General features: G+C 65.2%; 108 protein-coding genes, 1 tRNA gene, 1 other RNA gene and 1 pseudogene (1 of these 111 only partly in view). 51 read left to right on the top strand and 60 right to left on the bottom strand.

All coding sequences use genetic code 11. From position 1 onward, the window contains the following. Nucleotides 1-1,292: the 3' portion of a YccS family putative transporter gene (yccS, locus tag Q0894_RS09035; protein WP_299234067.1), read on the top strand. It extends 829 nt beyond the left edge of the window; only the last 1,292 of its 2,121 coding nucleotides appear in the window; its start codon lies off the left edge, out of view; it ends in the stop codon at nt 1,290-1,292. 88 nt (nt 1,293-1,380) lie between these two features. Here yccS and recG read toward each other — a convergent pair whose 3' ends face one another. Both recG and Q0894_RS09025 read right to left on the bottom strand, forming a co-directional pair. Then, the gene (recG, locus tag Q0894_RS09030; protein WP_299234064.1) at nt 1,381-3,474 is read right to left on the bottom strand and encodes an ATP-dependent DNA helicase RecG; all 2,094 of its coding nucleotides are present in this window, start codon (nt 3,472-3,474) and stop codon (nt 1,381-1,383) included. After that, a complete protein-coding gene (locus Q0894_RS09025; RefSeq protein ID WP_299234061.1) occupies nt 3,471-4,391 on the bottom strand; it encodes a hydrogen peroxide-inducible genes activator in 921 nt (306 codons plus the stop codon). Before Q0894_RS09025 ends, recG begins: the two co-directional genes overlap by 4 nt. Nucleotides 4,392-4,458: 67 nt before the next feature. Between Q0894_RS09025 and Q0894_RS09020 the strand changes: the two genes are divergently transcribed. Beyond that, nucleotides 4,459-5,331, top strand: coding sequence for an SDR family oxidoreductase (locus tag Q0894_RS09020; RefSeq protein WP_299234058.1), 873 nt, complete (start codon nt 4,459-4,461; stop codon nt 5,329-5,331). Between the two features lie 24 nt (nt 5,332-5,355). On the opposite strand, the gene thpR is transcribed toward Q0894_RS09020, so the two are convergent. From thpR to Q0894_RS08985, 7 genes are all read right to left on the bottom strand, one after another. Then, nucleotides 5,356-5,874 (bottom strand): RNA 2',3'-cyclic phosphodiesterase, encoded by a 519-nt coding sequence (gene thpR / locus Q0894_RS09015; RefSeq protein WP_299234055.1) that lies wholly within the window; start codon nt 5,872-5,874, stop codon nt 5,356-5,358. Nucleotides 5,875-5,895: 21 nt separating this feature from the next. Beyond that, complete coding sequence (locus Q0894_RS09010; RefSeq protein WP_161423655.1) at nt 5,896-6,285, bottom strand: RidA family protein; 390 nt, start codon at nt 6,283-6,285, stop codon at nt 5,896-5,898. A gap of 86 nt (nt 6,286-6,371) precedes the next feature. Further along, the gene (locus Q0894_RS09005) at nt 6,372-8,510 is read right to left on the bottom strand and encodes a bifunctional (p)ppGpp synthetase/guanosine-3',5'-bis(diphosphate) 3'-pyrophosphohydrolase (protein ID WP_299234051.1); all 2,139 of its coding nucleotides are present in this window, start codon (nt 8,508-8,510) and stop codon (nt 6,372-6,374) included. Between the two features lie 65 nt (nt 8,511-8,575). After that, nucleotides 8,576-8,833, bottom strand: coding sequence for a DNA-directed RNA polymerase subunit omega (gene rpoZ, locus Q0894_RS09000; protein WP_132044707.1), 258 nt, complete (start codon nt 8,831-8,833; stop codon nt 8,576-8,578). A gap of 135 nt (nt 8,834-8,968) precedes the next feature. After that, nucleotides 8,969-9,583 carry a guanylate kinase gene (gene gmk, locus Q0894_RS08995; protein WP_299234043.1) on the bottom strand — a complete coding sequence of 205 codons (615 nt, stop codon included), beginning with the start codon at nt 9,581-9,583 and terminating at the stop codon, nt 8,969-8,971. Nucleotides 9,584-9,676: 93 nt separating this feature from the next. Further along, on the bottom strand, nt 9,677-10,867 hold the full coding sequence (locus tag Q0894_RS08990) for an MFS transporter (protein WP_299234040.1): 1,191 nt from the start codon (nt 10,865-10,867) through the stop codon (nt 9,677-9,679). A 58-nt stretch (nt 10,868-10,925) separates the two neighbouring features. Further along, nucleotides 10,926-11,789: a YicC/YloC family endoribonuclease gene (locus tag Q0894_RS08985; protein WP_299234037.1), complete on the bottom strand. Its 864-nt coding sequence runs from the start codon at nt 11,787-11,789 to the stop codon at nt 10,926-10,928. A 171-nt stretch (nt 11,790-11,960) separates the two neighbouring features. Here Q0894_RS08985 and rph point away from each other — a divergent pair, with 171 nt between their 5' ends. Continuing rightward, complete coding sequence (gene rph, locus Q0894_RS08980; RefSeq protein ID WP_132044715.1) at nt 11,961-12,698, top strand: ribonuclease PH; 738 nt, start codon at nt 11,961-11,963, stop codon at nt 12,696-12,698. 91 nt (nt 12,699-12,789) lie between these two features. Here rph and Q0894_RS08975 read toward each other — a convergent pair whose 3' ends face one another. Further along, on the bottom strand, nt 12,790-13,557 hold the full coding sequence (locus Q0894_RS08975; RefSeq protein WP_299234032.1) for an exodeoxyribonuclease III: 768 nt from the start codon (nt 13,555-13,557) through the stop codon (nt 12,790-12,792). Between the two features lie 91 nt (nt 13,558-13,648). On the opposite strand from Q0894_RS08975, the gene pyrE reads away from it, so the two are divergent. The 4 genes from pyrE (at nt 13,649) to rep (ending at nt 17,603) form a co-directional block, all read left to right on the top strand. Further along, a complete protein-coding gene (gene pyrE / locus Q0894_RS08970) occupies nt 13,649-14,338 on the top strand; it encodes an orotate phosphoribosyltransferase (RefSeq protein ID WP_299234029.1) in 690 nt (229 codons plus the stop codon). Between the two features lie 66 nt (nt 14,339-14,404). Continuing rightward, nucleotides 14,405-14,962 carry a YfaZ family outer membrane protein gene (locus tag Q0894_RS08965; RefSeq protein WP_299234026.1) on the top strand — a complete coding sequence of 186 codons (558 nt, stop codon included), beginning with the start codon at nt 14,405-14,407 and terminating at the stop codon, nt 14,960-14,962. A gap of 77 nt (nt 14,963-15,039) precedes the next feature. Next, nucleotides 15,040-15,531 (top strand): tRNA (uridine(34)/cytosine(34)/5-carboxymethylaminomethyluridine(34)-2'-O)-methyltransferase TrmL, encoded by a 492-nt coding sequence (gene trmL, locus Q0894_RS08960; protein WP_299234023.1) that lies wholly within the window; start codon nt 15,040-15,042, stop codon nt 15,529-15,531. Beyond that, nucleotides 15,528-17,603: a DNA helicase Rep gene (rep, locus tag Q0894_RS08955; RefSeq protein ID WP_299234020.1), complete on the top strand. Its 2,076-nt coding sequence runs from the start codon at nt 15,528-15,530 to the stop codon at nt 17,601-17,603. The genes trmL and rep overlap by 4 nt, the downstream gene beginning before the upstream one ends. Nucleotides 17,604-17,699: 96 nt before the next feature. Here the strand turns inward: rep and Q0894_RS08950 are convergent, their stop codons facing one another. After that, nucleotides 17,700-18,557 carry a c-type cytochrome gene (locus Q0894_RS08950; protein ID WP_299234017.1) on the bottom strand — a complete coding sequence of 286 codons (858 nt, stop codon included), beginning with the start codon at nt 18,555-18,557 and terminating at the stop codon, nt 17,700-17,702. 248 nt (nt 18,558-18,805) lie between these two features. Between Q0894_RS08950 and Q0894_RS08945 the strand changes: the two genes are divergently transcribed. The 7 genes from Q0894_RS08945 to ahpF all read left to right on the top strand — a co-directional run bounded on the left by Q0894_RS08945 (nt 18,806) and on the right by ahpF (nt 25,028). After that, nucleotides 18,806-18,882 (top strand) — tRNA-Arg (locus Q0894_RS08945). A 256-nt stretch (nt 18,883-19,138) separates the two neighbouring features. Beyond that, complete coding sequence (locus tag Q0894_RS08940; RefSeq protein WP_299234014.1) at nt 19,139-19,666, top strand: HPP family protein; 528 nt, start codon at nt 19,139-19,141, stop codon at nt 19,664-19,666. A 189-nt stretch (nt 19,667-19,855) separates the two neighbouring features. Beyond that, a complete protein-coding gene (locus Q0894_RS08935; RefSeq protein WP_299234011.1) occupies nt 19,856-21,049 on the top strand; it encodes a zinc-binding dehydrogenase in 1,194 nt (397 codons plus the stop codon). Then, the gene (locus Q0894_RS08930; RefSeq protein ID WP_299234008.1) at nt 21,046-22,086 is read left to right on the top strand and encodes a proline racemase family protein; all 1,041 of its coding nucleotides are present in this window, start codon (nt 21,046-21,048) and stop codon (nt 22,084-22,086) included. Before Q0894_RS08935 ends, Q0894_RS08930 begins: the two co-directional genes overlap by 4 nt. A gap of 115 nt (nt 22,087-22,201) precedes the next feature. Next, nucleotides 22,202-22,606, top strand: a complete 405-nt coding sequence (locus Q0894_RS08925) for a ribonucleotide reductase subunit alpha (RefSeq protein WP_299234005.1) — start codon at nt 22,202-22,204, stop codon at nt 22,604-22,606. Between the two features lie 133 nt (nt 22,607-22,739). Continuing rightward, nucleotides 22,740-23,303 (top strand): alkyl hydroperoxide reductase subunit C, encoded by a 564-nt coding sequence (gene ahpC / locus Q0894_RS08920; protein ID WP_195688618.1) that lies wholly within the window; start codon nt 22,740-22,742, stop codon nt 23,301-23,303. A gap of 171 nt (nt 23,304-23,474) precedes the next feature. After that, a complete protein-coding gene (gene ahpF / locus Q0894_RS08915) occupies nt 23,475-25,028 on the top strand; it encodes an alkyl hydroperoxide reductase subunit F (RefSeq protein ID WP_299233999.1) in 1,554 nt (517 codons plus the stop codon). Nucleotides 25,029-25,105: 77 nt separating this feature from the next. Here the strand turns inward: ahpF and Q0894_RS08910 are convergent, their stop codons facing one another. From Q0894_RS08910 to Q0894_RS08850, 13 genes are all read right to left on the bottom strand, one after another. Continuing rightward, complete coding sequence (locus Q0894_RS08910; RefSeq protein ID WP_299233996.1) at nt 25,106-25,471, bottom strand: DUF6164 family protein; 366 nt, start codon at nt 25,469-25,471, stop codon at nt 25,106-25,108. Nucleotides 25,472-25,493: 22 nt separating this feature from the next. Beyond that, nucleotides 25,494-26,069, bottom strand: a complete 576-nt coding sequence (locus Q0894_RS08905; protein WP_299233993.1) for a peptidylprolyl isomerase — start codon at nt 26,067-26,069, stop codon at nt 25,494-25,496. 91 nt (nt 26,070-26,160) lie between these two features. Then, complete coding sequence (locus Q0894_RS08900) at nt 26,161-26,700, bottom strand: hypothetical protein (protein WP_299233990.1); 540 nt, start codon at nt 26,698-26,700, stop codon at nt 26,161-26,163. A gap of 83 nt (nt 26,701-26,783) precedes the next feature. Continuing rightward, a complete protein-coding gene (locus Q0894_RS08895) occupies nt 26,784-27,335 on the bottom strand; it encodes a nitrous oxide reductase accessory protein NosL (protein WP_299233987.1) in 552 nt (183 codons plus the stop codon). Nucleotides 27,336-27,349: 14 nt separating this feature from the next. Next, complete coding sequence (locus Q0894_RS08890) at nt 27,350-27,502, bottom strand: hypothetical protein (protein WP_299233985.1); 153 nt, start codon at nt 27,500-27,502, stop codon at nt 27,350-27,352. A 45-nt stretch (nt 27,503-27,547) separates the two neighbouring features. Continuing rightward, a complete protein-coding gene (locus Q0894_RS08885) occupies nt 27,548-28,372 on the bottom strand; it encodes an ABC transporter permease (protein WP_299233982.1) in 825 nt (274 codons plus the stop codon). After that, on the bottom strand, nt 28,369-29,313 hold the full coding sequence (locus tag Q0894_RS08880) for an ABC transporter ATP-binding protein (RefSeq protein ID WP_299233979.1): 945 nt from the start codon (nt 29,311-29,313) through the stop codon (nt 28,369-28,371). The genes Q0894_RS08885 and Q0894_RS08880 overlap by 4 nt, the downstream gene beginning before the upstream one ends. Continuing rightward, nucleotides 29,310-30,701, bottom strand: a complete 1,392-nt coding sequence (locus tag Q0894_RS08875) for a nitrous oxide reductase family maturation protein NosD (RefSeq protein ID WP_299233976.1) — start codon at nt 30,699-30,701, stop codon at nt 29,310-29,312. The genes Q0894_RS08880 and Q0894_RS08875 overlap by 4 nt, the downstream gene beginning before the upstream one ends. 55 nt (nt 30,702-30,756) lie before the next feature. Beyond that, nucleotides 30,757-32,652 carry a TAT-dependent nitrous-oxide reductase gene (gene nosZ / locus Q0894_RS08870; protein ID WP_299233973.1) on the bottom strand — a complete coding sequence of 632 codons (1,896 nt, stop codon included), beginning with the start codon at nt 32,650-32,652 and terminating at the stop codon, nt 30,757-30,759. 2 nt (nt 32,653-32,654) lie between these two features. After that, nucleotides 32,655-34,784 (bottom strand): transcriptional regulator NosR, encoded by a 2,130-nt coding sequence (nosR, locus tag Q0894_RS08865; RefSeq protein ID WP_299233971.1) that lies wholly within the window; start codon nt 34,782-34,784, stop codon nt 32,655-32,657. Nucleotides 34,785-34,866: 82 nt separating this feature from the next. Then, a complete protein-coding gene (locus Q0894_RS08860) occupies nt 34,867-35,181 on the bottom strand; it encodes a cytochrome c (RefSeq protein WP_299233969.1) in 315 nt (104 codons plus the stop codon). 270 nt (nt 35,182-35,451) lie between these two features. After that, nucleotides 35,452-35,901 carry an Rrf2 family transcriptional regulator gene (locus tag Q0894_RS08855; RefSeq protein ID WP_299233967.1) on the bottom strand — a complete coding sequence of 150 codons (450 nt, stop codon included), beginning with the start codon at nt 35,899-35,901 and terminating at the stop codon, nt 35,452-35,454. Nucleotides 35,902-35,933: 32 nt separating this feature from the next. After that, nucleotides 35,934-36,344, bottom strand: a complete 411-nt coding sequence (locus Q0894_RS08850; protein ID WP_299233965.1) for a YbaN family protein — start codon at nt 36,342-36,344, stop codon at nt 35,934-35,936. Between the two features lie 87 nt (nt 36,345-36,431). Between Q0894_RS08850 and Q0894_RS08845 the strand changes: the two genes are divergently transcribed. Next, a complete protein-coding gene (locus Q0894_RS08845) occupies nt 36,432-37,574 on the top strand; it encodes an NnrS family protein (protein WP_299233962.1) in 1,143 nt (380 codons plus the stop codon). A gap of 113 nt (nt 37,575-37,687) precedes the next feature. Further along, nucleotides 37,688-39,073 carry an oxygen-independent coproporphyrinogen III oxidase gene (gene hemN, locus Q0894_RS08840; RefSeq protein WP_299233959.1) on the top strand — a complete coding sequence of 462 codons (1,386 nt, stop codon included), beginning with the start codon at nt 37,688-37,690 and terminating at the stop codon, nt 39,071-39,073. Between the two features lie 186 nt (nt 39,074-39,259). Here the strand turns inward: hemN and Q0894_RS08835 are convergent, their stop codons facing one another. Next, entirely contained in the window at nt 39,260-40,177 is a 918-nt protein-coding gene (locus Q0894_RS08835; RefSeq protein WP_299233956.1) for an AEC family transporter, read from the bottom strand. 107 nt (nt 40,178-40,284) lie between these two features. Between Q0894_RS08835 and Q0894_RS08830 the strand changes: the two genes are divergently transcribed. Beyond that, on the top strand, nt 40,285-40,788 hold the full coding sequence (locus tag Q0894_RS08830; protein ID WP_299233953.1) for a hypothetical protein: 504 nt from the start codon (nt 40,285-40,287) through the stop codon (nt 40,786-40,788). After that, nucleotides 40,785-41,372: an SCO family protein gene (locus tag Q0894_RS08825; RefSeq protein WP_299233950.1), complete on the top strand. Its 588-nt coding sequence runs from the start codon at nt 40,785-40,787 to the stop codon at nt 41,370-41,372. Before Q0894_RS08830 ends, Q0894_RS08825 begins: the two co-directional genes overlap by 4 nt. 88 nt (nt 41,373-41,460) lie before the next feature. Here the strand turns inward: Q0894_RS08825 and Q0894_RS08820 are convergent, their stop codons facing one another. From Q0894_RS08820 to Q0894_RS08790, 7 genes are all read right to left on the bottom strand, one after another. After that, entirely contained in the window at nt 41,461-42,525 is a 1,065-nt protein-coding gene (locus Q0894_RS08820; protein ID WP_299233947.1) for a PHB depolymerase family esterase, read from the bottom strand. Continuing rightward, nucleotides 42,518-43,300 (bottom strand): FKBP-type peptidyl-prolyl cis-trans isomerase, encoded by a 783-nt coding sequence (locus Q0894_RS08815; protein ID WP_299233944.1) that lies wholly within the window; start codon nt 43,298-43,300, stop codon nt 42,518-42,520. The genes Q0894_RS08820 and Q0894_RS08815 overlap by 8 nt, the downstream gene beginning before the upstream one ends. Before the next feature lie 129 nt (nt 43,301-43,429). Then, on the bottom strand, nt 43,430-43,870 hold the full coding sequence (locus tag Q0894_RS08810) for a universal stress protein (protein WP_299233940.1): 441 nt from the start codon (nt 43,868-43,870) through the stop codon (nt 43,430-43,432). Between the two features lie 17 nt (nt 43,871-43,887). Further along, nucleotides 43,888-45,171: a TRAP transporter large permease gene (locus Q0894_RS08805; protein ID WP_299233937.1), complete on the bottom strand. Its 1,284-nt coding sequence runs from the start codon at nt 45,169-45,171 to the stop codon at nt 43,888-43,890. Nucleotides 45,172-45,201: 30 nt separating this feature from the next. Continuing rightward, on the bottom strand, nt 45,202-45,780 hold the full coding sequence (locus Q0894_RS08800) for a TRAP transporter small permease (RefSeq protein WP_299233934.1): 579 nt from the start codon (nt 45,778-45,780) through the stop codon (nt 45,202-45,204). 193 nt (nt 45,781-45,973) lie between these two features. After that, entirely contained in the window at nt 45,974-46,996 is a 1,023-nt protein-coding gene (gene dctP / locus Q0894_RS08795) for a TRAP transporter substrate-binding protein DctP (protein ID WP_299233931.1), read from the bottom strand. A gap of 91 nt (nt 46,997-47,087) precedes the next feature. Then, nucleotides 47,088-47,624 carry a TIGR02444 family protein gene (locus Q0894_RS08790; protein WP_299233928.1) on the bottom strand — a complete coding sequence of 179 codons (537 nt, stop codon included), beginning with the start codon at nt 47,622-47,624 and terminating at the stop codon, nt 47,088-47,090. Between the two features lie 50 nt (nt 47,625-47,674). On the opposite strand from Q0894_RS08790, the gene Q0894_RS08785 reads away from it, so the two are divergent. Then, nucleotides 47,675-49,627 (top strand): ATP-binding cassette domain-containing protein, encoded by a 1,953-nt coding sequence (locus tag Q0894_RS08785; protein ID WP_299233925.1) that lies wholly within the window; start codon nt 47,675-47,677, stop codon nt 49,625-49,627. Nucleotides 49,628-49,850: 223 nt separating this feature from the next. Here the strand turns inward: Q0894_RS08785 and dtd are convergent, their stop codons facing one another. From dtd to thiD, 3 genes are all read right to left on the bottom strand, one after another. Further along, nucleotides 49,851-50,288 carry a D-aminoacyl-tRNA deacylase gene (gene dtd / locus Q0894_RS08780; protein ID WP_299233922.1) on the bottom strand — a complete coding sequence of 146 codons (438 nt, stop codon included), beginning with the start codon at nt 50,286-50,288 and terminating at the stop codon, nt 49,851-49,853. Between the two features lie 60 nt (nt 50,289-50,348). Further along, entirely contained in the window at nt 50,349-51,194 is an 846-nt protein-coding gene (locus tag Q0894_RS08775) for a universal stress protein (RefSeq protein WP_299233920.1), read from the bottom strand. A gap of 103 nt (nt 51,195-51,297) precedes the next feature. Continuing rightward, the gene (gene thiD, locus Q0894_RS08770) at nt 51,298-52,110 is read right to left on the bottom strand and encodes a bifunctional hydroxymethylpyrimidine kinase/phosphomethylpyrimidine kinase (protein ID WP_299233917.1); all 813 of its coding nucleotides are present in this window, start codon (nt 52,108-52,110) and stop codon (nt 51,298-51,300) included. A 66-nt stretch (nt 52,111-52,176) separates the two neighbouring features. Here thiD and Q0894_RS08765 point away from each other — a divergent pair, with 66 nt between their 5' ends. Beyond that, on the top strand, nt 52,177-52,608 hold the full coding sequence (locus Q0894_RS08765) for a YqaA family protein (protein WP_299233914.1): 432 nt from the start codon (nt 52,177-52,179) through the stop codon (nt 52,606-52,608). Nucleotides 52,609-52,613: 5 nt separating this feature from the next. Here the strand turns inward: Q0894_RS08765 and Q0894_RS08760 are convergent, their stop codons facing one another. From Q0894_RS08760 to Q0894_RS08740, 5 genes are all read right to left on the bottom strand, one after another. Continuing rightward, nucleotides 52,614-54,029 (bottom strand): TRAP transporter large permease subunit, encoded by a 1,416-nt coding sequence (locus tag Q0894_RS08760; RefSeq protein ID WP_299233911.1) that lies wholly within the window; start codon nt 54,027-54,029, stop codon nt 52,614-52,616. Continuing rightward, nucleotides 54,029-54,574: a TRAP transporter small permease subunit gene (locus tag Q0894_RS08755; protein ID WP_132042198.1), complete on the bottom strand. Its 546-nt coding sequence runs from the start codon at nt 54,572-54,574 to the stop codon at nt 54,029-54,031. Before Q0894_RS08755 ends, Q0894_RS08760 begins: the two co-directional genes overlap by 1 nt. Before the next feature lie 77 nt (nt 54,575-54,651). Beyond that, nucleotides 54,652-55,476 (bottom strand): endonuclease/exonuclease/phosphatase family protein, encoded by an 825-nt coding sequence (locus Q0894_RS08750; RefSeq protein ID WP_299233907.1) that lies wholly within the window; start codon nt 55,474-55,476, stop codon nt 54,652-54,654. Further along, entirely contained in the window at nt 55,477-56,109 is a 633-nt protein-coding gene (locus Q0894_RS08745) for a thiol:disulfide interchange protein DsbA/DsbL (protein ID WP_299233904.1), read from the bottom strand. 180 nt (nt 56,110-56,289) lie between these two features. Next, nucleotides 56,290-56,910 carry a c-type cytochrome gene (locus Q0894_RS08740; RefSeq protein WP_195688580.1) on the bottom strand — a complete coding sequence of 207 codons (621 nt, stop codon included), beginning with the start codon at nt 56,908-56,910 and terminating at the stop codon, nt 56,290-56,292. Nucleotides 56,911-57,142: 232 nt separating this feature from the next. Between Q0894_RS08740 and yihA the strand changes: the two genes are divergently transcribed. After that, nucleotides 57,143-57,772 (top strand): ribosome biogenesis GTP-binding protein YihA/YsxC, encoded by a 630-nt coding sequence (yihA, locus tag Q0894_RS08735; protein WP_299233899.1) that lies wholly within the window; start codon nt 57,143-57,145, stop codon nt 57,770-57,772. A 104-nt stretch (nt 57,773-57,876) separates the two neighbouring features. Here yihA and Q0894_RS08730 read toward each other — a convergent pair whose 3' ends face one another. The 7 genes and pseudogenes from Q0894_RS08730 to argH form a co-directional block, all read right to left on the bottom strand. Beyond that, nucleotides 57,877-58,614, bottom strand: coding sequence for an HAD family hydrolase (locus Q0894_RS08730; RefSeq protein ID WP_299233896.1), 738 nt, complete (start codon nt 58,612-58,614; stop codon nt 57,877-57,879). Next, on the bottom strand, nt 58,611-59,528 hold the full coding sequence (locus Q0894_RS08725; RefSeq protein WP_299233893.1) for a tyrosine recombinase XerC: 918 nt from the start codon (nt 59,526-59,528) through the stop codon (nt 58,611-58,613). The genes Q0894_RS08730 and Q0894_RS08725 overlap by 4 nt, the downstream gene beginning before the upstream one ends. Then, a complete protein-coding gene (locus tag Q0894_RS08720) occupies nt 59,521-60,237 on the bottom strand; it encodes a DUF484 family protein (protein ID WP_299233890.1) in 717 nt (238 codons plus the stop codon). The genes Q0894_RS08725 and Q0894_RS08720 overlap by 8 nt, the downstream gene beginning before the upstream one ends. A gap of 41 nt (nt 60,238-60,278) precedes the next feature. Continuing rightward, nucleotides 60,279-61,127, bottom strand: a complete 849-nt coding sequence (dapF, locus tag Q0894_RS08715; protein ID WP_299233887.1) for a diaminopimelate epimerase — start codon at nt 61,125-61,127, stop codon at nt 60,279-60,281. Continuing rightward, nucleotides 61,127-62,413 carry a diaminopimelate decarboxylase gene (gene lysA, locus Q0894_RS08710; RefSeq protein ID WP_299233884.1) on the bottom strand — a complete coding sequence of 429 codons (1,287 nt, stop codon included), beginning with the start codon at nt 62,411-62,413 and terminating at the stop codon, nt 61,127-61,129. Before lysA ends, dapF begins: the two co-directional genes overlap by 1 nt. 92 nt (nt 62,414-62,505) lie before the next feature. Next, nucleotides 62,506-62,616: pseudogene (locus Q0894_RS08705) on the bottom strand (lipoprotein); the annotation flags it as partial. Continuing rightward, nucleotides 62,616-64,034, bottom strand: coding sequence for an argininosuccinate lyase (gene argH, locus Q0894_RS08700; RefSeq protein ID WP_299233881.1), 1,419 nt, complete (start codon nt 64,032-64,034; stop codon nt 62,616-62,618). The gene argH and the pseudogene Q0894_RS08705, both read right to left, overlap by 1 nt. Before the next feature lie 286 nt (nt 64,035-64,320). On the opposite strand from argH, the gene hemC reads away from it, so the two are divergent. From hemC to Q0894_RS08680, 4 genes are read left to right on the top strand one after another with little or no spacing between them, the layout of a single operon-like run. Beyond that, complete coding sequence (gene hemC, locus Q0894_RS08695; protein ID WP_132042186.1) at nt 64,321-65,262, top strand: hydroxymethylbilane synthase; 942 nt, start codon at nt 64,321-64,323, stop codon at nt 65,260-65,262. Continuing rightward, a complete protein-coding gene (locus Q0894_RS08690) occupies nt 65,262-66,059 on the top strand; it encodes a uroporphyrinogen-III synthase (RefSeq protein WP_299233876.1) in 798 nt (265 codons plus the stop codon). The genes hemC and Q0894_RS08690 overlap by 1 nt, the downstream gene beginning before the upstream one ends. 7 nt (nt 66,060-66,066) lie before the next feature. Next, complete coding sequence (locus tag Q0894_RS08685; RefSeq protein ID WP_299233873.1) at nt 66,067-67,467, top strand: uroporphyrinogen-III C-methyltransferase; 1,401 nt, start codon at nt 66,067-66,069, stop codon at nt 67,465-67,467. Continuing rightward, on the top strand, nt 67,464-68,720 hold the full coding sequence (locus Q0894_RS08680) for a heme biosynthesis HemY N-terminal domain-containing protein (RefSeq protein ID WP_299233870.1): 1,257 nt from the start codon (nt 67,464-67,466) through the stop codon (nt 68,718-68,720). Before Q0894_RS08685 ends, Q0894_RS08680 begins: the two co-directional genes overlap by 4 nt. A 333-nt stretch (nt 68,721-69,053) precedes the next feature. Here the strand turns inward: Q0894_RS08680 and ybiO are convergent, their stop codons facing one another. Further along, the gene (ybiO, locus tag Q0894_RS08675; RefSeq protein ID WP_299233867.1) at nt 69,054-71,426 is read right to left on the bottom strand and encodes a mechanosensitive channel protein; all 2,373 of its coding nucleotides are present in this window, start codon (nt 71,424-71,426) and stop codon (nt 69,054-69,056) included. 239 nt (nt 71,427-71,665) lie between these two features. Between ybiO and Q0894_RS08670 the strand changes: the two genes are divergently transcribed. Both Q0894_RS08670 and Q0894_RS08665 read left to right on the top strand, forming a co-directional pair. After that, complete coding sequence (locus Q0894_RS08670) at nt 71,666-72,046, top strand: CrcB family protein (protein WP_299233864.1); 381 nt, start codon at nt 71,666-71,668, stop codon at nt 72,044-72,046. Then, nucleotides 72,043-72,435: a CrcB family protein gene (locus Q0894_RS08665; protein WP_299233861.1), complete on the top strand. Its 393-nt coding sequence runs from the start codon at nt 72,043-72,045 to the stop codon at nt 72,433-72,435. The genes Q0894_RS08670 and Q0894_RS08665 overlap by 4 nt, the downstream gene beginning before the upstream one ends. Before the next feature lie 31 nt (nt 72,436-72,466). Here the strand turns inward: Q0894_RS08665 and Q0894_RS08660 are convergent, their stop codons facing one another. Next, on the bottom strand, nt 72,467-72,958 hold the full coding sequence (locus Q0894_RS08660; protein ID WP_299233858.1) for a methylglyoxal synthase: 492 nt from the start codon (nt 72,956-72,958) through the stop codon (nt 72,467-72,469). A 3-nt stretch (nt 72,959-72,961) separates the two neighbouring features. Then, nucleotides 72,962-74,419 carry a pyruvate kinase gene (gene pyk, locus Q0894_RS08655; protein ID WP_299233855.1) on the bottom strand — a complete coding sequence of 486 codons (1,458 nt, stop codon included), beginning with the start codon at nt 74,417-74,419 and terminating at the stop codon, nt 72,962-72,964. Between the two features lie 352 nt (nt 74,420-74,771). Between pyk and gap the strand changes: the two genes are divergently transcribed. Continuing rightward, complete coding sequence (gene gap, locus Q0894_RS08650) at nt 74,772-75,773, top strand: type I glyceraldehyde-3-phosphate dehydrogenase (protein ID WP_299233852.1); 1,002 nt, start codon at nt 74,772-74,774, stop codon at nt 75,771-75,773. 123 nt (nt 75,774-75,896) lie between these two features. On the opposite strand, the gene nspC is transcribed toward gap, so the two are convergent. Continuing rightward, complete coding sequence (nspC, locus tag Q0894_RS08645; RefSeq protein WP_299233849.1) at nt 75,897-77,063, bottom strand: carboxynorspermidine decarboxylase; 1,167 nt, start codon at nt 77,061-77,063, stop codon at nt 75,897-75,899. Between the two features lie 3 nt (nt 77,064-77,066). Further along, nucleotides 77,067-78,266, bottom strand: coding sequence for a saccharopine dehydrogenase family protein (locus Q0894_RS08640; RefSeq protein WP_299233846.1), 1,200 nt, complete (start codon nt 78,264-78,266; stop codon nt 77,067-77,069). Between the two features lie 475 nt (nt 78,267-78,741). Between Q0894_RS08640 and Q0894_RS08635 the strand changes: the two genes are divergently transcribed. From Q0894_RS08635 to Q0894_RS08600, 8 genes are all read left to right on the top strand, one after another. Next, entirely contained in the window at nt 78,742-78,924 is a 183-nt protein-coding gene (locus Q0894_RS08635; RefSeq protein ID WP_161424080.1) for a periplasmic nitrate reductase, NapE protein, read from the top strand. 27 nt (nt 78,925-78,951) lie between these two features. Continuing rightward, nucleotides 78,952-80,136, top strand: coding sequence for a pentaheme c-type cytochrome TorC (gene torC / locus Q0894_RS08630; protein ID WP_299233831.1), 1,185 nt, complete (start codon nt 78,952-78,954; stop codon nt 80,134-80,136). 18 nt (nt 80,137-80,154) lie between these two features. After that, nucleotides 80,155-82,653, top strand: coding sequence for a trimethylamine-N-oxide reductase TorA (gene torA / locus Q0894_RS08625; protein WP_299233827.1), 2,499 nt, complete (start codon nt 80,155-80,157; stop codon nt 82,651-82,653). Then, entirely contained in the window at nt 82,650-83,366 is a 717-nt protein-coding gene (gene torD / locus Q0894_RS08620) for a molecular chaperone TorD (protein ID WP_299233824.1), read from the top strand. Before torA ends, torD begins: the two co-directional genes overlap by 4 nt. 98 nt (nt 83,367-83,464) lie before the next feature. Further along, nucleotides 83,465-84,517 carry a TRAP transporter substrate-binding protein DctP gene (gene dctP, locus Q0894_RS08615; protein ID WP_299233821.1) on the top strand — a complete coding sequence of 351 codons (1,053 nt, stop codon included), beginning with the start codon at nt 83,465-83,467 and terminating at the stop codon, nt 84,515-84,517. A 73-nt stretch (nt 84,518-84,590) separates the two neighbouring features. Then, the gene (locus Q0894_RS08610; protein WP_299233818.1) at nt 84,591-85,082 is read left to right on the top strand and encodes a TRAP transporter small permease subunit; all 492 of its coding nucleotides are present in this window, start codon (nt 84,591-84,593) and stop codon (nt 85,080-85,082) included. After that, complete coding sequence (locus tag Q0894_RS08605; protein WP_299233816.1) at nt 85,079-86,356, top strand: TRAP transporter large permease; 1,278 nt, start codon at nt 85,079-85,081, stop codon at nt 86,354-86,356. Before Q0894_RS08610 ends, Q0894_RS08605 begins: the two co-directional genes overlap by 4 nt. Nucleotides 86,357-86,360: 4 nt before the next feature. Further along, complete coding sequence (locus tag Q0894_RS08600) at nt 86,361-87,119, top strand: M15 family metallopeptidase (RefSeq protein WP_299233814.1); 759 nt, start codon at nt 86,361-86,363, stop codon at nt 87,117-87,119. A gap of 64 nt (nt 87,120-87,183) precedes the next feature. On the opposite strand, the gene Q0894_RS08595 is transcribed toward Q0894_RS08600, so the two are convergent. After that, nucleotides 87,184-88,416 carry a DUF3422 domain-containing protein gene (locus Q0894_RS08595; RefSeq protein WP_299233811.1) on the bottom strand — a complete coding sequence of 411 codons (1,233 nt, stop codon included), beginning with the start codon at nt 88,414-88,416 and terminating at the stop codon, nt 87,184-87,186. Nucleotides 88,417-88,719: 303 nt separating this feature from the next. Between Q0894_RS08595 and Q0894_RS08590 the strand changes: the two genes are divergently transcribed. Together Q0894_RS08590 and Q0894_RS08585 are read left to right on the top strand one after the other, a co-directional pair. Then, a complete protein-coding gene (locus Q0894_RS08590; RefSeq protein ID WP_299233808.1) occupies nt 88,720-89,862 on the top strand; it encodes a TauD/TfdA family dioxygenase in 1,143 nt (380 codons plus the stop codon). Beyond that, nucleotides 89,863-90,450 carry an HD domain-containing protein gene (locus tag Q0894_RS08585; protein ID WP_132042152.1) on the top strand — a complete coding sequence of 196 codons (588 nt, stop codon included), beginning with the start codon at nt 89,863-89,865 and terminating at the stop codon, nt 90,448-90,450. It abuts the gene before it with no gap. Between the two features lie 52 nt (nt 90,451-90,502). Here Q0894_RS08585 and Q0894_RS08580 read toward each other — a convergent pair whose 3' ends face one another. The 3 genes from Q0894_RS08580 to smpB all read right to left on the bottom strand — a co-directional run bounded on the left by Q0894_RS08580 (nt 90,503) and on the right by smpB (nt 92,476). Then, on the bottom strand, nt 90,503-91,420 hold the full coding sequence (locus Q0894_RS08580) for a LysR substrate-binding domain-containing protein (protein ID WP_299233803.1): 918 nt from the start codon (nt 91,418-91,420) through the stop codon (nt 90,503-90,505). A 143-nt stretch (nt 91,421-91,563) separates the two neighbouring features. Next, nucleotides 91,564-91,944, bottom strand: a transfer-messenger RNA (tmRNA) gene (ssrA, locus tag Q0894_RS08575). Nucleotides 91,945-91,984: 40 nt separating this feature from the next. Further along, nucleotides 91,985-92,476, bottom strand: coding sequence for an SsrA-binding protein SmpB (smpB, locus tag Q0894_RS08570; protein ID WP_195688525.1), 492 nt, complete (start codon nt 92,474-92,476; stop codon nt 91,985-91,987). Between the two features lie 131 nt (nt 92,477-92,607). On the opposite strand from smpB, the gene Q0894_RS08565 reads away from it, so the two are divergent. Further along, nucleotides 92,608-93,042 carry a type II toxin-antitoxin system RatA family toxin gene (locus tag Q0894_RS08565; protein WP_132042140.1) on the top strand — a complete coding sequence of 145 codons (435 nt, stop codon included), beginning with the start codon at nt 92,608-92,610 and terminating at the stop codon, nt 93,040-93,042. Between the two features lie 3 nt (nt 93,043-93,045). Continuing rightward, nucleotides 93,046-93,342, top strand: coding sequence for an RnfH family protein (locus Q0894_RS08560; RefSeq protein ID WP_299233798.1), 297 nt, complete (start codon nt 93,046-93,048; stop codon nt 93,340-93,342). A gap of 53 nt (nt 93,343-93,395) precedes the next feature. Here the strand turns inward: Q0894_RS08560 and Q0894_RS08555 are convergent, their stop codons facing one another. Next, entirely contained in the window at nt 93,396-93,821 is a 426-nt protein-coding gene (locus Q0894_RS08555; protein WP_299233795.1) for an outer membrane protein assembly factor BamE, read from the bottom strand. A 72-nt stretch (nt 93,822-93,893) separates the two neighbouring features. Between Q0894_RS08555 and fur the strand changes: the two genes are divergently transcribed. After that, nucleotides 93,894-94,340, top strand: coding sequence for a ferric iron uptake transcriptional regulator (gene fur, locus Q0894_RS08550; RefSeq protein ID WP_132042137.1), 447 nt, complete (start codon nt 93,894-93,896; stop codon nt 94,338-94,340). A 144-nt stretch (nt 94,341-94,484) separates the two neighbouring features. Here fur and recN read toward each other — a convergent pair whose 3' ends face one another. After that, a complete protein-coding gene (recN, locus tag Q0894_RS08545; protein WP_299233789.1) occupies nt 94,485-96,158 on the bottom strand; it encodes a DNA repair protein RecN in 1,674 nt (557 codons plus the stop codon). A gap of 285 nt (nt 96,159-96,443) precedes the next feature. Here recN and grpE point away from each other — a divergent pair, with 285 nt between their 5' ends. The 3 genes from grpE to dnaJ all read left to right on the top strand — a co-directional run bounded on the left by grpE (nt 96,444) and on the right by dnaJ (nt 100,386). Further along, the gene (gene grpE / locus Q0894_RS08540; protein ID WP_299233786.1) at nt 96,444-97,073 is read left to right on the top strand and encodes a nucleotide exchange factor GrpE; all 630 of its coding nucleotides are present in this window, start codon (nt 96,444-96,446) and stop codon (nt 97,071-97,073) included. Nucleotides 97,074-97,198: 125 nt separating this feature from the next. Further along, complete coding sequence (gene dnaK, locus Q0894_RS08535) at nt 97,199-99,130, top strand: molecular chaperone DnaK (protein WP_299233784.1); 1,932 nt, start codon at nt 97,199-97,201, stop codon at nt 99,128-99,130. 104 nt (nt 99,131-99,234) lie between these two features. After that, entirely contained in the window at nt 99,235-100,386 is a 1,152-nt protein-coding gene (gene dnaJ, locus Q0894_RS08530) for a molecular chaperone DnaJ (RefSeq protein WP_299233783.1), read from the top strand. Between the two features lie 96 nt (nt 100,387-100,482). On the opposite strand, the gene Q0894_RS08525 is transcribed toward dnaJ, so the two are convergent. Together Q0894_RS08525 and corA are read right to left on the bottom strand one after the other, a co-directional pair. Continuing rightward, on the bottom strand, nt 100,483-101,412 hold the full coding sequence (locus tag Q0894_RS08525; RefSeq protein ID WP_299233781.1) for an HNH endonuclease: 930 nt from the start codon (nt 101,410-101,412) through the stop codon (nt 100,483-100,485). Between the two features lie 80 nt (nt 101,413-101,492). Then, complete coding sequence (corA, locus tag Q0894_RS08520; protein ID WP_299233780.1) at nt 101,493-102,458, bottom strand: magnesium/cobalt transporter CorA; 966 nt, start codon at nt 102,456-102,458, stop codon at nt 101,493-101,495. Nucleotides 102,459-102,638: 180 nt separating this feature from the next. Here corA and Q0894_RS08515 point away from each other — a divergent pair, with 180 nt between their 5' ends. The 7 genes from Q0894_RS08515 (at nt 102,639) to Q0894_RS08485 (ending at nt 110,730) form a co-directional block, all read left to right on the top strand. Continuing rightward, a complete protein-coding gene (locus Q0894_RS08515; RefSeq protein WP_195688516.1) occupies nt 102,639-102,917 on the top strand; it encodes a DUF2218 domain-containing protein in 279 nt (92 codons plus the stop codon). Further along, a complete protein-coding gene (locus Q0894_RS08510; protein WP_299233778.1) occupies nt 102,914-103,828 on the top strand; it encodes a DMT family transporter in 915 nt (304 codons plus the stop codon). The genes Q0894_RS08515 and Q0894_RS08510 overlap by 4 nt, the downstream gene beginning before the upstream one ends. Nucleotides 103,829-103,885: 57 nt before the next feature. Further along, on the top strand, nt 103,886-104,692 hold the full coding sequence (gene dapB, locus Q0894_RS08505; RefSeq protein ID WP_195688515.1) for a 4-hydroxy-tetrahydrodipicolinate reductase: 807 nt from the start codon (nt 103,886-103,888) through the stop codon (nt 104,690-104,692). Nucleotides 104,693-105,156: 464 nt separating this feature from the next. Next, complete coding sequence (gene carA, locus Q0894_RS08500) at nt 105,157-106,305, top strand: glutamine-hydrolyzing carbamoyl-phosphate synthase small subunit (protein ID WP_299233774.1); 1,149 nt, start codon at nt 105,157-105,159, stop codon at nt 106,303-106,305. A gap of 69 nt (nt 106,306-106,374) precedes the next feature. Further along, a complete protein-coding gene (gene carB, locus Q0894_RS08495) occupies nt 106,375-109,605 on the top strand; it encodes a carbamoyl-phosphate synthase large subunit (protein ID WP_299233772.1) in 3,231 nt (1,076 codons plus the stop codon). Continuing rightward, nucleotides 109,602-110,078, top strand: coding sequence for a transcription elongation factor GreA (gene greA, locus Q0894_RS08490; RefSeq protein WP_299233770.1), 477 nt, complete (start codon nt 109,602-109,604; stop codon nt 110,076-110,078). The genes carB and greA overlap by 4 nt, the downstream gene beginning before the upstream one ends. Before the next feature lie 118 nt (nt 110,079-110,196). Then, nucleotides 110,197-110,730 (top strand): helix-turn-helix domain-containing protein, encoded by a 534-nt coding sequence (locus Q0894_RS08485; RefSeq protein WP_299233767.1) that lies wholly within the window; start codon nt 110,197-110,199, stop codon nt 110,728-110,730. The last annotated feature ends 117 nt before the right edge of the window (nt 110,731-110,847 follow it).

The following is a 110,847-nucleotide window of genomic DNA, read 5'->3' as shown; positions in this document are numbered from 1 at the left end:
TGTTTCGGATGCAGCGGGTACTCTCCCGACAGGGCGAGGCGTGCCGCACCCTGGCCCGGGGGCTGCTGCTTAAGCGCAGCTTCGACCTGGCCCCGAGCGAGCAGGCGCTGGTCGATCTCGACGCCTCCCTGGCACATCTGCGCGGGGAGCTGACCGACGAGCGCAAGGCGCTGCTGCCCGCCCTGGAGGCCGTAGCCGATAACCTGGCGACCCTGGCACGAGCCCTGGCCAGGGCTCGCCACCCGGAGCTCGGGGAGCGCGGTGACAGGGTGCTCCACGACCGCACCCCCCAGGGTCTGGGGGAGGTCATCGAGCGCCTGCAGGCGCAGCTGACCCCAGGCTCGCCGGTCTTTCGTCACGCCGTACGGCTCGCTACCACCCTGGTGGCCGGCTTCGGTCTGCTGCATCTGATCCATCCCACCCAGGGCTACTGGATACTGCTGACCAGCCTGTTTGTCTGTCGCCCCAGCTTCGGGGCCACCCGGCGCTTCCTGTGGCAGCGCATCCTAGGAACGGTGCTGGGGCTGGTGGCAGGCTGGGCGCTGATCACCCTGTTCCCGGCGCCGGCGCTCCAGGCGGGAATCGCGGTGGTCGCCGGGGTCGCCTTCTTTGCCCTGCGCGGGCGTCACTACACCCTTGCCACGGCGGCCATCACCCTGATGGTGCTGAGCTGTTTCAATCAGGTGGGCGACGGCTTCGGGCTGATCTGGCCCCGTCTGGTGGATACCCTGCTGGGCGCGGGTATTGCCGGGCTGGCGGTTCTGACCATACTGCCCGACTGGCAGGGCAGACGACTGCATCGCCAGGCCGCCGCCGCCGTGGCCTCGGAACGGGACTACCTGGCGGCACTGGTGGCGCAGTACGCCGAGGGCAAGCGTGACGACTTGACCTATCGACTGGCGCGCCGTAATGCGCATAACGCCGATGCGGAGCTCGCCGCCATGTTGGCCAATATGCAGCAGGAGCCGGGCCCCTTTCGACGTGATGCCGAGCGGGGAGTGCCTTTCCAGCTGCATGCCCATACCCTGCTCAACTACCTGTCCGCCCTGGGTGCCCATCGCGGCGCGAGCCAGGGAGTCACACCGGCGGAGTGTGCCTTGGCCGAGGCGATTATCGCCGAGCTGGATGATCTGGCCCTGGCGCTGGAGCAGCGCGAGGCGATCTCCCCGGGGGAGGCACTCGAGGTAGCCGAGGGAGAGTCGGACTCGCTGCTGGGGGCGCAGCTGATGCTGATCGCTCGGCAGCTGACACCGTTGCGGGAAGCGGGAGCCGCGCTTTTAGCGGAGCGGTAAGAGCTCGGCTTCGTCGAGAGCGGTAAGCTATGTGTTTCAAGAAATCTCCTTGCCGCTGGGCTTGGCGTCGACATGCTGGCTTACGGCGTCACACCTGGCCGTAGCGCCCCGCCTCCTCACCCAGCCAGCGCCGGATCAGCGGCTGGCTGGCCTCGGGGTGGCTGGCCATCAGCGCCTCGGCCAGCGGCGCGACTCGGTCGAGGAGGTCGGCGTCGCGCTCCAGGTCGGCGATCTTCATCTGGGCCAGCCCCGTCTGGCGGGTGCCCAGCACCTCGCCGGGACCGCGCAGCTCCAGATCCTTCTCGGCGATGCGAAAGCCGTCGCTGGTCTCGCGCATTACCGCCAGGCGCTCCTTGGAGTGGGCCGACAGCGGTGGATGATAGAGGAGCACGCAGAAGCTCTGGGTGGCACCGCGGCCGACTCGGCCACGCAGCTGGTGCAGCTGGGAGAGGCCCAGGCGCTCGGGGTTCTCGATGATCATCAGGCTGGCGTTGGGTACATCGACTCCCACTTCGATCACCGTGGTGGCGACCAGCAGATCCAGCTCCCCGGCCTTGAAGGCTTCCATCACCGTAGCCTTCTCGGCGGCCTTCATGCGGCCGTGTACCAGGCCGATGGCGAGTTCCGGCAGCGCCTCCACCAGCTCGTCCCGGGTCGCCTCGGCGGCCTGGCACTCCAGTACCTCCGACTCCTCGATCAGGGTGCAGACCCAGTAGGCTTGACGCCCCTCGGCGCAGGCATGGCGGATGCGCTCGACCACCTCGGGACGCCGCTCATCGGGCATCGCCACGGTCCTGACCGGGGTGCGGCCCGGGGGCAGCTCGTCTATCACCGAGACATCCAGGTCGGCGTAGGCACTCATCGCCAGGGTGCGCGGGATAGGGGTGGCGGTCATGACCAGCTGATGCGGGGTAAGGCCCCCGGCCTCACCCTTCTCACGTAACGCCAGGCGCTGATGGACACCGAAGCGGTGCTGCTCGTCGACGATCGCCAGGCCCAGGCGCTGGAAGTGTACATCGCCCTGGAACAGCGCATGGGTGCCCACGACCATCTGGGCGCGGCCATCCTGGATCGCCGCCTTGGTGTCGAGGCGTGCCTTGCCCTTGAGCTTGCCGGCCAGCCAGGCGACGTCGATGCCCAGCGGGGCAAACCAGGCCCGGAAGGCGCGATAGTGCTGCTCGGCCAGGATCTCGGTGGGGGCCATCATCGCCGCCTGGCACCCCCCGGCGATGCTGGCCAGGGCCGCCATGGCGGCCACCACGGTCTTGCCGGAACCCACATCGCCCTGCACCAGCCGCAGCATGGGCACTTCCCGGGCCAGGTCGGCGCCGATCTCGTCGAGCACGCGGCGCTGGGCGGCGGTCAGGGAAAAGGGCAGCTGCGTCAGGAAGCGGGCCTGCAGCCCACGGCCCGAGGGCAGAGGGGGCGCACCATCCTCCTGGATGCGCAGGCGCACCGTCTGCAGGCTGAGGCGGTGAGCGAGCAGCTCCTCCAGTGCCAGCCGACGAGTCGCCGGGTGGTGGCCCCCGGCCAGCTGCTCGGGGTCGACCTCCGGCGGTGGCTGGTGAAGCACATGAAGACAGCGATGGAGTCCGGGCAGCCGGAAGCGGCTTCGCAGATCCGCGGTGATCCAGTCGGGCAGCGCCTCGGGTGCGTCATCGAGCCGCTCCAGGGCCTGCTCAATCAAGGCGCGCAGGCGGGTCTGGTGCAACCCCTCGGTAGTGGGGTAGATCGGGGTGAGGTGGTCTTCCACCGGCGGCGCATCGGCCTTGAGCAGGCGATACTCGGGGTGGTAGAGCTCGAGTCCGGTGGCACCGGTACGCGCCTCACCGAAGCCGCGCACCCGGCTACCAGGCTGGAACTGATGCTGCTGCGCCGGCGAGAAGTGGAAGAAGCGCAGGCTGAGCAGGCCGCTGCCGTCGCGCAGGCGCACCAGCAGGCTGCGGCGCCGGCCCCGTACGACCTCGGCGGCAATCACCTCGCCTTCGACCACCGCTTCATGGCCGGCGCGCAGGGTGCCGATGGGGGTAATGCGGGTGCGGTCCTGATAGCGCAGCGGCAGGTGGAAGAGAAGGTCGGCCACGCTGTCGATGCGCAGCCGGGACAGCTTCAGGGAGAGCGCTTCGCCGACCCCCTTGAGCGAGGTGACCGGGGCGTCGAGGGGTGTGTTCTCGGCGCTCATGTCTTGACGTTATCGGCCTGGCGGCAGCGAGCAACGGCCTCGGTGATGGCGTCGATCGCTTTGGGCCTCGGGAAGCTGGCGCGCCAGGCGATGGCGACGGTTCGCCCCGGTGCAGGGTCCGCGAACGGTATGCTCTCGAGCAGGCCGCTCTCATAGTGGACGGTACCAATGGCCGAGTGGGGCAGCACCGTGATGCCGAGCTTGGAGGCAACCATATGGCGAATGGTTTCCAGCGATCCCCCCTCGGCGGTCAGCGTATTGCTGGGGCTTGCGAGCTTCTGGCTGATGGCCGGGCAGGCCTCGAGAATCTGGTCACGGAAGCAGTGACCCTCGCCGAGCAGCAGCAGGCGTTCCTTGAGCAGCTCCTCCTTGTGCACGCTGTCGCGGCTGGCCCAGGCGTGGTCCGCCGGGACCAGCACCTCGAACTCCTCTTCATAGAGTGCCTTGGTCAGTACATCGGTCTCGGTGAAGGGCAGCGCCACGATGATGGCGTCCAGCTCGCCGCTGCGCAGCTTGCGGCGCAGGCTGCCGGTGAAGCCCTCCTCGATATACAGCGGCATCTGGGGAGCGCTGCGTGCAAGCTCAGGTACCAGATGAGGAAGGAGATAGGGGCCGATGGTGTAGATGGCGCCGATACGCAGCGGGCTTGCCAGCTGGTCGCGGCCTGCGGAAGCGAGCTCCTTGATCACGCTGGTCTGTTCCAGCACCCGCTGGGCCTGCTCGACGACCTTCTCGCCGAGCGGAGTGACCTGCACCGTGGACTTGGAGCGCTCGAAGAGCGGGACGCCGAGCTCCTCTTCGAGCTTCTTCACCGCCACCGACAGGGTCGGCTGGGAGACGAAGCAGCGCTCGGCGGCACGACCAAAGTGGCGCTCCTGGGCCAGTGTCACGATATAGCGGAGTTCTGTTAGAGTCATGAGGGTTGCCTAGCGGGCATCCTTGTGGATTTCCAATAGGACCTTTCTATCAGGGGGCGAGGCAAAGGTGAAGACAACGACATTGATTCTGGGCTGCGGGGACATCGGCACGACACTGGGCCAGCGCCTGCAGGCGCAAGGTCTGCACGCGATTGGCGTACGCCGCCGTGTCGAATCGCTCAAGGAGGCGGGCCTGGAGGCGGCTACCGCCGACCTCGCCGATCCCGCCAGCCTGGCTGGCCTGCCGGACGCGGATATCCTGGTTTATGTGGCCAGCGCCGACCGCTTCGAGGAGGCCGCCTATCGTGCCGCCTACCCCGAGGGGCTGCGGGCCACCCTGGCGGAATTCGGCGCACGCGAGAAGCCACCGCGCCACGTCTTCTTCATCTCCTCCACCAGCGTCTACGCGCAGCGCGATGGCGAAAGCGTGGATGAAACCAGCCCCACCGAACCCACCGGTTTTTCCGGCCAGCTGATGTGCGAGGCCGAGCGGGCACTCCTCGAGCACGACCTGCCCGGCACGGTGGTGCGTTTCTCGGGGATCTATGGGCCTGGCCGCGACCGTCTGATACGCCAGGTCAGCGAAGGCCGCATCGCCCCGGCGAGCCCCGCCATGCATACCAATCGTATTCATCGCGATGACTGTGCCGGTGTGCTGGCACACCTGATTGGTCGGGTACTCGCTGGTGAGGCCGTCGATGAGCTCTATCTGGCGACCGACAGTGAGCCGGCTCCCCTCCATGACGTCATGGCCTGGCTGGCGAAACAGCTCAAGGTGGAGGCTACCGAGACCATCCAGTCTCCGCTGCGTCGCCGTGCCAGCAAGCGCTGCAGCAACACCCGGCTACTGGAGAGTGGCTATACGTTTCAGTATCCCAGCTTCCGCGAAGGCTATGCTCAGGTGCTCAGGGAGGGAGGTTTCCTGCCCGAGAAGGCCTGAGGGCGGGCAGTCCTTCCGGCTCTCTCAGGCCGAGTGGGCCAGGGCCTTGTAGCGGGCCCCATCCTGCTCGGTGTAGGAGCGCAGCAGTGTCAGGCGTTGCCACCGCCAGTCGAGCGCGACCGGGGCCTGTGCCTCGAGGGGCCCGATGGCCATCCGCTCGGCTCGCCGCAGCAGGGTTACGTGGGGGACGAAGCGCGTCGGGCGTACGCCTAGCCCCAGGGCTTCCAGGCCGTTCCACAGGCCCGCCTGCAGCGCATCGAGCGCCGGGTCGTGCGTCCTGCCCCCGACCCATACGTTGCCCGGCCGCCGGAAGCTGCCCCAGCGATCCAGCCGCCAGATGCCCCCAGTCGGTGCCTGGCAACCCACCCACTCGACAAGTGCCGAAAGACGGCCTTCGTCGACCTCGCCGAGAAATGCCAGCGTCAGATGCAGGCTCGCGTCCGGCATCCGCCGACCACCGCAGCGGGCCTGGGCCAGGTCGGCAAGCGTAGCGAGCCGCTCGCGCAGATCGTCGGGCGGCTCAAGAGCCAGAAATAGGCGCAAATGGACCCTCCTGAAAAGGGATCAGTCGCCGAGGATCATCACACCTTCCGCCTCGAACTGCGCGCCCTTGGGCAGCGCCTTGACGCCGATGGCGGCACGCGCCGGGTAGGGCTTCTCGAAGAACTCCTCCATCATGGCGTTGACGACCGCAAACTGCCCCAGGTCGACCAGATAGAGGTTGAGCTTGACGATGTCCTGCAGGGAGCCGGCGGCCTCCTCGCAGACGGCGCGCAGATTGGTGAAGACCTGGCGGGCCTGGGCCTCGAAGTCATCGGAGACCAGCTCCATGGTGGCCGGATCGAGGGGGATCTGGCCGGAGAGGTAGACGGTGTTGCCGGCCTTGATGGCCTGCGAGTAGGGGCCGATGGCGGCGGGAGCTTTCTCGGTGTTGATCACGGCCTTGTTGCTCATGGTGTACTCCATCATGTGGTTGATTCACGTTGATCAAAAACGGCCCGCTCGCCCCATCGGGCGCTGACGGGCCGGTCGGGGAAGGCTCAGTTGCCGAGGCGGCTGATGCGCTCGACGTGTGAGAGGTTGCGTAGACGCTTGATGATGCGCGCCAGATGGACGCGATCACGCACCGCCAGGGTCAGGTTGAGCGTGGCCAGGCGGGCGTCGCGCTCCTCGATGCCGATGCGCTCGACGTTGGCGTCCGCATCGGTGACCACCCCGGCCAGTTCGGCGACCAGGCCGCGATGGCTCTGCACCTCGAGGCGCAGTGCCACCGGGAAGTCCTCGTCGATGGTCTCCGCCCACTCCAGGGGGAATAGCTTCTCGGGGTCGGTCTTGAGTTCGGCCAGGTTACGGCACTCGGCACGGTGCACCACGATGCCTTTGCCTACCGAGAGGTGGCCCACCACCGGATCGCCGGGCAGTGGATGACAGCAGCGAGCGAACTTGATGATCATGCCCTCGGCGCCGCTAATCAGGATCGGACCATGGCGGCGAGTGTCCGGGGCGTTGTCCTGGCCGGTGGCCGCACCATGCTGAAGGTCCATCAGGCGACGTGCGATGACGTGGGCCACACGTGAGCCAAGGCCGATCGACTCCAGCAGGGCATCCTCGTTCTTCAGGCTCAGCTCCGCGAGCAGATCGGGCAGCAGGTCTTCGGGCTGCTCCTCCAGGCTGGTCTCGAATTCGCCGAGGGCCTTGTTGAGCAGGCGGCGACCGAGCTGCACCGCCTCGGTGTGCTGCTGGTGCTTCAGGGCATGACGGATCGCCGAACGCGCCTTGGCGGTGATCACGAAGTTGAGCCAGTTGAGATTGGGGCGCGCCCCGGGGGCCGTGATGATCTCCAGGGTCTGGCCGCTCTCCAGACGGGTCGAGAGCGGGGCCAGGTGACGATCGATGCGACAGGCGATCGTGCTGTTGCCGATATCGGTGTGCACACTGTAGGCGAAGTCGATCACCGTGGCGCCCTGTGGGAGCTCCATGATATCGCCCTTGGGTGTGAACACGTAGATATCGTCTGGGAACAGGTCGTTCTTGACGTGCTCGATAAACTCCAGCGAATCCCCGGCGTGGCGCTGCATCTCGAGCAGCCCCTTGATCCAGGAACGAGCCCGGGCGTGGCTCCCCTCGGCGATGGGGTGGTCGGTCTGGCCCGCCTTGTAGAGCCAGTGGGCGGCGACGCCGTTGTTGGCCATGGCCTCCATCTCGCGGGTGCGGATCTGCACCTCGATGGGCATGCCGCCGGCGCCGAACAGGGTGGTATGCAGGCTCTGGTAGCCGTTTGCCTTGGGGATGGCGATATAGTCCTTGAAACGCCCGGGCACCGGCTTGTAGAGGTTATGCACCACGCCGAGGATGCGGTAGCAGCTGTCGACATCCTCGGTGAGAATCCGGAAGCCGAAGACGTCCATGATCTCGTTGAACGACTTGCGCTGATCGCGCATCTTGCGATAGATCGACAGCAGGTGCTTCTGGCGTCCGACCACCGTGCTTGGCAGCCCCCCGTCGTCGAGGCTCTGCTGAAGGGTGTTCTGGATCTGGCGAATCGCCGACCGGCGGTGGCCCCGAGCGCTGGAGACGGCGCGCTTGATACGCTCGGCGCGCATCGGGTGCAGGGCGTGAAAGGAGAGATCCTCGAGTTCCACGCGGATGGTATTGATGCCCAGCCGGCTGGCGATGCGGGCGTAGATCTCCAGGGTCTCGCGGGCGATGCGCCGTTTCTTCTCGGGGCGCAGGGCACCGAGGGTGCGCATGTTGTGCAGGCGGTCGGCGAGCTTGACGATGATCACCCGGATATCCCGGGACATCGCCAGTACCATCTTCTGGAAGTTCTCCGCCTGAGCCACCGCCTTGTCCTCGAAGGCGATCTGGGTCAGCTTGGAGACGCCATCCACCAGTTCGGCAACTGGGGCTCCGAACTGCTGGGCCAGGGCCTCCTTGTCGACACCGGTATCCTCGATCACGTCATGCAGCATGGCCGCCATCAGGCTCTGATGGTCCATATGCATGTTGGCGAGGATGTTGGCGACCGCCAGAGGGTGGGTAACATAGGCTTCGCCGGAGCGCCGACGCTGGCCGTCGTGGGCCTGCTCGGCATAGTAGAAGGCGCGCTTGACCTGCTGGATCTCGCTCTGGGGTAGATAGCCGCCGAGACGATCGGCCAGGTCATCGATGGTGAACATGCGGCGCGCCTGACTCCTGGGTGAGTGTCCGAAAGGGGAGGACGGCGCCGTGGCGCCGTCGGGGATCACTCCTCGGTGAAGCTACCGTACTGTGGCTGGGGCGGACGCACCAGGGCCTCGATGGGCTCGTCGAGCACACTGGAGTCGACCAGGCCGGCGGCGATCTCGCGCAGGGCCATGACGGTGGGCTTGTCGTTGTCCCACGGCAGCTGGGCGTCGCGGGAGCCGCGGGCCAGCTGGCGAGCGCGGTGGGTGGAGATCATCACCAGCTTGAAGCGGTTTTCGACGTTTTCCAGACAATCTTCGACTGTGACTCGCGCCATGGGTGCCTTCCTGAAGAGCTGACGGGACCCCCGACATCAAACACGCGGTGGGCGCGTGGACGGGTGTCCGCTATGGGTAGACCCAATAGGTTACTCGACGCCCGGCAGCGCTGACAAGCGCCACAGACGCGGCCTTCAGGCAAGAAGCGCCTGCAGCAGGGGGGCATGGGTGGCGCCGGCGCGCTGGCGGGTCAGGCGATGAGATACCACCAGGGCGCGCAGTTCGGCCAGGGCAGTGGTGAAGTCGTCATTGATCACCAGGTAGTCATACTCGTCATGGTGGGACATCTCGCTCACCGCGTCACGCATGCGCCGTTCGATCACCGCGTGTTCATCGGTACCCCGTCCGGAGAGTCGACGCTCCAGCTCTTCCCGTGAGGGAGGCAGGATAAATATCGATACCGCCTCGGGGAGCTGCTGCCGGACCTGGCGGGCACCCTGCCAGTCGATCTCCAGGATTACGTCCTGGCCGGCGGCCAGCGCCGCCTGTACCGCGGGCCGCGAGGTGCCGTAGTAATTGTCGAACACCCGGGCGTATTCGAAGAACTCGCCACGCTCGACCATCGCCTCGAACTCGGTCACCTCGACGAAGTGGTAGTTGACCCCGTCCACCTCGCCTTCGCGCCGGGGCCGCGTGGTGTGTGAGACCGATACCTGGATGCCGTCGAGACTCTCGACCAGTTCGCGCACCAGGCTGGTCTTGCCAGCGCCGGAAGGAGCGGAAACAACGAACAGCGTACCTTGCGACATGCGCATCTCCGGGTTGGGTGGTCCGGGGACCGGGATGAGGCCGATAGTGGAAGGGGGCGAAGTATCGCATACCCATGTGAGGCCTGCATCCGGCTAGCCGGAGGGGGCGGGACGCCGCCGCTCGAGCTGGCGCCCCAGGACGAAGATCATCAGACCACCCAACGCCAGGCCGGCACCCACCAGCCCGGTGGCCGACCAGGCGGCGCCGGTCTTGACGGTGATACCGCCCAGCCAGGCGCCGAGGGCGTTGGCGCCGTTGAAGGCGGCATGATTCATGGAGGCGGCCATGGTCTGCGCTTCACCGGCCACATCCATTAGCCTCGACTGCAGCGCCGGCCCCAGGGCGATGCCGGTCCCCACCAGGCCAACGAACAGCAGCCCCGTCACCAGGTGATTGGCGGCGACATAGAATCCCAGTTGTATCGTCAGGCTCCACAGCAGGATGCAGGGGATTGCACCGACGGGGTGACGGTCGGCAAGCCTGGCACCGACCAGGTTGCCGATGATGCCGCCAATGCCGAAGATGGCCAGCACCCAGGGGCCCAGGGCCTCGGGCATGCCCGCCTGATCGCGCAGGGTCGGCACCACGTAGCTGAATACCGCGAACATCCCGCCGAAGCCGATGGCGGCGACGGCCAGGGTGGCGAGGACCCGCTGACTGACCAGGGCGCCGAGCTCGCGGCGTGGACTCGCGTTGCGATCGCCGGGCTGGACCGGAACGAACAGCCGAATCATCAGCATGGTGGCCAGGGCCACACCGCCCACGGCGTGGAAGGCGAAGCGCCACCCCAGCCACTGGCCGGCCCAAGTGGCCAGGGGGGCGCCAATCACGATGGCGACGCTCAGCCCCAGCATCACCCGGCCGATGGCGCGAGCGCGTTGATCCACGGGTACCGCCGCCGCCGCGACCAGTGCGGCCACGCCAAAGAAGGCGCCGTGGGGCAGTCCGGCGATAAAGCGCAGGGCGACGAAGGGCCAGAAGGTGGTGGTCAGGGCGCTGGCCACGTTGCCCAGGGCGAACACCAGCATCAGGGTGATCAGCAGCGCACGACGAGGCACGCGCGCGGCCAGTGCCGAGATCAGCGGCGCCCCCACCACCACGCCCAGGGCGTAGGCGGAGATGGCGTAGCCGACGTCGGCGGTGGCCACCTCGAGGTTGGCGGCGACTCGCTCCATCAGGCCCATGATCACGAATTCGCTGGTGCCGATGCCAAAGCCCCCCAGCGCCAGGGCGAGTTCCGCCAGGCGCGGATGGCGAGCCGCGGCGGGTGAAGATGCGGACATGATGTCTCCATGACAGGTAGGGCGCCCCCCCACTGGGTGGCAGGGAGGGCAGGTCTTGCTATTCGATGTTCTGCACCTGCTCGCGGATCTGCTCGATCAGCACCTTGAGCTCCACGGCGCAGCGGGTGGTACTGGCCACCACCGATTTCGACGACAGGGTATTGGCCTCGCGGTTTAGCTCCTGCATCAGGAAGTCGAGGCGGCGGCCCACCGGGCCCTTCTGGTCGAGCTGGCGCTTCACCTCGGCGACATGGGTCGCCAGACGATCGAGCTCCTCGTCGACGTCGGCCTTCTGGGCCAGCAGGGTAAGCTCCGCCTCCAGGCGCTGGGGGTCGAGCTCGGCCATTACCGTCTCCAGGCGCTCGAGCAGCTGGGCACGCTGGCGCTCGAGGATCCGTGGCATCAGGCCACGCACCTCGGCTACCTGAGACTCGATGCCGATGAGCCGTTCGCGGATCAGCTCGGCGAGTTTCTCCCCCTCCCGGGCGCGGCCGGCGAGCAGGTCGTCGAGGGCGCGCTCGAACAGTGCCAGGGCGGCACTCTTTACCGTTTCGGGATCGGGGCCGCGGCTCTCCAGCACCCCCGGGTACTCGAGCAGGGCCAGGGCGTCGGGCGGGGTGGCCTCCGTCACTACTTGGCGCACCTCGCCCAGGGCGCGGCCGAGCTCGGCGAGCCGTGTCGGGTTGACGGCGAGCTCGGTGCCCTCACCGGCGGCCTCGAAGCGCAGGCTGACCTCGACCTTGCCCCGCGCCAGGCGAGCACGCAGCGCATCGCGGAAGGCGGGCTCCAGATCGCGAAGGCTCTCCGGCAGGCGGAAGTGGGGTTCGAGATAGCGCTGGTTCACCGAACGCAATTCGAGCTGCAGGTTGCCCCAGGCGGCGGTGTGCTCCTGACGGGCGAAGGCGGTCATGCTGTGCACCATGGTGGGCTCCCGGGGTGACTGGTGTGAGATGAAGGGTGAGAAGAGCGGATCATGCCTCGTGAACAGGCCGCAGTGTAACCGATTCGCCGGCAGCGTCGGGCCAAGCGTGTAGAATGTCGGCCAGCCGAAACAACTCAACGTCTTCTCAACCCCTATCGATCACGAGGTATCATGGCCAACGACTTTCGACGCCCCAGCGGGCGCGCGCCCGAGCAGCCCCGCGAGATCCGCCTGACCCGCGACTACACCCGTCATGCCGAGGGCTCGGTGCTGGTGGAGTTCGGCGATACCAAGGTGCTGTGCAACGCCAGCGTCGAGCCCGGCGTGCCGCGCTGGCTGCGCGGCAAGGGCCAGGGCTGGGTCACCGCCGAGTACGGCATGCTGCCCCGGGCCACCCATACCCGCGGTGGACGCGAGGCGACCCGCGGCAAGCAGGGCGGCCGCACCCTGGAGATCCAGCGGCTGATCGGTCGTTCACTGCGTGCGGCGGTCAACCTCAAGAAGCTGGGTGAATTCACCATCACCGTGGACTGCGACGTGATCCAGGCCGATGGCGGCACGCGAACCGCTTCCATCACCGGCGGCTGCGTGGCGCTGGTGGACGCGATTCGTTACCTGCAACGCAACAAGCTGATCAAGGGAGACCCCTTCAAGCAGCTGGTCAGCTCGGTGTCGGTGGGCATCTTCAAGGGCGTGCCGGTGGTGGACCTGGACTACCCCGAGGATAGCGGTGCCGATACCGACATGAATGTGGTGATGACCGAAGGGGGCAGCCTGATCGAGGTACAGGGCACCGCCGAGAAGGACAGCTTCAGTCGCGCCGAGCTCAATGCCATGCTCGAGCTGGCCGAGAATGCCGGCGTGCAGCTGTTCGACCACCAGCGTGAGTCGCTGGGTATACCGCGCTGATCCTGCAGGCCTCATGCTAATGCAGAGTGCCGGCCATCACTGGCCGGCACTCTGCGTTCCGACTGACCGGAACGGCGACGGAGGGAGGTGCCTAGAGCGGCAGGTCGTACTCGACGATCAGCGGCGCGTACTCCGAGAAGGTAGCGTCGTAGTCGATCCAGGCATCCACCACATGGCGGCGGAAGTTGGGCCCCACCACCTGATAGTCGATACGCCAGCCCTCCTGACGAGATCGCGGCACCTCCTGGTCGGGCTTGGGCCACCAGGTGTACTCACCGGCGTCACGGTTGATCTCACGGAAGGTGTCGATAAAGCCGGTGGGGCCGAACACCTGATCCATCCAGGCACGCTCCTCGGGGGTAAAGCCGGGCGTGCTCTGGTTATCGGCCCAGTTCTCCAGGTCGATGGTCTTGTGGGCGATGTGCCAGGTGCCACAGATGATGTACTCGCGGCGCTTGCGAGCCATCTTGCTGAGGTACTCCTGATACTGTGCCATGAAGGCCTGCTTGGCGGCCGGGTCGTTGCCGTCGGGCATCAAAAAACTGGCGATGCTGAAACGGTCATAGTCGGCCTGCAGGAAGCGTGCCTCATGGTCGCACTGGGGAAAGCCCAGTCCGTACATGATCGCCTTGGGAATCTTGCGGCAATAGAGTCCGACCCCGGAGAAGCCGTCCTGCTCGGCGTCGAGGAAGTAGCCCTCGTAGCCTTCCGGATAGAGGATGCTGTCATCCAGCTCGAAGCTCTTGGCCTTGAGGTTCTGAACGCAGACGACATCGGCGTCCTGGTTGGCCAGCCAGTCGAGAAACCCGCGACCGACCGCTTCGCGGATGCCGTTGACGTTGATGGTTGCTATTTTCATACGTGGTCCCTTTTCCGTCGCGCGTGTATGATACCCGACGTTTCGACGTATGGGTAAATGGCCAAGGCCAATAAATGTGATAGGAGGCCCCGTGGCGGATCAGCACCTGCAGCCCTACCAGCGTGAGTTCATCGAATTTGCCATCGAGCAGGGCGTGTTGCGCTTCGGCGAGTTCACCCTCAAGTCCGGCCGCGTCAGTCCCTACTTCTTCAACGCCGGCCTCTTCCGCAGCGGCGCCGCCCTGGCCCGCCTGGGTCGCTTCTACGCCCACGCGATCGCCGAGCGTGCCCCGCGGTTCGATGTGCTCTTCGGTCCCGCCTACAAGGGCATCCCCCTGGCCGCCGCCACCGCGGTGGCGCTGGCCGACCATCATGACCGCGACCTGCCCTACGCCTTCAATCGCAAGGAGGCCAAGGCCCACGGCGAAGGAGGCACCATCGTCGGTGCCGAACTGGCCGGTGATATCCTGATCATCGACGACGTGATCACCGCCGGCACTGCCATCCGTGAGGTCATGACGCTGATCGAGGCCGCCGGGGCGCGTGCCGCCGGGGTGGTGATCGCCCTGGACCGCCAGGAGCGCGGTAGTGATGAGGTCGAAGGCGAGGGGCTGAGCGCCATCCAGGAAGTGGAGGCACGCTACGCCATGCCGGTGGTCAGTATCGTGACGCTGGATATGGTGCTGACCTATCTCGAGGAGCATGCCGGCGACTCACTGCGTGGTCATGCCGAGGCCATTCGCGACTATCGTGCGCGCTATGGTGTTTCCTCTGTGGCGTGACGGTCGATTGGGCTAAGCTCTACAGGAGCCAAACAGGATATGCCGACGGCAGAGAACGGGAAGAGCATGATGAGAACGAGACAGACGCTGTTGGCGTGCCTGCTGCTGATGGTGGGTGCAGGCACTGCCCAGGCCGCCAGCCTGGACCTCAATCTGGGCGAGGATGCCGTGCAGTTCGAGGCGGCCGGCGAAGTCGTGGAGGGCATTCAGCTCGGCGGTGGCGTGCTCGACAGCGACTACCGCAAGGATGCTACCGTCTATCATGCCCAGCTGATGGGCAGCCAGCACACCTCGCGGCGTGAAGTGGGCATCGGTGCCCGTTGGACGCACTATGATGCCAGGGGCGGAGAGGGTGGCGGTTTGGGTCTCGGTGGCTACGGCTACGTCTATCTGCCCAACCTGCCGGCGGTCTCGCTGGGCGGTTACGGCTTCTATACCCCCGGTGTGGTGACGACCAGCGAGCTGGACAAGGGCTATGAGGTCGGTCTGCGTGCCCGCTACGCCTTCACTCCCAATGTGGATGGCTACCTCGGGCTGCGTCAGCTGGATGCCGACTTCGACGACGACCGCGGCAGTCAGACCCTGGACCGCGGCGCTCAGGTCGGCGTGCGCCTGCGCTTCTGACGGCCTCCCTGCGGCGAGGATTGCGGGCCCCATCATGGGGCCCGCCTGCGTTCCAACGGGTCCACGGCGGATAAATCATGCTCGATGTCGTTCTGTTCCAGCCCGAGATACCCCCCAATACCGGGAATCTGATTCGGCTGTGCGCCAATACCGGCTTTCGCCTGCACCTGATCGAACCGCTGGGATTCGAACTCGATGACAGGCGCCTGCGCCGTGCCGGTCTCGATTATCATGAGTGGGCAGCGGTAGGCGTGCACCCTGACTGGCAGGCCTACCTCGAGGCCGCCAGGCCGATGCGGGTCTTTGCGGTATCGACGCGCGGGCGGCGTGGCTACCATGAGCCCGATTACCGGGTCGGTGATTCCCTGGTGTTTGGCCCCGAGACCCGTGGCCTGCCCCAGGGGATGCTCGATGCCCTGCCGGAGTCGCAGCGGCTGCGCATCCCCATGCGGCCCGACAGCCGTAGTCTCAATCTCTCCAATGCCTGTGCGGTGCTGGTCTATGAAGCCTGGCGGCAGCTGGACTTCGCCGGCGCGGCAGGGGAAGACAGCGTGAGGCCCCTCCCTTGAGTGCTTCCAAGACCATCCAGCAGCGTCTCGCCGGTCTCAATCCCAGGCAACAGGAGGCGGTGCGCTATATCGACGGTCCCTGCCTGGTGCTGGCGGGGGCCGGTTCCGGCAAGACCAGCGTGATCACCACCAAGATCGCCTACCTGATTCAGGTTTGTGGCATGAGTGCCCGACGCATTGCTGCGGTGACCTTCACCAACAAGGCCGCCCGGGAGATGAAGGAGCGGGTGGGAGGAATGCTCAAGGGCAAGGAGGGGCACGGGTTGACCGTCTCCACCTTCCATACCCTGGGGCTCAATATCATCCGCCGCGAGCTCAAGGCGCTGGGCTATCGCCCCGGCTTCTCGCTGTTCGACCCCGAGGATGCCAAGGCACTGCTGCGTGACCTGATGCACAAGGATGCCCAGGTCGACGCCGACCAGATCAATGCCGTGCAGCACCGCATCTCCGAGTGGAAGAACGACCTGATACTGCCGGGCCAGGCGCTCTCACATGCCGCCGATGAGGATGAGCTGTTCGCCGCGCGGGTCTATGAGGCCTACAACCGCCACCTCAAGGCCTACAACGCGGTGGACTTCGACGACCTGATCCTGTTGCCGGTGGTGTTGCTGCGCGACGACCCCGAGGCCCTGGCACGCTGGCGCAAGCGCATTCACTACATGTTGGTGGATGAGTATCAGGACACCAACGTCAGCCAGTACCAGCTGGTCAAGCTGCTGATGGCCGAGCGGGCCACCTTCACCGTGGTGGGCGACGATGATCAGTCGATCTACGCCTGGCGTGGGGCACGCCCCGAAAACCTGGTGACCCTGGGCGAGGACTTTCCGCGCCTGGATGTCATCAAGCTCGAGCAGAACTATCGCTCCACCGGCACCATTCTGCGCGCCGCCAACACCCTGATCAGCAACAACCCCCATGTCTACGAGAAGACCCTGTGGTCGGACATGGGCGAGGGCGCGCCGATCCGCGTGGTGGTCAACCGCCACGAGGAGGCCGAGGCGGATCGCGTGGCCAGCGAGATCCTCACCCGGCGCATCAAGGAGCGCGCCGAGTGGCGCGATTTCGCCGTGCTCTACCGAGGCAACTTCCAGGCCCGGCTACTGGAGCTCAAGCTGCAGCACTACCAGATTCCCTACAAGCTCTCCGGGGGCACTTCCTTCTTCTCGCGCAACGAGATCAAGGATGCCATGGCCTACCTGCGGCTGCTGATCAATCCGGCCGATGACAACGCCTTCCTGCGCATCGTCAATGTGCCGCGCCGCGAGATCGGCCCCGGTACCCTGGAGAAGCTGGCCAACTACGCTAACGGGCAGGCCAATGGGCGGAGCATCTCGCTGTTCGCCGCTTGCCATGAGCTGGGCCTGGCCGAGCAGCTGCCGGTCAGGGCGGTCGAGCGTCTGGGGCGGTTTACCCACTTTATCGACGGCGTGCGGCGACGCATGGATGGAGGCGATGCCATCGCCGCCATTCGCGACATGCTGCACGAGATGGATTACGAGGCCTGGCTCTATCAGAACGCCAGCGCCCCGACCATCGCCGAACGGCGCATGGCCAATGTCTGGATCCTGATCGACCAGCTGGAGAAGTCGATGGAGGCCGACCCGGAGGAGAGTACGGCCTCCGAGGAGACCGAGACCGACAGCGTGGAGGCGGCTATCTCGCGGCTGGTGCTGCGGGATATTCTCGAGCAGCAGGCCGAGGAGGATGATTCCGACCGTGTTCAGCTGCTGACCATGCACGCCTCCAAGGGTCTCGAGTTCCCGCATGTCTATCTGATGGGGCTGGAGGAGGAGCTGCTGCCCCACCGCAATGCCATCGAGGCGGGCACGGTGGAGGAGGAGCGGCGCCTGGCCTATGTGGGCATCACCCGGGCGCGGCGTACCCTGACCCTGACCCTGGCTCGACAGCGCAAGACCTACGGAGAGCTGATGGACTGCGCACCCAGTCGCTTCCTCGACGAGCTGCCCGAGGCGGATCTGGAGTGGGAGGGGCAGCCGGACCGCGAGGATCCGGAGAAGAAGCAGGCGCGGGGCCAGAGTGCCATCGCCGGGCTGCGCTCTCTGTTGGGGTGAGTCGAATGTCTGCTCTGCGGGGCTGGCATCTTCCTGACGATCATACGCAAGCGGGGCGCCCGTAGGCGCCCCGCTTGACCTGCCGTGATCGGGAGCTTATCGCACCGGAGCGATCAGGTAGTCGGTAGCAGCCTTCACCTCATCATCGGAGAGGCTTGGGTTGCCGCCCTTGGCCGGCATGGCGTTGAAGCCGTTGATGGAGTGGTCGTAGAGGGTCTCGATGCCCTGCTCCAGGCGAGGAGCCCACTGGTCGGCTTCACCGCGGACCGGAGCGCCAGCTGCCCCCGTCATGTGACAGGCCATGCAGATCTGATTGAAGATCGCTTCTCCGTCGATACCGGCGTGGGAGGGTTCACCATCCGCGGCTGACTCCTCGGCGCTGGCACTCTCAGCCGAGTCATCGGTAGTATCTTCCTGGCTAGCGGCATCGGCCTGTGCTTTCTCGTCGGCTTCCTCTGCCGGCGCTTCGGCCGCCGCCTCGTCGCCGCCTCCCAGCTCAGGCACATCCATCACCGGCTCAACCATATAGGCGGTGACGGCCTCCATCTCGGCGTCGGAGAGGTTGGGGTTGCCGCCTCGAGCCGGCATGGCATTGAAGCCATTCATGGAGTGATCCAGCAGGGTGGCGAAGCCCTTCTCCACGCGATCGGCCCAGGCCGCTTCGTCGCCGCGAATCGGGGCACCTGCGGCACCGGTCTCATGACAGGCCATGCAGACATTGTTGTAGATGCTGGCGCCATCGATATCGCCGCCGCTGGAGGCACTGCTGCTGGCGCCACCGGCACTGGCACTGGCGGTGCCGCAATCTTCGCCCTCGACACAGAGCTCGCCCACCGGCTTCAGGCGCTCGGCGATGGCTTCGCGTTCGGCGTCGTCCTGCGCCAGGGCGGTGCCGGCGCTGGCGGTCAGGCCCAGGGTGGCCAGGCACCCCATGATCAGCTTGCTGAATTTCACTCTCACCACCTCTTCACGGTCCTTTAGGAAGTTGTTCGTGGCAGCGCCCGGCGGGAACGATATCGGCAACGCAGCCGAGGAGATGCCATCATGCAGTCATTGCCGACAGTATACCGGCAACCCTGTCGCCAGGAAAATGGCAGCGTCCTCCACGCTTAGGTGCCATGAAAGCGTTCGCAACGCCTTGCGCTGGACAGTGGCCTGCCTGGCGGTTAGGATGTCGACCGCTCGATGCCATGTCGAGCAAGGCGCCCGTAGCTCAGTTGGATAGAGTGTTGGCCTCCGAAGCCAAAGGTCGCAGGTTCGAATCCTGCCGGGCGCGCCAAGAATATCGAAGGGCCCGGGGAGAACTCTCTCCCCGGGCCCTTCTGCGTGCCTGAGACTCGTCGAAAGGGGGCGCCCGTTCGTTTCGCTGCCAGTGGTGATGTTGTCAGAGTGGATAAGGGGAGCGATGCCTTGGCGAGGCAGGGGAAACATGATGCCGGTCAAATTTAATTCATTTGGTTATAAATAATACTTGCTTTCATGTCGCTAGGTAATTTGACAGACTCTGCCGCTCACCCCCTCACGATTCAGGAACGATGAAGACCTATCTGGGAAAGATGCGCGGTGAACGCCTGCGACGCGATACGCCTGATCTCGGCGATGCCTTCTGGTCATGGCTGGGTGCCGTGGCCGGCATGGGGGCGATCTGCTGGCTCAGTGCGCACTGGCTCTCCCAGCAGTTGTTGATCGTGGCCTCCTTCGGCGCCACCTCGGTGCTGCTCTACGCCGCACCGGAAAGCCCCTTTGCTCAGCCGCGCAATGTATTGCTGGGCAGCCTGCTCTCGGCGATGGCCGGGGTCGCCTGCTTCCAGCTGCTGGGCGCTACCACGCTGGCGGTGACCCTGGCGGTATCGCTCTCCATCTTGTTGATGCAGCTGACTCACAGTGTGCACCCGCCCGGTGCCGCCGCGGCTCTGATCGCGGTGATCGGCGGGCCCGAGATCACGGGGTTGGGCTGGTGGTATCCACTGATGCCCATCGGCGTCGGTAGCGCCATCATGGTGGTGGTGGCGGTGCTGGTGAACAACCTGGCTCGCCATCGGCGCTATCCGCTGCACTGGTAGGGGGCCAGAGCCAAGGGGCGCAGAAAAAACCGTCATCTCCTTGCCGTAAAACAGGAAGGATCACACCGCTATTCGCTACCTCAAGGACTCGGTTGTGCCGGGGGCTCTCTGCTATTGTGCTGTGGACAATTTCAAGCCGCCGACGCGTTGCCGGTGGCCCCACGAGCATTCCCACCAAGGAGGCAGCAGATGGCGAACCCCACTCCCCATGCAACCGTTCCCGCCACCATGTCGGCCATGCTGCTGACCGGGCATGGCGACATCGACAGGCTGGTCTACCGAGATGACGTGCCGACCCCGCGGCCGGGCCCAGGCGAGGTGCTGGTAGGGGTCACGGCCACCGCCAAGAACAACACCGACCGCAAGGCCCGAGAGGGACTCTACCCGGTGAAGAAGGGCGAGGTGACCTCCTTTGCCATGGGCGGTGAGCCGACCCTGACCTTCCCGCGCATTCAGGGTGCCGATATTGCCGGGCGCGTGGTGGCGGTGGGCGAAGGCGTTGACGCCGCACGGATCGGCGAGCGCGGCCTGCTCGACTTCAACCTCTACCCGGACGCCCGCCGCGACATCAATCTGACCCCGGACTACTACGGCCATGGCGCTGATGGCGGCTTCGCCGAGTATGTGGTCGTTCCCTCGGACCAGTTCCATCATGTGCCCAATCCCGAGCTCGAGGATGCCGAGCTCGCCGCCCTGGGCATGTGTTCCTATCAGACCGCCTACCATATGTTGACCTCGGCCGGCGTGGCTGCCGGTGAGCGGGTTCTGGTCAGCGGCGCCAGCGGTGGCGTGGGCACGGCACTGATCCAGCTTTGCCGCATCCTGGGGGCCACCCCCTATGCGGTGAGCCAGCCGGAGAAGGCGGAGGCGCTCGAGGCCCTGGGTGCCGAGGCGGTAATCGATCGCGGCGAGCTCGAGGGCTTCGCCCAGCGGGTCCTCGAGGCTACCGGCGGGGCGCCTATCGATGCGGTGATGGACCTGGTCGGTGGCGAGATGACCGACTGTTTCATCGACACCATGATTCAGGACATGAAGGCGCGCACCAGCTATCCGCGGCTCTCCATCGCCGGGGCCAGCGGCGGCAATATCTCGGAGATCCTGTGGACGCGCATCTACCTCTATCAGGTCCAGATCTTCGGTGTCTCCCATGGCACCCGTGACGAGGCCGAGCAGCTGATCGCCTGGATCCACTCCGGTAAGCTCAAGCCGGTGCTGCATGCCACCTTCCGGCTCTCGGAACTTCACCAGGCCGAGCGCTACTTCGTCAGTCGCGGCAGCAACTTCCTGGGCAAGGTCGTGATCGTTCCCGACCGCCAGTGGGAGGTGCATGGTGCTCCCTTCGCCCTTGCCGCTCCTTCTTCCCAGCAGGAGTCTCGCCCATGACCCGTCCGCTCAGCTTCAGGATGATGGACACCCACGCCGGCGGTGATGTCAGTCGGATTGTGCTGGGCGGCATCGACGCCCTGCCCGGCGCCACGGTACGCGAGCAGATGCACTACTTGCGCGATGATGCCGATGGCCTGCGCAAGCTGCTGCTGTTCGAACCCTATGGCGTGCCCGAGATGTCGGTGGACCTGATCGTTCCGGCCAGTGACCCCGAGGCGGCCGCCGGCTATATCATCATGGAGGTGATGGGTTATCCCATCTACTCGGGCTCCAACACCATCTGCACCGCCACCGCGGTACTCGAGGCCGGCATCGTGCCCAAGAGGGAGGGCGTGCAGCGCTTCACGCTCGAGGCGCCGGCGGGACCGGTCAGGATCGAGGCGAGAGTGGAGAACGGCGTGGTGGAGGCGATCACCTGCGAGGGGTTGCCCAGCTATATCGATACCTATCGTGCCTCGATCCAGGTGCCGGGGCTGGGCGAGGTGGCCTACAGCGTGGCCTACAGCGGCGGCTTCTATGCCCTGGTGGATGCCGGTGAGCTCGGCTTTCATCTCAACCGCGACGAGGAGCGCGGGCTCGCCGAGTGTGCCCACAGGATCGTCGAGGCGATTCAGGCCGAGCGCGGCTTCTCCCACTACACCCTGGGCGATGTGGGGCCACTGCCCTTCCTGCACTTCATGGGGCCGGTGGAGCAGGTGGCCGATGACTTCTACCGCTCGCGTTCGGCCACCTATGTGCATCCGGGGGTGATCTGCCGCAGCACCACCGGCACCGGTACCTCGGCACGCCTGGCGCTGATGCGCCATGAGGGTACCCTCGAGCCCGGTGATCGGCTGGAGACCATCTCCCTGCGCGAGACCGGCTTTATCGGCACCTTTACCGGCACTCGTCGGGAGGGTTCCCACACGGTGGTGGAGAACACCATCACCGGCAAGGGCCATGTGTTGGGCCACACCGAGGTGGTGGTCAACTGCGACGACCCCCTGGTGGAGTGCAGCGGCCTGCACCATATCCTCAGTGCCCGCCACGGCTGAGTCTTGCTCCCGCCATCTTGACCTGGCCGATTCTTCCGCCTTCCCCTTGAGCGTCGCCTCCAAAGGGGGCAGGCTGGCGCTCACTCTTCTTTTCGATTGCCACTGGAGGCTTCGCATGGCCATCACCAACTTCTCAGATCTGCTCAGCGAGGCGCGCCTGCAGCCCGATGCCCAGCGCCTGCTGTTCGTCTTTACGCGTGCCGAACTGCCGGACAACCCCTCCGCCGAGCAGCGTGCCCGCTTCGAGCAGGGCGAAGGCGGCGTGCTTGCCCCGGTGCTGTGTGTCGACAAGGCCCCCGAGGAGCTGACCGATATGGCCGGCCTGGTGGCGGAGTCGCAGAACACCGGTGTCGAGTGGGACATCGTCTTCGTCGGTGCCCTTTCGGGTCGTGGTAGCGAAGCCCCCGCTTCCGAGCAGGCCGAGGCGCAGCTCGAGCGCATGGTCGAGTCGCTGAAGATGGGTAACGTCGAGGCCTTCCTGGCACTGGACCGCCAGGGGGAGGCGGTGCGCATCGGCTGACCGTGCACCGCCCTGTCATAGGGTTGAATTATCAGGGCGATGCCCCCATTCAATTTATACTATCGGGTAATACGGGCTACCATGCCTGCGTATTCCAGCCATCCCTAGGCAATGACGAAAGGAGCATTAACGAATGTCCCTGCTTAACACCGAAATCAAGCCGTTCAAGGCCACCGCTTACCATAACGGCGAGTTCATCGACGTCAGCGAACAGGACGTGAAGGGCCAGTGGAGCATCTTCTTTTTCTACCCGGCCGACTTCACCTTCGTCTGCCCCACCGAGCTGGGTGACCTGCAGGACAACTACGAAGCGTTCAAGAAGCTGGGCGTCGAGATCTACAGCGTCTCTACCGACACCCACTTCACCCACAAGGCGTGGCACGACAGCTCCGAGACCATCGGCAAGCTGACCTACCCGATGCTGGCCGACCCGACCCACACCATCTCGCGCAACTTCGAGGTGCTGATCGAGGATGCCGGTATCGCCGAGCGTGGCACCTTCGTGGTCGACCCCGATGGCAAGATCCAGATCATCGAGCTGAACGCAGGCAACATCGGCCGCAACGCCGAAGAGCTGCTGCGCAAGGTCAAGGCCGCCCAGTACGTGCGTGCCAACCCCAACGAGGTCTGCCCGGCCAAGTGGGAAGAAGGCGAAGAGACCCTGGCTCCGTCACTGGACCTGGTCGGCAAGATCTAAGCCCCGCCTGCGTGGCGAGGCCCCTCTTCCGGCCTTGCCACACCGCCCCGGGCACCTCCCCCCGCCCGGGGCCCTATTTCGCATCACGAGTCAGATCGATGGCACTGCCAAACCGGCAGGGCATGGCTAGCTCGTGGCCTGACACTCTCGAACATGAAGGAACACGCTGTCATGTTGGACGACAATCTGAAAACTCAGCTCAAGGCCTATCTGGCCAAGGTCACTCAGCCCTTCGAGATCGTTGCGTCCCTCGATGATGGCGCCAAGTCGAAGGAATTGCATGGCCTGCTGGCCGATATCGTCGGCCTGACCGACAAGATTACCCTAAAGCTTGATGGCGAGGAGGCGCGTCGCCCCTCCTTCGCCATCAATCGCCCCGGCGAGGAGACCGGCGTGGTCTTCGCCGGCATCCCCATGGGTCACGAGTTCACCAGCCTGGTGCTGGCGCTGCTGCAGGTAGGCGGCCACCCGCCCAAAGCCAGCGACGAGGTGATCGAGCAGATCAAGGGGCTAGACGGTGAGCTCAACTTCGAGACCTACTTCTCGCTCTCCTGTCAGAACTGCCCGGATGTGGTCCAGGCGCTGAACCTGATGGCAGTCCTCAACCCCAATGTCCATCACGTGGCCATCGACGGGGCCCTGTTCCAGGACGAGGTGGAAGAGCGCCAGGTGATGTCGGTGCCGAGCATCTATCTCAACGGCGAGCCCTTCGATCAGGGTCGCATGAGCATGGAGCAGATCCTGGCCAAAGTGGACACCGGTGCCGCCGAGCGCGAGGCCGCCAAGCTCAGCGAGAAGCCGACCTTCGATACCCTGATGGTCGGTGGTGGCCCCGCCGCTGCCGCGGCGGCGGTCTATGCCGCACGCAAGGGCATTCGCACCGGTGTCGCCGCCGAGCGCTTCGGTGGCCAGGTGCTCGACACCATGTCCATCGAGAACCTTATCTCCGTTCCCCATACCGACGGGCCCAAGTTGGCCGCGGCACTGGAGGAGCATGTCAGGGAGTATGAGGTCGACATCATGAACCTGCAGCGTGCCGTCAAGCTGCTGCCGGGTCAGCCGGGCGAGACGCACGAGGTGCAGTTCGAGTCCGGCGCCAGCCTCAAGAGCAGGACCCTGGTGCTGGCCACCGGTGCCCGCTGGCGTGAGATGGGCGTGCCCGGCGAGGCCGAGTATCGCAACAAGGGGGTGGCCTACTGTCCCCACTGTGATGGCCCGCTGTTCAAGGGCAAGCGGGTGGCGGTCATCGGCGGGGGCAACTCCGGCGTCGAGGCGGCCATCGACCTGGCCGGCATCGTCGGCCATGTGACGCTGTTCGAGTTCATGGACGAGATGCGCGCCGATGAGGTGCTGCAGAAGAAGCTGCGCAGCCTGCCCAACGTGGAGATCATCCTGGGGGCCCGCACCACCGAGGTGAATGGCGATGGCCAGCGCGTCAACGGCCTCACCTACGAGGAGCGCGCCAGCGGCGAGATCCGCCAGGTCGAGCTGGAGGGCGTGTTCGTGCAGATCGGCCTGGTACCCAACACCGAGTGGCTCAAGGATTCACCCATCGAGCTCTCCGAGCGCGGCGAGATCATCGTCGACGAGCGCGGCATGACCTCGGTGCCCGGGATCTTCGCCGCCGGCGACGTGACCACCGTGCCCTACAAGCAGATCGTCATCGCCATGGGCGAGGGCTCCAAGGCCGCGCTGAGCGCCTTCGATCACCTGATCCGCAGCTGATCCAGGAAGTCCTCGGCTTCCACACCATGCAACGCCCCCGTCGGTTTAACCGGCGGGGGCGTTGGCGTATCCAGGCATCAGCTGATCAGGCCCAGGAAGGGCAGCAGGGTAAGGGTCAACACCCCGGCCAATGCCAGTACAATCAACAGCATGCGCACGGGGTGTTGGTGCAGGCGGCGCCACAGGGTGGGTGCCTCACCGCGCTCGGCCAGCGTATCGCGCTCCTCGCGAACCCGTTCGGCGAGCCCCTGCTGATAGCTATCCAGCGCCTCTCTGGCGGCCTCGTAATCGCCCTTGTCGCGCAGCCAAATGGCCGCCACGCCAAGCCCCCAGAAGCCGGCACGGCTCTCGAAGGTGTTGAAGCCGTGCTGCTCGAGCAGGCGGCGTACCTCGTCGGCCTCCTCCTCGGGTACGTTGTCGAGCCGAAACAGCAGTGTCGCCACTCTGGTTACCCTCTTCTATCGATCAATCGCCGAGTACCTCGGCGCGCTCGATGATCACCGGCGTTTTCGGCACGTTCTGAAGGCGGCCGCGATTTCCGGTGGGCACGCGTTTGATGGTGTCCACCACCTCCATGCCGTCGACGACCCGACCGAACACCGCATAGCCCCAGGTCCGCCCCGACTGGGTGCTGACATGGTCGAGGAAGCCGTTATCGGCGACGTTGATAAAGAATTGGGCGGTGGCCGAGTGGGGCGCCCCGGTGCGCGCCATGGCCAGGGTGCCGCGGCGGTTCTTGAGGCCGTTGTCGGCCTCGTTCTCGATCGGCTCGCGGGTCGCCTTCTGGGTGAAGTCGGTGTCGAAGCCGCCGCCCTGGACCATGAAATCGTCGATCACCCGGTGGAAGAGGGTGCCGTCGTAGTGGCCCGACTCGGCGTAGGCGAGGAAGTTCTCGACGCTTTTGGGGGCCTGCTCCTCGTAAAGCTCGATGCCGATGGCACCCTCGCTGGTATGCAGCACCACGTCGGGGGCGGCGTCGGTCTGGGCAAGAGCCAGGGCAGGCAGGGTCGCCGTCAGTAGGGCGAGGGCTAGGCGTCGCATGGGGCACTCCTTGGGGGGTGTCGGTTGATATCGGTACCCAGCATACGGCGCCGGGGCACTGCTGTCAGCGGGGCTCACTCATTGCTTGAGCTCAGGGGCGACAGGCCTGCGCCATGCGATCCATTGCCTCGCCGGCGCCATCGAGGGCGAAGACCATGAACCAGGGGTCGTCGGGGCCGCGCATCATTCGCAGGCGCAGGATCTCGCCCCGGCGCATCTCATCGAGCAGCAGTAGCTGCTCGGGAAGATCGAACCGTACATAGAAGCCGCTGTCGCCACGCTCGGTGCGAAACTCGGCCTGTCCCGAGTGAATGGTCTGCTCATCGACCCTGAGGTCGGCGGGTACCAGGTTGACCACCTGGCTTTCAGGCTGGTGCTCGCCGAGGTCCACGCGCAGCTCCAGCCAGGGTGCCTCGCAGGCGCCCTGGCTGACATTGACGCTGAAGTGGGCGTCGGCGTAGTTATCACCCTCCAGGGCGCGGTAGAGGCGCTCCTCGCCGAGGCTCAGAATCATCGACTGCCAGGCGCCATGGCGCTGGATCTCGGCGACGTTGAACTGCACGGCGGCGGCCGGCCCGGCCAAGATCAGGGCCATCAGGGCGGCAGCGAGACGGGAAAGGCGTGACGACATCCATGGGCTCCTCGGGTGGCGGTGCGCCCGAGGCTAGCATGCCGGCCCCCACCGCGCAGCTCGAGGGCCGTTTCTCGTGCTACCTACTGCGCATGTTGCATGCCGCCCATGCTCCCACCGATATCGCCGCCCAGCTCGCCCCGGCCCAGGCGGCCCAGCAGCTCGAGGTCGATCTCGGCGAAGCTGACCATCTCGCCGCCATGCTCCTCGCGGAATGCCTCGGCGTCGGCCTTGTCGGCGAACGAGGCGAGGGTGTGACCCATGCCGCCGCGCTGGCCGTGACCCACCACGTAGACCGCTTCGCTGGCCAGCACGAAGGCCTCGTCGTCGGGAGTGACCCAGGGGGCAACGGCCACATCGTGCACATAGGCGTGGGAGACCCGGGTCTCGTTCTCGGGCTGCTTGAGGAAGGCGAACAGATCCATGGTGGAGCAGAACTTCAGCGGCTCCTCCTGCTTGTCCATGAAGGCCTCGCCCTTGGGGCCGGGGTGCTCGGTGATCAGCATCCCGCAGACGTGGCAGCTGTCGCCGGCCTCGATGGGCTGGGCGGCGGCCAGCACTTCCGGCTCTGACTCGCCGCAGGCGGAGAGCAGCAGGGTGATGATCAGCAGGAGCGGCAGGGTCAGTTTCTTCATCGATGAATCACTCATCAGCGGGAGATTGAGGGCGGCCTGGTAGGGTCAGGCGGTGCGTCGCCGGCCTCGATGGGCTGGGCGGCGGCCAGCACTTCCGGCTCTGACTCGCCGCAGGCGGAGAGCAGCAGGGTGATGATCAGCAGGAGCGGCAGGGTCAGTTTCTTCATCGATGAATCACTCATCAGCGGGAGATTGAGGGCGGCCTGGTAGGGTCAGGCGGTGCGTCGCCGGAAGCGCAGCAGCGCCAGGCCCAGAGGTGCCGCGATCCAGGCCACCAGGATGGCGGTGACCATGGCGGGACGAAAGACGCCGCTTTCGGCGATGGAGGTCAGGCCACTATAGCTGCGGGCGGCTTCGAAACCGGCCAGGTTGATCAGGCGGAAGCACTCGGCGGGGTTGAGCAGCAGCAGCCAGGGTAGCCAGTCGCCGCCCCGCTCGACACTGACCAGCAGTGCCAGCAGGCCCAGGTCAAAGACCAGCACGAACAGGAACCACACCACCAGTGCCAGGCCGGCGGCCCGGGCTTTCTCGCTGACACAGACGCTGATCAGGTAGGCGAAGGCGATAAATACCCAGCCCAGCAGGATGCTGCTGCCGATCAGCAGGCCCATGCCGTGGGCCAGCTCGCCGAGTGCCACACCCTCGGCACCCACCGCGATCACCGCCCCGGCGACGGAGAAGCCCAGCGCCGTGGCGGCACCCAGGATCAGGCCATGACCGAGGAACTTTCCGAGCAGCAGCTGGGTGCGACTGATGGGGTAGGTGAGCAGCAGCAGCAGGGTGCCTGCCTCCTGCTCGCCCACCACGGCGTCAAAGGCCAGCAGCAGGGCGATCAACGGAATCAGGAATACCGCGAGGGTCGCCAGGCTGACCACGGTGGTGGCCAGTGAGGTGAAGCCCAGACCACCGCTGGCGGCGGCACCGAACCAGGCGATGCCTACGGCGAGGAAGGCCAGCACCAGGGCGATGGCCAGTACCCAGCGGTTGCGCATTCCGTCACGAAACTCCTTGCCGGCAATGGTCAGGATGGCGTTCATTCGCTATCTCCTCGTTGCTGGGGCGAGAGTTCTGCGGAGAAGTGAGTGTAGAGGTGCTCCAGGGTCGGTGGCAGTAGTTCGATATCCTCGACGCCGGCAGTGTCGGTGAGCCGACGCAGCACGGCGAGCTTGGCGTCCGGCGGTACGCTGAGCGATACCTCGTGGCCGTTGAGGGCGGAGATCCCGATACGCGGATCCTCCCAGTCGGCCAGACGCCCGGCGAGATCACCACCAGCGCCGTGGCTGCGGGCGCGTACGGTGATCGGCAGGGCCGCTTCCATGCGCAGCTCCGTCAGGCTACCCAGCGCCAGTCGACGGCCGCCGCCAAGGATCAGGGCTCGGTCGATATAGGGTTCCACCCCGGGCAGCACATGTGAGGAGAGCAACACCGTACAACCGCGATCGCGCAGGCCACGTACCGTGTCATAGAAGTCGCGGGTGGCGGCCGGGTCGAGGCCGGTGGTGGGCTCGTCGAGCAGCAGCAGACGCGGGTCGCCGAGCAGCGCCTGGGCCAGGCCGAGGCGCTGGCGCATGCCCTTGGAGTAGGTCTTCACCCGCCGCTCAGCCGCGTGACCCAGGCCGACCCGGTCCAGCAGTTCGCTCACCTGGCCGCGGTCGACCCGCTTGAGGCGGGCGAAGTAGTCGAGCACCTCCCGGCCGCTCAGCTGCTCGTAGAAGCTGACGTTCTCGGGCAGATAGCCGAGGCGGCGGCGCAGGGTCTCGGCATGAGCCCCGTCGGGGGCACCGCCGAGCACCGCCACGCGTCCCTCGCTGGGCGAGAGCAGGCCGAGGATCAGATGCATGGTGGTGGTCTTGCCGGCACCGTTATGGCCCAGCAGGGCCATGATCTCGCCTTCGTTCACCTGAAGGTCGAGGGCGTCGAGGCGTGCCAGCCCACCGTCGCGACGGGTCACGCCCTGAAAGTCGATCACCGCTGTCATGCGTCGGCGTCTCCGAGATTGGGTTGATTCATGCCGGGTTCATTGAGGTCGGGCCCATCCAGGCCGGGCCCATCCAGGCCGGGCCCATCTAGGCCGGGTTCCTCCATCAGCGGATGGCTGTCCTTGACCCCCTGAGGACGGAATACAGGGAACTGGCGCTGCACCCAACGCAGCGCCAGCACGGCGGGGCTATGCATCAGCAACCGCGCCACCGGGTAGCGCCACAGCACGCGGTCCATGGCATCGTTGGGCTCGTAGGGAGTGTCGCCCACGCCGTCACCATTCAGGTCCCACCCCAGATAGTCGCTCCAGTAGTTGCCATGTCCCGCCTCGGACCACTCCTGGGGGCGAGTGGCCACGTACATCACCTGCTGACGGTTGCCGACGAAGGCATTACCGACCAGCTCGTTGTCCTCGGAGCCGGCGGTGAGGTGGATGCCGATATCGCTGTCGGCCAGTCGGTTGGCCTCGAAGCGGTTGTACTGGGCGTTGTAGACGAACAGCGCCTTGCCTTCGGCGCCGCTGACCAGTCCCTTGCCCTGGGCGTCGCGACGCTGTTGAACCCTGCTGATGTGGTTGTCGCGCAGCAGGGAGTCGGTGATGTTGTTCATCAGGATGCCGTAGTTGCGATCTCCCTCCGAGCGGTTGCCCACCACCCTGAGGCGCTTGGACTGCATCAGCGCGTAGCCGGTACGGGTATCGCGGGTGGTGTTCTCTTCCACCCGGTTATCGTAGGCGTACATGTAGTGAACCCCATAGCGCAGGTCCTGCATATGGTTGCCGCGAAGCAGACACTGGCTGCTCGTGTCGATATAGATGCCGTCGCGGGTGTGGCGGATATCGTTGCCCGCCACGGTGACGTTACGGGAGTTGAACAGGTGGATGCCATTGCCGCGATCCTGGGAGCGCAGTGAGGAGTCGCCGCGGATCATATTGTCGAGGACCTGGACGTCGTGGACGGCGTCGAGCCAGATACCGAAGCCCGGGCCCTGGAGCCGTGAGTCACGGATCACGCTGCCGGTGGCGCTCTGCTCGACGAAGAGGCCGGCATCCATGTCGGTGAGGTTGGCGCCCCAGTTCTCGATGGTCACGCCCTCCAGCACGCTATCCGGAGCATTCAGCACCACGGCATGGCCGTCGCCGCCGCCGTCGATCACGGCACCCGGGTCTCCCGAGAGGGTCAACGTGCGGTCGATGACCAGCGGGCCAGGGTATCGGCCAGCGGGCAGCAGCAGGCGGTCGCCACTTGCGGCACGCTCGACCAGCGGCTGCAGCGGCTCGCCCGGGGTGGCCGTCAGGTCGGCGGCCAGCAGGCCGCCCGGCAGCCATAGGAGCAGCCAGGCAGCGAGAATGAGTCGGGGGACGACGCGAGGTTGTCGTCGGGTCATGCGTCTCTCCGCGAACAAGCGGGGCCGGGCGTCTGCCCGGCCCCTCTGGGTGCTATCAGGCCTTTTCGACCAGCATGCGGCCGGTCATTTCCATGTGCATGGCATGACAGAACCACTGGCAGTAGTACCAGTGCACCCCGGGCCTGTCGGCGGTGAAGGTGACGCTGGCGGTCTGCTGAGGACTGACCTCCATGGCAACGCCATGGTTGGTCATGGTGAAGCCATGGCTGACGTCCTCGACCTGGTCGAGGTTGGTGACCACCACGGTGACCTCGTCGCCCTGCTTGACCTTGAACTCGGTGATGCCGAACTGTGGCGCCACCGAGGTCATGTAGACGCGCACCTTGTTGCCGTCGCGCACGATCTTGTTGTCGGTCTCGAGGGTGACGCCATCCTCCTTGGCCATGGCCACGGTCTCGGCGAAGAAGGGGTCGTCACGGGCCCAGATCTTTCTGGGGTTGATCTGGTCTGCGCGTGCCAGGATGCAGTCGTGGGGCTCCGCGTAGGTGGGGCCGTCATGGACCAGCTTCATCTCTTCCCCGGAGATATCGATCAGCTGGTCGTTCTCGGGGTGCAGCGGGCCCACCGGCAGGAAGCGGTCCTTGGCGAACTTGGAGAGCACCACCAGCCACTTGCCGTCGGCATCCTTGGTCTCGGTGAGGCTGGCGTGGTTGTGCCCGGGCTGGTAGTGGACGTCGAGCTTCTGGCGCAGGTAGTTCACCTCCTCCCCGGCGTAGGCGCGGATGGCGTCCTCGATGTTCCACTTGGCCACCTGGCTGTCGATGAACAGTGTGGTGTAGGCGTTGCCGCGGCCGTCGAAGGTGGTATGCAGCGGTCCGAGACCCAGCTCCGGCTCGCCGACCACGGCGTCACGCGGCTCGATGGCGTCGTCGAACAGCTCGGGGAGCTTGTCGATGGCGATGATCGAACAGGTTGGCGAGAGCTTGCCGTTGGCGATGAAGTACTTGCCGTCGGGCGAGGTGTTGAGGCCGTGGGGGTTCTTGGGCACCGGGATGTAACGGGTCAGCTTCGAGCCCTTGCGGCCGTCGAGCACCGGTACCTCGCTGTCACCCAGGGTCTTGAACTCGCCGGCGGCCACGGCGGCTTCGATTGCCTCGACGTCGAAAACCACCACCCAGTCGCGCTCGGCGCGCATGGTGTCGGCCAGGGTCATGCCCTTCTCGGAGTTGTAGCAGGTCGAGGCCACGAAGCGCCCGGTGTAGTCGGCATCGGTGTTGTCGAGGTTGCCGTCGACGATCACCTGCCAGGCCACATCCATGCTCTCGGCGTCGATGCCGTTGAACATGGTGTAGTAGCCTTCCGGGTTTTCCATGCCGCGGCCATCGTTGACGATGTCATCGTCGTGATGCGGGATGGGGAACTCGGCATTGGCGAACACGTACTGGGTGTGCGGCACCTTCTGCAGGCGCAGGCCGTGTATCGCCTGGACATTGGGAATGCTGGTGATCTTGTCCGTCTTCATGATGTCGAGACGGATGCGGGCCACCCGGGTGTTGGCCTTGTCGTTGATGAACAGGTACTTGCCATCATAGCTGCCGTCGGTCATCGAGATGTGCGGGTGGTGGCAGTCGCCGTTCAGGAAGCGCGCAGAGTCACCTAGCACGCGTCTTGACTCGTTGGTGATCCCCCAGCCGGTGGCGCTGTCGATGTTGAACACCGGGATGCGCATCAGCTCGCGCATGGAGGGGACCCCCAGTACGCGTACTTCGCCGGAGTGGCCGCCGCTCCAGAAGCCGTAGTAGTCGTCGAGCTCGCCCGGGGCGACCTCGATGCTGCCTTCGCTGGCAGCCTGGGCCTTGCCACTGCCGCCGAGCAGGGTGCCGGCGCCAAAGCCGCCGGCGAGGCTCGCTCCGGCCACGCCGGTTACCGCGCTGTTGCGCAGGAAGTGGCGGCGTCCGAGATTCTCGATCTCTTTCTTCTTGTCACTCATGGTCAATCCTCCTGGTAGGTCGGAATCCGCTGCAGCCGAGCGCTGGCGGGATCATGGGTCTCGACGCCTCGCTTGCCCGCGGAGAGTCGCGACGCCTTTTCATAGCGCTTGCGCCGCTTGATCATCGGCGGGCAGCGCTTGTCGTCGTGGTAGGTGATCTGGCAGTCGAGACAGTAGTGGCACTCGTTGGCATTGATGCGACCATCGGGGTGGATGGCGGCCACTTCGCATTCGTTGGCGCAGATCTGGCACGGGGTGCCACAGTCGCCGCGATGCCGCTTCAGCCAGTCGAACAGGCGCAGGCGGGCGGGAATTGCCAGGCCGGCGCCCAGCGGGCAGACATAGCGGCAGTAGAACTTGTGGTTGACGGCGGAGATCGCCACCAGCACCAGGGCGTAGAGCAAGAAGCCCCACTCCCGCTGGAAGCGCAAGGTAATGGCGGTCTTGAAGGGCTCGACCTCGGCGTAGCGCTCGGCGGTGCCCAGCGAATGCAGGGAGACGGCGAACAGCCCCAGCAGAATGATGTACTTCAGAGCCCAGAGACGCTCATGGAGCCCGAAGGGGGGCTCGAACTGCCTGACACCGAGCTTGCGGGCGGCCTTGTTGACCAGGTCCTGAAGGGCACCGAAGGGACATAGCCAGCCACAGAACACGCCGCGTCCCCACAGCAGCAGGCTCACCGCCACGAAGGACCAGAGGATGAACATCATCGGGTCGATCAGGAAGGAGCCCCAGCTGAAGTCGGTGATCAGGGCGTTGGTGAAGGTCAGGATATTGACCACCGAGAGCTGGGCCAGGGAGTACCAGCCGATAAATACCAGGGTATAGACCAGAAAGCCCAGGCGCAGCGGACGCAGGATGCGCGGGTGCTTCACCAGGATATCCTGGAACATCATGATGCCGGTCAGCACGAGCAGGCCGGCGAGGAGCACGGCAATCTGGAAGGCCTTGTCGTGCCACACCTCGACCCAGATCGGCACCTCCTCGGGGGGCTCGGGGCGCTCGATATAGGCCTCGGGAACGCTGTAGTCGGCACTGAAGCGACTGAACTCGGTATCCAGGGGGCCCGAGGCGCGGCGCACCAGCAGCTCGAGCTGCCAGGGCTGGCCGGGATCGAAGTTGGCGGCGTCGCGAATGATGAAGATATCGCGTTCGTCGAAGGCTGGAGCGCCCTCGATGCCGAGGCTGCCCAGTCGCAGATGGTCGCGGTCGTGAAAGCTGATCGGGTTGCCGTTCTGGGCAAGCTCGATGCGATCGAAGATCCCCCCGCGCACATAGCCCGAGCCCTTGAAGGAGTAGTCGCCGCGGCCCATTACCGCGATGGCATGTTCGCCTTCATCGAGCCGCTCCATCAGCTGCGCGTAGCCGGTATCACCGAGCAGGTTGCGCCCGGCGGTGGGCGGATTCAGGTAGGTATAGAAGAGTTCGATAAAGGGGCGATCCGCCGGCCGGGGCGTATGCATGTAGTTCTCGGCGGGGGTGCCCACGAAGGAGTCATCCACCTCGCCGTGAGTCAGGTGCAGACGGCGAATGGTGCCGTCGCCGGTCAGCGTGCCCCAGTCGGCGGGGGAGAATACCTCCTGACGCACCGTTGCGGGAGGAGCGGCCGAAGGGTCGGCGATCAGCCCCTGCTCGGCGGCCACCTTGCGTGCGGCGCGCATCACGGTATCGCTGACCACGATCACGGTCACGGTGGCGCCCGAGATGGCGTCCAGGTTGTCACCCACCTTCATGCGGTCGTTGACGTGGGCGCCGACGTGGTCATCGGCGAAGGCCTCGAGCTTCGATTCGGGAATACCCACCAGCATGATGGGCTCCTCGTGGCTGATGACATCGGCCTGGACGATATTGCCCTCGAGATCGAAGCCCACCAGCATATTGACCGGCTTGCCAGAGTAGGCGGGAATCGGCGCCATCTCGACGCTCTCGAAGGCGTAGCCGAGCAGCGTATCACCTCTCATCACCCGGCTGACCGGCCACTGGGAGTCGGCGGGTTCCAGTCGGTCGGCGGCAGGGAAACCCTCGCGCACCTGGTTGAGCTCCAGGGCCTGGAGCGGCAGGCTGATCAGCAGGCAAAGCAGGGCCAGCAGCAAGCCGACAGCGTCGACTGGCCGATGAGGTGATGCGTGCATGGGAAGGTCCTTGTGGGCGAGAGCCTCGGCGGCGATTGCCGCCACCCATCAGGAAGGGCCGGCCCGGAGCCGGCCCGGACTATTACTCCAGGCTGGAGTAGTAGGCGGCGATATCGGCGATGTCCTCATCGGAGAGGCCCTGGGCCATCGGGGTCATCATGGCGGACATGCCGCCCCCACGCTGGCCATCGCGGTAGGCCTTGAGGCTGCTCACGAGGTAGTCGGCAGACTGACCGGCAAGATTCGGATAGATGGGGGCAAGGCCCATGCCGTCGGTACCATGGCAGGCTACACAGGTGCCGATCTTGCCTTCGCCGGCGGCGGCGTCACCGGCGGCTTGGGCATCCATGGCCAGGAGGGCACCGCCCAGCAGGGCGACAGAAAGCATCAGTTTCATAAGGGGTCTCCGGAATGCATCTTTTCGTGCCTGAAAAAGCCCGGTTACGCCAATCAGCCCACCGGACCACTGTTGCCATCATGCCAGGCAAGCGTATTGCCTGGCTTGACGTAGGTCATCTACAGCCTAGTCACGGGAATCGAAAAGGTAAAGAAAAGCCTAATGCAGTGATGTGCGCAGAAGGTGAAGCGGAATGATGTGGTGACAAGGCATGGAGAATGTCGGCCGGCAGCCGTTGTTCACCGGTCGGTGAAGGGGGCGGTAAGGGGCTCAGGCGGCCGGCGGTTCGTCCAGCTGCAGCAGCTGGATCAGCGGCTGGCGGCGAGGGCCCAGCAGATCCTCCAGGGTATAGCCATCGAGCACCGCCATGAAGGCGTCCAGGGCCTCGGCGAGGATGTGCTTGAGTCGGCAGGCGGGAGTGATCAGGCACTCGTTGTTATCGCCGAAACACTCCACCAGGGTCAGGTCGCGCTCGGTGCGACGTATCAGCTCGCCGAGCACGATGCTGTCCGGCTCGCGTCTGAGCAGCAGGCCGCCATGCTTGCCACGAATCGAGGTGATATAGCCGTGGTGGCTGAGGTCCTGGACCACCTTCATCAGGTGGTTGCGTGAAATCTCGAAGCGCTCGGCGATCTCGGTGATGGTGGAGCGCTCTTCACCCTTGACCGCCAGATAGAGCAGCACGCGCAGGGAGTAGTCGGAGAAGCGGGTCAGGTGCATGGCAGAAAGCGTCGCCTCGTGTCGTGTTCGAATCAGCGTTGGGCCCGTAGGTGGGGCTCGGCGGACAGCGGCGCCGCGTCAGCGGGTCGGCTCAGCACGAAGCCGGCGACCGCAACAAACAGCAGCCCCGATGCCACCAGTCCCGGGAGCGGCGCGCCGCTGGCCCATAGCATCGCCCAGCTCAGGGACAGCAGCAGGGTTGCCAGCGCCTTGGCGCGTCGTGGTATGGCGCGCCGCTCGCGCCAGGCCAGCAGGGTGGGGCCAAACCGCGGGTGAGAATGCAGCCAGCGCGCCAGGCGCGGCGACCCCTTGGGCGCCGACCAGGCGGCCAGCAGCAGGAAGGGGGTGGTCGGCAGAAGTGGCAGCACCATCCCGACGGTACCCAGGCCGATACAGCCGTAGGTAAGGCCGCACCAGGCAAGACGCGAAGCGGATCCCGACATGTCATGACCTCCCCGATCCGGGGGCGTGGTGTATTAAGTGGTAAGATATATACATCTTAGCACTTCGGCCAACGTGGGAGTTGTGCCATGTCAACAAAAGCCGACATCTCACCCCCCAGGACGCCGGCCTGGCGGCTGTTCTTCCCCTTGGCGGCACTGCATGCGGCCGTGATGGTGCCGCTGTCACTGCTGGCATTCTATCATGCGGCCCCTCTGGGACTGATCGACTCCCCCGCGGCACATGGTCGCGAACTGCTGTTCGGTTTCGCCCTGGCGGTGATCGCCGGCTATCTGCTGGGGCCGCTGCCGCGTCACTGGCTACTGGTGCTGGTGGCACTCTGGCTGGTTGCCAGGGGAGCTGGCCTGGTCTGGCCCGAGGCACAGCCCGTGCTGCTGGCCGATGGCCTGTTTGCCCTGCTGCTGGCCTGGCGGCTGGTGCCGCGCTTCCTGGCCGCCAAGAAGTGGCGCAATCGACTGCTCTCGCCGTTGTTGGGGCTGCTCTGCCTGCTTGCCGTGGCAACTCTGGTGGAGCGGCTGACGCGGCAGGGCGTGCCGGCCTCCGCGCTGGTGCAACACGCCGTGCTGTGGCTGGTGCTGTTGATGGCCTTCATGGGCGGTCGTGTGCTGGCGCCGGCGGTCAATGGCCACCTGATGGCCAGCCGGCGCCAGGCCGGTGCCGGGGTTCAGCCGCGCCTGGAGGCGGCACTGATCGTGCTGCTGGGGATGACCCCGCTGCTGGCACCCTGGTCGATCACTTCGCGCCTTGCAGCCCCCCTGACAGCGTTGGCGGGGTTGCTGGTGCTTTGGCGGCTATGGCGCTGGCGCCCCTGGGCCTGTCGACGGCGCCCCGACCTTATCGGCCTGCTGCTGGGTTATGCCTGGCTGGGGGGCGGGTTGCTGCTACTGGCCCGTTCGCTTTGGCTGGGCCAACCCATCGGCGGTGTGCTGCACGTCTTTACCGTGGGGGCACTGGGCACCCTGGCCAGCGGCATCATGTTGCGCCAGGCCATTCTCAGGGCCAAGGGGCGGCCCGAGAGGGAGCCGATATTGCTGCTGCTGGCGCTGCTGTTCAGTGTGGCCGCCTTGCTGCGCCTGGTGGCCTTTCCCGCGGGCGCGGCCTGGCTGTCGCTGCTGTGGGCCTCTGCCCTGGCCTGGAGCTTGGCGTGGCTGCTCGCCGCCTGGCGGTTGGTCGTATGGTCGCGGCATGGGCCGATTCGGCCAAGGAGTTGACGGGGGTCAACTACCTCCACAAGGGTACCGACGCGCCGGTTTCAGGCTGGCATACTGCGCACCATCGGGCATCGCCGCGACGATGCCAAGGCATTCAACGAGGCCGTTTGACCATGCAAGACCATCAGCTCTTCAATCGCCCCCTGGTCGAGAAATACGATCGTCCCGGCCCGCGCTATACCTCCTATCCCACGGCGCCGCAGTTTCACGCGGCCTTCGCCGAGGATGACTATCGTGCCGCCGCCGAGCGCAGCAATGGTGCCGCCGCGCCCAAGCCGCTGTCGGTCTATGTGCATATTCCGTTCTGCAAGAGCCTCTGCTACTACTGCGCCTGCAACAAGATCATCACCCATAACACCGAGCGTGCGGCGGAATATCTGGCCTGGCTGCAGCAGGAGATCCGGGTGCAGGGGGCGCTGTTCGACGAGACCCGACGCATGACCCAGCTGCATCTGGGGGGCGGCACGCCGACCTACCTGAGCAATGACCAGCTCGGCGAGCTGATGGCAAGCCTGGATGCCGCCTTCCACTTCGCGCCGCCCGAGGAGCGCGAGTTCTCGCTGGAAGTGGATCCACGCACGGTAACCCCCGAGCAGATTCACGAGCTCCATGCGCTGGGTTTCAACCGCCTGAGCTTCGGGGTACAGGACTTCGATCCCGATGTGCAGAAGGCGGTCAATCGGGTGCAGAGCGAGGAGGATGTCGTCTCCCTGGTTCATGCCGCTCGCCAGGCAGGCTTCCAGTCGATCAGCGTTGATCTGATCTATGGTCTGCCGCTGCAGACGGTGGCCAGCTTCGATACCACCCTGGACAAGATCATCGCGCTGCGCCCGGACCGGATCGCCACCTACAGCTACGCGCATCTGCCGGAGCTGTTCAAGGCGCAGCGGCTGATACGCCCCGAGGACATGCCGCCTCCGGAGCGCAAGCTGGAATTGCTGGAGCTGACCATTCGACGGCTTACCGAGGCCGGCTACGTCTATATCGGCATGGATCACTTCGCCCTGCCCGATGACGAGCTGACCCTGGCCCGGGAGAACGGCACCCTGCAGCGCAATTTCCAGGGCTACTCCACCCATGCCGACTGCGACATGATCGGTCTGGGCATCACCTCCATCGGCAAGGTAGGCGATACCTACAGCCAGAACGTCAAGGAGACCGCCCAGTATCAGTACCGTCTGCAGGAGGGGCGTCTCGCGGTGTTCCGGGGCTATCGGCTCAGCGACGATGATCGCCTGCGTCGCGACGTGATCAATGCCCTGATGTGCCATAACCGCATCGACTTCGCTGCCATCGAGGCCAAGCACGGCATCGTCTTCCGTGACTATTTCGCCGACGCCCTGAGCGAGCTTCAGGAGATGGCCGATGATGGCCTGCTGGCGATTCGCGATAACGAGATCGAGCTGCTCCCTGCCGGTCGGTTGATGATGCGCAATGCCGCCATGGCCTTCGATGCCTACCTGGCCCATAGCACGGGACGCTACTCGCGCACGGTGTGAACAAAAAAAGCCACCCTCGAGGAGGGTGGCGCAAGACCGTGTCTAGCAATGAGAGGGAGAAACCAGGCCAGGAGACTGGCGGGCCCTGCCTGGTGGCGACGCCTCATCAACGCCGCCAATCAAAGAGTAATCGTTCTCGTTTGTGTCGTCAACACAAATGCGAACGTTTTTTATTAATGGCTCCTCTCAGGCTCCCGCCAAACGTAGCCACAGCGGCAGGGTCGCCATGGCCAGCAGCGTCTGGCCGGTGATCAAGGCGGCCATCATCTCGGCATCCCCGCCCAGCTGGCGGGCCAGGATATAGGCCGAGGTGGCGGTGGGTAGCGCGGCGAACAGCAGCACCACATCGCGACTCACCGGGTCGAGGCCCAGCAGCAGTGCCAGTACCAGTGCCAGGGCCGGCATCAGCGCCAGCTTCACCAGGTGACTTGCCCAGATCCCGCGATCGAGGCGTACCAGGGCGGCGGGACGCAGGGCCACGCCCACCGCCACCAGTCCCAAAGGCAGGGCGGCACGCCCCAGCAGCTCCACCGTCGCTTCGCTCCACCCCGGCAGGCCGATGCCGCCGATATTGAGCCCGATGCCGACCAGGCAGGCCAGGATAAGAGGGTTGCGGCCCAGGGCCGCCAGGCTCTTGGCGAGGCTGCCGCGCCCCAGGGTGCCGGCGGCGATAAAGCTGGAGACACAGAGAACATTGACCACCGGGACCATCAGCGCCACGGCCACCGCAGCTACCGTGGCTCCCGGAAGGCCGTGCAGTGCCGCGGCGCCGGCCACCCCCACATAGGTGTTGAAGCGCAGTGCTCCCTGGAAGGCCGAGGTGAAGGCCGGGGCCTGCATGCCCAGCCAGCCACGCAGCCGCCATAGCACGATGGCGAAGGCACCCATGGGACCCAGCAGGGCGATCGCCACTCGGGTCACCGGCACCTGGCTGACATCCGCGGTGGCCAGGGTCGCCACCAGCATGGCGGGGAACAGCAGGAAGTAGATCAGCCGCTCAAGCTGTGGCCAGAACTCGGCCCCTGGCTGGCGCAGCCAGCCCAGCAGGGTCCCCAGCAGAATCAACAGGAACAGGGGCCCCAGGGCACCCGCTATGTCCGCCATGTCGGCCTCCTTGGCCTCGTTACCTGCGACATCGTTCCGCAGTCTGCCACAAACGAATGCTGATAAGCTTGCCGCTATCGGTTCTCTGAGCGACGACCCCGTCCCCTATGCCTGACTCTCCCACGACTGCTTCACGCCCGCCGCTGCTGCGCCTGCTGGTGTTGTTGACCCTGGGCACGGTGGCCATCGCCCTCTGGTTCCTGGTCAGTCACCTGCTGCGTGACATGGGGCAGGTGCGCTGGTATCCCGAGTCGCCGGAATGTCAGCTGAGTACCGGGCCCTGTCTGGCCAGGCTGGGCGAAGAGCGCCAGCTGACACTCGATCTCGGTGTGCGTGGCGAGATACGCGCGCTGCAGCGCCTGCCGCTGGAGGTGTCCCTGCAGGGGGTGAAGGCCGAGCGCGTGATGGTGGATTTCGTCGGACGCGACATGGACATGGGACTGCATCGCTACCCCCTGAGCCTCGGGGCGGATGGCCACTATCGGGGCGAGGGACAGATACCCATCTGTACCGAGGCGGTGATGCCCTGGCGGGCACGGGTGGTTATCGAGACGGCCGATGGTAAGCTCGGGAGCGGGTTTGATTTCGAGGTCAGGGGAGACGCACCATGAAACGCAAGGGAGTCTGGGCCGGGGTGGCATTGATCGTGATGATGGCGGTGGGCGGTGTCGGCTGGTATCAGCAGCAGCTGACGGCGGGAGTCGATGGTGGCCCCGTCGGCGGGCCGATAGAGCTGCCCTCGACTCGAGGGGAATTCAGCCTCGAACACCTGGACGATGACCAGCTGGCGGTCCTGTTCTTCGGTTATACCCACTGCCCCGATGTCTGCCCCATGAGCCTGGCAGTGGTGCGTCAGGCTTTGACCGAGCTCGAACCCACCCAGCGTGAGCGGCTCGTGCCGCTGATGGTCTCGCTGGATCCCGAGCGTGATAGCCTCGCGCGGCTGGAGGAGTATCTGGCGTTCTTCGGCGAGCGCTTCATCGGTGCCACCGGCAGCACGGCCCAGCTCGAGGAGCTGGCCGGACGCTACGGGGTGGTATGGCGCAAGGTCGACGCGCCGGACTCCGCCATGAATTACACGATCGACCACAGCTCGTCGCTCTATCTGGTCGACCGTGAGGGGGAGATCCAGCGCCGGGTGCTCTATTCTCCCTCCCATCGCGGGCTGCTCGCCGCGCTGCACGAAACTCTCTAGTCCAGAACCGTTAGTCCAGCTCTTCTGGCCCGGTTCCGCTAGTCCAGCTCCTCTACCCAGCCTGACCCAGCCTGTGCAACGCCCAAGCCTAGCGCGTCGGAAGCGCTTCCTGAAGCCGCTCCAGCATCGCCATCAGCGCGCGAGTCTGGGTGCCCTGGCGGCTGTCATGCATGGGGTCAAGCTGCCAGGTGCTCTCCGCATAGCCCCACCAATCCCAGCATGCCTGCGGGTTGCCCAGGCGCGTCTCGGTCTGTGGGTAGATCACGATACGCCGGTTTTCCGCCGCCCAGGCATTGAGCCCGGTATGGCTAACGAAGGTGTCGCCGATCTGTTCGGCGGCCATGCCGCAGCCGTGCAGGGCCATGCTGACCTCACAGCCGCCCTCCTCGCAGCCTTCCGGCACGAACAGGTAGCCGGTATCGGCCAGCCCCCTGGCGTCATAATCGCCCTGGTCGAAGCGCCGTAGCTCGCCGGCGGCCTCTGCGTCGGCGGGAGGCGTCAGGTCACCATGCAGCCAGTTCAGGGCATCGCCGGCGATATCGCTGTCACAGGCCAGCAGGTGGGGAGGGCCCGCGTCATGGCAGTCGGCCAGCGCGCTCTCATCGGCGTGGCCAAGCGTGACGTCGACGGGCCAGCCGTGACCCACATCGGTGTCCTGGCGCCACTGCAGTTGCGAGGGGTCGCTTAGCCAGCCCTGAAACTGCTCGACCAGCGCCTCTCCCAGTCGTGGCTCGACCACTTCGTCGGCTGCGCCGTGCCAGACATAGACCCTGAGTGACTCAAGCGCCCCGGCCTCGCCGACCAGGTCGCGTTCACGGTAGCCGGCAAGGCGTTGCTCCAGGGCCTGCATATCGGGCATGCCGCGTCGGGTGGTCATGCACTGACCCAGGGCCAGACCTAGCGAGCCCTGGGCGCAGGACCAGGGACCCGCGGCGAGCACCCCGAGACCGGCGAAGCGCTCCGGCCAGGCCACGGCCAGCTGGGTCGCCATGTAGCCACCCGAGGAGACGCCGATGACGCTGGCATTCTCGGAGCTGGCGGCCAGGGCCGGGAGCTGCCGGGGAGAAGGGGGCGTATCGGCGAGCAGTGCAGACGTGGGCAGCGTGGCAAGGATCGCACCGGCCGCCCAGGTGGCCGGGCGAGACTTACTCACTGGCCTGGCTATCGTCGACGGCATCCTCGGCACCGTCGTCAACGCTCTCTTCTGCGGAGGCTTCGTCGGCGCTGTCGCCGGATGATGCCTGCGTGTCGTTGATGCCGAGCAGCTCGACCTTGAAGGTCAGGGTCTCGTAGGGGCCGATGGGGCCCTGGCCCTGGGCGCCGTAGGCGAGCTCATGGGGGATGACGATCTCCCAGGTATCGCCCACGCTCATCAGCTGCAGGGCTTCCTGCCAGCCCTCGATCACCTGGTCGACGCGAAAGCTGACCGAGTTGCCGCGCGCGTAGGAGCTGTCGAAGACCGTGCCGTCGATCAGGGTGCCCTCGTAATGCACCTCGACGCTGTCCTGGGCGCCGGGGGTGGCGCCGTCACCGGAGGCCAACTCGCGATACTGCAGGCCGGAGTCGGTGGTCTCGACACCTTCGCGCTCGGCGTTCTCGGCCAGGTAGGCCTCGCCCTCGGCGCGGTTGGCCTCGGCGGCGGCTTCGGCCTCCGCCTGGCGGGCCGCGGCGGCCTGCTGCTGGAAGGCCATCAGCGCCTCGGCCATCTCCTCGTCGCTCATCTCGAGGTCGTCGCCGGCGAAAACATCCTGGATGGCCTGGGTGAAGGCATCGACATCGAGGTTCTCGACATCCTGCTGGATGCTCTGGCCCAGGGTCACGCCCAGGCTGTAGCCCAGCTTCTCTTCATCGCTTTCCGGGGCACCCATTGCCAGGGGCGCGGCACCCAGCAGGGCGGCGAGTGAGGCGGTGGTCAGCAGTCGTTTCATGTGACTCTCTTGTGATTCCGGCTTGTGGTTCCGGCGCCGGTGGCGCCTGGGGTGAATGCGAATCATGGGACTCTAACAGGGCCGTCCCGGTTCCGCATCCGAGCGAAACCGGGACGAAGAGGGGAAGGCTTAGACCACCAGGGTGGGGCAGTGGGCAGAGCCTGCCACGCGCTGGGAGACACTCCCCAGCAGCAGGCTCTTGTCACCGCCGGTGCCCTGGGCACCGATCACGATCAGGTCGCACTCGCGTTTGCGGGCGAAGCGCACGATGGTGCGCGAGGGGCGGCCGGCCTTGACGAAGGCGCGCAGCTTGTCGGCAGGCACCCCCATCTCGATGGCCTGATTCTTGGCGTGCACGGCAATCTCGGTGGCGTACTCCTTGAGCATGTCGTGGGGGATCTCCAGCTTGTCGGGCACCATGGAGAGCGATGCCTCGAGCAGGCTATGGTGCTTGAAGACACACAGCAGATAGAGCTCCGCTCCGGTGAGCAGCTGTAGCCCCACGCCCTTCTCGAGCGCCTTGATTGCACCCTTGGAGCCATCCACCGGGACCAGGATCCGATTGAACATGGTTCTCTCTCCTTGGCTCAGTTGAAGGCCACGTCGCGCAGGAACAGGGCGATCTGCGGGAACATGATCAGCAGTGCCGCGGCCAGTATCAGCATGAAGATAAAGGGCGGTGTCCCCTTGATCACATCCAGGTAGGGGCGCTTGAAGATCGCGATGGCGGTGAAGATGTCACAGCCGAAGGGGGGTGTGGCCGAGCCGATGGCTACCTGCAGGGTGATCAGTATGCCCACCAGTACCGGATCGAGGCCGGTGGCGGCGATCGCCGGGGCGAAGATCGGGGTCAGTACCAGGATGACCACGATGGGGTCGACGAACATGCAGGCCACGAAGAAGGAGATGCAGATCGCGATCAGCACGCCGGTGGGGCCTGCCTCGTTGATGCCCACGGCCTCCAGGATCGACTGGGGAATCTGCGCGAAGGAGATGATCCATGAGAAGCCGTTGCCCGCGGCCACCAGCACGAACACCACCGCGGTGATCAGGCCGGTGGACTTGGCGATCGCATAGATGTGCTGCATCTTCAGCGAGCGGAAGACGATGAACTCCAGGAATACCGCGTAGAGCACACAGGCGGCGGCCGCCTCGGTGGGGCTGAAGATGCCACCATAGATGCCGCCGACGATGATCACCGGGAAACCCAAGGGCCACAGTGCCTGACGAACGGCAGTGAATCGCTCGCTCCAGGTCGCTTTGGGCTCGGTGGGGACACCGCGGATCACCGCATAGGCGACGCAGTAGGCCGAGAACATCGCCAGTATCATCAGCCCGGGTCCGATACCGGCGATAAACAGCTCGGCGATGGAGGTCTCGGAGATGACCCCGTAGATGATCATGCCGATGCTCGGCGGAATCAGGAAGGCGATATCACTGGCATTGATGATCAATGCCAGGGTAAAGGCGTCGGAGTAGCCGGCCTTGAGCATCTTGGGGCGCAGCGGTGAGCCTACCGCCACCACGGTGGCCTGGGTGGAGCCCGAGACGGCGCCGAACAGGGTGCATGAGGTGGCGGTCGAAACCGCCAGACCGCCCTTTATATGGCCGATGAAGGACATCACCATGGCGATCAGGCGGTCTGCCGACTGGCCGCGGGTCATGATGTCGGCGGCAAGGATGAACATCGGTACCGCGATCAGCGAGGCGGGGCGGATACCGGCCATCATCTGCTGGATCAGGGTATCCATCTGCCCCAGGCCATTGAACATCATGAAGAAGCCGATCACCGCAGCGGTGATCAGCGGGATCATCATCGGAAAGCCCAGCAGCAGCAGGGCGATCATGGTGCAAACCATTATGGTGGTCATTGTGCGTTCCCCTCGGGCCTTCGCCCTGCGTCAGACTTCCGTTTCCGTATCCTTGTAGCCATCCAGCACACTGGTCGACAGGTAGACGTCCCTGGAGGTCATGTTCTTGATGGCGGTCAGCAGGTACTGGATCCCGGTGATCAGAAACCCCAGCGGCGCCCAGACGTAGATCAGCCAGATCGGAAAGCCCAGTGCCGGCAGCACCCTGCCCTTGGACTGCAGGTCGATGATGTAGACAAGCGAGTAGTAGAGCAGGAAGAACATCACCAGCGAGGTGAACAGGGAGATGATGATCATGAGGGCGCGGCGCCCACCTACCGGCAGGGCATCGTAGATGGCCGACATGCGGATATGCCGGCCATGGCGTGCCGCATAGCCGATACCGGCGAAGGTGATCATGATGATCAGGATGCGGTTGATCTCGCCGGTAAAGAAGATGCTGTCACCGATCACGAAGCGAGCGATCACGTTGGCGATGGTGTTGACGGCCATCAGCAGCACGCCCATGGCCAGCAGCACCGCCTCCAGCTTGCTTATTAGGGTATCGATCACCCCCAGCGGCCCGGGGAGGCCGGAGCGATAGGCCTTTTCGGCTTCTTCATCTGTCATGGCTGCACTCCCTTCAGCATGCAGTGTGGTAAGACGCGTCTCGACAGTCAGGATACGCCCTGCAGAGCCGCGGCGTGGCTAGAGGGTCAACGCTGGGTGCACGCAGCGCGTCTCCGCAGGCTGCTGTCGTCGTTATAACGAACAGGGGGTGGCCCGAGATGGGCCACCCCCTGAGCATGGCGGTGGGAGGCAGTTACTCCTCGTCGGAGGTCACTGCCTCGAGATCGGCCTTGAACTGCTCGAGCAGCTCGGCACCGTCTTCGCCGGCCATCTCGACGTAGGCCTCCTCGACCTGCGGCGCGCGCTCGCGCAGCGACTGCATCTGCTCCTCGTCCAGGCGAGTGTAGGTGCAGTTGTCGCAGTCCTCCTTGATCTTGTTCAGGGCTTCCTCGGCGAGGCCCTGGATGTGTTCGATGGTGTGGTCATAGGCCGCTTCCGAAGCGTCACGTACCAGCTGCTGATCCTCCTCGGAGAGGCCATCGAAGAAGTCCTGATTGGCCATCATGGCGGTGGTGAACCAGCCGTGACCGGTGAACACAAGGTTCGGAGATACCTCGTAGAGGCCGCCGGACTGAATCCAGAAGATCGGGTTCTCCTGGCCGTCGAGGATGCCGGTCTGCAGGGCGCCGTAGACCTCGCCCCAGGGCAGCGGCGTGGGGGTCGCACCGAAGGCGTTGTAGGTCTCGGAGAGCAGCGGGTTGGTCATCACGCGGATCTTCTTGTTCTCGAAGTCATCCACGGATTCGATGGGTTCGTCGGTGGTGACCACCATCTCGCCTTCGGGGTACATCTGGAGCAGTTCCAGCCCCTGCTCGGCGTAGAGCTCGGGGAACATCTCGTTGATGGCCTTGCTCTTGTCGAAGAACTCGATGACGGTCGCTTCGTCGGTGGGCAGCAGATAGGGGACGAAGAAGATCTGAGCCTCGGGGATCAGCGAGCCGGTAAAGCCGGGAGACTGATTGACGAACTGCAGGATGCCGTTCTGGGTCTGCTCCATGATGTCATCGGACTCACCGAGCTCACCGAAGCGGTAGATCTGCACGCTGTGGTCGGAGTTTTCCTCAACATACTCCTTGAAGGCCACGGCGAAGACGTCCTGAACATCGCCCTCGTACTCCTCGTGGGCATAGCGCCAGTTGTCTGCCATGGCGGCAGAGGTCATGCCGAACATCAGTGCGCCGATACCGGCGGTGGTCAACAGCTTGTGTGACTTCATTCTTGTAGCCCCTTCTGCAGGTTTTGCCCGGGCTCGCAGGAGCTTGCCACAAGGCATCGAGGGAATATTAGATTCACGCGGCTTTTTCAGGCTAGCGTGGGCTCCGAGGAGGGTCAAGACGCGTCACCAGGCGATTTAGCGTTGAAAGATGGGCTTTTTTCTGCAGTTGCAGGGCATCTTGCAGGGTTTTTTCCGCCGGATGGTCGGCGGGGGAAAGCGACCTCAGTGGGCGGGTCATGGCCAGTGCTTCCAGCCGCGCAAGCGTTTCTCGTTCGGCCTGGAGTTCCGCCTGCTTGAGGGTGTCGCGCAGCCTGGCTACGTTCTCGAGTGATACGGCGGCGGTCTTGAGCTCGCGGCGCAGGCGCCGCAGCGGCTGGGTGACGTCGCGTTGCCAGCGGCGTACCTCGACAAGCGCCGATTCGCACTCTGGCTGCGGCACGGCGCCATGCTGTAGCAGCCAGCAGCGCCACAGCAGTTCACAGACATCGACTCCGGCGTCGTCCTGCAGCCGCAGGCAGGCAGCCTCGACCCCCTCCCGGGCGTAAAGCGTCAGGGCAAAGGGCCACAGCGGATCTTCGGCGAGTCGAGCCCGCAGAATGGTCAACATTTCGGTAGAATCGTCGATCATTGTCCTTTCGCCGCCGCCTCGAGCGGCGGCCGCACTCTTGTGGAGCCCGCATGATCGCACTGCGCCAAGTTTCTCTGCAACGCGGCACCCAGGCCCTGCTCGAAGGCGCCGACCTGACCCTGCATGCCGGTCACAAGGCGGGCATCGTCGGCGCCAACGGGGCCGGCAAGTCAAGCCTGTTCAAGTTGCTGCTCGGCGAACTGACGCCGGACCGCGGCGAGGTCGAGATGAGTGGCGGCCAGCGCATCGCGCATATGGCCCAGGAGGTGGAGGCGCTGTCGCGTTCGCTGCTTGATCATGTTCTCGATGGCCACACCGAGATGCGTCGGGCCGAGGCGGCCCTGGCAGAGGCCAGGGAGGCCGGCGACGTCCATCGTGAGGCGGAGCTGCACGGTGTCATCGAGGCGCTGGACGGTTACAGCGCCCCGGCCAGGGCCGCCCAGCTGCTGGTAGGCCTCGGCTTCGCCCAGCAGGATCTGGAGCGCCCTCTAGCGTCCTTCTCGGGGGGCTGGCGGATGCGCGTCAACCTGGCGCGCACCCTGTTTATGCCCTCCGATCTGATGCTGCTCGACGAGCCCACCAACCACCTCGATCTGGATGCCCTGCTGTGGCTCGAGCAGTGGTTGACACGCTATCCCGGCACTCTGCTGCTGATTTCTCACGACCGCGATTTCCTGGATGCGGTGTGCGACAGCATCGTGCACTTCGATCGCCGCTCCCTGGTGCTCTACCGCGGCAACTACACCACCTTCGAGCGCACCCGGGCCGAGAAGCTGGCGCTGCAGCAGGCCGAGGCCGCCAAGCAGCAGGCGCGGCGCGAGGAGATCGAGCGCTTCGTGGCTCGTTTCCGCGCCAAGGCCACCAAGGCCCGCGCGGCCCAGAGCCGTCTGAAGATGCTCGAGCGCATGGGCGATATCGCGGTAGCGCATGCCGACTCTCCCTTTCATTTCAGCCTGCCCGCCGCGGACAAAACCTCCCACCCACTGCTGGTGCTGGACGAGGCACGACTGGGTTATCGCCCCAAAGGCGAGGCGTCGGGCACGGAAAAGGTCCAGCTCGACAACGTCAGGCTGACGCTGCTGCCCGGACAGCGCATCGGCCTGCTGGGCCCCAATGGCGCCGGCAAGTCGACCCTGATCAAGACGCTTACCGGTGAGCTTCCGCTGCTCGCCGGCAAGCGTATCGCCGGGGAGCATCTCAAGGTCGGCTATTTCGCCCAGCACCAGCTGGAGGGGCTGGATCTCGCCTCCACTCCCTTCATGCATGTGCAGCGCCTCTCGCCCACCGCCAGCGATCAGGAGATCCGCAACTTTCTGGGTGGCTTCGGCTTCCCGGGTGATGATGTCTTCGGTGAGGTGGGGCGCTTCTCGGGGGGCGAGAAGGCGCGCCTGGCGCTGGCCCTGGTGGCCTGGCAGAAACCCAATCTGCTGCTGCTCGATGAGCCCACCAACCACCTGGATCTCGAAATGCGCGAGGCGCTCACCGAGGCGCTGGCGGGTTTCGAAGGCACGGTGATCATCGTCTCCCACGACCGCCATCTGTTGCGTGCCAGCGTGGATGAGTTCTGGCGGGTGGCCGATCACCGGGTGGAGCCCTTCGACGGCGACCTGGAGGACTATCGGCTATGGCTCAAGGCCCGCCTGGAGGGCGAGCGCCGCGAGGCCCGCGGAGATAGGGAGGAACGCCAGCTCGACGGGGGCGCCCCCCGGGAGGATCGCAAGGCGTCGCGTCGCGCCGCCGCCGAGCTGCGCGAGAAGCTGCGCCCGCTGAAGAAACAGCGCGATCGCGCCGAGCACGCCATGGAGAAGGTTCAGGAGGAGCTTGCCGGAGTGGAGGAGGGGCTCGGGGATGCCGAGCTCTATACCGACCCCGCCCGCAAGGAGGAGCTTACCGCGACCCTGGCCCGCCAAGGTGAGCTCAAGTCCCGCCTCGAGGATCTGGAGGCGGAGTGGCTCTCCGCCGAGGAGGCGCTGGAAACCATGGAGGCTGAACTCGGTGGCTGAGGTGTCTGTGTCTGGGAGAGCCGGGCAAGCACGAAAAGCGACATATACCCCGGGTTGCTGGCGCAAGCGAAGCGACGTCCGGCGATCGTCAGGGATGGCGAGCGAGGGTCACCCGTGAGGGATTATGTTGTGACCCGACGGACAGGTCGCGAGCGCAGCGGCAGGGTTTCAAACCGGGGGGCGCGACTCGTGTTTGCACGGTGTGAACAGGCTTGCAGCAGGCTCAGCTTTCGAGCAGAAAGGTCACCGGGCCGTCATTGACCAGTGCGACCTGCATATTGGCGGCGAACTCGCCGCTGGCGACCCTGGGCCAGGCGGCCTCGGCGCGCTCCAGCAGTCGGTGGAAGAGGCGGTCGCCATCGGCGGGCGGGGCCGCGCTGGAGAAGCTGGGGCGCAGGCCCTTGCGGGTGTCGGCGGCCAGAGTGAACTGGGAAACCAGCAGCAGGCCGCCGTCCACCTGCTGCAGATTGAGATTCATCTTGCCCTCGGCATCGCTGAAAACCCGATAGTGCAGCAGCTTGTGAAGAAGCCGCTCCACGGTGGCCTCGTCGTCTCCCTTCTCCACGCCCACCAGGGCCAGCAGGCCGTGGTCGATGGCCCCGACCACGCTTCCCTCCACCTCAACACTGGCGCGGGTCACGCGCTGAATCAACGCCTTCATCCCTGTCTCCCTGCAATCACGAACGCCGCGCAGGGTATCACATGCCGGTCGAGCCCTCCGCTACCAGGCACGGCATAGCATGATGTCGCAGTGGGGCTCGGCCAGCAGCGACTCGGTGATCAGGCTATGGCGGCCCAGCTGGCCGCGGCTACCCAGTGCCAGCAGGTCCGGCGGCTGGTGACGCAGCCGGTTCATCAGCACCTCCAGAGGAGCCCCCTGTTCCAGCACCAGCGCCACCTCGGGCACGTCGTCGAGTTCGGCCATCAGGCGCTCGACCTCGGCTTCCAGCTGGGCCTTCAGGCGCGCCACCTCTCGGTCGCGCCAGCGGGCGAAGTCGCTGCGCGAGCCCAGCTCGCGCTCGCCGGGGATGTCCCAGGCGTGCAGCAGGGTCAGGCGCGACTCGGGGAAGCGCCGCAGGGTCTCGCGCAGGGTGTGCCGGGAGGTGAGCGAGAAGTCCATGGGTAGCAGGACCTCTTGCCAGTCCTGGTTGGCGGTATGGCTCACCGAGAGCACCGGGCAGGGGGCGCTGCGCAGCACCCGGGCCAGGGTGGTCCCGGCAACAAGATCGGGCTGGCCGCGCTTGCGGTGGGCACCCAGCACGATCATGTCCACCTCGCGCTCGTGGGCTTCGCGGATGATCTCGGCGAAGGGGGTGCCGGTGACCGTCTGCATCAGCACCTGCGGCTCGGGAAGGGCGTACTCCTCGCGGATATCGGTGAGGGTGGCCTGCATGTCGGCTACCACGGCCTCCTCCAAGTCGTGAAGCACGCGGCGAGGCAGGTAGGGGTCGAGCACGTGGAGAACATCGAGGCGTGAGCCCTGCTCGGTGGCCAGGCGAACCGCCCTGGCGAAGGCGGCACGGTTTTCGGCCGAGAGGTCGCAGGCGAACAGCAGGGTCGGGTTCATGACGGCTCCTGGGCGTGGCGCCACGGCGGTGTAGACCTTCAGCATGGGAGGCCCCGGCCATTGCTGCAAGGAGTGCGGCAAGGCCGAGGCACCGTAGGGGGGGTTACCACCAGGCGTGTAAGTGGTGCACCGGTCCATGGCCGTGGCCCACCTCCAGGCGTCGACTGGCAGCCAGCGCCTCGCCCAGCCAGTGCTTGGCCGAGGCCACCGCTTCCTGGAGGGTGTCGCCCCGCGCCAAGTGCGCGGTGATCGCCGAGGAGAGCGTGCAGCCGGTACCGTGGAGGTTGGTGGTATCGACCCGGGCCCCCTCGATCCAGGTGGCCGCCTCGTCGGTGACCAGCAGGTCGGGGCACTCTTCGCCGCGCAGGTGCCCTCCCTTGAGCAGGGTGACGCCGGCCCCCAGCTCGCGAAGGGCGGGTGCCATGGCCAGCATGCCGGTGCGGTCGATTGGAGCGGGGAGGCCCAGCAGCACCGCGGCCTCGGGCAGATTGGGGGTGATCAGGTCGGCCTGGGGCACCAGGACCTCGCGTACCGCGCGGATGCCGGCGTCGTCCACCAGGATATCGCCGCTCTTGGCCACCATCACCGGATCGAGCACCACCCAGCGAGGACGACGTTGCGCCAGGGTGTCGCGGATCACCTCGGCGACCTCGAGGCTGGCCACCATGCCGATCTTCGCCGCATCGATGCTCACGTCGTCGAGCAGGGTCGCGAGCTGAGCGGCGATAAAGTCGGCGGGCACCGGGTGAACCCCGCTGACGCCGCGTGTGTTCTGTGCGGTCAGGGCGGTAATGACGCTGGTAGCATAGGCGCCCAGCGCCGAGAAGGTCTTGAGGTCGGCCTGGATGCCGGCGCCGCCGCTGGGGTCGGAACCGGCGATGGTCAGGGCGTTGGGAATCCGGTCTGAGAGGGTCATCGTCATCATGTCATCACAGGGTCATTGGAACCTTGCCAGCCTACTGCAAGGGCAGAGGGGGAGGCCATGCTGAGTCTCTTCCTGGTGGCCCTGGCCAGCGCCACCCTGTTTCCCGGCGGCTCCGAGGTATGGTTGGCCCGGTTGTGGTGTCTGGAGCAGCCGGCCCTGACGCTATGGGCGGTGGCCACCCTCGGCAACACCCTGGGCAGCCTGGTCAATGTCGCGCTGGGTCGCTACGCGCGCCACTTCCAGGGGCGTCGCTGGTTTCCCGCCTCGCCGGCGAGCCTGATGCGCGCCGAACAGTGGTACCGACGCTTCGGCGAGTGGAGCCTGCTGGCCTCCTGGGCACCGGTGGTAGGTGACCCGCTCACCGTGCTGGCCGGACTCTTCCGGCTGCCCTGGTGGCGGGCCATCCTGCTGATCGGGCTGGCCAAGGCGGGGCGCTATGCGCTGGTGCTGTGGCTCGCCGAGGCCTGGCTGGCCCCGCTCTGTCGGTAGTGAGCCTATATCACCGAGGGCAGCCAGGTCGCCAGCCGGGGAAATACTGCCAGGGTCAGCAGCATGCCGAGCTGGATAAGGATAAAGGGGATCACACCACGGTAGATCGCCGAGGTGGGCACCGACTCGGGAGTGACGCCGCGCAGATAGAAGAGCGCGAAGCCGAAGGGTGGCGTCAGGAAGGAGGTCTGCAGGTTGATGGCGATCATGATGCCCAGCCAGATAGGGTCGAGTCCCATGGCCAGCAGCACCGGCCCGACGATGGGCACCACAACAAAGGTGATCTCGATGAAGTCGAGGATGAAGCCGAGCAGGAAGATCACCAGCATGACCACCAGGGTGGCTCCCACCACACCGCCGGGCAGCGACTCGAACAGTTCGACGACCAACTCCTCGCCGCCGAAGGCGCGGAAGACCAGCGAGAACAGCGCAGCACCGATCAGGATCAGGAACACCATGCTGGTGACCTGAGCGGTGGAGTGGACCACCTCGCGCAGCATGGTGGGATTCAGGCGGCGGTTGGTCAGCGCCAGCAGGAAGGCGCCGAAGGCGCCCACCGCCGAGGCCTCGGTGGGGGTGGCGAAGCCGCCGAGAATCGAGCCCAGTACCGCCACGATCAGCAGTACCGGCGGCAGCAGTCCCTTGAGCAGCAGCGGCCAGAGACTGCCGTTGTGACCGAGCTCCTCCATCAGTGCCTGGCGGTCCACCGGGGGGGCGAGGCTGGGCCTCAGCCAGGCGGTCAGGGTCACGTAGAGGATATAGGCCACGACCAGCAGCAGCCCCGGGATAAGGGCGCCGACAAAGAGGTCGCCCACCGAGAGGGTCTTGGGGCTCCAGACGCCCATCGCCAGCTGGGCCTGCTGGTAGGCGTTGGAGAGCACGTCGCCGAGCAGTACCAGGGCGATGGAGGGCGGGATGATCTGACCCAGGGTGCCGGTGGCGCAGATGGTGCCGGTGGCGAGCGAGGCCGAATAGCCGCGCTTGAGCATGGTGGGCAGCGACAGCAGGCCCATGGTCACCACGGTGGCGCCGACGATGCCGGTGGAGGCGGCCAGCAGCATGCCGACCAGCACCACGGCGATGCCCAGCCCGCCGCGCAGGGCGCCGAAGGCCAGGGCCATGGCGTCGAGCAGCGTCTCGGCGACCCGTGACTTCTCCAGCAGCACCCCCATCAGCACGAACAGGGGCACCGCCAGCAGTGTCTGGTTGGTCATGATGCCGAACAGGCGGTTGGGCATGGCGCTCAGGTAGCCCGGCTCGAAGGGGACGGGGACTCCCAGGTGGGTCAGTGCGAAGCCGAGACCGGCAAAGAACAGGGCGGTGCCTGCCAGCGACAGAGCGACCGGATAGCCGAGCATCAGCACGCCGCAGATGGTGACAAACAGCAGCAGGGGGATCAGTTCAAGCAGCGTCGTCAGCATTACAGCTGTTCCTCGTGGCGCGGGGTGTCGGAAGAGAGTCGGCCGCTACGGATCAGCGTCTGACGAATCAGCTGGGCAATACCCTGCACCAGCAGCAGTGCCGCCATTGCCAGGATAAGGCTCTTGAGCAGAAAGACGCCGGGAATGCCGCCGTCGGGGGAGCGCTCGAGGATCGCCCAGCTGCTGCTCACATAGCCCAGGCTGCCGAGCAGGATATAGAGCGTCACCGGCAACAGCAGGAAGAGGGTACCGAACAGGTCGACGCTCGCCCGGCTGCGTGGCGAGCGCTTGCGATAGAAGATATCGACACGCACATGGCCGTCATGCTGCAGGGTCCAGGCGGCCCCGAGCATGAATACCATGGCATGCATGTACATCACCGACTCCTGCAGGGCGATGCTGTGGATGCCGAAGACGTAGCGCATCACCACGATGGCGAACTGTACCGCCATCATCACCAGCACCAGCCAGGCGGTGGTACGGCCGACCAGGTCGGTCACGGCGTCAAGCCCCCTGAGCAGGGCCGGTGGGCGAGTGTCTGGCATGTCTCCTCCTGCAGGTTGGTCAGGAGGCGCATCTTCGCCGATTCGCCGTCAAACGTCACCCGTTGCCGACCCGTGGCCTAGTTGGCGCCGTCCTGTGGGTGGGTGACAAGCGCCTGTAGACAGGCCGGCGGCAGACGAACGTCTACCGCGATCGGCAGGTGGTCCGAAAACAGATGGTCGAGCACGCGGACCTCGTCGGCCTCCAAGGAGTTGGAGAGCAGGATATGATCCAGGGCACGACGCGGCTGCCACGAGGGGTAGCTCAAGGGAGGGCGTACCGGGTGAAGCGGCAACGAGGCGGAGAAGCGCTGGTGGCCATGGAGCTGCTCGGGGGTACAGTTGAGGTCGCCCATCACCACCACATGGCGCAGCGGCTGGATGATCTCGGAGAGATAGTCGAGCTGGCGGACACGGCCGCGGTGGCTGAGGGCCAGGTGAGCGACAAACAGGTGCAGGGCGTCGGGGCCATCCCCGAAGCGGGCATGAATGGCACCACGCCCGGGCAGCGTGCCGGGGAGCTGGTGCTCCTCGATATGGGCCGGGGGTAGCCGCGACAGCAGGCCGTTGCTGTGCTGGGCGATACGGCCCAGGTTGCGATTGAGCTGCTGATAGTGGTGGGGAAAGCCGCCACGGGTGGCCAGGTACTCCACCTGGTTGACGTGGCTGGAGCGGAAGCTGCCGCCGTCGGCCTCCTGAAGGCCGACGATATCGAAGCGGCCCAGCACCTCGCTGACCATGGCCAGTCGGCGTAGCCGCCGGGGGTGAGGCAGCAGGTGCTGCCAGCTGCGGGTCAGGTAGTGGTGGTAGGCCGAGGTCTGGATGCCGACCTGCAGGTTGAAGGTCAGCAGCTTGAGGTGGCCGCCCTTCAGGGGCGGCACTCTTGCCTCCGCGAGGTGAGACATCTACTCCTCACGCTCCTCGCGAACCTTGTCGACCAGAGCCTCGGCGATCTGCGGCATGTTGGCCAGGCTGCCGGCGCTGCTCGGCGTCACCAGGTAGCGGCCGTCGACCATCAGGGCGGGTACTCCCATCAGGCGCATGGTGCGCATGCGGGTGTTGGCCTGGTTGACTCGACTCTTTACCGCGAAGGAGTCGAGGGCCTGCAGCGCCTCTTCCTCGCTGACACCGTAGTCACTAAAGAAGTCGGCAATGTCGCCGCTGTCGGTCAGTCTCTGCCCCTCTTCATGAATGGCATGGAAGAAGTCGTCATGGATGGCGTCGAGAATGCCCAGCGCCTCGGCGGCGTAGAAGGCCCGGGCGTGCTTGTTCCAGTCACCGCCCATGGTGGCCGGCATGCGCTGGAAACTGATGTCCTCGGGAGTCTCCGCCAGCCAGGCGTTGAGTGGCTCCTCGAGGTTGTAGCAGTGGGGGCAGCCGTACCAGAAGGCCTCGGTGACCTCGATCTGCCCCTCATCCACGTGGGTCTCAATGGCCTCGGGCAACACCTCGTAGTGTTCACCCTCCACCAGGCTCTGGGCATTGGCGAGGCCGGGCAGGGCGAGACCGGCGAGTACCAGCATCAGGGGTTTCAACATGGGCATCTCTCTCCTTGTGAGGAATCGCGTCCGGGCGTGCCCGGATGTCGCTGCCTTTGAGCGCATCCTCGGGCCGGGGTTCCCGAGAAGCGAAGGCGGATATGACAGGGGCGACCCGAAGGTCGCCCCGATGGTCTACAGAGTCGCCGAGCGAGGCTGGCTCAGTGCAGGTCCAGCACCTCAGTGCAGGCCCAGTACATAGTTGGCCACGGCCTCCATGTCGCGGTCGCTCATCTTGGAAGCGATATCGCGCATGATATTGGCCGGGTCATTGGCACGGTTGCCGGCGGCGAAGTCCTGCAGGGTGGACACGGTGTAATCGGCATGCTGGCCGGAGAGTGCCGGATAGACGGCGGTACCGATGCCCTGGCCGGTCGGAGTGTGGCAGGCGGCACAGGCCGGAATGCCCTTGGCCATGTCACCGGCACGGTAGAGCTCACGGCCGCGCTCGACCAGCAGCTCGTCGGCATCCGCCTGGCCCAGAGCAGGGCTCTTGTCGGAGAAGAACTTGGCCACGTCCCAGGCATCCTGGTCGGAGAAGTTGTCGACCTGGCCGGCCATCTGCGGCACCACGCGGTTGCCGTCGCGGATATCCATGATCTGCTTGGCCAGGTAGGAAGTCTGCTGACCCGCCAGATTGGGGAAGGCGCCCGAGGGACTGATACCCTCCTGGCCATGACAGGCGGCGCAAGCCACTGCCTTTTCCTTGCCCGCTGCCGCATCGGCATCGGCCTCGAGGTCCGCGTGGGCGGCGCCGACGGCGCCTATGGTGATTGCCAGGCTTGCCAGTAACTTTCTCATCGCTAATCCACTATGCCGTTACGTTGTTGACCGGTACGTACCCTGGGTCTCGCCCGATCGCGACATTGGCCAGCCTCCGGGTTATCGAGCGGGCCAATCGCGGACGTCGTGGGCGCGGTGGTACACTAGCGTGCCCCGGGTCGCAGACAAAAGACACTGTATTATACCGAATCACCCCGTCGGCGGGAATGCAAGCCGACGGGCCCTTGATCAATGTCAGGAATTCTTGCCCATGGCGCGACTCAACCCTTGTCTCAACTATCAGACTGCCCGTTTTCTCATCAGCGCGCCAACCCTGGCTCACTGCCCCGGCGGCGGTGGCGCAGAGGTGGCATTTGCGGGTCGCTCGAATGCGGGAAAATCCAGCGCAATCAATGCGTTGACACGGCAGAACGGGCTGGCCCGTATCTCCAAGACGCCCGGACGTACCCAGCTGATCAACTTCTTCTCGCTGGGTGACGACAGTGACCGGCGCCTGGTGGACCTGCCCGGTTACGGTTATGCCAAGGTGCCGGAGGCGGTCAAGCTGGAGTGGCAGCGTCATCTTTCCGAGTATCTGCGGCACCGCGATGCCCTGCGCGGACTGGTGCTGGTGATGGATGTGCGTCATCCGCTATCCGAGTTCGACCAGACCATGCTGGGTTGGGCCGATGAGCAGGAGATGCCGGTGCATATCCTGCTGACCAAGGCCGACAAGCTCAAACGCGGTGCGGCGGCAAATGCCCTGCAGCAGGTACGCTCACGACTGCGCGAGTGGGAAGATCTGGTAACCATCCAGCTGTTCTCGTCGCTCAAGCGTCAGGGCATCGAGGAGCTCGAGGCGCGCCTCGATGGCTGGCTGTTGGGTGGCGTGGAAGAGTAATCGCAAGGACGGAGCCTCTCCTTTGAAAAGGACGGAGCCTCCCTGGAACAAGCGCCGAGGGTGCCGGGCCGCCGAGGAGGCACTGTCCATACATCTCCTCCAGCTTATCCTGTGCGCTTACGGGTCTTTTCCATCCACTGGATCAGCGCCGGCAGCTCGCGGACATGATCCAGGCGGTGGATGCCGTGGGGCATCGGGCGGTCGTCGGGGCCGATCCAGGCCGCCTGCATGCCCAGGCGGCGGGCGGGCAGGGCATCCTCCTCCCAGGAGTCTCCCACGTGAAGCGCTCCCTCGGGATGTGTGCCGAGGTGGGACAGGGCCAGCAGGAAGGGGCGCGGGTCGGGCTTGGGGGCGAGCAGTTCGCCGGCGGTAACGGTCACCGGGAAGTGGCGCCCCAGCGGCAGGCGAGTCACCTCGACATTGCCGTTGGTAATGCTGGCCAGGCGGTAGTGCTTGCCCAGCTGCTCGAGCATAGGCTCCACTTCCGGGTGAGGCTCCACCTCATGGCGAAGCTCCATGAAACGCTCCATGGCTCTTCGGGCCCAATGCTCGGCATGTTCCTGCGCCAGCCCGTACTCCCCCAGCAGCTCGCTCAGTGCTCGCTGGCGAAGCCAGGTGAAGTCGCCCCGTCGTGGCGGGTGGGCCGTGGCCAGGGCCAGGCGCCGTGCCAACAAGGCATCAAGCGGGAAACGGGTGGCGAAGCGGCCGGCGGGCTCAACGGCTTGCCACTCGGCGAGTGCCGCATCGAGCCAGCTGTAGTGTCCCTGCTCGGTCCGACGCATCACGCCGCCGTTGTCCCACAGGGTGTCATCCAGATCGAAGGTGATCGCCTCTAGGTTCATGTCGGAGTCTCATCGCTGGGTCGGCGCCGTGCTCGCGGGTGAGCGGCGTCATAGCTGGCCGCCAGATGCTGCCAGTCGAGGTGGGTGTAGACCTGGGTGGTGGAGAGGTTGGTGTGGCCGAGCAGCTCCTGAACGGCCCGCAGGTCCTGGCTCGACTCCAGCAGGTGACTGGCGAAGGAGTGGCGCAGGCGATGCGGATGTAGATGTTCGTCGAGCCCGCGGTGCCGGGCCACCATCGCCAGGCGCTGCTGGATGGCGCGGTGGCCAAGCCGCCCGCCACGCTGGCTGACGAACAGCGCGCTCTCGCCAGGCGCCGCCATGTTCATGCGTATCTTGAGCCAAGCTTCCAGGGCCTGGCGGGCGCGCGACCCCACCGGGGCCTGGCGCGGCTTGCTGCCCTTGCCCAGCACCCGCACACGTTCGCCGTGCAGGTCGTCCAGATCCAGCCCGGCAAGCTCGGCCAGGCGCAGGCCGCTGGAGTAGAAGAGCTCGAGCATCGCCTGATCGCGTATCGCCAGGGGCGAGCCGTCGTGGGGGGTGTCCAGAAAGCTCGTCAGGCGGTCCACATCGACCGGGCGTGGCAGATGTCGCGGCTGACGCGGGCTGCGCACCAGCGCCACCGGGTTGTGGTCGAGGTGGCCCGCCGCAAGCAGATGCTCCGCGAGCTTCGAGCAGGCCGAACGGCGACGAGCCAGGCTACGTGGCCCCAGGCCACGAGCGCGCTCACCGCCCAGGAAGCGGCGCATCAGCGCGGCGTCCAGCTGCTGCCATGCCGTGATCGCCTGCTCGTCCATGAAGGCGAGCAGGCTGGCCAGGTCGCGCCGATAGGCGTCCAGGGTCGCGGGGCTGGCGGTGCGCGACAGCCCCTCGAGAAAGACCTCGACCTCGTCGGCAAGAGGCCCGTGCTCAGGCATGGTCGGGGCCGAGGCGTATCAGCAGTCGTGCCACCACATCACCGACATACTCGGTGAACAGGGTATCCATGCTGGCGCGGAAGTAGTCCGGATCATGGCTGGCCAGTATCAGGTAGCCGAGGGGCTCACCCAGGCTCAGCCGAGTGATGGCACAGGAGCCCGAGCGGCGCGGCGCGCTGGTGTGGGGCAGCAGGCGTTTCCAGTCGGTGGGTGTCAGGCGAACGCAGCGGCTGGTACGGCCATCGAGGAGACCCGCGAGGCGTGAGCCGACATGCTCGTCGATCACCTGGCGTGGCGCCTGTGGGGGGCGTGGCTCGGCATCGGATAGGCTGGCCGGGCACCACAGCGCCACCGCGGGGGTGGCGAAGTGCTCGCTGAACTGGGTGGAGAGCGCCTGCCCCAGGGCGTCACGATCCTGGGCGGCTACCAGCGCCAGGACCAGCTCCCGGGTGCGCCGATACTGGGCCTCGTTGTGGCGCGCCGATTCCAGCAGCTGTTCCAGGCGGTCTTCGGCCTTCTCGGCGCGGGCCCGAAGGTCGTGAACCAAACGCTCCAGCAGTGAGGTGGCACCGCCCGCTTCGGGATGGGGAACCTTGAGCTGCTGGAGCAGGCCCTCACGCCCGACGAAGAAGTCGGGATGGGTGGCCAACCATTCGGCGACCCGGTCCGGGTCGAGCGTCTTGCGCGGTTCTGGTGCGGCTTGTGACATGCCATCTCCTTCGGTTGGCGCGGGATCGGGATGGTTCGCGGTCAATACAGCAGCAGGCGGCCATCGAAGACGCGCTCGGCGGGACCGGTCATCGTTAGCGGCGTGCCGGGGCCGTGCCACTCGATGGTCAGTTCACCCCCCGGCAGATGCACGCTCACCGGGCTCTCCAGCAGGCCCTGGCGGATGCCGCTGGCCACCGCGGCGCAGGCACCGGTGCCGCAGGCCAGTGTCTCCCCGCTGCCTCGCTCGTAGACCCGCAGGCGGATCTCATGGGGGGACACCACCTGCATGAAGCCGACATTGACTCGCCTGGGAAAGCGCGGATGAGCCTCGATGGCCGGGCCGAGGCGCTCGACGGGCGCCTCGTCGACGGCATCGACTCGCATGACCGCATGTGGATTGCCCATGGAGACCACCCCCAGCTCGACGGACTCACCGTTCACCTCGAGGCGGTGCAGCACCCGGTCCGTGTCGCCCTCGAAGGGCTCAGGCGTAAAGGGCAGTGTCGCCGGGGCGAAGCGGGGCTCCCCCATGTCGACGCGAATGCGGCCATCCTCCTCCACCTTCAGCACCAGAGGGCCGCCGGCGGTCTCCACATGGATCTCGCGCTTGTGGGTGAGGCGCTGGTCGCGCACGAAGCGGGCGAAGCAGCGCGCGCCGTTGCCACAGTTCTCCACCTCGCTGCCGTCGGCGTTGTAGATGCGGTAGCGGAAATCCATGTCGGGATCCCGGGGTGGCTCGACCACCAGCAGCTGGTCGAAGCCGACACCGAAGCGGCGGTCGGCCAGGCGGCGGACCTGGTCGTCGGTGAAGCGGGCACGCTGGGTCACCAGGTCGACCATCATGAAGTCGTTGCCGAGGCCATGCATCTTGGTGAAGTGCAGCAGCATCAGTGCCCGCCCTCCGACCCGGCGTCGTCCGGTAGCATGGCCTCACCCGACCACAGCTCATCGAGTCGCTCGCGGCGGCGCACCAGATGGCTCCGGTCGCCGTCCACCATCACCTCGGCGGGGCGCGGGCGGCTGTTGTAGTTCGAGGCCATCACGAAGCCGTAGGCGCCGGCCGAGCGCACCGCCAGCAGGTCGCCAGGGGCGATGGCAAGTGTGCGCTCCTTGCCCAGGAAGTCGCCCGTCTCGCACACCGGGCCGACCACATCGTAAGTGTCGCTGGGCCGCGGATGGCGCGTGTCCACCGGCAGAATGGCCTGCCACGCCTGATAGAGTGCGGGGCGGATCAGGTCGTTCATGGCGGCGTCGACGATGGCGAAGTTCTTGGTCTCGCCGGGCTTGAGAAACTCCACTCGAGTCAGCAGCACCCCGGCATTGGCCGCGATGGAGCGCCCCGGCTCGAACAGCAGGGTCAGCCCCTCGCTGCCCTCCCAGCCGGAGAGGCGCTCGAGCAGGGCCGTGGCGTAGTCGAAGGGCGCAGGCGGCTGTTCGTCGCGGTAGGGCACACCGAGACCGCCGCCGAGGTCCAGGTGCTCCACCTCGATGCCGCGGTGGCGCAGGGTCTCGAGCAGCAACAGCAGCCGGTCCAGGGCATCGAGGAAGGGAGCGAGCTCGGTGAGCTGGGAGCCGATATGGCAGTCCAGGCCTGTGACGCGCACGTTGGGGAGCCTGGCAGCCAGCTCGTAGACCTCCAGCGCCTCGTCGACCGGGATGCCGAACTTGTTGTCCTTGAGCCCGGTGGAGATATAGGGGTGGGTGCCGGCATCCACGTCCGGATTGACGCGCAGCGATACCGGGGCCACCTTGCCGAGCCGGCCCGCGACGGCGTCGAGGCGCTCGAGCTCGGGGCGTGACTCGACGTTGAAGCACTTGATACCGACCTCCAGCGCTCGGGCCATCTCGCCCTCCTGCTTGGCCACGCCGGAGAAGACCACCTTGGCCGGGTCGCCGCCCGCGGCCAGCACCCGCTCGAGTTCGCCCACCGAGACGATATCGAAGCCGGCGCCCAGGCGGGCGAGCAGACCCAGTACCGCCAGGTTGGAGTTGGCCTTGACCGCATAGCAGATCAGGTGAGGATGGCTGCCCAGCGCCTCGGTATAGGCACGAAAGTGGCGGGTCAGAGTGGCCTTGGAGTAGACATAGCAGGGCGTCCCGAATGTCTCGGCGATGGTGCTCAGCGGCACCTCTTCGCCGTAGAGCACACCGTCGCGATAGTTGAAGTGGTCCATGGCTATTCCTCCGTCTCCTGTGGCGCGTCCTGGTCGCGCTCGGTGCTCTCTTGCTGGGCATCGCTGGCCTGTTGGGTCTCGCGGGGACCGTACTGCTCGGCGGCCTGCTCGTCACCGGGCAGATAGAGCGGCCCCTTCTGGCCACAGCCGGCCAGACCCAGGGCCAGGACCAAGACCAGGGCAGAGAAAGCCAGGCGGCCCATCAGGCGCCTCCTGCAAGGGCCGATAGTGCATCACGGGCCCGCTGGGCGGCGGCACGCACCTGATCGGGGGCGGTGCCGCCGATATGGTTGCGAGCCGCCACCGAGCCCTCCAGGGTCAACACCTCGAAGACATCCTGCTCGATGGTGTCGGAGAACTGCCTGAGTTCGTCGAGGGTCATCTCCGAGAGGTCCTTGCCCTCGGCCAGGCCGAAGGCCACCGACTGGCCGACGATCTCGTGGGCGTCGCGGAAGGCGACCCCCTTGCGTACCAGGTAGTCGGCCAGGTCGGTGGCGGTGGAGAAACCGCGCCGGGCCGCCTCGGCCATGCTGGCCTTCTTCGGCTCGATGGCGGGCACCATGTCGGCGAATGCCTTGAGGCAGTCCTTGACGGTGTCCACGGCGTCGAACAGCGGCTCCTTGTCCTCCTGGTTGTCCTTGTTGTAGGCCAGTGGCTGGGACTTCATCAGGGTCAGCAGGCCCATCAAATGGCCGTAGACACGGCCGGTCTTGCCGCGCACCAGCTCCGGAACGTCGGGGTTCTTCTTCTGGGGCATGATCGAGGAGCCAGTGCAGAAGCGGTCGGGCAGGTCGATGAAGTCGAACTGGGCGCTGGTCCACAGCACCAGCTCCTCGCTCATGCGCGACAGGTGCATCAGCAGCAGGCTGGCGAAGCCGGTGAACTCGATGGCGAAGTCGCGATCGCTGACCGCATCGAGGCTGTTCTCGGCGGGGCGCTCGAAACCTAGCAGCTCGGCGCTGACATGGCGGTCGATGGGATAGGTGGTGCCGGCCAGCGCCGCGGCACCCAGGGGCAGCACGTTGACCCGCTTGCGGCAGTCGAGCAGCCGCTCATGGTCGCGGGCCAGCATCTCCTGCCAGGCCAGCAGATGGTGGCCGAAGGTCACCGGCTGGGCGGTCTGCAGATGGGTAAACCCCGGCATGATGGTATCGGCCTCGCGGTCGGCCAGCTCGATCAGCCCCGTCCGCAGGCGGGCAAGCTCCATGGCGATCTGATCGATCTCGTCACGCAGGAAGAGGCGGATATCGGTGGCGACCTGATCGTTGCGCGAGCGACCGGTATGCAGTTTCTTGCCGGTGATGCCGATCTTCGCGGTCAGCCGCGCCTCGATGTTCATGTGCACATCTTCCAGCTCGACGGACCACGGGAACTCGCCGCGCTCGATCTCGCCGCGGACCTCGTCCAGACCGCTGATGATGGCATCGCGCTCGTCTTCGCTGAGTACGCCGACCCGGGCCAGCATGGTGGCGTGGGCGATGGAGCCCTGAATGTCGTGAAAGGCCAGGCGGCGGTCGAACGCCTCCGAGGCGGTGAAGCGGGCGACGAAGGCGTCGGTGGGCTCGCTGAAGCGGCCTCCCCAGGACTGGTTGGTGCCGGAGTTGGAAGAGTTCGAGGTCATCGGTTCGGAATCCTGCATGACGGGTTGCGGTTGGCTGGGGGCTGGGCCCCCCGCGGCCGCCGGTCTCGCGGCGGCAGGCGCGACATGGCAGGAGTGTACCAGAGTCGCCGAGGCAGGCGAGGGTGCGCCCTTCGCCGACAGGGCAGCGAGCCGCACGGGCCGTGGATTTTTCCTCTCCGGCTGGGGGCTTGTTATGATGAGGGTTATCGTGCGTCATGCATGTCAACTTCGCCGGAAACCTGAGCTGGCTCGCTGCCAGCCAGGTCGTCGGCACAGGGAGAACTTCGTGCAATCCATCACCAAGCTGCGCATCGCCACGCGCAAGAGTCAACTGGCCATGTGGCAGGCCGAATACGTCCGCGACCGGCTACTGGCCCTTCATCCTGGCCTCGAGGTGGAACTGGTCGCCATGTCCACCCGCGGCGACAAGATCCTCGATACCCCGCTGGCCAAGGTGGGGGGCAAGGGGCTCTTCGTGAAGGAGCTCGAGGAGGCGATGCTCGACGGGCGTGCCGATATTGCGGTGCACTCCATGAAGGATGTGCCCATGAACTTCCCCGAGGGGCTGGGCCTTTCGGTGATTCTGGCCGGTGCGGAGGCAACCGACGCCTTCGTCTCCAACCACTACGCCAGCTTCGACGAGCTGCCGGAAGGCGCGCGCGTGGGCACCTCCAGCCTCCGCCGCGGCCTGCAGGTCAGGGAGGCGCGTCCCGACCTCGAGATCCTTAGCCTGCGTGGCAACGTCCAGACTCGCCTGGGCAAGCTCGATGCTGGCGATTTCGATGCCATCATCCTGGCCACCTCCGGACTGCGTCGCCTGAATCTGGGCGAGCGTATCGCACAGGAGCTGCCCCCCGAGGTCTGCCTGCCGGCCTGTGGCCAGGGCGCGCTGGGCATCGAGTGCCGCCTTCATGATCCAGAGCTGATCAGCCTGCTGGCGCCGCTGGATGATCCCGATACCGCCACTCGGGTACGCGCCGAGCGGGCCATGAACACTCGCCTCGAAGGAGGGTGCCAGGTGCCGATCGGTGGTCATGCGGTGTTCGAGAACGACGGCCAGACCCTGTGGTTGCGCGCCCTGGTCGGAACCCCGGATGGGGCTCGCGTGCTGCGTACCGAGGGGCGCGGTTCGATTCATGAACCCGAGGCGCTGGGCATCCGGGTTGCCGAGGAGCTGCTGGAGATGGGCGCCGGAGAGATCCTCGCCGAGGTCTACGGCGCCGGCTGATGGAGACTCAGCCGCGGGTGGTAATCACGCGTCCCGGAGAGCGCGGAGCCGTGCTGGCCGCCGCGATCGCCGACTATGGCCTGCCGGTCGCGCGTTTCGAGGCGATGAGCGTCGAGGCGCTGCCCGAGACTCCTGAGCAGCGTGCGGCCTGGCTCGATTTCGATCAGTTCCGGCGCGTGATGGTGGTCAGCCCCTTCGCCGCCGAATGCCTCGCCGAGGCGCTGGACCGCTTCTGGCCCCAGCTACCGGTGGGCATCGACTACTATGCCGTGGGAGCGGCGACCGCCGCCGTGCTGCATGAGCGACTCGGCGTGCGGGTCCATGTCCCCCCGGCGATCGCTGGCGAGGATACCAGCGAGGCGTTGCTCACCCTGGGCTCCCTGCGCGCGCTCGATAATGAGAAAGTGCTGCTGGTGGCCGGTGAGGGCGGGCGTACCCTGTTTGCAGAAACCCTCGCTGCACGGGGGGCTCGGGTGACGCGTCTGGCCGTCTATCGGCGCACCCTCCAGCCCCCCGAGCCGGCCATGGCAGAGTGTCTTGCCACGGGCCATTTCCGCGCACTGGTGGTCAGCAGCGGAGAAATCCTCGATTATCTGGCAAGATGGTGTGCAGGCGCCGCCTTGAACCAACCGCTAATCGTTTCCAGCGCCCGGTTGGCTACACTGGCTGGCAAGCTGGGGTTTCGTGACCCCGTCGTGGCGCGTGGCGCCACCCCGACGGCACTGGCGGCGGCCGTGTCCAACGCCTGTGACTCGCAGGAAGCCGATGTCGATCAAGACGATCTCGAAAAGGGCTAGCGACAAGATGAGCAAGCAACCACACGAGCAGGAAGAACAGAAGGCGTCCGACGGCGCACAGTCGGCGACCTCGAGTGACGAGGCCAGCAGGAGCAATGGCTCCGGCAAGCGCCGCTCCCGCCGGCATGACAAGTCGAATCAGGCTGGCGGTGCCAGGGGCGAGGCCGCCAAGCCCACCGCAAGTCAGGCGTCCGTCGAGTCGCCCACTTCCGGTCAGGCCTCGGAAGGCGCGTCGGGCAGCAAGCCGGCCGATCGCAAGCCTGCCGCCGGCAAGAATGAGACACCCTCCACCAGGACCGGCAAGCCTCAGTCCGGCGGAGGCGGCGCCAAGGGCGGTACGCCCAACGCTACTGGCAGTGGTGACGGCAAGGGCAAGGGGGGTAAGGCCGGCGTGGTAGCGATCGTGCTGGTGATCCTGCTGGCCATCGCCGCCGTGCTGTTCGGCTGGCAGGCCTGGCAGAAGCTGGATGCCCAGCAGGCGCGCCTCGCCGAGCTGGAGTCCCGGACCAGCCAGGCCGCTACCACCGGTGACCTGAACCAGCTGCAGTCGCGCTTCGAAGAGGCCGAAAGCGAGCGCCAGGCCAGCCTCGAGGAGGCCGTATCGTCGCTCGAGGGCAAGTTCTCAGACTACCAAGGCGAGGTCAACGAGACCCTCGACCGCGTGTTGGCCGAGCTCTCCAGCGAGCAGCAGACCGACGAGCGTGACTGGCTGCATGCCGAGGCGGCCTATCTGCTGCGTCTGGCCAATCAGCGCCTCCAGCTGGAGCGTGATGTTCAGGGTGCAGCTGCGCTGCTGCGCACCGCCGACGCGCGCCTCAAAGAGGCCGACAACCCGGCGCTGGTGCCGGTGCGTCGCGAGATCGCCAATGAGCTCTCCGGCCTGGAGGCTGTACCCCAGGTGGACCGCACCGGGCTGTGGCTGACGCTCAATGCCCAGCAGGAGCAGATTGCCGGGCGTCCGCTCTCCCAGGACATCGATGAGATCACCGCCAGCTCCAGCATGGAGGAGGCGCCGACGGGCTCCTGGCAGCAGCAGCTGTCGAGCTTTGGTCAGGAGCTGAAGAGCCTGGTCACCGTGCGCAAGCATGATGAGGCCCTGGAGGCGCTGATCTCGCCGGAGCAGGAGTCCTACCTGCGTCAGAGCGTACGCCTGGTGATCGAGCAGGCCCAGCTGGCCCTGCTCAAGGAAGACGAGACGCTTTTCGAGGCCAGCCTGGACAAGGCCATCACCCTGATCGAAGGCTACTACGATACCGACGACAGCGGTGTGCAGTCGGTGCTCGCGCGTCTGCGTGAGTTGAAGGGCAAGGCGGTTCGTCCCGAGCTGCCCGACATCAGCGGTTCCCAGCAGGCTCTGGCCACCTTCATCGAGCGCCGCTTCGAGTCGCGCCAGGGAGATGAGGCATGAGAAAGCTGATACTGATCATCGTCATAGGCCTGGCCATTGGTGCACTATTCGGACAATTGATGATGTCGGTGCCCGGCTACTGGCTGGTCCGGGTGGGGGATACCTCCTTCCAGACCTCATTCTGGTTCGGGCTGGTGCTCCTGCTGGCGGCTTTCCTGGTGCTCCACTTCGCGCTACGCCTGCTGATGCGCCTGTCGCGCCCGGTTTCACGTTTCAAGGTCTGGAACAGCCGTTCGCGCCATCGTTCCGCCATGAAGCGCACCGTGCGCGGTCTTGTGGCGCTGGCCGAGGGCCGCTGGAAGAAGGCCGAGAAGTCGCTGGTCAAGTCGGCGGACGACTCCAGCACGCCGCTGGTGAACTATCTCTCCGCGGCACTGGCGGCCCATTATCAGGGACGCTTCGAGCAGGCCGATACCCTGCTCAAGCGCGCTCATCTCAGCACCGAGGGCGCCGACACTGCCGTGGGGCTGGTGCAGGCCCAACTGCTGCTCGACCGTCAGCAGTATGAGGAGGCGCTGGCCATCCTTACCCGGCTCGACCGTCAGCTACCCAACCACCCTCAGGTGCTCAAGCAGCTCAAGCAGGCGTATCTCAGCGTCAGTGACTGGGATGGGGTGCGTCGCCTGATGCCGCGCCTGGGTGCTCAGCGGCTGATCTCTCCCGAGGAGCGCGACCAGCTCGAACGGCGTGCCTATCGTGAGCTGATCGTGCGTGAAGCCCGCGAGGGTAGCGACATCGAGACGGTGCGCAGCCTGTGGGCGGATATGCCCGACCATCTGCGTGGTGACGTCGAGCTGATCGTGCTCTATACCGAGGCGCTGGTGCACGGCGGCCAGGAGCCCATCGCCGAGCGCCTGCTGCGTCACTCTCTCAAGGAGAACTGGGACAGCCGTCTGGTTCTTCGCTATGGCCTGCTCGATGTGGATGCGTCCCGCCAGCTGGTCACCGCCGAGCAGTGGTTGAAGGCGCGGCCCAACGATCCCGACCTGCTGCTGACCCTGGGGCGGCTGGCGTTGCGCAACGCCTACTGGGGCAAGGCTCAGGAGTATTTCGAGGCGAGTCAGCGCCAGCGGCCGAGCGGTGTGGTGTGTGCCGAACTGGCACGGCTCTTCGCCAACCTGGGCGAGCACCAGAAGAGCCAGCTCTACTATCGCCAGAGCGTCGAGCTGCTCGACAAGTCGCTTCCCTCGCTGCCCCAGCCCAGCGAGGACAAGGATGTGCTCGACGAGAAGCAGAAGAAGAAGGCCTCCTGACGGCTGGTCTTCTGCATGATGGAAGGGGGCGCTTAGGCGCCCCCTTCGTGTATCTGGGGCTGTCGACAGGCACCGAAAGGGCTATTCGCCAACAGTGTGACGCTGCCTTGCAGAGGGCCTAGGCCACGAGTGAGTGGTGCCGATCGGGACCTGGGTGACGTTGTCTGATCCCGAGCGATTGCCGCGAGGGGCTGCGGCCATCAGTTGTGATGCAGAGTCGAACGCCCTCACCCAGTGAAAGCGCTTTACGTCAGTCTGCCCAAGAGTCGAAAAAAGCGGGGCCGCCCGAAGGCGGCCCCGCTGCCGTGCTACATGTGGACTATCGTATCGAGTTCAGGGCTCATCGACATCGCCGCCGCTGGGTTTCCTGTTCTCGGGGTCCACCTGTTCATGACGCGGATTGATGCGCTCGCTCGCCGAGGTGGCGCTTTTCCGGTCAGGGATGAATCGGTCGTCGGTGGCCGTGTCATCGGCCCTGGGCTGCCCGGCCGGACTCCCGTCGATGGTGAAGTCCTGCTGCATGACGCGCACGTTGGCGGGCGGTGCGGAGCCGGTCTTGTCCTGCCCGAAGTAGAGCGTGGTATGCGGGAAGGGAATCTCGATACCGGCTTCGTCGAAACGCAGCTTGACTAGACGGTTGTAGGCGCGGCCCACGGCCCACTGATCGCCGGGGGTGGTCTTGATGATCACCCGGATATTCACCGAGCTGTCGGCCAGAGCGATGACGCCGGCGACATCGAGGGGAGCCAGCAGCTTGCGGCCGTGCTCGTCGCTGGCCTTGAGGTCCTCGAAGGCGAGCTGCAGCTGCTCGATGGCGGTGTCGATATTCTCACGATAGGCGATGCCGTATTCGCCGACGTGGTTGCCGAAGCCACGCATGTAGTTGGAGACGGTATCCACGCTCGAGAAGGGCACCAGATGGTAGGTGCCAGAGAGGTCGCGGATGCCCACCGAGCGGATGTTGAGCTTCTCGGCGGTACCGGTGATGCCGCCCACCGTGACCACGTCACCGGTGTTCATGGCGTTTTCCACCTGGATGAAGATGCCGGTGATGATGTCCTGCACCAGCTTCTGGGCACCGAAACCGATGGCCAGGCCCAGTACCCCGGCACCGGCGATCAGCGGGCCGATATTGATACCGATCTCGGCCAGCACGATCATCGCGGTCATGGTCACCAGGGCGATGGCCAGGGCGTTGCGGAACAGCGAAAGCAGCGTTTGGGCGCGCGCCGAGGGCATGCCGCCACCGGCATCGGGGTTGAGCTTGTGCTCGATCAGGCTCGCCAGAGCCAGCCACACCATGATCGCGATGATCAGGATCGTCGCCACGCTGACCAGTTTGCCGACCAGGTTGCGGCCCATCTCAGAGGCATACCAGGCGGCAAGGTCGAAGGCACCCCAGGCATTGAGCACCACCATGATGACAAGCACCACGATGATGGTGCGGATCACCCGCAGGGCATTGGGCACATAGCTGTTGAGGCGTGGCTCGAGCAGCGGCAGCTTGCGACGCAGGTCATCGGAGAGGCGGATGCGACGACCGATGGTCTGGGTCAGGAAGCTGGAGAGCAGCAGGCCCACCACCACGGCGCCGATGGTCTTCAGAGTGGCGAAGAGCACAAAGGGCAGGGCATCTTCGGGGCGTGTCAGGGTCAGCACCAGCACCATGACGAAGTAGGCCAGGGCAAAGAGGTGCCAGGTGCGCGCGAACAGCTGCAGCGATACACGGCTGGCGGCCATGGTGGTCTGGTGGGCCTTGGCATTGAGGGCATTACGCAGGCGCTTGCGATTCTTGAGCACCACCACCACGGCATACAGAAAGGCACCGACCATGATCAGGGTGCCCAGGCCCTTGCCTACCGCCGGTGCCAGATAGGCAGTAACCAGCGGTACCACGACCATCAGACCGTAGCCGACCAGGCCGATCAGACGAGCGATCCAGCGATTCCAGTAGGAAGCCTCCTCGGAGGAGATGGGCAGCAGACGCAGGCCGTCGTAGCGCGAGGCAAACAGCATGCGCACCCCGGCCTTGAGCAGCTCGATCACCAGGAAGGCGTTGAGGAACAGCGATGCTTGGGTGGTGAGCTCGCCGGACTGGCCGATGGCGAAGGTGGCGATCAGGTTGCCGCCCAGATACGCGAGAGACACGATCAGCACATCGACCACGGCGGCCAGTGCCACGCAGATGATCAGGCGCAGGATCGGGGTTAGGCCGCGGCCGTTCAGCGACCACTGGCTGATTCCGGTGAATAGCGGCCTGGCCAGGCGTCGGACGACGGTGAACAGCACGAAGGTCGCCAGGATCACCAGACCCAGGTTGATGGCGGCACTGGTAAAGGCCCCCATGTCGAAGGTGCTCTCCAGGTCGCTCGCGAACATGCCGCCAATGGCCGAGGCGATGGCCTCGAGCTGAGTGCCGATATCAGTGGCGACACGGCTGGTCAGCTCTGCCAGCTGGCGTGGCAACGAGGGGGCGGCGCTGGCGGCTTCACCGGGGTCCGATTTGGCCACGTCACCGGCCATGCCGCGTAGTTGGTCGATCAGCTCCTGTCGGGTCTCCTGGTTTTCAAGCAGGTCGGCCAGGGTCGAGTAGGCGGGTGGCTCACTGCTACCGCTCGCCTGCTGTGCCAGGGCGGGAGTTGCCAGCACCAGCAGTGCCAGTAACAGCCAGCCGAGCATCAGGGGTAGGGCTCGCTTGGGGTTCACGCTGTGACCTCCATCTCTTGGCGTGTGGGCGGTAAATTGTCTCAGGATAGCCATGATACGGACTTTCGCGTAAGGCCACGAGTCCGGCGCCGTGCATGGCTTTCATGTACAGCTGTTGTACGTATGAGTTGATGTGTGCCACATTTGTCGAGACGGCAGTTCTGCTGTCGGTACCGCAGCATGCGATACTCGTTCGCCACCTTCGGGTGGCATTTTTTGTTCTTCGGAGATAGCCAGGCATGCTGGAAGCGATGTCGGTGCTGGTCGGTGGGGCCCTGGGTGGCATGCTGCGGCTCGCCATCGGCGATGCCGCGGGGAGGTGGCTGGGCCTGGGCTTTCCCTGGGGTACCCTGGTGGTGAACGTTAGCGGTGCCCTGGCCATGGGACTGCTGGCCGGCTGGCTTGGCTTCCCTGCCGAGGGGGCGCCCTCCGGGGCCTGGGCACTGCTGGGTACGGGGCTGCTGGGCGGCTATACCACGGTGTCATCTCTCAGCCTGCAGACGCTGTCGTTATGGCAGCAGGAGCGCAACATCGCGGCCATGGGCTACATGATGGCGACCCTGGCCGCGGGGCTTGCCGCCCTGGCGCTGGGTGCCTGGCTTGCGGGAGGTCTGGCATGAGCGCCTGGCGTGCCTATGCGGCCGTCGGCCTGGGCAGTGGGCTGGGTAGCCTGGCGCGCTTTCAGCTCGGCGTATGGCTGGCAGCCCCCGGCTTTCCCTGGGTGACACTGCTTGTGAACCTGGCGGGCTCCGGCATGATCGCCTTGCTTGCCGCCTACGCCGCGGCCCGCCCTTATGGATGGGTGGCACGCTGGCAGCCCTTTCTAATCGCCGGCTTCTGCGGTGGCTTTACCACCTTCTCGCTGTTCGGCCTGGAGACCCTGACCATGCTGAGCCAGGGACATCTGATGATGGCTCTGACTTATATAGCGCTGAGTCTCGTGGGGTGGCTGGGGGCTGCCTGGATCGGCCATCTTGGTGGAGGCCGACTGGTAACGCTGCTGGAGTAGCGGGATTCGACAGCCCTTCAGTGTGGGGGCTTCACTGATCGTCCTGAGGGGGCATCCGGCCCGAGACCCAGGCGCCGGCGTCGGGAATGTTCATCGTGTAGTCCTGGTCGAGCCATGGCGAGCTGATCATAAAGTCGGCGCTGGCGGCGTTGCAGGCCACCGGGACGTTCCATAGCGCGGCCAGGCGCAGCAGTGCCTTGACGTCGGGGTCGTGGGGCTGGGGCGAGAAGGGGTCCCAGAAGAAGACCAGCAGATCGAGCTTCTGTTCGGTGATCAGTGCACCGATCTGCTGGTCACCGCCAAGTGGGCCACTCATCAGCCCCCGAATCGACAGCTCGAGCGCCTTCGATACCCGGCTGGCCGTGGTGCCGGTACCGATCAGTTCATGGTCAGCCAATGTCTCACGCCAGCGCTCGGCCCACTCCAGCAGCTCGGCCTTCTTGCCGTCGTGGGCGATCAGGGCGATACGCTTGCGTGCCGGCAGGGTGCGCTTGACGTTGCGATTGGGGCGTGGATGGTTCATGGCCTATACCCCCAGAATCTTCAGCGTATTGGTGCCGCCGTGGGCATTCATCTCATCGCCCCGCATCAGCATCACATGATCCCCCGGCTCGGCGATGCCCTTCTCCACCAGCAGCGCCAGGGCGCGGTCGTTGAGCTCCTCGGCCGTCATCTCGCTGGTGTCGAAGGGCAGCGACACCACGCCGCGATAGAGCGCCATGCGCCGCTGGGCGATGGCGCTGTGGGCCAGGCCGATGATCGGCAGCCCGGAGCGGATGCGCGAGGCGATCAGCGGCGTATAGCCGGTCGAGGTCATGCAGGCGATGGCGGCCACCCCGGAGAGGTGGTTGGCGGCGTACATGGCGGAGAGCGCGATGGTCTCGTCGACCCGGGAGAAGCCCTCGTGGATGCGGTGGCCCGACTCCTGGGCGATTCGCTCGCGCTCGGCGCCCAGGCAGACCCGGTCCATCGCCTCGATGGTCTCCACCGGGAAGTCGCCTGCGGCGGTCTCGGCGGAGAGCATCACCGCATCGGTGCCATCGAGCACGGCGTTGGCGACGTCGAATACCTCGGCGCGGGTGGGCAGGGGCGACTCGATCATCGACTCCATCATCTGGGTGGCAGTGATCACCGCCCGGTTCAGGCTGCGGGCTCGCTTGATGATGCGCTTCTGGGTGCCGATCAGCTTCTCGTCACCGATCTCCACGCCGAGATCGCCACGCGCCACCATCACCGCCTCGCAGGCCTGGATGATGCCGTCCAGCGTCGCCTCGTCGGTCACCGCCTCGGCGCGCTCGAGCTTGGCCACCAGGCCGATCTCCTTGCCGGCCTCGCCCAGCAGGTCGCGGGCCTCGGCCATGTCGGCGGCATGCCGCGGAAACGAGACCGCCAGGTAGTCCACGCCGATGTCGACGGCGGTGGCGAGGTCCGCCCTGTCCTTGTCGGTCAGCGCCGGCGCCGAGAGTCCGCCGCCCAGCTTGTTGATGCCCTTGTTGTTGGAGAGCCTGCCGCCCACCGTCACCGTGGTATGGATCTCCTGGCCCGCCACGGCGGTGACGTCCAGCACCAGCCGGCCATCATCGAGCAGCAGGCGGTCGCCCGCCACCACATCCTCGATCAGCTGCTTGTAGTCGCAGCCCACGCGATCCTCATTCCCCGCATCGCCGTCCAGGGCCATGTCGAGCACGAAAGGCGCCCCTTCGGCGAGCTCCACCGCGCCATCACGGAAGCGGGCGATGCGGATCTTCGGTCCCTGCAGATCGCCCAGGGCGGCGACGCTTCTGCCCAGGCGAGCGGCGATCTCGCGGACTCGCTCCAGGCGGCGGCGGTGATCGGCGGCAGTGCCATGGGAGAAGTTGAGGCGCACCACGTCGACACCGGCCGCGATCATGGCCTCGAGCACGCCCTCGCGGTCGCTGGCGGGACCCAGGGTGGCGACGATCTTGGTGCGGCGAATGGGGTGGTGGATGGGCTGTGTCGACATTGGACGGGCCTCCAGTGGCATGGCTGGTAGTCAGACTACAAGGTTAGCCGCTTATCAGTATCTTTACTACACCTGGGGGAAGCTCGGGAATGGCCGCATTCTTTGGTGTTTAAATTTTATTTTCAGCAAGTTGGAGGGATTTTTGGCTTTTTTTGATAAGGGTTGAGCGATCTCAAATTTTACAAATGTTGTAAACTTACTTAATTTCTATTGAGTCCCTGATCAGTTTGCGTCACATTGAGAGGCATGACGCGAGCCGCAGGGCATAGCCTCGTTTGCTTACAACACGGGACTCTCGCCAGCAGGTTCGACCATATCCCCCCGCAAGATGCCACTGGAGAGGAGAGAGGAAATGATGCTCAAGATTGCCATCAACGGGTTCGGCCGTATCGGCCGCAATGTGCTGCGCGCTCTCTACGAGAACGGCTATCGCGACCACATTCAGGTGGTGGCCATCAACGATCTGGGCGACCCCTCCCTCAATGCCCATCTGTTGCGCCATGACACCGTGCATGGCCACTTCCCCTTCAAGGTCGAGCATGACGAGCAGAGCATGAGCGTCGACGGCGACCGGGTCGCGATCCTCTCGGAACGTGATCCTGCACGCTTGCCCTGGAAGAACCTGGAGGTGGACCTGGTGATGGAGTGCACCGGCCTGTTCACCAAGCGCGCCGACGCCGCCAGACATCTCGAGGCCGGCGCCGAGCGGGTATTGATCTCTGCGCCGAGTCCCGACGCCGATGCCACCGTGGTCTATGGGGTCAACGAGGCGGTACTCAGCGCCGAGCATCGCGTGGTCTCCAATGCCTCCTGCACTACCAACTGCCTGGCCCCGGTGGCCAAGGCGCTCAACGATGCGGTGGGTATCGAGAACGGCCTGATGACCACGGTGCACGCCTACACCAACGACCAGAACCTCTCCGACGTCTATCACAGTGACCCCTACCGGGCGCGAAGCGCGACCCACTCCATGATTCCCACCAAGACGGGCGCCGCCGCTGCGGTCGGCTTGGTACTGCCGGAGCTCGCCGGCAAGTTCGATGGCCTGGCCGTGCGCGTGCCGGTGATCAACGTCTCGCTGGTGGACCTGACCTTCACCGCCGGGCGCGAAACTACCAAGGAAGAGATCAACGAGATCGTGGCCAGTGCGGCCGAGGCCTCACCGGTGCTGGCGGTCAATGCCCAGCCGCTGGTCTCCATCGACTTCAACCACGACGCCCACTCCTCGACCTTCGACGCCAATCACACCCGGGTGAATGGTCGCCTGGTCAAGGTGATGGCCTGGTATGACAACGAGTGGGGCTTCTCCAACCGCATGCTGGATACCGCCCTGGCGATGCACGCCGCCGATTGAGCGGCGTGAGTCGGCACCCGGCAGGCGGAGGAAACGCAAGACGCCCCCAGAAGGGGGCGTCTCTCGAAGGTGGGCGTCTCTCGAAGGAAGGCGCCTCTCGCTGGGGGCGGGCTCGGTGGATGATCAGCTCAATCGCTGCATGTAGTCCACGTAGCCGAAGGTCCTCACCGTGCGTACCTCGCGACTGGTTTCATCGATCCGACAGATCGAGGGCAGGCGAATGCCATTGAAGGTGGTGGTCTTGACCATGGTGTAGTGCGCCATGTCGGTGAACACCAGGCGGTCGCCGATGGCGAGTGGCGCATCGAAGCTGTACTCGCCGACGATATCGCCGGCCAGGCAGGTCTGGCCACCCAGGCGGTAGGTGTGGGCCTTCTCGCCCGGCTTGCCGCCGCCGATGATCTCGGGGCGGTAGGGCATCTCCAGCACATCGGGCATATGCGCGGTGGCGGAGGTGTCGAGGATGGCGATGGGGCCATCGTTGTCGACGATATCCAGCACCGTGCAGATCAGGTAACCGGTGTTCAGCGCGATGGCCTCGCCCGGCTCCAGGTAGACCGTCAGGTGCGGGTGGCGCTCACGGAAGCCGCGAACCACCCGCACCAGTCGCTCGATGTCGTAGTCGTCGCGGGTAATATGATGGCCCCCACCGAAGTTGACCCACTCTAGGTCACCGAGATACTGGCCGAATCGCGCCTCGAAGGCCGCCAGGGTCGTCTCCAGGTCGTCACTGTTCTGTTCACACAGGGTGTGAAAGTGCAGCCCCTCGAGGCCCTCGAGGTCCGCCGGGGTCAGGTCCCCCGCTCGGGTACCGAGCCGTGAGCCCGGCGCGCAGGGGTCGTAGAGCGGGACATCGCCGGTGGAGTGCTCGGGGTTGACCCGCATCCCACAGGAGACCCGGCGTGGCGCCGCCGCGACCATCTCGCGGAAGCGCCGCCACTGGCCCGGAGAGTTGAAGCTGAGGTGGTCGGCATAGCGCAGCACCACCCGCAACTCCTCCTCGGTGAAGGCCGGCGAGTAGCAGTGCACCTCGCCACCGAAGGTCTCGGCGCCCAGGCGAGCCTCATCCTGACCGCTGGAGGTGGTACCCACCAGGTACTGGCGTACCAGCGGGAAGGTGTCCCACATGGCGAAGCCCTTCAGCGCCAGCAGAATCTTCGCACCGCTCGCCGCCTGGACTTCGCCGAGGCGCTCCAGGTTGCGGCGCAGCAGGGCATCGTCCACCACATAGGCCGGGGAGGGGCAGGCCCGGATGCTGAAGTCCAGGCCCTGCTCGCGTGCGTTCACCATGGCTCAGGCCAGCGGGTCGTGGTCGGGGTCGAGCTCGACCACCTGCCACGGCAGCCCCATCTCGCCGATGCGGGCCATGAAGGGGTCCGGGTCGAGCTGCTCGACGTTGAACACACCGTCACCCTTCCAGATGCCCTCCAGCATCAGCATGGCGCCGGTCACCGCCGGCACGCCGGTGGTGTAGGAGATGGCCTGGGACTTGACCTCCGCGTAGCACTGCTCGTGATCGCAGATGTTGTAGATATGCACCTTACGGCGCTTGCCGTCCTTGATGCCGTCGGCAATGATGCCGATGTTGGTCTTGCCCTTGGTGCGCGGGCCCAGTGATGCCGGGTCGGGCAGCACCGCCTTGAGGAACTCCAGGGGAGCGATCTCGGTGCCGTTCACCTCGATCGGCTCGATGCTGGTCATGCCGACGTTCTCGAGCACCTTGAGGTGGGTGATGTACTTGTCGGAGAAGGTCATCCAGAAGCGGATGCGCTCCAGTCCCTTGATGTTCTGGCACAGGGATTCCATCTCCTCGTGATAGAGGAGGTAGATATCCTTCTCGCCGATGCCGTCGAAGTCGAAGGTGCGCTTCTCGGCCAGCGGAGCGGTCTCCTTCCACTCGCCCTTCTCCCAGTAGCGACCCTTCGCGGTGATTTCGCGAATATTGATCTCCGGGTTGAAGTTGGTGGCGAAGGGATAGCCATGGTCGCCGCCATTGGCATCGAGGATATCGATGCGATGGATCTCGTCGAACAGGTTCTTCTGAGCGTAGGCGCAGTAGATATTGGTCATGCCCGGGTCGAAGCCGCAGCCCAGGGTGGCCATGTTACCGGCCTTGGCGTAGCGCTCCTGGAAGGCCCACTGCTCCTTGTACTCGAACTTCGCCTCGTCGGGGTGCTCGTAGTTGGCGGTATCCAGATAGGGCACGCCGGTGCGCAGGCAGGCCTCCATGATGGTCAGGTCCTGATAGGGCAGGGCCACGTGGATCAGCACATCGGGCTTGAATGACTCGATCAGCGCGACCAGTGCCTCGACATCGTCCGCATCCACCTGAGCGGTCTGAATCGGGCGATCCAGCTGCTCGGCGATGGCCTGGCACTTCGCCTCGTTGCGGCTGGCCAGCATGATCTCGCTGAAGACTTCGGGGTGCTGCGCGCACTTGTGGGTCACGACGCCGCCGACGCCGCCGGCGCCGATAATCAGGACTTTGCTCATGGGTTCGAATCCAGATCGGGAAAGTTCAACAGTGGTAGGGTCTTATCGGTAGTGAAGCGCCGCGGCGCCTCCGACCCGATGCCACCCCGGTCTTGGCCTCGCCCGGCTCCCCGGCAGGGGATGACGAGAGGGCGCAGATAATGGCGCCCTATGAGGCTGGTATCAAGTGGTTTTGGCGTCAAGCTCAGGCCGGGGCGCGGAGCACCGGACGGGAAGTCGGCTTGGAACGCAAGGGTGGTTAGGGCGAGAGCAATGAAGCGGGTGTGTGCCGGCCCCATTTGATCCCATGCACCAGTTTGTTGTGTCCTTCTCTGCAGTATTTTCTCACGGGAACAATATGAAACCCCGACTTCTTGATGAGGATCATGGCAAATTTAAGACAGTCTGCTACCTTGATGTGCTAATTAAACCAATAACGTATGCATGCGTGATGACGCATGCTGAAATCATGCCGGCTGACCTGTGAGGGGGCGTTATGGCAGAGGTCAAGAGCGAGAGCGAGTCAGGCTCTATCGGCAAGCGGCGAGAGTGGCTTGCCTTTCTTTTCGTGGTGGCGATCGTCGTGCCGCTGCTTACCATCGCGGTGGTGGGAGGTTATGGCTTCGTGGTGTGGATGCTGCAGGTCTTCGTGCTGGGGCCGCCCGGACATGGTGGTTGACGCCCTACTGACTGAGAGAGACGAGACATGAAGATCATCGCAACCCTGTGGAATACCCTGAAGAAGCCCCCGGTGCATATCAGCCTGGGGGTGATCATCATCGTCAGCTTCTTCGCCGGCATCGTGTTCTGGGGCGGTTTCAACACGGCCATGGAGTACACCAACACCGAGGAGTTCTGCATCAGCTGCCACGAGATGGAGGACAACGTCTATCAGGAGCTGCAGAGCACCGTGCACTGGTCGAACCGCACCGGGGTGAGGGCCATCTGCTCCGATTGCCACGTGCCCCATGACTGGACCGCCAAGATTGCCCGCAAGATGCAGGCGAGCAAGGAGGTGTGGGGCGCCATTTTCGGCACCATCGATACCCCCGAGAAGTTCGAGGCCAAGCGTCTTGAGCTGGCCCAACATGAGTGGGCTCGTTTCAAGGCCAACGGCTCCCTGGAGTGCCGCAGCTGTCACGACTACAACAGCATGGACTGGGACAGGATGTCCGACGAGGCGCGTCGCTTTATGAAGCCCGCCGCCGAGCGTGATCAGAGCTGCGTGGACTGCCACAAGGGCATCGCGCACAAGCTGCCCGAGCAGATGGGCAGCGAGGATCCCATGCTGGCGCGCCTGGTGCGTGAAGCCACCTCGGTCAGCCTGGACGAGGGCCAGCAGTATTACAGCGCCAAGTCGGTGGACCTGTATACCGACCCGGAGCTCACCGAGCGTGCCGGTGTTCTGCAGGTGGCCACCGAGGTCAACATCGTCGAGACCCGGGGCGACAGCGTGAAGCTGGAGATTCCGGCATGGCGCAAGGAGAAGGGCTTCGGTCGCGTGCTCTATGCTGACTTTGGTCAGAACATCAGCAGTGCCGTTCTCGACAAGGAGGTTGCCCAGAATGACTCGCTTATCGAGGTTCAGGAGACCAATGTCGTCGATGAAATGACTGGCCTGCCCTGGGGCAACGTGAACGTGGCGCTATGGGCCGAAAAGGGGGTGTATCTCGAAAACCGCGAGGCCCTCTGGGAGACCGCGGGGCAGACCTATCGTGATGCCTGCAGCGTCTGCCACACCGAGCCCGCGCCCGAACATTTCGATGCCAACACCTGGCCGGCGATGTTCTCCGGCATGGTCGGCTTCACCAACATGAGCGCAGGCACCCAGGAGCTGGTGCTCAAGTACCTGCAAATGCACTCTTCCGACTATGTCGAAGGCGCTCACTGATACGCCCAAGGAGCTCTCATGACTATCAGCCGTAGAAGTTTTCTCAAGGGGGCCATGGCGGGCTCCGCAGCTTCGCTGATCGGCCCTGGGCTACTCACCAGCACTGCCGCTGCCGGGGTGACCGAGCAGGGTGTCTGGAAGACCGCCGGCTCCCACTGGGGCGCAATGAACGCCTTGGTGAAAGGGGGCAAGGTGGCCGAGGTGAAGCCTTTCGGTGCCGACCAGTACCCCACCGAGATGCTCAAAGGCATCAAGGGGCTGATCTACAGCCCCTCGCGCATTCGCTACCCGATGGTGCGTCTGGAGTGGCTTAAGAATCGCCACAACGGTGACCGCACCACGCGCGGTGACAACCGTTTCGTGCGCTTGACCTGGGATGCGGCGCTCGACCTCTTCCACGAGGAGCTGGAGCGCATCCAGACCGAGTATGGTCCCTGGGCGCTCTATGCAGGGGCCACCGGCTGGCGCCAGACCGGTCAGGTGCACAGCTGCGGTAACCATATGCAGCGGGCAGTGGCGATGCATGGTCACTTCGTCAAGAAGGTGGGCGACTACTCCACCGGGGCTGGTCAGGTCATTCTTCCCTACGTGCTGGGTTCCACCGAGGTCTACAGCCAGGGCACCTCCTGGCCGCTGATCCTCGAGAACAGCAAGACGGTGGTGCTGTGGGGCAACGACCCCTACAAGAACCTGCAGGTGGGGTGGAACTGCGAGACCCATGAGTCCTACGCCTATCTGGAGCAGCTCAAGGCCAAAGTGGAGGAGGGCAGCATCCGGGTCATCAGCGTGGATCCGGTGCGCACCAAGACACAGAACTATCTCGGCTGCGAGCAGCTCTATATCAACCCGATGACCGACGTCGCCTTTATGCTCGGCATGGCGCATACCCTCTACAACGAGGCGCTCCACAATCAGGAGTTTATCGACGCCTATGCACTTGGCTTCGATGACTTTATCGCCTATGTCCAGGGTGACGCCGATGACGGCGTGGCCAAGACACCGGAATGGGCCGAGGAAATCTGTGGTGTGCCGGCCGAGCGTATCCGTGAGTTTGCTCGCTTGCTGGCGGCCGACCGCACCCAGCTGCTGTTCGGCTGGGCCATACAGCGCCAGCAGCATGGTGAGCAGCCCTACTGGATGGGGGCCGTGCTGGCCACCATGCTGGGGCAGATCGGTCTTCCTGGCGGTGGCATCAGCTATGGCCACCACTACAGCTCCATCGGTGTGCCGTCATCCGGAGCGAGTGCGCCGGGCGCCTTTCCGCGCAATGTGGACGCCGGCAAGACCCCCGAACACGACAACACCGACTTCCAGGGCGCCGCCTCGACCATTCCGGTGGCACGCTGGATCGACTGTCTGCTCAATCCGGGAGAGACCATTCAGTACAACGGTGCCGAGGTCACCTTCCCGGATATCCGCATGTGCGTCTTCAGCGGCTGCAACCCCTGGCATCACCACCAGGATCGCAACCGAATGAAGAAGGCGTTTCAGAAGCTCGAGACGGTGGTCACCATCGACTACTCATGGAACGCTACCTGTCGTTTCTCCGACCTGGTGCTGCCGGCCTGTACGCAGTTCGAGCGCAACGATATCGATATCTACGGCTCCTACTCCAACCGCGGCGTGCTGGCCATGCACAAGCTGGTGGACCCACTTTTCCACTCGCGCAGCGACTTCGACATCTTCACCGATCTGTGTCGTCGCTTCGGGCGTGATGAGGAGTATCGCCAGGGCCTGGACGAGATGGGCTGGGTCAAGAAGCTCTACGATGAGTGTCGCGAGGCAAACAAGTCCTTCAGCCCGGCGCCGGGAGGCGACCAGTCGACCTCGTCCATGCCGGAGTTCACGCAGTTCTGGAAGGAGGGGTATGTCGACTTCGGCCCGGGGGAGAATTGGGTGCGTCATGCCGATTTCCGCCAGGCTCCCGAGGTCAATGCGCTGGGCACCCCCTCCGGCTTTATCGAGGTCTCAAGCCGCAAGATCGCCCGCTATGGTTATGACGACTGTCGTGGCTATCCGACCTGGATGGAGAAGGCCGAGCGTTCTCACGGGGGACCGAACTCCGACCGCTACCCCTTGTGGTTGCAGTCGGTTCACCCCGACAAGCGGCTCCATTCCCAGCTGTGCGAGTCCGAGGAGTTGCGGGCCACCTATGCGGTGCAGGGGCGCGAGCCCATCTACATGAGCCCGCAGGATGCCTCGGAGCGCGGGATCCAGGATGGTGACCTGGTGCGTGTCTTCAACGATCGCGGGCAGCTGCTGGCGGGAGCGGTGGTTTCCGGTGATTTCCCGCCAGGCGTGGTACGCATCCAGGAGGGGGCCTGGTATGGGCCGGTGGGGCCGGAAATCGGAGCCTTGGATACCTACGGCGATCCCAATACCCTGACTCTCGACCTGGGTACCTCCAAGCTGGCTCAGGCACCGAGCGCCAACACCTGTATCGTGGAGATGGAGCGCTTCGAGGGTGAGGTGCCCGAGGTCACTGCCTTCGGTGGACCGACCATGGTGGAGATATGAGAGAGTCAACATCGCCGCTGACTGCCGCCCGCCAGGGGACTGACGGCGGCTCGCCAGTCGACTGGGAGTCGGAGAGCCTGTTGTGCCGCTGGCTGGCGACCGTTCTGGGCACCGAGCTGGATGACGCCTCGCTGGAGCGCTACCGCAACGGAGAGGCGGCCCCATTCTTTGACTATCTTCGTGACGCCCATGGCATGACGCATGAGGTCGCGCGCCTCGATGAGGCGCTGTCACGGTTGGTGATGCTCAGGGCTCCCCGCCTGGAGCTGGCGGCCGATTTCACCGAGTTGTTTCTGGTGGATGCGCGGAGCGGTGCGCCCCCTTATGCCTCATTGTACGCAGGCGGCGAAGGTGGCTTTCATGGTGAGGCGGCGGAGCGAATGGAGGCCCGGCTCGCTGAGGCGGGGTATGCGGTCAGGAGAGAGGTAGCCGAGCCTGCCGACCACCTGGCCGTGATGCTCGACTATCTGGCGAGCCGCCTGCAGATGCTGGCCGAGGCGGAGGGCCTCGCACGAGAGGAGATTCGTCAGGATGTTGGGGCGTTTCTGGAGCATGAGCTGTGTAGTTGGCTGCCGCAGCTGGTGTCGAGAAGCGCCGCCGTAAAGACCGTCAGTGACTTCTATCCGGGGCTGCTGGCCCTGACCGATGCCTACTGTCATCGCCTGGCGGAGGGAGCAGCCACTCCAGAGGCCGAGCAGGATTTGATTAGTTAACGGCTCAATCCTAATCTGCTGATATGCCGGTGCTGCCGGGGCTTCACCAGCCGTCTTCACCCGCACTCTTTATCAACAACAAGCCACTGGAGATCAGCATGAGCCCGTTCCTTCGTAACCCCCTCGCCCCTCGCTCCCTGACGGCGGCGTCGCTGCTGGCCGCGGGCCTTGGCATTGCCTTCGCCGGCAGCGTGCAGGCCGCCACCACCGTGAACATCGGCTACAACGGCGCCCCGGACCCCGACAAGAACGCCGTCCATGTCTTCGCTACCAACCTCAAGGAACTGGTCGAAGAGAAGACCGGTGGCGAGCTCGAACTGAAGCTCTACCCCAACAGCATGCTGGGCGAGGAGGAAGAGCGCATGGAGCAGGTGATGAACACCCCCAGCCTCAATATCGCCTCCTTCGCCGGCATGTCGCCCGTGGTTCCCGAGGTCTTCGTCAGTGCCATCCCGTTCCTGTTCGATGACTTCGAGGCGGCACGCACTTTCTTCGACGAGGGGGAGTACTGGCAGGCGGTGGAAGAGGCGCTGCGTGAGCGCACCGGTCTGGAGTTGCTGGCCGTGGTCGAGGAGGGAGGCTTTTTGGCCTTCACCAACGATGAGCGGCCCATCTCGTCACCCAGCGATTTCGAGGGGCTGCGCTTCCGCGCCATGGACCCCAGCCAGGTGGCCCTCTATGAGGCCTTCGGCGCCTCGGGTACCCCAATCCCCTGGACCGAGGTCTACATGGCGCTGCGCACGGGGGTCGCCGATGGCCAGATGAACCCGCCGATGTATATCATCCTCGGCAGCCTCTACGAGGTGCAGGACTACCTGACCCTGGCCAACATTCAGTACTCGGACCAGTTTCTGGTCGGCAACGGTGCGATGATCGATGGCTGGGACGAGGAGATGCGAGAGGCCTTCCTGGAGGCGGTCGCCGAGGCCAATCAGCTGGCACGTGACGACAACGAGGCCAGGGTGGACGAGCGCATCGCCTATCTCGAGGAGCAGGGCATGGAGGTCATTCGGCCGTCCGAGGAGGAACTCGCCGAGTTTCGTGAGCTGGGGCAGCCGGCCTACATGGAGTGGCTCAAGGAGCGTGATATCGACTCCCGGTTCATCGACATGGCCCTGGAAGATGCCGGCATGACTCACCTGACCGAGTAGCCGGCCCCATGGCGCAGGGCAGCCGCCAGGGCCTGCCCTGCGCACGGCCCCATTGATCATGGCGGAACCTTTCATGCCATCCTTGAGTGCTCGCGTGCTGGATATCAGCCGCCGTGTGTCGCTAACGGTGGCCGGCACGTTGTTGTTGCTGGACCTGGCCATCATTCTGTTCGGCGTCTTCATGCGCTACCTGGCCGGTGGCGCCCCCATCTGGACGGATGAGCTGGCCCGCTACCTGATCATCGGCAGCGTCCTGCTCGCGGCAGGTGCCGTCTGGATCGAAGGCGGCCATATGCGGGTCGCCCTGATCGAGCGTCTGCTGCCGATGCCGCTCCGTCGACTGCTGAACCTCTATCAGTGGCTGCTGACGCTGGGCATCGCGATTGCCGCGGCCCTCTTCAGCTACCGTTACGCGCTGTCGGTCTCGATGTTCACCAGTCAGGGACTCGGAGTCAGCCGAACGGTGCCGATGATGGCGCTTCCGGTGGGCTTCGCCCTGCTGGCCTGGCAGGCCCTCTGGTATGGGCCGGCGCCACTCAGGGAGCCCACGGAGGAGGCGACATGACCCTCACCATGCTGGCCGTCTTCCTGGTGCATGTGCTGCTGGGTCTGCCGCTTTTCGTGTCGCTGCTGGCCACCTCGCTGGTCGGGTTCCTGTTCGTCGATACGAGCATGATTCCGCGCATGCTCCCCCAGCAGTTCTTCGGCGGCATCAACGCCTTCTCGCTGATGGCAATTCCGCTGTTTATCCTGGCCGGCAACCTGATGAACGTGACCCGCCTCACCGACCGCCTGATGGCCTTCGCCAAGCTGCTGGTCGGCCATCTGAGAGGGGGCATGGGGCACGTCAACGTGGTGTCGAGCGTGTTCTTTGCCGGGGTCAACGGGTCGGCCGTGGCCGACACCTCGGCGCTGGGGTCGCTGCTGGTGCCTCCCATGCGCAAGGAGGGGTACTCCACGGCCTTCGCGGCCGGGTTGACGGCAGGCAGTTCATTGATCGGGCCGATCATCCCACCGAGCATCTTCATGATCCTCTACGCCTCGCTGACCAACACCTCGGTGGGTGACCTGTTCCTTGCCGGCGTGATTCCCGGTCTGCTGCTGGGGGTCGCGTTCATGGGCATGAATGCCCTGTATGCCTGGCGCGTGGGCCTGCAGAAGCGTGGTGGCCTGCCCGGCGCAGGTGAGCTGATGGTAACGGCGGTGGGGGCGCTCCCGGCTCTGGTCGCTCCCTTTATCATCGTGGCGGGGATCGTCCTGGGCTTCGTCACCCCCACGGAGTCCGCGGCGCTGACCGTCCTCTATGTCGCGCTATGTGGCGCGCTGCTGGGGAAGCTCCGCCTGGCCGATCTGTGGAAGGCCATCGTCGATACCACCCGCCTGACCTCGGCCATCTTCATGATCATGGCCGCCTCGGCCACCATCAGCTGGTTGCTCTCCTATGCCCAGGTGCCCAATCAGTTCGTCGCGCTGCTTGACCCCTATATCGACCGGCCGATGGTGATCCTGCTGATGCTCAGCGCGATCACCTTCGTGACCGGCATGTTCATGGAAGAGGTGTCGGCGCTGATGCTGCTGACGCCGATCTTCTCCCCCGTGGCGATGATGGCCGGGATCGACCCCGTGCATCTGGGCATCATCATCACCCTCAATATCACCATCGCCCTGATCACCCCGCCCATGGGGGCCTGCGTGTTCGTCGCGGCCGCGGTCAGCCGTCTGGAGATCGTGTCGCTGTTTCGCACCATCTGGCCGTTCGTGATCACGGCGGTGCTGGTGTTGCTGTTGCTGATCCTCTTCCCCGGGCTCACGCTCTGGCTTCCCTCGCTGCTTGGATAGTCCCATGACCGACTCCCTCTCACGGCTGACCGCTGTACCGATCCCCGAGGCGCCCGGCCCCGACTGGCCGGTGCTGAGCCGGATACCCATCGAAGGGAGCGACGAGCCGTTGATCCCGCTCAGCCTGGCACCGGCACCGATCAAGGTCTTCCCGGTGTACGCCAAGCAGGGCCTGCCGGGCGCGATCAATGAGTGCTACGTACGGGAAGGGGTGTATCGGCGCCTGCTCGAAGTGGCGCGAGCCCTGCCGGAGGACATGGGGCTGATCATCCTGGATGGCTGGCGGCCATGGAGGGTTCAGCAGTATCTCTTCGATACTCTGCAGGAAGCGATTCGTGGGCGTCATCCCGAGCTCGCAGAAGAGGAGCTTCTCACCCGCACCCGGGAGTTCGTCTCGGTGCCCAGCGATGACCCTGCAGCGCCCAGCCCTCATCTGACCGGAGGGGCGGTGGATGTCACCCTGAGCGATGGCGATGGACTGCCCCTCGATATGGGCACGCTCTTCGATGAGGCCGTACCGGCCTCGCATACCGCCTACTACGAGACCCTGGAAAAACCGACGGAGCTGCAGCGTCGGGTGCGCGCCAATCGTCGGCTGCTATACACGATGATGCGCAAGGCCGGTTTCACCAACCTGCCCAGCGAGTGGTGGCACTTCGATGCCGGCGACCAGCTCTGGGCCCATTACGGTCAGCACGACAAGGCGATCTACGGGCCCGCCGAGCTGGATACCGTCGAGAGTCGCTGGCGCAAGCAGCTGTAAGGCGAGTGGAGAAGAGGTTATCTTGCCTGGAACCCCCCCCCCCCGCGAACCTCTGTCTTTCGAATCAGTGATTCTTGACGCGTTGAATTCTCCACGCCAGAAAGCCGATGATCCCCAGCCCCAGGGGCCCCAGGATGGCGGCGGCGACGCCAGGTGCTATGACCACGCCAAGGGCATTCAGGCTCTGCAGCCCCAGCTTGAACAGGCTGAAGAGGTAGTAGCTGATGACGATGATCGACAGCCCCTCGACAGCCTTCTGTATCTTCAGCTGACTGTTGGTGCGTTCGTTGAGGCTCTGCAGGATCTCGGAGTTCTGCTCTTCTATCTCCACCTGGGCACGGGTTCTGATCAGGTCATTGAGCCGTGCAACACTCTCCGCGAGACTCTCCTGGCGCCGATTGATAGCGGCACAGTAGTGAACCGTTGGCCGAAAGCGTCGCAGGATGAAGGTCCCCAGTCGGGGGCGGTCGTCGAGGCGCTCCTCGCGTAGCTCTTCGATGCGGTTGAAGACGATCCGCGCATAGGCCTCGGTGGCGCTGAAGCGCTGGCGCGATCGGGCACCCGAGCGCTCAAGTCTGGCCGAAAGCTCGGAGATGGCCGCCAGAAGCGGACGGGAGCTTGCTTCGGCGTCCTCGGTGTTACGCTCCGAGAGCTTGCCGAGCTCGAGCTCGTGGTCGCGTAGCTCGAGGCTCATCTTCTTGGCCATTGGTAGCGCCAGCGAAGCCATCATGCGGTATGTCTCGATCTCCAGGAGGCGCCGGGTCGTGCGCCCCAGGCGAAAGGCGTTGAGGCCGCGGTTGACCAGCATCAGCCGGTTGACTCCGTCCGCCGTGAGCCGGAAATCGCTCCATACGGTGGCGTCTCCATCCCCCACGCTGGAACCGGCAGGGTCGCGAAAGCCGTAGGCCCTGGGGTCGCCACCCCAGTCAGCCTCCGCCTCCACCAGGACCAGGCTGGCATTGATGAGCTTACGGCTGTGTGCGGCGGTGATCTCCGCCAGCAGCGGCGGGGGCGACGGCCAGGGCTCGCCTCGCGCGGACTTGGGGACCAATAGGGTGAGGGTGAAGAACTCGGTGTGGCGCTCCCATTTCAGCGTCTGGTCACCGAAATTCAGGATCTCCTGAGCCGCTTCGGAGTCGGGGGTCCTGCCGACCGCCTCTGCGATCCGGTCGAGGATGTCAGTGGCAATGCCGTCGCCATCGAGGAAGGCGTAGTGGTGAATGTGCGCTGGCTCCTCGAAGTAGATCGAGGGCCGAGCGTGAAGCTCGTTATGCAGTCGGGCGCGTTGTGGGTGCATGTGGGAACCAGGCAAGGAGGGAAATGCTTCGAGCCTAGAGGCTGGCCTCCCCCGGGCCAAGTGTGCTGCATCAACGCGCCTCTCTTGTTCAGGATGGAAGACGGTGTTCAGGATGGAGGTCGGCCAGCTCGACAGGGGGCCTGCAACAAGCCCTGGGTCGAAGGGAGACGGGCCCGCCTATTCGCAACCAACAGAGGGGTATAAGAAAAATGCATGGCGGTGAATAAGGCTTCGCCTCTACTCGGCTGTCGTCGGGTTCTGCAGCATGCATGCCGGTTAACTGCCCGCAACCGGAGCCTGACGATGCAGCCCATTTCCCGCCGTTACACCTTTCTCATTCATGAACAGCCGCCCGCCGTTGTCATCGAGGATGGTGGGCAGTCCCATGAACTCAGTCCGCTGTGGCTACGTGAGCGCACTCAGGCCCCTGACCAGTTGGAGGGCATGACCCAGCAGCGGCTGTTCGACTCTCACGCCATCGACGCCGACCTGACGCTTGTCCGGGCTGTACGGGTGGGCGAGCAACGGGTGGATCTCACCTTCAGCGATGGCCATCGCGAGACCTACGACCTGAGCACCCTGGGCGATGAGCTGGGCGAGACCGATCTCTTTCCGGTCGCCGAGCCCTGGGATGCCACGCTGGCGCCGCAACAGATGCGTTTCGACTGGAACCGAGTGCTCAACGACCCCGCCTATTTTCAGGCTTCCCTAGATGCCTATCTGCGGCGGGGGTATATCGTGCTGTATGGCGTGCCCACCGACCCTGAACGCATCCTGCAGGTCGGCAGTCACTTCGGCTACGTCAAGGAAACCAATTTTGGCCGCTATTTCGAGGTCTACTCCCGCCCCAGCGGCAATGACCTCGCCTACCGCAGCGTGGCGCTGGGCCCCCATACCGACAATCCCTATCGCGATCCGGTACCCGGCATCCAGCTGCTACACTGCCTGGTCAACGAGACCACCGGTGGCCTCTCCACCCTGGCCGACAGCCTCAAGGTCCTCGAGCAGCTGCGCCAGGAAATGCCGGACGGCTATGAACTGCTCAAGCAGATACCGGTGCGCTTTCGCTTCGTCGACGCCGGCACCCGGCTGGTCACCCAGCGCACCATGATCCAGACCGACGATGACGGCCATCCGACCGGTGTCCATTACAGCCCGCGTCTGGATGCTCTGCCGCTGTTGTCCGACGCCCAGACCCGGCTGTTCCACCGTGCCCGCCAGCGGCTCGGCGAACTGCTGGCCGACCCGGCCTATGAGGTGCGCTTTGCCCTCGGTGCCGGCGAGTTGATGCTGTTCGACAACAGCCGCGTGCTGCACGGTCGCACCAGCTATGACAGTAACGAGGGGCACCGCCACCTGCAGGGCTGCTATCTGGATGCCGATGGCCCGCGGGAACGATTTGCCAGCCTCTTGAAGACCCACGCATCCATCGAGGAGGTTGCCTGAATGGAACAGGTCACATTTCGCCAGATGAAAGACGGCACCCGGGAGGAGTATGTCTTCCTGGAGCAGCTGGAAGACACCTTCAACCAGGGGTTGGTCGACCGTCTGCTCAACGCCCTGCGCCAGCTGGAGAACACCCTGAGCGGCTATCAGGTCACTCGGCTGGAGCATTCATTGCAGTCGGCGGCACGCGCCGAGGCCGATGGTGCCGATGAGGACATGATCGTGGCGGCCCTGCTGCACGATCTGGGCGATGAGCTGGCCCCCTACAATCACTCTCAGCTGGCGGCCGCCATCATTCGTCCCTATGTGCGTGCCGAGGTCACCTGGGTCATTCATCACCATGGCCTCTTCCAGAAAGTCTATTACGCGCACCACTTCGGCGAAGATCCCCACGAGCGCGACCGTTACAAGGACCACCCCTGGTACCAGACCTGCGTCGACTTCTGTGAGCGCTACGACCAGGCCGCGTTCGATCCGGACTATCCGACGCCTCCGCTCGAACACTTCGAGCCCATGCTGAGGCGTGTGTTCTCTCGTCAGCCCTTCGATCCGGCGGTGATCGGCGAGGAGTATCCGCTGGAAGTATGAGGCCATGGTCTTGTGCGGATGCTCGAGGCGAGCATCCGCAACGCCTCACGGCTCAATATCTCGGTCCCGCACCCTCCGTCGGCAGTCCTTCCTCCCGATCCACGGCGTCCAGCAGCCAGTCACGGATCGGCTCGATCACCGCACTCCGGTGATGCTTGACACTCAGCCAATAGCCATAGCTTTCGCGCGTGATCTGCGGCCCCAGCGCCACCAGCTGGCCGGTAACCAGGTACTCCTCGACCAGGTTCGACCAACCCAGCGCCACCCCACGATGGGCAAGCGCGGCATTCAGCAGCAGCGCATAGTTGTGATAGGTAAAGATGCCCTCGTCGGGCGCCAGCGTCAGGCCCGCGTGCTGGCACCACTGCGTCCAGTCGAGCCAACGCGGATTGCGAATATCCTGATGCAGCAGCGAAAGCTCAGCTAGCTTCGATGAGGTCAGGGGGCCCGAGATATCGTGCCGTTGGGCATATTCGTGACTGCAAACGGGAAAGACCACCTCGCGCGCCACCAGCCGCTCCTCCTCCTGAGGGGCGTGTGGGCCAAAGCGAATCGTGATGTCTGCAGCCAACCGTTCGGGGTCATCCGCACGATCGATGGGCATCAGCCTGACATTGAAACCCGGGAAGGCCCGCTTCAGCGCCGGTAGGCGCGGGAGCAGCCAGAGATGCGCGAACCCTGCGTCGGCGGCGATGACGACCGACGGCGCGGGACCCTGGCCATAGCGTCTGAAGCGATCACAGGCATCGCGCAGGGTGTCGAGGCTCGGTGCGATCTCCCGGTAGAAGTGCTCCCCTTGGGTGGTCAGGCTCAGTCGCCCCCCGCGACGGTCGAACAGCGGTAGGCCGAGATGCTCCTCCAGTACCCGAATCCGTTGGGAAATGGTGGGTTGGGTGGTGCGTTCGGCATCAGCCGCCGCAGTCATCGAGCCCAGCCTGGCGGTGGTCACGAAGGCAATCAATGACTTCATGGAAGCAGACTCAGGGGTTACTGATGGTTGCATCTAGGTACTGCCGAATGTCGGGTGATGATCAATGCCCATCGTCGGGGGGGGGCGAAGAGGTGGTCCATAAACGAAAAAAGCACCCGTAGGTGCTTGATTCGCTTGCTGATTGGTGGAGGCGGCGGGAATTGAACCCGCGTCCGCCAGCACTCGCCCATTGGCTCTACATGCTTAGATTCCGTCATCTGATTTAACGCGACTGGCTCCGACGGTCAGGATCCAGCCTCGCGATTCCTCTAAAGTTTAACGACCGGCAAGAGGACGCTACCGATCGCGATCCCATCATTCTTGGCTCGTATCCCCTCCGTGATGAATGGGCACATCACTTCGGGGCCGGACTAGAAGCTAGCGGCTATTAAGCTGCCAGCGCGCCCTGAGCGTAGTTGTCGTCGTTTGCGACTATTTAGTCGTGATGTTGGATTTACGAGATACATCACGCTCTCGGCATGCACCGCAGGGGTTGTCACCGGCGTCGAAACCATGTCGCCCCCTTAACGTCCATCCTAACAGGATGTTGCTTGATATGACAGGTCAGCCCCGGTTTTGTTCCCGCATGATGCGTCCCTTCTGACGCTGCCAGTCGCGATCCTTCTCGGTGGCGCGCTTGTCATGCAGCTTTTTGCCGGTCACCAGCGCCAGCTCGCACTTCACCCGGTTGCCCTTCCAGTAGAGCTTGAGCGGCACACAGGTGTGCCCCTTGTCCTGGGTGCGCGAGAAGATCTTGGCGATCTCCTTCTTGTGCAGCAGCAGCTTGCGGGTGCGCGTGGGATCGGCCACCTCGTGGGTGCTCGCGGTGTTGAGCGGCACAATATGGCTGCCCAGCAGCCAGGCCTCGCCGTTCTTGACCAGGATGTAGGTGTCGGTGAGCTGGGCCTTGCCCGCCCGCAGACTCTTAACCTCCCAGCCCGCCAGCACCAGGCCGGCCTCGAAGCTCTCCTCGATGTGGTATTCGAAGCGCGCCTTCTTGTTCAAGGCGATGACGTTGCTGCCGGGGCCCTTGCCCTTGCCTTTCTTGTTGGCCATGAAACCTCGTATCGTATCGTGTCTTGTCCGTGGCGGCTTCCTCCGAGATGTGGGGAAGCGTGGTACCATTCAAGGCCTGAAATGACGGCCCATGATACGCCCTGGGCACCGTGAAGTCAGCGAGGAGCGCAATGCCAACGGTTAACCGAACCGCCATGGTGCGGCATACCCCCCAGGAAATGTTCGATCTGGTCAATGACTTTGAACGCTACCCGGAGTTCCTGCCGGGCTGCCGCCGCGCCCGCCTGGTGGAGCGTGACGAGTCACACCTGATCGGCGAGATGACGCTGGGTCGGGCCGGCATCGAGCAGAGCATCATGACCCGCAACGACCTGATCGAACCCGAGCGCATCGAGATGTCGCTCGTCAGCGGCCCCTTCAAGCGCCTGCGCGGCCGCTGGCTGTTCACCCCCATGGGCGAGAACACCTGCAAGGTGAGCCTGGAGATGGAGTTCGAATTCGCCAATCGCCTGCTCGGCATGGCCTTCGGCAAGCTCTTCCAGCAGGTGGCGGGGCAGCTGGTCGACTCCTTCACGCGCCGTGCCAACGACCTTTACGGGCGCTGAAGCATGGCCGAGATCGATGTCGAGGTTGCCTTCGCCCTCCCGGAGAAGCAGCGCATCATCGCTCTGCGGGTGCCGCTCGGCACCACGGCAAGCGAAGCCGTGGCACTGGCCGACCTGCCGTCACACTTTCCCGAACTGCCCGCCGAGGCCTTCAGTGCTCCCGACCTGGGGCTGTTCGGCAAGCGCCTTCGCGAGCCCGAATCCCATCGGTTACGCGCCGGTGACCGGGTCGAGGTCTATCGTGCACTGATCATCGACCCCAAGGCCGCCCGCCAGGCCCGCGCCAACACCAGACGCTGACGCCCCGCCGGGCGGATACTCGGCGGGGCGTCGCTTGGCCAGGCTGGCGGCTATCAGCGCTGGTCGGCGGGAACGGCGTTGGGCGTCGCCAGTGGCGTGCCGGTGCCGGCGTCCGGTGATGGACCACCCTCGTCCTGGCGCATCTCGATCGCGCCGTCGAGATCGCCTTCACGCTGGATATCCACCAGGCGGTTGCCATCGAAGGTCAGGGTGACGCGACGGCGCTCGGTACCCTCGTAGGCCTTGTCCAGGTAGAAGAGGTAGTCCCATTGGCTGGCATCGAAGGGCGCCTCCAGCAGAGGGCTGCCCATCACATAGATGACGTCGTCACGCGTCATGCCGGTGCGCAGCTGTCCCACCATCTCGGCGGTCACCAGGTTGCCCTGGGGAATGTCGCGCTTGTAGACCCCGAAGTAGCTGCAGCCGCTGGCCAGCAGCAGGGCGGCGGTAAGGGTGACGATTTTGGTCAACTTTTGCATTTGCGCCTGTTCTTCACTATCGTGGTTTCGGTCGATCATACCCGACCCTACCCGTTACTGCGAAGAGCTACCATGGCCGACCAGAACCATGAATTACGCAAGGCCGGTCTCAAGGTGACCCTGCCGCGCGTCAAGATTCTGCAGATCCTGGAAAATGCCCAGGGCGAGCATCACCTGAGCGCCGAGGATGTCTACAAGACTCTGTTGGATGCCGGTGAAGACGTTGGCCTCGCCACCGTCTATCGTGTGCTGACCCAATTCGAGGCGGCGGGCCTGGTGGTCCGTCACAACTTCGATGGGGGGCACGCCGTGTTCGAGATCTCTCAGGAGGAGCACCATGATCATATGGTGTGCCTCGAGAGCGGCGAGATCGTTGAGTTCTTCGACGAGGTGATCGAGCGCCGCCAGCAGGAGATCGCCGAGGAGCATGGCTATGAGCTTGTCGATCACGACCTGGTGCTCTACGTCCGTCCTCGTGGCTCCAATGCGACCCGCCTGGATGGCCCGCCGCGCAAGTAGTCGTGCTCAGATGCCGGCGACGCCAGTCTGAGGCAGCGGCAGTCTGAAACAGTGCCAGTCTAAAACACCACGGCCCCGATCAGTGATCGGGGCCGTGGTGTTTCTGGGCCTATTATCCTCGGCCGGCACTCACTGTTCGAGCGATCAGTGGTGGGGGTGCTGGCTGGCATCGAGCATCTCCCGGGCATGAGCCAGGGTGCGGTCGGAGAGGTTGACCCCGCCCAGCATGCGCGCCAGCTCGCCGACCCGGCCGGCCTCATCGAGCAGTGCCATGCGGGTCAGGGTGGTGTCGCCCTCGGCCTGCTTCTCGATATGTAGATGGCGATGGGCCTGAGCCGCCACCTGGGGCAGGTGGGTCACCGTCATCACCTGCCCCTGCTCGCCGAGCCGGCGCAGCAGCTGGCCGACGATCTCGGCGGTGGCGCCGGAGATACCCACATCCACCTCGTCGAACACCAGGCTGGGGATGGTGGAGTGGCGTGCCGCCACCACCTGGATCGCCAGGCTGATGCGCGACAGCTCGCCCCCCGAGGCGACCTTGGCCAGTGGCCGTGCCGGCTGGCCGGGGTTGGCGGCAATCAGGAAGCGCACGCTGTCCAGCCCTTCGGCGGCGGGCGTCTCACGCTCGCTCACCTCGACCTCGAAGCATGCCTTGCCCATGGCCAGGAAGGCGAGCTGCTCCTGCACGGCCTCGCCGAAGCGTGCGGCCGCCTGGCGGCGCGCCTCGCCTACCTCCCGGGCCAGGCGCTTCCACTCCTCGCGCAGGGCCTCGACCTCAGCGGAGAGGCTGTCCAGGTCCTGGTCACCCTCCTCGAGGGTCGCCAGCTCGGCCCGCAGGTCCTGATGCAGCGCCAGCAGCTCCTCGGGCATCACATGGTGCTTGCGCGCCAGGCGGTGCACGGCCCCCAGGCGCTCATCCACCCAGGCCAGGCGCTCAGGGTCGAGCTCGGTATCCGCCGCGAGGTGGGTCAGTTCGCGGGCCGCCTCCTCGACCTGGATGCGCGCCTCCCCGAGCATGGCCAGCGTCTCCGCCAGGCGGCCGCGGTCGCAGCCAGGCAGCGTTTCGAGCCGAGTAATCGCCTGGGTGAGGCAGCTGATGGCGCCGCCCTCGTCATTGTCGCAGCACTCGCTGGCGAACTGCGCCTCGCGCAGGCGCTCCTCGGCGTGGGCCAGCTCCTCCTGCTCCTCCTCCAGGGCCTTCAGTTCGCCCTCGGCGAGGCCCAGCTGGTCGAGCTCCTCGACCTGGTAGCGCACCAGCTGGCGGCGGGCGCTCAGCTCGTCGCCATCCTCGGCCAGGCGCTTGAGCCGTCGCCGGGCGGCCTGCCAGGCGCGAAAGCGCTCGACCATGCTGGCGACGGTGTCGCGATGTCCGGCGAAGTCGTCGAGCAGGCGCAGATGGGTCTCTTCGCGCAACAGCTGCTGATGGGCATGCTGTCCATGCACCTCGATCAAGTGCTCACCCAGGCCGCGCAGATCGGCGATCGTCACCGGCTGGCCGTTGATCCATGCCTTGGAGCGGCCGTTGGCACTGACCACTCGCCGCAGCAGGCAGTCGTCGCCGGGGATCTCCCGGGCGGCCAGCCAGGCGCGGGCCTGGGGCAGGTCGGTGATATCAAAGCGGGCGGAGAGGTCGGCGCGCTCCCGGCCGTGGCGCACGCTGGCGGCATCGGCGCGCTCGCCCAGGCAGAGGCCAAGGGCCCCGAGCAGGATCGATTTGCCGGCGCCGGTCTCGCCGGTGATGGCGGTCATGCCGCCGGCGAGCTCCAGCTCGAGATGGTCGACGATGGCGAAGTCGCGAATGGCAAGTTCCGTCAGCATGGTGTCTCCCCGGGCGGGCCTGTCTGCTGGCTACTGTTCATGCATACAAGAATTGAGTTTTTATACAGTAGTTCAGGACTCCCGACAATGCACAGTCGGTTGATAGTCGGTTGTTGAAACCTGGTTAAAAAAACGAGTTGAATCGCGAGTTGAGACTCGATGCCTTGAGTTCCGACGAGGCGTCCCCATATAGCGGGCATAACCGTTTCACGTAGCCATACATGCAGCATCGGCGCCCTCGCGACGCCGTTTTCGCACCCTAGACAAGCGCTTCAGGAGAGACCCATGGCCAAAGACCCCCAGACCCCGCTGGACGAGGAACTCAAGCGCCACGAGGAGGAGGCAGAGCCCCAGGCCCAGCCTGAACTCGTGGAAGGCGAGCTGGAGGACGCGGCCGAGGCCGCTGATCAGGCCGACCAGGCAGCAGCCGAGAGTGACAACCCCGAGGCCGAGGTGCTGGCGGCCCGCGTCGAGGAGCTCGAGCAGAGCGTGGCGGAGGCCAAGGACCAGGCGCTGCGCGCCGCCGCCGAGGCCCAGAACGTACGCCGCCGCGCCGAGCAGGACGCCGAGAAGGCACGCAAGTTCGCCCTGGAGAAGTTCGTAAAGGAGCTGCTGCCGGTGGTCGACAGCCTCGAGAAGGCGCTGGAGGCCATGGCCGACGGAGCGAGCGAGAGCCATCGCGAAGGTGTCTCCATGACCCTCAAGCTGCAGCTCGACGTGCTCGGCAAGTTCGGCGTCGAGGTGGTGGACCCCGCCGGTGAGCCCTTCGACCCGCAGTATCACGAGGCCATGGCCATGGTGCCCAACCCCGAGCTCGACCCCAACAGCGTGATGGAGGTGGTCCAGAAGGGCTATCTGCTCAACGGTCGCCTGGTGCGTCCGGCCATGGTGGTGGTCAGCCAGGCTGCCGGCTGAACGGCAACAAATCCGGGTCGCAGGGCTTGAAAAGTTCTCCGCGGCCCCCAGATAGAAAGCAACTCCGCGGCGCAGGCCGCTGAATACCACTCCTGAATACATCACACGACTTTCGAGGACTTCCTATGGGACGCATCATCGGAATTGACCTGGGTACCACCAACTCCTGTCTCGCCGTGCTCGACGGTGACAGCGCCAAGGTGATCGAGAACGCCGAGGGTACCCGCACCACACCCTCCGTCATCGCCTACACCGACGACGGTGAGACGCTGGTGGGCCAGTCGGCCAAGCGCCAGGCGGTCACCAACCCCGAGAATACCCTGTACGCCATCAAGCGTCTGATCGGTCGTCGCTATAAGGACGACGTGGTCCAGAAGGACATCAAGATGGTGCCCTACAAGATCGCCGAGGCCGACAATGGCGACGCCTGGGTCGAGGTGAAGGGCAAGAAGCTGGCACCGCCCCAGGTCAGCGCTGAAGTGCTGAAGAAGATGAAGAAGACCGCGGAAGACTACCTGGGTGAGGAAGTCACCGAGGCGGTCATCACCGTGCCGGCCTACTTCAACGACAGCCAGCGCCAGGCCACCAAGGACGCGGGCCGCATCGCTGGCCTCGAGGTCAAGCGCATCATCAACGAGCCGACCGCGGCGGCGCTGGCCTACGGCATGGACAAGTCGCGTGGCGACAAGACCATCGCTGTCTACGACCTGGGCGGCGGCACCTTCGATATCTCCATCATCGAGGTGGCGGATGTCGACGGCGAGACTCAGTTCGAGGTGCTGGCCACCAACGGTGACACCTTCCTGGGTGGTGAGGACTTCGACCTGGCGCTGATCAACTACCTGGTCGACCAGTTCAAGAGCGACAGCGGCATCGACCTGTCCGGCGACAACCTGGCCATGCAGCGCCTCAAGGAAGCCGCCGAGAAGGCCAAGATCGAGCTCTCCAGCGCCCAGCAGACCGACGTCAACCTGCCGTACATTACGGCCGACAACACCGGTCCCAAGCACCTCAACGTCAAGGTGACCCGTGCCAAGCTCGAGTCGCTGGTCGAGGACCTGGTCAAGCGCTCTCTCGAGCCCTGCAAGACCGCGCTCAAGGATGCCGGCCTGTCCGCCTCCGAGATCGATGACGTCATCCTGGTCGGTGGTCAGACCCGCATGCCCATGGTCCAGCAGTCCGTTGCTGACTTCTTCGGCAAGGACGCCCGCAAGGACGTCAACCCGGACGAGGCCGTGGCCGTGGGTGCTGCCATCCAGGGCGGCGTGCTGGGCGGCGACGTCAAGGACGTGCTGCTGCTCGACGTCACTCCGCTGACCCTGGGCATCGAGACCCTGGGTGGCGTGATGACGCCGCTGATCGAGAAGAACACCACCATCCCGACCAAGAAGACCCAGACCTTCTCAACCGCGGATGACAACCAGACCGCCGTGACCATTCACGTGCTGCAGGGTGAGCGCAAGCAGGCGGGCGGCAACAAGTCACTGGGTCGCTTCGACCTGGCCGACATTCCGCCGGCACCGCGCGGCGTGCCGCAGATCGAGGTCGCCTTCGACCTGGACGCCAACGGCATCCTCAACGTGTCCGCCAAGGACAAGGCCACCGGCAAGGAGCAGTCGATCGTCATCAAGGCCTCCAGCGGTCTCTCCGACGACGAGATCGAGCAGATGGTCCAGGACGCCGAGGCCCACGCCGACGAGGACAAGAAGTTCGAGGAGCTGGTTCAGCTGCGCAACCAGGCCGATGGCATGGTCCACGCTGCACGCAAGACCGTGGAAGAAGCCGGTGAGCACGCCACCGACGAAGAGAAGGAAGCCATCGAAAGCGCCGCCAAGGAGCTGGAAGAGGCCATCAAGGGTGACGACAAGGACGACATCCAGGCCAAGCTCGACAAGCTGACCGAGGCCTCCGGCAACCTGGCGCAGAAGATGTACGCCGCCCAGGCCGAAGCCGGCCAGCAGGAAGGTGCCGAGGCGGGCGACGCCGGTGCCAAGCCGGAAGATGACGTGGTCGACGCCGAGTACGAAGAAGTCAACGACGACCAGAAGAAGCAGTAAACGACGCATCTGAACGACGCATCTAAGCCATGGATGACACCAGCGCGGGGGCCTGACTCCCGCGTTGGTGTTTCCGAGGGACCGCGACGGAGGCGGACAGACCCATGTCCAAACGCGACTATTACGAGGTGCTGGGCGTAGAGCGCGGTGCCGATACCAAAGAGATCAAGAAGGCCTACCGCCGGCTCGCCCAGAAATTCCATCCCGACCGCAATCCGGATGATGACGGCGCGGCGGAGAAGTTTCGCGAGGTCTCCGAGGCCTACGAGGTACTCAGCGACAGCGAGAAGCGTGCCGCCTATGACCAGTTCGGTCATGCCGGCGTAGATGGCCAGGGTGGTGGCTTCGGCGGAGGCGGCTTCGGTGGCGCCGGCGCCGGTGGCTTCAGCGATATCTTCGGCGATGTGTTCGGCGATATCTTCGGCGGCGGCGGAGGCCGGCGTCATCCCAATGCCCCGGCCCGCGGCAGCGACCTGCGCTACAACCTCGAGCTCGACCTCGAGGATGCCGTGTCCGGCACCAGCGTGGATATCCGTGTGCCGCGCCATATCGAGTGTGAGCGCTGTGACGGCGAGGGTGCCGAGCCGGGCTCCAGCAAGGAGACCTGCCCGACCTGTTCCGGCCACGGTCAGGTGCGCATGCAGCAGGGCTTCTTCGCCGTGCAGCAGACCTGCCCGACCTGTCATGGCTCCGGTCAGCACATCAAGGTGCCGTGTCACAAGTGTCATGGCGAGGGACGTGTGCGCGAGACCCGCACCCTGTCGGTGAAGATTCCCGCCGGGGTGGATACCGGCGACCGCATTCGCCTCAACGGCGAGGGCGAAGCCGGCATCAACGGCGGCCCGCCCGGGGATCTCTATGTGCAGGTGAATCTCAAGCCGCACCCGATCTTCCAGCGCGACGGCCGCAACCTGCAGTGTGAGGTGCCGATCAACTTCGTCGATGCGGCGCTGGGTGGCGAGCTCGAGGTGCCCACCCTGGCGGGGCGGGTCAAGTTGAAGATCCCGGCCGAGACCCAGACCGGCAAGCTCTTCCGCCTGCGGGGCAAGGGCGTCAAGCCGGTGCGCGGTGGCGCGCCTGGCGACCTGATCTGCAAGGTGGTGATCGAGACGCCGGTGAAGCTCAATGAAGAACAGAAGGAGCTGCTGCGTCAGTTCCAGGACAGCCTGGGTGGCTCCAGCAGTGCCCACCACTCGCCCAAGAAGGACGGCTTCTTCGACGGCGTGAAGAAGTTCTTCGAGGATATGAAGCCGTAACGGCTTTCTTCCTGGCAAGCGCGCCTGGCAGGGCCCCGTCATCGAGAGGTGACGGGGCCCTGCTGTATTTCAAGGCATGACTCATCAAGGCATGTTTCAGCGCCGCAGGTGGTCCAGGCGCCAGGCCAGGGCCTCAGAGGCGGGCCGCCAGCGTTCATCCCTGGGCAGCACCAGCGGCTGGCGATCGAGGAGGCACAGCCAGTCGTTGTCCGCTACCAGATGATCCACCGCGGGGCTGACATGCCAGTGGTGATCCGGCCCCGGCGCGATCAGGTGGTTATCCATGGCCCAGTGCAGGTTGGGAGTCAGCGCCAGCCCGTTGCTCGGCCGGTCGTCCTGGGTAACGCTGAAGGGAATCAGGTGGGCCGCCTCGACCAGGTAGCGATAGTCGGGAGTGATATAGCGCAGCCGGCTGGCCGCGCAGCGATAGTCGTAGGCTTCCAGTACCAGCGATCGAAAGGCGGCTGAGCGGGCGGGGACCGGGGCGGCCTCCTTGATCCCGTCGGCGAGTCGTTCCGGGTGCCGCTGGTAATCGCCACTGGCCAGTTCGGTGTCGAGGTGGCTCATCAGGCGCTCAAGCGTCGCCTTGTCATCGCCAAGGTAGCGATGGGCCAGCAAGGAGCAGGCCTCGCGGGCGAGGTCGCTCTTCTGCAGGGCGGCGAACAGCTCGTCATCGAGCCGGGCGGAGCTGAAGCGCTCGAGCAGCTGATTCATCGACCTTGGCTGGCCCAGCTGGTCGGCCACGGGGGCCAGGCTATCGGCGTAATCGGGTGACCAGATTGGGCCCGCAGGCCCCCGGTCATTGCGAAGATGCCACAGCGGTAGCCAGGGGTTGGCCCTGTGGCGCTCACCGCTGACCAGTTCGTAAAGATCGTGATAGCGGGACAGAAGCCGAGGGTTGATCTGTACCCGGTGGGTGGTGATATGACCGCATTGAATCTCGCAGATCACCGCCAGCAGCAGGCAGGGCTTGTTGTAGGGGCTACCCGTGCGGAGATGATTGAGACAGGTCAGGCGTTCATCCATGTGCCCACTCCATGGGTTCTTCTCCATCGGTTTCACTACAGTTGATAAGCTATTACGTTAGGACATCCGCACAGACAGCGCTACAGCCACCCGGCGCGGCGGAAGCGTCGATAGAGGCCGCCGCAGGCGCCACCCATGACCAGCAGGGCCAGGGGGTAGCCGGTCCGCCAGTCGAGCTCGGGCATATGGGTGAAGTTCATTCCCCAGATGCCGGCGAAGATGGTGGCCACGCCGAAGATCGCCGCCCAGGCGGCGAGGCGCTTGTTCACCTCGCCCTCGTCGATGGCCACCATCGAGAGGTTCACCTGGATGGCGGTGATGATCATCTCGCGGATGGTGTCCACCGCCGACTCGATGCGGTGAAGATGGTCGTAGACGTCGCGGAAGTACTCCCGGGTCTCGCGGCAGAGTGCCGGCACCCGGCCGCCGAACAGATGACTGACCGCCTCGCCCAGCGGCATGGCGGCGTGCTTCAGCTGCATGGTCTGGCGCTTGAGCTGGTAGAGCCGCTCGAGGCTGGTGCGAGCGGACCCTTGGACGAAGATCTGGTCCTCGATGCTCTCCAGCTCCGCCTCCAGTGCCTGCACCATCGGGAAGTAGTGGTCGACCACCGCATCCAGCAGCGCGTACAGCACGAAGGCCGGCCCCTGGCTGAGCAGCTTGGGGTCGCTCTCGCAGCGCCTGCGCACCTCGGCGAAGCCCTGGCCCGGATGCAGTCGCACCGAGAGCACGTAGCCGGGGCCGGCGAATACCGCCACCTGCCCAGACTGCAGTTCGCCCTCGGTCATGGAGACCATGTGCATGATCATGAACAGCGCCGAGTCATACTCCTCGAGCTTGGGGCGCTGATCACCCTTCAGGGTGTCCTCCACGGCCAGCTCATGAAGGCCGAACGCCTCCTGATAGTGTGCCATCTCCTGTGCGCTGGGGTCGTGCAGGGCCACCCAGACAAAGCGGTCGGGCTGCCCCAGGTAGTCGCCGATCTGATCGGGCTGGATATCGTGCAGGCGGTGGCCCTTGTCGTAGACCACACAGTTGATGAGCATTGGCTAACTCTCTCCGGTCAAGTCTGGTGTCCTGGATAGCCCCAGTGTGCCAGGAAGTCGCCCGATGTGACTCCCGTTGGCGCCGGTGGCATGGAGGGCTGCGTAGGCGGGGAGGGGGTGGCGTTCCACGAGGCGGCATCATAGTCTGAAGTCTCGACATTTCTGCAGAGGATAAGCGTTATGCCTATTTCACGCGCCGAGTTGCACGCCGAGGATGCGGCGGCCCTGATCGACCAGCTCTGCAAGCGTTGGGCCGGTGCCAAGGAGATAGATCGTGCCAGCGATCCGGTGCAGGTAACCTTCGAGGAGGGCAGTTGCTACCTGCAGGCCCAGCCGGACAAGCTGCTGGTGGTGGTGGAGGCCCTGGATGATGAGAGCCACGACGAACTCGAGCGCCAGGTGGACAATGCCCTGGATGAGCTCCGGGGCGTCGAGCTGGATATCGTCTGGGAGGCGTGAGCCAGACCGTCACCCTCCGCGGCGCCCATCTCGGCATGCTGGTGTGGGCCATTCTGGTAGGGCTCTCCTTTCCCGTGGTGGGGCTGATGAGCGAGCTGCCGCCGCTGCTGCTGACCGCCCTGCGCTTCGCCATCGCCTGCGCCGGCCTCTATCCGCTGGCCAGGCGTTCGGCGAACTTCGTGCCGCGTAGGCAAAGCCTGTTGCTCTATGCGCTGATGGGGGCATGCCTGGCCGGCTTCTTCGCAGCCATGTTCTGGGCCGCCCATCACGCCACGGCACTCTCCATGGCGACCCTGTATGTCACGGTACCGCTGCTGGCCTTCCTGCTGGGGCGAGGGTTGCGAGTGGAGGCCCAGGGCTGGCGATTGCCGGTGATCCTCGCCCTGGGGGCCCTCGGTGCCCTGGGGCTGGCTGTTGCCGAGGGGTGGCAACAGGGCGGCGAGCTGCGTTTCGGCCTCGGCGAGGCGGTGTTCTTCGCGGGCTGCCTCTCCTCGGCGCTCTATCCGGTACTTAGCCGCTGGGGGTTGGCCAGAGAGCATCTGCCGGAGTCGGCAGCAGTTCGCACCTTCTGGAGCCTGGGGCTGGGGAGCTTGCTGGTCGGCGCGCTGGGACTCGCCACCGAGCCACTGAGGCATCTGGCGAACATGACCGCCCTGGACCTGGCGCTGCTGGTCTATCTGGGACTCTGCTCCAGTGCCCTGACCTTCTGGCTGATGCAGCGAGCCACTGCGGCGCTGACCCCGGGAGTGGTCACCGCTTACGGCTATCTGGTGCCCTTCGTCTCCATGCTGCTGCTATTCATACGCTCGCCGCAGCAGATCGGCTGGGTGTGGCTGCCCGGCAGCCTCACGGTACTGCTAGCCATGGTGCTGCTGATGCGGCACGAGCGGTCCTCGCCACGGCTGGGATAGCCTTCGCTCTGATATACTCCGGTCATTCGCCAACCTACCGCTTACGCAGGAGTTCCTATGACCCGTATCGCCATCGTCGGTGTCGCCGGCCGCATGGGCCGCACCCTGGTCAACGCCGTTCAGCAGGATGATGGCGCCACCCTGGCGGGGGGCATCGTCGAGCCGGGCAGTACGCTGGCGGGAGCCGATATCGGCGAGCTGGCGGGAGTCGGCAGGCTGGGCGTGGCCGCCGTGGAGTCGCTGGAGGCCATCGTCGACGACTTCGATGTGCTGATCGACTTCACCGCCCCCCAGGTCACGCTGGCCAACCTGGCGTTCTGTGCCGAGCATGGCAAGCGCATGGTGATCGGGACCACCGGGCTTGCCGATGAGGAGCTGGCCACGCTGGAGAGCTACAGCGAGCGGCTGCCCTTCGTCTTCGCGCCCAATATGAGCGTCGGGGTCAATCTGACCCTCAAGCTCCTGGAAACCGCGGCCAAGGCGCTGGGCGACGAGGGCTATGATATCGAGGTGATCGAGGCGCACCATCGCCACAAGGTGGATGCGCCCTCCGGCACGGCGCTCAAGATGGGCGAGGTAATGGCCGATGCCCTGGAGCGTCCGCTCAAGGAGTACGGTGTATACGAGCGTGTCGGTCAGTGTGGCCCGCGCAGCGACAAGGAGATCGGCTTCGCCACCGTGCGCGCCGGGGATATCGTCGGTGAGCATACGGTGATGTTCGCCACCGAGGGTGAGCGCATCGAGATCACTCACAAGGCCTCCAGTCGCATGACCTTTGCCAAGGGCGCGGTGCGCGCGGCACGCTGGGTCGCTGGTCAGGGCAACGGCCGCTATGCGATGCAGGACGTGCTCGGTCTGGAGTGACTCGGTCAGAGTGACCGGGTCAATTGTTACCGGCTCCATGGGTGCAGGGCGAACGCAGATGGCAGCCCGCTCAAGGCTATTCCGGCGACAGGCCTTCGAGGGGGCGCTACGAGTACTTCCCTGTAGGCTACCTCGGCCATCCCTGGTCCTCGGACCCCCTCTCCGACCTGTCCCCGGCGCCTTTCGCTATCACCCAGTTGGTAGCTGCGATATCCCTGCCATGGAGGCGGAGGGGTAGTCGCCGGGCAGCGATTCCTGTAATATCCCCAAAATTTTGGCCGGGCGCATGGGTGAGAGCCCCTTCACAGCGCTTGTTGCTTCGGCCCCCAGAGTTCTGAGCACATCAGTTCCGAGCGAATGACAACAAGCGGGATGAAACCGGTCCATATCAGGTTTCATCCCGCTTTTTTGCGACTGGCGTACGGCGGCGCTGAGAATCCCTTGACGAGCAGGAGGACGTTACCTTGAACAGACCCGCGATACTGGCCCTGGAAGACGGCAGTGTGTTTCATGGCACGGCGATTGGCGCCGATGGACAGACCAGCGGTGAGGTGGTGTTCAATACGGCCATGACCGGCTATCAGGAGATTCTTACCGATCCCTCTTATGCTCGCCAGATCGTCACCCTGACCTACCCTCATATCGGCAATACCGGCGTCAATGCCGAGGACGTGGAGTCCAGTGGCATCGCCGCCGCCGGCCTGGTGATTCGCGACCTGCCGCTGCTGGCCAGCAACTTCCGCTGCGAGCAGACCCTCTCCGACTATCTCAAGAGCCAGAATGTGCTGGGCATCGCCGAGATCGACACCCGTCGCCTGACCCGCCTGCTGCGTGACAAGGGTGCCCAGAACGGCGCGATTCTGGCCGGTACCGAGGCCGAGGGTGAGGACGCCGTCGAGCGTGCACTGGCCGCCGCCCGTGACTTCCCGGGCCTTGCGGGCATGGATCTGGCCAAGGTGGTCTCCTGCAAGGCGCCCTACGAGTGGAACGAGGGCGAGTGGACCCTGGGTCAGGGCTACAACGACGCCAGCCAGGGCGAGCGCCCCTTCCATGTGGTGGCCTACGACTTCGGCGTGAAGTACAACATCCTGCGCATGCTGGCCTCCCGCGGCTGTCGTCTCAGCGTGGTGCCGGCCCAGACTCCGGCTGCCGAAGTGCTGGCGATGAATCCGGACGGAATCTTCCTCTCCAACGGTCCCGGTGACCCCGAGCCCTGCGACTACGCCATCACGGCGATCCAGGAGCTCCTCGAGAGCGGGATTCCGATGTTCGGCATCTGCCTGGGGCATCAGCTGCTGGCGCTGGCCAGCGGTGCCAGCACCATGAAGATGAACCACGGCCACCACGGCGCCAACCACCCGGTGCAGGATCTCGATAGCGGCCGCGTGATGATCACCAGCCAGAACCACGGCTTCGCCGCCGACGAGGCGCAGCTGCCGGCCAATCTGCGTGCCACCCACCGTTCGCTGTTCGACGGCACCCTGCAGGGGGTCGAGCGCACCGACTGCCCGGCCTTCAGCTTCCAGGGCCATCCCGAGGCGAGCCCGGGCCCGTGCGACGTGGCGCCGCTGTTCGAACGATTCGTCGAGATGATGCGAGCTCGCGGGGCCTGAGTTAGCGCTTAGAGCCAGTTAGAGCCAGAGACACGTCACCACTCGTCACCTACTTCTGCGGGAAGCACCATGCCCAAGCGTACCGACATCCAGAGCATCCTGATCATTGGCGCCGGCCCTATCGTCATCGGCCAGGCGTGTGAATTCGACTACTCCGGCGCCCAGGCCTGCAAGGCGCTGCGCGAGGAGGGCTACCGGGTCATCCTGGTCAACTCCAACCCGGCCACCATCATGACCGACCCGGCCATGGCCGATGCCACCTATATCGAGCCGATCACCTGGCAGGCGGTGGAGAAGATCATCGAGGCCGAGAAGCCGGATGCCATTCTGCCCACCATGGGCGGGCAGACCGCGCTCAACTGCGCCCTGGAGCTGGACAAGCATGGCGTGCTGACCAAGCACGGCGTGGAGATGATCGGTGCCAATGCCGATGCCATCAACAAGGCCGAGGACCGTGACCTCTTCGATCAGGCCATGAAGCGCATCGGACTGGAGTGCCCCAAGGCCAAGGTGGCTCACACCATGGCCGAGGCCTGGGAAATCCAGGGCGAGCTCGGCTTCCCGGTGATCATCCGCCCCTCCTACACCATGGGCGGCTCCGGCGGTGGCGTGGCCTACAACAAGGAGGAGTTCGAGGAGATCTGTACCCGCGGCTTCGAGCTCTCCAACAACCACGAGCTGCTGATCGACGAGTCGCTGCTGGGGTGGAAGGAGTACGAGATGGAGGTCGTGCGTGATCGCAACGACAACTGCATCATCGTCTGCGCCATCGAGAACTTCGACCCCATGGGCGTGCACACCGGTGACTCCATCACCGTGGCCCCGGCCCAGACGCTGACCGACAAGGAATACCAGATCATGCGCGACGCCTCGCTGGCGGTGCTGCGCGAGATCGGCGTCGAGACCGGCGGCTCCAACGTGCAGTTCGGCGTCGACCCCAGGACCGGGCGCATGGTGGTCATCGAGATGAACCCGCGGGTGTCGCGCTCCTCGGCGCTGGCCTCCAAGGCCACCGGCTTCCCGATCGCCAAAATCGCCGCCAAGCTGGCCGTGGGCTACACCCTGGACGAGCTGCAGAACGACATCACCGGCGGCCAGACCCCGGCCTCGTTCGAGCCCTCCATCGACTACGTGGTCACCAAGATTCCGCGTTTCACCTTCGAGAAGTTCCCCCAGGCCAATGACCGTTTGACCACCCAGATGAAGTCGGTGGGCGAGGTGATGGCGATCGGCCGCACCTTCCAGGAGTCGCTGCAGAAGGCGCTGCGCGGCCTGGAGACCGGCAACGATGGCCTGGACCCCAAGGTGACCCGCTTCGATGCCGACGGGATGGCCCTTATCAAGGGCGAGCTGCAGGCCGCCGGGGCCGAGCGCATCTTCTTTATCGCCGATGCCATGCGCGCCGGCATGACGCGCGACGAGATCTTCGCGCTGACCAATATCGACCCCTGGTTCCTGGTTCAGCTCGAGGACCTGATCGCCACCGAGGGCGAGGTCGCCAAGCGCTCGCTCTCCGAACTCGACTCCCGCGAGCTGTTCCGCCTCAAGCGCAAGGGCTTCTCCGACGCCCGCCTGGCCTCGCTGCTCGGTGTCTCCGAGAAGGAGTTCCGCAAGACGCGTCAGAAGGCCGGTATCCGTCCGGTCTACAAGCGGGTCGACACCTGTGCCGCCGAGTTTGCCTCGGACACCGCCTACATGTACTCCACCTATGAGGAGGAGTGCGAGGCGGAGGTCTCCGACCGCCAGAAGATCATGGTGCTGGGCGGTGGGCCCAACCGGATCGGCCAGGGCATCGAATTCGATTACTGCTGCGTCCACGCCGCCTTCGCCATGCACGATGACGGCTACGAGACGGTGATGGTCAACTGCAACCCGGAGACCGTCTCCACCGACTACGACACCAGTGACCGCCTCTATTTCGAGCCGGTGACCCTGGAGGACGTGCTGGAGATCGCCGACAAGGAGCAGCCGGTCGGCGTGATCGTGCAGTTCGGCGGTCAGACCCCGCTGAAGCTGGCCCGCGAGCTGGAGGCTGCCGGCGTGCCGATCATCGGCACCACCCCGGATGCCATCGACCGCGCCGAGGACCGTGAGCGCTTCCAGCAGATGATCGACAAGCTGGGTCTCAAGCAGCCGCCCAATGCCACCGCGCGCAGCTTCGAGGAGGCCTTCGCCAAGGCCGAGACCATCGGCTATCCGCTGGTGGTGCGTCCCAGCTATGTGCTGGGCGGGCGCGCCATGGAGATCGTCTATGACGCCTCCGAGCTCGAGAGCTACATGACCCACGCGGTCAAGGTCTCCAATGACTCGCCGGTGCTGCTCGACCACTTCCTCAATGCCGCCGTCGAGATCGATATCGACGCGGTCAGCGACGGCAAGCAGGTCGTGATCGGCGGCATCATGCAGCATATCGAGCAGGCCGGCGTGCACTCCGGTGACTCGGCCTGTTCACTGCCGCCCTACTCGCTGCCTGCCGAGGTGCAGGACGCGATGCGCGAGCAGGTTCGCCAGATGGCGGTGGAGCTGGGCGTCAAGGGGCTGATGAACGTGCAGCTGGCCTGGCAGGACGGCGAGATCTACATCATCGAGGTCAACCCGCGCGCCTCGCGTACCGTGCCCTTCGTCTCCAAGTGCATCGGCACCTCGCTGGCCCAGGTCGCCGCGCGCTGCATGGCCGGCACCACCCTCGAGGAGCAGGGCTTCACCCGCGAGATCGTGCCGCACTTCTTCAGCGTCAAGGAGGCGGTTTTCCCGTTCAACAAGTTCCCGGGGGTCGACCCGATCCTGTCGCCGGAGATGAAGTCCACCGGTGAGGTGATGGGCAGCGGAGACACCTTCGCCGAGGCCTTCTACAAGGCGCAGCTGGGGGCCGGCGAGGCGATTCCGCCGCTTTCCGGGCCGCGCAAGGCGTTCCTCTCGGTGCGTGAGCCGGACAAGGCGGGTGTTATCGGGGTGGCCCGTTCTCTGATAACATTGGGCTTTACACTGTGCGCGACCGGCGGTACCGCGGCGGCCCTGAAGGCCGAGGGTATCGACGTTGAGGTCGTGAACAAGGTCTTTGAAGGCCGCCCGCATATCGTCGATCTGCTCAAGAACGACGAGATCGCCTATATCGTCAATACCACCGAGGGTCGCCAGGCGATCAACGATTCCTCGGTGATCCGTCGCACCGCGCTTGCCCGCAAGGTTCCCTACGCCACCACGCTGGCGGGGGCGAACGCCGTTTGTCTGGCGCTCGAGTATGGCAACGAGATCACGGTGCGGCGGCTACAGGAATTGCATGCAGGAGCTGCGCAATGAACAAGGTCCCGATGACCGTCGCCGGAGAGTCGCGTCTGCGCGAGGAGCTCGAGCACCTCAAGGGCGAGGCGCGTCCCAGGGTGATCGCCGCCATCGCCGAGGCCCGAGAGCATGGTGATCTCAAGGAGAACGCCGAGTACCATGCGGCCCGCGAGCAGCAGGGCTTTATCGAGGGGCGTATCCAGGAGATCGAAGGCAAGCTCTCCAACGCCCAGGTGATCGATGTCACCAAGCTGCCCAGGACGGGCAAGGTGATCTTCGGTGTCACCGTGGAGCTGCTCAACCTCAACAACGACGAGGAGGTGACCTACCGGATCGTCGGCGAGGATGAGGCGGACATCAAGCAGGGCAGGATCTCCGTGACCTCGCCCATCGCCCGTGCCCTGATCGGCAAGGAGGAGGGTGACGTGGTGGTGGTCAAGACCCCGGGTGGCGATGTCGAGTATGAGATCTCGGGCGTCGAGCACCTGTGACTCCAGCTGTAAGCTTTAAGCCGTAAGCTGTAAGTCAAAACCTCAACACCCCCCCAAGGCGTCGCCTGAACTGCACCCCGAAAGTTGGACACCCACATCCAACCTTCGGGGTGTTTTTATGAGTAACCGATACGACGAGTGGTTCAAGCTGCTGGTGGCACAGCAGTGCTTGCACGGTGACACCAGCTTGAGGGAGGTGGCCCGCCAGCATGGCCTGGATCATTCTCTGGTGCGGACATGGCGGGACAACTACCGTCAGCATGGCGTGATGGGGGTGCGCAAGAAATACACGCACCGCAGCGCGGCTTTCAAGCTGCAGGTCCTTGAGACGATGTGGCGAGATGGCTTGTCACGGCGTCAGGCACAAGCCCTGTTTGATATCCGCGAGGGCGGCGCCATTGGCAGATGGGAGCGTCAGTACCATAGTGGTGGTCTGACTGCACTGGAGCCAAAGCGCAAGGGGCGCCGCCCGATGACCAAGAAGCCGCCTTCCTCACCCCCACCGCCTGATGATGAGCGCTCCCACGAGGAGCTGCTCAAGGAGTTGGCGTATCTGCGTGCCGAGAATGCCTACCTAAAAAAGCTCGATGCCTTGATCCGGGAGAAAGGGACGGCGACGCGGGGCAAAAAGCTCAGGCCGTCCAAGGGTTAAGGCATGAACATCCGCTGGCTCTGCTGCTGCGTGCGGCTGGGCTGCCGCGCAGCACGTTCTACTATCAGGTCCAGGCCTTGGGTGCTGACGATCGGTACGCGTCTCTGAAGGCGCGTA

This window comes from uncultured Halomonas sp., assembly GCF_947501415.1.
GTDB lineage: Bacteria > Pseudomonadota > Gammaproteobacteria > Pseudomonadales > Halomonadaceae > Halomonas.
This window is presented reverse-complemented; position numbering and strand designations above follow the sequence as displayed.

What these genes read in the sequence shown, in the direction of transcription:
- recG (WP_299234064.1), bottom strand. Translation starts at nt 3,474, where the DNA reads ATGAGCGCCGAGAACACACCCCTCGACGCCCCGGTCACCTCGCTCAAG.
- Q0894_RS09025 (WP_299234061.1), bottom strand. Translation starts at nt 4,391, where the DNA reads ATGACTCTAACAGAACTCCGCTATATCGTGACACTGGCCCAGGAGCGC.
- Q0894_RS09010 (WP_161423655.1), bottom strand. Translation starts at nt 6,285, where the DNA reads ATGAGCAACAAGGCCGTGATCAACACCGAGAAAGCTCCCGCCGCCATC.
- Q0894_RS09005 (WP_299234051.1), bottom strand. Translation starts at nt 8,510, where the DNA reads ATGTTCACCATCGATGACCTGGCCGATCGTCTCGGCGGCTATCTACCC.
- rpoZ (WP_132044707.1), bottom strand. Translation starts at nt 8,833, where the DNA reads ATGGCGCGAGTCACAGTCGAAGATTGTCTGGAAAACGTCGAAAACCGC.
- gmk (WP_299234043.1), bottom strand. Translation starts at nt 9,583, where the DNA reads ATGTCGCAAGGTACGCTGTTCGTTGTTTCCGCTCCTTCCGGCGCTGGC.
- Q0894_RS08990 (WP_299234040.1), bottom strand. Translation starts at nt 10,867, where the DNA reads ATGTCCGCATCTTCACCCGCCGCGGCTCGCCATCCGCGCCTGGCGGAA.
- Q0894_RS08985 (WP_299234037.1), bottom strand. Translation starts at nt 11,789, where the DNA reads ATGGTGCACAGCATGACCGCCTTCGCCCGTCAGGAGCACACCGCCGCC.
- rph (WP_132044715.1), top strand. Translation starts at nt 11,961, where the DNA reads ATGGCCAACGACTTTCGACGCCCCAGCGGGCGCGCGCCCGAGCAGCCC.
- Q0894_RS08975 (WP_299234032.1), bottom strand. Translation starts at nt 13,557, where the DNA reads ATGAAAATAGCAACCATCAACGTCAACGGCATCCGCGAAGCGGTCGGT.
- Q0894_RS08965 (WP_299234026.1), top strand. Translation starts at nt 14,405, where the DNA reads ATGATGAGAACGAGACAGACGCTGTTGGCGTGCCTGCTGCTGATGGTG.
- trmL (WP_299234023.1), top strand. Translation starts at nt 15,040, where the DNA reads ATGCTCGATGTCGTTCTGTTCCAGCCCGAGATACCCCCCAATACCGGG.
- Q0894_RS08940 (WP_299234014.1), top strand. Translation starts at nt 19,139, where the DNA reads ATGAAGACCTATCTGGGAAAGATGCGCGGTGAACGCCTGCGACGCGAT.
- Q0894_RS08935 (WP_299234011.1), top strand. Translation starts at nt 19,856, where the DNA reads ATGGCGAACCCCACTCCCCATGCAACCGTTCCCGCCACCATGTCGGCC.
- Q0894_RS08930 (WP_299234008.1), top strand. Translation starts at nt 21,046, where the DNA reads ATGACCCGTCCGCTCAGCTTCAGGATGATGGACACCCACGCCGGCGGT.
- Q0894_RS08925 (WP_299234005.1), top strand. Translation starts at nt 22,202, where the DNA reads ATGGCCATCACCAACTTCTCAGATCTGCTCAGCGAGGCGCGCCTGCAG.
- ahpC (WP_195688618.1), top strand. Translation starts at nt 22,740, where the DNA reads ATGTCCCTGCTTAACACCGAAATCAAGCCGTTCAAGGCCACCGCTTAC.
- ahpF (WP_299233999.1), top strand. Translation starts at nt 23,475, where the DNA reads ATGTTGGACGACAATCTGAAAACTCAGCTCAAGGCCTATCTGGCCAAG.
- Q0894_RS08905 (WP_299233993.1), bottom strand. Translation starts at nt 26,069, where the DNA reads ATGCGACGCCTAGCCCTCGCCCTACTGACGGCGACCCTGCCTGCCCTG.
- Q0894_RS08900 (WP_299233990.1), bottom strand. Translation starts at nt 26,700, where the DNA reads ATGTCGTCACGCCTTTCCCGTCTCGCTGCCGCCCTGATGGCCCTGATC.
- Q0894_RS08895 (WP_299233987.1), bottom strand. Translation starts at nt 27,335, where the DNA reads ATGAAGAAACTGACCCTGCCGCTCCTGCTGATCATCACCCTGCTGCTC.
- Q0894_RS08890 (WP_299233985.1), bottom strand. Translation starts at nt 27,502, where the DNA reads ATGAAGAAACTGACCCTGCCGCTCCTGCTGATCATCACCCTGCTGCTC.
- Q0894_RS08885 (WP_299233982.1), bottom strand. Translation starts at nt 28,372, where the DNA reads ATGAACGCCATCCTGACCATTGCCGGCAAGGAGTTTCGTGACGGAATG.
- Q0894_RS08880 (WP_299233979.1), bottom strand. Translation starts at nt 29,313, where the DNA reads ATGACAGCGGTGATCGACTTTCAGGGCGTGACCCGTCGCGACGGTGGG.
- Q0894_RS08875 (WP_299233976.1), bottom strand. Translation starts at nt 30,701, where the DNA reads ATGACCCGACGACAACCTCGCGTCGTCCCCCGACTCATTCTCGCTGCC.
- nosZ (WP_299233973.1), bottom strand. Translation starts at nt 32,652, where the DNA reads ATGAGTGACAAGAAGAAAGAGATCGAGAATCTCGGACGCCGCCACTTC.
- nosR (WP_299233971.1), bottom strand. Translation starts at nt 34,784, where the DNA reads ATGCACGCATCACCTCATCGGCCAGTCGACGCTGTCGGCTTGCTGCTG.
- Q0894_RS08860 (WP_299233969.1), bottom strand. Translation starts at nt 35,181, where the DNA reads ATGAAACTGATGCTTTCTGTCGCCCTGCTGGGCGGTGCCCTCCTGGCC.
- Q0894_RS08855 (WP_299233967.1), bottom strand. Translation starts at nt 35,901, where the DNA reads ATGCACCTGACCCGCTTCTCCGACTACTCCCTGCGCGTGCTGCTCTAT.
- Q0894_RS08850 (WP_299233965.1), bottom strand. Translation starts at nt 36,344, where the DNA reads ATGTCGGGATCCGCTTCGCGTCTTGCCTGGTGCGGCCTTACCTACGGC.
- Q0894_RS08845 (WP_299233962.1), top strand. Translation starts at nt 36,432, where the DNA reads ATGTCAACAAAAGCCGACATCTCACCCCCCAGGACGCCGGCCTGGCGG.
- hemN (WP_299233959.1), top strand. Translation starts at nt 37,688, where the DNA reads ATGCAAGACCATCAGCTCTTCAATCGCCCCCTGGTCGAGAAATACGAT.
- Q0894_RS08835 (WP_299233956.1), bottom strand. Translation starts at nt 40,177, where the DNA reads ATGGCGGACATAGCGGGTGCCCTGGGGCCCCTGTTCCTGTTGATTCTG.
- Q0894_RS08830 (WP_299233953.1), top strand. Translation starts at nt 40,285, where the DNA reads ATGCCTGACTCTCCCACGACTGCTTCACGCCCGCCGCTGCTGCGCCTG.
- Q0894_RS08825 (WP_299233950.1), top strand. Translation starts at nt 40,785, where the DNA reads ATGAAACGCAAGGGAGTCTGGGCCGGGGTGGCATTGATCGTGATGATG.
- Q0894_RS08815 (WP_299233944.1), bottom strand. Translation starts at nt 43,300, where the DNA reads ATGAAACGACTGCTGACCACCGCCTCACTCGCCGCCCTGCTGGGTGCC.
- Q0894_RS08810 (WP_299233940.1), bottom strand. Translation starts at nt 43,870, where the DNA reads ATGTTCAATCGGATCCTGGTCCCGGTGGATGGCTCCAAGGGTGCAATC.
- Q0894_RS08805 (WP_299233937.1), bottom strand. Translation starts at nt 45,171, where the DNA reads ATGACCACCATAATGGTTTGCACCATGATCGCCCTGCTGCTGCTGGGC.
- Q0894_RS08800 (WP_299233934.1), bottom strand. Translation starts at nt 45,780, where the DNA reads ATGACAGATGAAGAAGCCGAAAAGGCCTATCGCTCCGGCCTCCCCGGG.
- dctP (WP_299233931.1), bottom strand. Translation starts at nt 46,996, where the DNA reads ATGAAGTCACACAAGCTGTTGACCACCGCCGGTATCGGCGCACTGATG.
- Q0894_RS08790 (WP_299233928.1), bottom strand. Translation starts at nt 47,624, where the DNA reads ATGATCGACGATTCTACCGAAATGTTGACCATTCTGCGGGCTCGACTC.
- Q0894_RS08785 (WP_299233925.1), top strand. Translation starts at nt 47,675, where the DNA reads ATGATCGCACTGCGCCAAGTTTCTCTGCAACGCGGCACCCAGGCCCTG.
- dtd (WP_299233922.1), bottom strand. Translation starts at nt 50,288, where the DNA reads ATGAAGGCGTTGATTCAGCGCGTGACCCGCGCCAGTGTTGAGGTGGAG.
- Q0894_RS08775 (WP_299233920.1), bottom strand. Translation starts at nt 51,194, where the DNA reads ATGAACCCGACCCTGCTGTTCGCCTGCGACCTCTCGGCCGAAAACCGT.
- thiD (WP_299233917.1), bottom strand. Translation starts at nt 52,110, where the DNA reads ATGACCCTCTCAGACCGGATTCCCAACGCCCTGACCATCGCCGGTTCC.
- Q0894_RS08765 (WP_299233914.1), top strand. Translation starts at nt 52,177, where the DNA reads ATGCTGAGTCTCTTCCTGGTGGCCCTGGCCAGCGCCACCCTGTTTCCC.
- Q0894_RS08760 (WP_299233911.1), bottom strand. Translation starts at nt 54,029, where the DNA reads ATGCTGACGACGCTGCTTGAACTGATCCCCCTGCTGCTGTTTGTCACC.
- Q0894_RS08755 (WP_132042198.1), bottom strand. Translation starts at nt 54,574, where the DNA reads ATGCCAGACACTCGCCCACCGGCCCTGCTCAGGGGGCTTGACGCCGTG.
- Q0894_RS08750 (WP_299233907.1), bottom strand. Translation starts at nt 55,476, where the DNA reads ATGTCTCACCTCGCGGAGGCAAGAGTGCCGCCCCTGAAGGGCGGCCAC.
- Q0894_RS08745 (WP_299233904.1), bottom strand. Translation starts at nt 56,109, where the DNA reads ATGTTGAAACCCCTGATGCTGGTACTCGCCGGTCTCGCCCTGCCCGGC.
- Q0894_RS08740 (WP_195688580.1), bottom strand. Translation starts at nt 56,910, where the DNA reads ATGAGAAAGTTACTGGCAAGCCTGGCAATCACCATAGGCGCCGTCGGC.
- yihA (WP_299233899.1), top strand. Translation starts at nt 57,143, where the DNA reads ATGGCGCGACTCAACCCTTGTCTCAACTATCAGACTGCCCGTTTTCTC.
- Q0894_RS08730 (WP_299233896.1), bottom strand. Translation starts at nt 58,614, where the DNA reads ATGAACCTAGAGGCGATCACCTTCGATCTGGATGACACCCTGTGGGAC.
- Q0894_RS08725 (WP_299233893.1), bottom strand. Translation starts at nt 59,528, where the DNA reads ATGCCTGAGCACGGGCCTCTTGCCGACGAGGTCGAGGTCTTTCTCGAG.
- Q0894_RS08720 (WP_299233890.1), bottom strand. Translation starts at nt 60,237, where the DNA reads ATGTCACAAGCCGCACCAGAACCGCGCAAGACGCTCGACCCGGACCGG.
- dapF (WP_299233887.1), bottom strand. Translation starts at nt 61,127, where the DNA reads ATGCTGCTGCACTTCACCAAGATGCATGGCCTCGGCAACGACTTCATG.
- lysA (WP_299233884.1), bottom strand. Translation starts at nt 62,413, where the DNA reads ATGGACCACTTCAACTATCGCGACGGTGTGCTCTACGGCGAAGAGGTG.
- argH (WP_299233881.1), bottom strand. Translation starts at nt 64,034, where the DNA reads ATGACCTCGAACTCTTCCAACTCCGGCACCAACCAGTCCTGGGGAGGC.
- Q0894_RS08690 (WP_299233876.1), top strand. Translation starts at nt 65,262, where the DNA reads ATGGAGACTCAGCCGCGGGTGGTAATCACGCGTCCCGGAGAGCGCGGA.
- Q0894_RS08685 (WP_299233873.1), top strand. Translation starts at nt 66,067, where the DNA reads ATGAGCAAGCAACCACACGAGCAGGAAGAACAGAAGGCGTCCGACGGC.
- Q0894_RS08680 (WP_299233870.1), top strand. Translation starts at nt 67,464, where the DNA reads ATGAGAAAGCTGATACTGATCATCGTCATAGGCCTGGCCATTGGTGCA.
- Q0894_RS08670 (WP_299233864.1), top strand. Translation starts at nt 71,666, where the DNA reads ATGCTGGAAGCGATGTCGGTGCTGGTCGGTGGGGCCCTGGGTGGCATG.
- Q0894_RS08665 (WP_299233861.1), top strand. Translation starts at nt 72,043, where the DNA reads ATGAGCGCCTGGCGTGCCTATGCGGCCGTCGGCCTGGGCAGTGGGCTG.
- Q0894_RS08660 (WP_299233858.1), bottom strand. Translation starts at nt 72,958, where the DNA reads ATGAACCATCCACGCCCCAATCGCAACGTCAAGCGCACCCTGCCGGCA.
- pyk (WP_299233855.1), bottom strand. Translation starts at nt 74,419, where the DNA reads ATGTCGACACAGCCCATCCACCACCCCATTCGCCGCACCAAGATCGTC.
- gap (WP_299233852.1), top strand. Translation starts at nt 74,772, where the DNA reads ATGATGCTCAAGATTGCCATCAACGGGTTCGGCCGTATCGGCCGCAAT.
- nspC (WP_299233849.1), bottom strand. Translation starts at nt 77,063, where the DNA reads ATGGTGAACGCACGCGAGCAGGGCCTGGACTTCAGCATCCGGGCCTGC.
- Q0894_RS08640 (WP_299233846.1), bottom strand. Translation starts at nt 78,266, where the DNA reads ATGAGCAAAGTCCTGATTATCGGCGCCGGCGGCGTCGGCGGCGTCGTG.
- Q0894_RS08635 (WP_161424080.1), top strand. Translation starts at nt 78,742, where the DNA reads ATGGCAGAGGTCAAGAGCGAGAGCGAGTCAGGCTCTATCGGCAAGCGG.
- torC (WP_299233831.1), top strand. Translation starts at nt 78,952, where the DNA reads ATGAAGATCATCGCAACCCTGTGGAATACCCTGAAGAAGCCCCCGGTG.
- torA (WP_299233827.1), top strand. Translation starts at nt 80,155, where the DNA reads ATGACTATCAGCCGTAGAAGTTTTCTCAAGGGGGCCATGGCGGGCTCC.
- torD (WP_299233824.1), top strand. Translation starts at nt 82,650, where the DNA reads ATGAGAGAGTCAACATCGCCGCTGACTGCCGCCCGCCAGGGGACTGAC.
- dctP (WP_299233821.1), top strand. Translation starts at nt 83,465, where the DNA reads ATGAGCCCGTTCCTTCGTAACCCCCTCGCCCCTCGCTCCCTGACGGCG.
- Q0894_RS08610 (WP_299233818.1), top strand. Translation starts at nt 84,591, where the DNA reads ATGCCATCCTTGAGTGCTCGCGTGCTGGATATCAGCCGCCGTGTGTCG.
- Q0894_RS08605 (WP_299233816.1), top strand. Translation starts at nt 85,079, where the DNA reads ATGACCCTCACCATGCTGGCCGTCTTCCTGGTGCATGTGCTGCTGGGT.
- Q0894_RS08600 (WP_299233814.1), top strand. Translation starts at nt 86,361, where the DNA reads ATGACCGACTCCCTCTCACGGCTGACCGCTGTACCGATCCCCGAGGCG.
- Q0894_RS08595 (WP_299233811.1), bottom strand. Translation starts at nt 88,416, where the DNA reads ATGCACCCACAACGCGCCCGACTGCATAACGAGCTTCACGCTCGGCCC.
- Q0894_RS08590 (WP_299233808.1), top strand. Translation starts at nt 88,720, where the DNA reads ATGCAGCCCATTTCCCGCCGTTACACCTTTCTCATTCATGAACAGCCG.
- Q0894_RS08585 (WP_132042152.1), top strand. Translation starts at nt 89,863, where the DNA reads ATGGAACAGGTCACATTTCGCCAGATGAAAGACGGCACCCGGGAGGAG.
- Q0894_RS08580 (WP_299233803.1), bottom strand. Translation starts at nt 91,420, where the DNA reads ATGAAGTCATTGATTGCCTTCGTGACCACCGCCAGGCTGGGCTCGATG.
- smpB (WP_195688525.1), bottom strand. Translation starts at nt 92,476, where the DNA reads ATGGCCAACAAGAAAGGCAAGGGCAAGGGCCCCGGCAGCAACGTCATC.
- Q0894_RS08565 (WP_132042140.1), top strand. Translation starts at nt 92,608, where the DNA reads ATGCCAACGGTTAACCGAACCGCCATGGTGCGGCATACCCCCCAGGAA.
- Q0894_RS08560 (WP_299233798.1), top strand. Translation starts at nt 93,046, where the DNA reads ATGGCCGAGATCGATGTCGAGGTTGCCTTCGCCCTCCCGGAGAAGCAG.
- Q0894_RS08555 (WP_299233795.1), bottom strand. Translation starts at nt 93,821, where the DNA reads ATGCAAAAGTTGACCAAAATCGTCACCCTTACCGCCGCCCTGCTGCTG.
- fur (WP_132042137.1), top strand. Translation starts at nt 93,894, where the DNA reads ATGGCCGACCAGAACCATGAATTACGCAAGGCCGGTCTCAAGGTGACC.
- recN (WP_299233789.1), bottom strand. Translation starts at nt 96,158, where the DNA reads ATGCTGACGGAACTTGCCATTCGCGACTTCGCCATCGTCGACCATCTC.
- grpE (WP_299233786.1), top strand. Translation starts at nt 96,444, where the DNA reads ATGGCCAAAGACCCCCAGACCCCGCTGGACGAGGAACTCAAGCGCCAC.
- dnaK (WP_299233784.1), top strand. Translation starts at nt 97,199, where the DNA reads ATGGGACGCATCATCGGAATTGACCTGGGTACCACCAACTCCTGTCTC.
- dnaJ (WP_299233783.1), top strand. Translation starts at nt 99,235, where the DNA reads ATGTCCAAACGCGACTATTACGAGGTGCTGGGCGTAGAGCGCGGTGCC.
- Q0894_RS08525 (WP_299233781.1), bottom strand. Translation starts at nt 101,412, where the DNA reads ATGGATGAACGCCTGACCTGTCTCAATCATCTCCGCACGGGTAGCCCC.
- corA (WP_299233780.1), bottom strand. Translation starts at nt 102,458, where the DNA reads ATGCTCATCAACTGTGTGGTCTACGACAAGGGCCACCGCCTGCACGAT.
- Q0894_RS08515 (WP_195688516.1), top strand. Translation starts at nt 102,639, where the DNA reads ATGCCTATTTCACGCGCCGAGTTGCACGCCGAGGATGCGGCGGCCCTG.
- dapB (WP_195688515.1), top strand. Translation starts at nt 103,886, where the DNA reads ATGACCCGTATCGCCATCGTCGGTGTCGCCGGCCGCATGGGCCGCACC.
- carB (WP_299233772.1), top strand. Translation starts at nt 106,375, where the DNA reads ATGCCCAAGCGTACCGACATCCAGAGCATCCTGATCATTGGCGCCGGC.
- greA (WP_299233770.1), top strand. Translation starts at nt 109,602, where the DNA reads ATGAACAAGGTCCCGATGACCGTCGCCGGAGAGTCGCGTCTGCGCGAG.
- Q0894_RS08485 (WP_299233767.1), top strand. Translation starts at nt 110,197, where the DNA reads ATGAGTAACCGATACGACGAGTGGTTCAAGCTGCTGGTGGCACAGCAG.